Source organism: Salinifilum aidingensis (assembly GCF_054782015.1).
This window is the reverse complement of sequence record NZ_BAAGTH010000001.1, coordinates 339,924-452,748: the sequence shown is the minus strand read 5'-3', so window position 1 is coordinate 452,748 and position 112,825 is coordinate 339,924. Positions and strand designations below refer to the sequence as shown.

Here is a 112,825-nt window from a genome sequence, read left to right as displayed (position 1 = left end):
CCATCGTGGAGTTCATCCCCGCGTGCGAGAGGAACACGTCGGCGTGCCGCAGCACCGCGGGCTGCGGGAAGTACGTGCGCAGCTCGATGTTGTCCGGGACGTCGCCGATGTCGGACGGGTCCACGCGCTCGCCCAGGGCCAGCGCGACCTGCCAGCCGCTGCCGCCGAACGCCTCCAGGCACGCGCGGAAGAACTCCGGGCGGTCGTTGAACGCCGTGCCCAGCGAGATGAACAGCACCGGTCCGCCAGGGCGCGCCGGGCTCCAGTCCTCGCCGGTGCGCAGGTCCACCGACGGGCCGACGAAGCGGAACCGCTCGTCGAAGGTCTCGCCGGAGTACTGGAACTCGCGCGGGAGGAACACGATGTTCAGCGGTGACGGCTCGCCCTCGAAGATGCCCGAGGTGTCCACACCGGTCTCCGCGCCGATCTCGGCGAGCACCTGCTTCGCCCGGTCGAACATCTCGAGGTGCCCCGGCGGCATCGCCGTCGTCGTCGCCGCCTGCAGCACGTCCCGGTGCAGGGAGAAGTGCTCGTTGCTCGCGTGCGTGGGCACGAGGGACACCCCGGGGATGCCGAGCGCCGCGCTGGCCATCCAGCCGGCCGCGGTCATCATGTCGTAGCAGATCGCCTGCGGGGGGTCGCGGGTGAAGGCCTCGCGCAGGGCGGCGAAGTCGGCGCGCAGGGTCTCGCCGAGCTGCTGCGCGGCCGCGTCCGGATCCTCCGGGTTCGGGCGCGGCATCTGCCCGGGCAGGCTCAGCAGCTCGGCACCGGCGGCTTCGACCTCGGAGCGGTGGTGCTCGTGCGTCGCGTAGGTCACGGTGTGCCCGCGGCGGGTCAACTCGCGGACCACCGGCAGCGTGGGGTTCACGTGCCCGGCGGCGGGCACGGAGGTCACGGCAATGTGCATGGCTTCCTCGGAACGGGAACGTCTGTGGCGGGCGGAGGTCCCTCCCGGCCGCTCCACCGTAGGTCCGCCCGGGCGGGATCCCGCCCGTCGTCCGCGCCCCGCATGATCGGGATCACGCGGGGCGCACCCGCCGGTTGCCCGCTTCGGCGGTTCCCCCGGACCGCGGCGGCTGCGGGAGGTGCCGTTCGGCGAGGCCCGGGTCGAGGCGCCGGGAGGCCTGCCGGAGCGCGCTGGACAGCAGCTCCTCGTGCTCGCGGGTGCGCGCGCTCTCGCCCGTGAGCGCCTCGTGCGCGTCGCGCAGCTCCGCGAGCGCGACGGTGATCCGGCCGAGGTCGGGCGCGGGGTCTTCGAGCAGCCGCCGCAGCCGGTGCAGGGCGCGCTCGAAGCGGGCGGCCGCCGCGGTGCGGTTCGGCAGCGCGCGGGCGACGACGATCGCCACCAGCGCGCCGAGCACCGTGGCCAGCAGGCGGCTCGCCGCCACGCCGTCCGCCGCCTGCGGCAGGGGCAGCGTGCCGGCCAGCAGCGCCACCGGGGTCGCGAACAGCACCCCCATCCAGTAGTTGCGGAGGACGACCATCTCGGCGGCCCACTGGAACGCGGCCACGAGCACCACGCCGACCCAGGCGGCGGGGTCGAGGTGCAGCACGCAGGCGCCGATGAGCACGCCGAGCACCGTGCCCGTGCTGCGCTGCAGCAGCCGCGGCAGCGAGCGCGCGGCCGAGGTCACCTGCAGCACGGCGACGGCGGAGACGGCGGCCCAGTAGGCGTGCCCGGTGCCGAGGAGGTTGGCCAGCCCGGCGGCGAGGAGCGAGGCGACGCCGACGCGGGCGCCCGAGGCGAGCACCCAGCCCCACTCGTGGTGGCGTCCCCCGCGCACGGCGGCCGCGGCACCGCGCAGCACGCGCCGGCGCGGGAGGCGCGCCGCGGAGGCGCGGGTCCCGGCAGCGTCGACGGCAGCGGTGTCGCCGGTCCCGGAGGTGCCGACGATCCCGGCGCCGACGGGCCCGGTGTCGCCGCGGCGGCCCGGCGAACGCCCCAGCTCGCGCAGCCGCTGCGCCACCTCCGGGTTCGGGGCGGGCACGGTGAGCGCGGCTTCGCAGGCCGCGACGGCGCGGGTCAGCCGCGCGAAGGTCGGGTGGCTGCGCTGCGCCCGCGTGCTGTCCGAGAGCGCGTGCCAGGCGTCCCGGACGGCGACCGCCGCGCTCTGCCAACCGCGCTCGTCGCCGTTGTCGACGTGGGCGGCGACCTGCCGGGCGGTTCGGCCGGCGGCGCGGCGGAGCGGGGCGAAGGGGTCGACGAGCGCTCCGCTGAGGCAGAGCGACCAGCCGAGGACCGCGCTGCCCAGCGACACGGCGACGAGCTGCCCGAACGCGGGCCAGGTCAGCGGCAGGTGGGCGCAGGCCCCCACGGCGAACGAGAAGATGAGCCCGCCGGGCGGGCCCAGGCGCACGGCGTTGCTCGCCGCGGTGGCCGCGGCGGCGACGGCTGCCAGCGCGACGGCCGAGACGGCTTCGCGCCAGACCGGGTCGGCGATCGCGGCGGAGACGAGGCCGCCGATGGCGACGGAGGCGACGAGGCCCAGCCCGACGCAGGCGAGCGTGCGCGCCCGCCGCGGGTACGGCTCGTCGCGGCCGTGGAGGGTGACGAAGCTGCCGAACAGCGAACCGGCCATGAGGTCGAGGCGGTCGGTGGCGAGCAGGACCAGCAGCGGCAGCAGGACCGCCAGTCCCGCGCGGACGGCGGGCCAGGTCGTCGCCTCGGCCGGAGCGAGCCGGAAGGTCTGCCGGACGTCGCGGAGCAGCACTGTTCGGGGCACGAGCACCAGGCTACATATATTTCACTAGTAAAACACTTATGTTCAAAATGGTGTGGTCGGTATCTCGTCGCAGCGCACGGCACGCTCCTGCGCGGCGGGCGGGAGCGCGTGCTGTGCCACACTGAGCGGTCGACTTCTCCTCGCCCGCGAGGAGCGGGGACTCCCGCCGGGTCCGCCCGGCGGTTCCTGCATCGTTAGGAGGCCGGGTGGACCAGCGACGCGACTTCGTCGACGTGGTGCGCGCCCAGTGGGCCCAGGTGCGGCCCGATCTCGACACCACGAGCATCGACCTCGTCGGGCGGATCCTGCGGGCGGCGACGGTCCTGCGCAACCAGCTCGACGCCGCCATCTCCGGCGACGGGCTCAACCGCGCTGAGTTCGACCTGCTCAGCGCGCTGCGCCGAAGCCCGGGGCCGATCACTCCCGGGGAGCTGACGAAGCAGACCACGTCCTCGGCCGCCGCGACCACGAAGCGGCTGCAGCAGCTCGTCGAACGCGGCCTGCTCGAGCGCATGGTGGACGCGCGCGACCGCCGCAGCGCGCAGATCGCGCTGACCGAGCACGGACGCGAGCTCATCGACCGCGTCATGTCCCGCAACCTCGAGGCGGAGCGGCACCTGGTCGAGCACCTCGACCCGGACACGCGGAACGCGGTCGGCGACGGCCTCGCGCAACTGCTCAGCGCCATCGAGGACCCGAGCGCCACGGCCGCGCTGACCGCGCAGCTGCAACGCCGCACCGAGGAGGGCGCCGGAGCGGACGGCGCACCACCCGCCGACCCCGGCGGAGCGGTCAGCCGGTGACCGCGGACTCCTCGGACCGCCGCGGCACGAACGACACCGCCAGCACGCCGCACACCGCGATCGCGGCGAAGAAGTAGAACCCGTACGGGTAGGCGATCCCCGCGGTGACCAGCGCCCCCGTCACGAACGGCCCCGTGATCGCACCGAACCGCCCGATGCCCGAGGTGAAGCCCAGCGCCGTGCCGCGCAGGCGGTCGGGGTAGAACTGGGCGACGTAGGCGAAGACGAGCACCTGCGCGGAGAACACGAACACCCCGGTCACGAAGACCGCGACGTGCAGCAGCACCGCGCTCTCCATCCGGATGCTCAGCAGCGCCAGCAGCACGGCGCTGATCGCGAACCACACCAGGATCGTCGGCTTGATGCCGCGCCGGTCGGCCACGAAGCCCGCGAACACGAGCCCGACCACGGCACCGACGTTGAGCACCAGCAGCTGCCCCACCGACGTGGACACGTTGTAGCCGGCGGTGCGCATCAGCTCCGGCAGCCACGTGTTCAGCCCGTACACCAGCAGCAGACCCATGAACGACCCGACCCACACGCCGATGCCCGCGCGCAGCAGGCGGGGGTTCAGCAGATCGCGGAAGCCGACGCGCGCGCTGTCCGCGTGCACGGCGGTGAACACCTCCGACTCGGGCAGGAGGAACCACATGAGCACCACCACGCCCAGGCCGGCGAGACCGAGCGCGTAGAACAGCACCGACCAGTTCTCGCCCGCGAGCAGCGCCAGCAGCGATGTGAGCACCGCGCCCGCGTGGTACCCGGTCATCGTGATCGTGTTGGCCCGCGCCCGCTGCGCCGCCGGCAAGTACTCGGACATGATCGTCAGCGCCGCCGGCATGCACGCGCCCAGCCCGATGCCGGCGAGCAGGCGCAGCGCGGCGAACACCGCCACGCTCGGCGCCAGCGGCAGCACCAGGGTCAGCACGGAGAACAGCACGACCGAACCCATGAGCACGGGTCTGCGGCCGAACCGGTCGGCCAGCGGACCGACGCTCGCCGCGCCGATGGCCACGCCCACCAGCGACAGCGTGGCCACCGCCGTGGCCGAGGCCGGTGTGAAACCCAGGTACCCGCTGTCGAGCAGCACGGGGATGATCGCCCCGAGCACGACCAGGTCGTAGCCCTCCAGCATGACCGTGACCCAGCACAGCACGCTCGGCCAGGTCAGCAGCCGCGTCACCATCGTTTCCTCCCGCACGTCACCGCACCTCGCACCGGGAGTGGACGGTTCCACCGAGCGGCGTCCACGCGCCGCGGGCACCCGTTTCGACGCGCTCGATGAGCTGCCGGGCGCAGCTGGCCACCAGCGCCGGCCGGGTGCGGGGCAGCCAGTGCCCTCCCGGCACGTGCCGCACCCACGCGCGCGGTGCCCAGCGCGCGATGTCGGTCTGCAGGGCGACCGTGACGAACGGGTCGCCCGTCGGGGCGATCACCTGCGTCGGGACGTCGGTGGGCCGGTCCTGCGGCCCGGTCAGCCGCCGCCGCACGTTCGCCCGGTACAGCTCGAGCCCGCGCACCCCGTCGCGGGTTCGCGGTCGCATCCCGGAACCGCCGGTGGTTCCCTCCTGCTCGCCGGGCGCGGGTTCGAGCAGGCGGATCACCCGCGGCAGCACGCGCGTGCGCCAGGCCAGTTCCGGCAGGAGCGGCAGCTGGAAGAAGCCGAGGTAGGTCGAGCGGAGCAGTTGCCGCGCGAGTTCGCGGAGGTGCCGCGGCGCGGGACGGCGGAGCCGGGCGCGGAACCAGTGCGCCGCGTGGTCCAGGCACGGCCCGGAGACCGAGGTGAACGAGGCGATGCGCCCGCGCATCCGACGGCCGGTCACGGCGTGCCACGCCTGGATGGATCCCCAGTCGTGCCCCAGCAGGTGGACGGGGCGGTGGGGACTGACCGCGTCGGCCACGGCCGCCACGTCCCGCTCGAGCCGGTCGAGCGCGTAGCCGTCCCGGGGGGCCGCGGGGTCGGAGTCGCCGGCTCCGCGCACGTCGTAGCTCACGACGCGGTGGGAGTCGGCCAGCACGTCGAGCACCCCGTCCCAGACGGCGTGGTCGTCCGGGTACCCGTGCACGGCGAGCACCACCGGGTGCGCGGGGTCGCCGCGCTCGTACACCTGCAGGCGCACACCGTCGCTCGTGGTGACCGTCTCGCTCGCGGTGACTGCGCTGGTCGCGTTCGCCGTGTTGTTCGCGGTGACACTGCGTGTCGTCATCGCCGCCGCCCTTCGCACTCCCGCGGGACACGAGTCACGTCATATTAGACACGGTGTCAATGCAGTCGCACGTGCGCAGTGCGGCTCGATGTCTCGGCGGTCCGCGGTGCGCGTCCAGCGCTGATGCGCACACCGCCGGCGGGTCGCTGACTCGGGTGGTTCACTTCCGCTTTCGTCGCCCGCGCTCGTGAGTCGGCGCGGCGGTGGCGCGGTGCTCTCAGTACGGTCCTGGAGCAGCGAGGCCCCCACCGGACGCGGGGAGGATGACGGTGAATTCGACTGCCCGGCAGGAGCGCCGGACCCGGAGCTCGTCGCACCGGATCGCTGCGGGTGCCACCGGTGCGGTGCTGGCGCTCCTCCCGGCCGGTGCGACCGCCTCCGGTGCGGACGTGTCCGCGCACTCCGCGGGGCGGGCGGGTGTTTCCGCGGTGGGCGGTGCCACGCCGGCGGTCCCCGCCGCGGTGCCCGCGCCCGCGGAACCGGAGCAGGAGCGCCGGGACGAGGACCGGGGCGAGCAGGACGTCGCCGCGGAGCGGATTTCGGTGGCGGCGGTCGCGGCGGGCGGCGGTGCCGCGATGCTGGTCATCAGCGGCACGGTGACGTGGGTCCAGCGCCGTCGCGGCGGATCGTGAGCGCTGGTAGCGCTCTTCCCGAACTGCCCGGTGCGGCGACTCGGGGCCGGTGACCGCTGCGGGGGCGGGGACGTCGAAGGGGCCCGCAGCGGGGGCCGAAGTTCCTGGCACCGAGGAGTTTTCGCTTGAGCTTGCGCTCCGCTTCCGCGCGGTCGCGCGAAAGCCGACGGGCGCGCGAAAGTCCGAAGTGGAGGTCGGCGCGGTGGCCGTCCTCCACTTCGGCTGCTGCGGGTTACCGCGCGTGGTCACCGTAATAATAATTCCACTGCGACTCCTCGAATCGTTCAGCAGGGACGTCGGTGACGATACGACGAGTGCGGAGCGTTCGCCACGCGACACCCGGCGCGGCGCGTGATTTTTCGCGGAATTCGGCGCATTTCTTGCGCTCGCAACGGATTTTCCCGGTTTTCCGGCCGGATCGCGGCGGCGCCCGCGCGAGGAATTCGAGTTTGATTCACGTGGTTCGCGGGCGCTCGCGCGCGGTCGGCCGGGCTGGCGCCCCCGGGCAGTTTTCCCGGGAGTGCGCGTCGCTTCCGAGGGGGCGCGGCGAACGATAGGTGGCGAACCGGGGTCGAGCCAGCGGGATGCAGTAAATCAGAAGGGTGAAAGTTTGCGGCTGGATCCCTGGGCCGATCCGTACTGTTGATCAAGAAAAGTGATCAAGAAAAATACAGATAGTCAGATCGAGTGATCAAGCCCGGTCTGGAAATGCGCGCAGTGATGACGAGGATCAGTCTCGTTCGCATGGCGCAAGGCACGACCAACCCCGCTCCTGCTGAGCGTTCCCCCGAACCTCCCCGACGGTCCACTGCGGACACATCACGACGGCGCGCGCTGTGGCTGACCCTGCTGTCGGTGCTCACCCCGGGCGTTGCCCACTGGCACGCCGGCTACCGGCGCACAGCGGCGCTTCTGGCCTCCTTCGGTCTGCTGGCCTGGTGCGCCGCGGCTTTCGCCGCGGTCAACCTGGGCCGCGAGCACGTGCTGGACGCGGCGGTGCGTCCCGGGGTGCTGCTGCTCATCGCCGCGGCAGCACTCGTGGCCATCCCCGTGTGGGTCGCCCTCGTGCTCACCTCGTACAACGCGGTGCGGCCGCGGTCCCTGCCCCCGCAGCGGGCCCGCACCGCCCGGGTCGCCGTGCTCGGCCTGTGCGCCGCCGTGGCGCTGCCCCCGACGCTCGTGGCGCACTACGCCTACTCCCAGTACGACCTGGTCACCACCGTGTTCGCGGGCGGCCCCGGTGGGCAGTCCTCCGCCGCGGCCGCGGCGGGTCCCGAGGAACCGGCGACACCGCTGCCCGGAGCCGACCGGCTCAACGTGCTGCTGCTCGGCAGCGACGCGGGCGAGGGGCGCGCGGGCACGCGGGTGGACACGATGGTCCTGGCCAGCGTGGACCAGGAAACCGGCCGGACCGTGCTGCTGAGCCTGCCGCGCAACCTGCAGAACGCGCCCATGCCGGAAGGCCCGGCCCGGCAGCGCTACCCCGAGGGCTATCCGGGGCTGCTCAACGCCGTCTACCGCGAAGGCGCGGAGTTCCACCCGGAACTCGCGCCCGGCGCCGAGAACCCGGGTGCGGAGCTGCTCAAGGGCACCATCTCCGAAACCCTCGGAATGCCCGTGCACCACTACGCGAAGGTCGACCTGCAGGGCTTCCGCAGCCTCGTGGACGCGCTCGGCGGCGTCGACGTCAACATCCGGCAGCGCATGCCGATGGGCGATACCGGGGAGTACTTCAGCCCCGGGCAGCAGCACCTCGACGGCGCGCAGGCGCTCTGGTACGCGCGCTCGCGCACCGCTTCCAGCGACTACGACCGGATGGAGCGGCAGCGGTGCATGATCTCCACGCTCGCCGACCAGGCCGACCCGATGACGGTGCTGAACCACTACCACAAGATGGCCGCGGCGGCGAAGGACAACCTCCGCACCGACATCCCCGCGGACATGCTCCGGGACCTGGCCGAGCTGGCGGAGAAGATCGAACCGGCCGGCAGCACCCAGTTCGTGCCGCCGCTGATCGAACCGAGCAACCCGGACTTCGACCGGGTCCGCTCGATCGCCCAGGAGACGATCGACAGCTCGGAAGCCGGTGAGGCCCCGGAGGCCACCGCCCCGCAGAACCCCACCGTGGCCCCCGCCTGCTGAACGGGTGCGGGTGAGGGCCACCGCGGGAGCGGTGCCGCCGCGACCGAGCTCCACCACCCGGCGGCCGGGCGGCACCGAGGAACGGGCCGCTGCGCAGACCCCCGACCTGCGCAGCGGCCCGCCCGCGTCTGCCCGCGGGTTCCCGCCGACCCCGGGTCAGGCGCCGAGCAGCGGGGTGAACCGGACCGCGGCGACGGTGGCGAACAGCGCCAGCCCCGCCCCGAGCAGCGCCACGTCGGCGGCTCCGACGGCCCCGAGCGTCGTCGCGGGGCGCCGCTGCGAGAAGGAGAAACCGCGCAGCTGCAGCGTGGACATCATCGTGCTGGCGCGCCGCGCCATGATGATGATCGCCGGGACGAACAGCTTGCCCGCGTTGCCGAAGCTGCGCAGCGGGCGGCGGACGCTCAGCTCGATGCCCTTGATCTTCATCGCGTCGACGGTGCGGAAGATGTCGGCCAGGCTCGCGTACATGAGCAGGAACGCGTAACCGACGAGGAAGCACAGCGGCTCGGGGATCCGCAGCCCCCGCATGCCGTCGGTGAGCTTGTCCGGCGACATCGTCGACAGCAGCGCCAGGCTCAGGAACAGCGCTGCCGACCACGCGAAACCGAGCCGCAGGCCGAAGTCCATGTCGCCGTCGAACGGCGCGAACTCCCCCGCGGAGAGGTCGCGCCACAGCGGGACGACCACCAGCCCGATGAAGTTGGGCAGCTGCAGCAGCCACAGGACCAGCAGCGCGACCGGGGGAACGCGCGCGGTGATGCTCAGCGCGAGCCCGACGACGGTGGCGCCGAGCATCCAGGGCCAGCTGGGAGCGGTGTAGAGGAAGGCGATCACCAGCGCGAACAGCACCAGCTTGATGCGCGGATCGCGGCGGTGCAGGACGGTGTCCTTGTCGGTGTGCAGCAGGGGGACGCGCATGCTCAGACTTCCTGGGGGATCGGGGAGAGCCGGGCGGCGAGCTCGGCCACCGAGTAGGCCTCGACACCCAGGTGGGAGGCGACCCGGGCCGCTCGCGGGGGCAGCAGGGACGTGCGGGTCAGCACCTCGGCGCCGCCGGCGCCGAACACCTCGCGGACGGTGCCGTCGGCGACCGAGCGGCCCTGCTCGAGCAGCGTGACCGTGTCCGCGGTCTCGGCGACGAGGTCGAGGTCGTGCTCGACCATCACGACGGCCGTGCCGCGGTCGCGGAGCCGGTGCAGCAGGTGGCGCAGCGTCGCCCGGGCGGGCGCGTCCAGCGATACCCGCGGCTCGTCGAGCACGAGCACCGCGGGGTCGAGGGCGAGCGCCCCGGCGATCGCGACGAGCTTGCGGAGCCCGCGGGAGAGCTGGGTCGGATCGGACTCCAGCAGCTCCTCGGGCACGCCGGCCAGTTCCCGCGCCCGCTGGACCGACTCGGCGATCTGCTCCTCGCCGAGCACGACTTCGCGGCGGAACCAGCCGCGCCGGCGCACGCTGCGCCGTCGCAGCGCGTGGGAGATCTCCCCGCGCACCGTGCGCTCGGTGATCTGCTCGTCGGGGTTCTGCAGCACCGTGCCGACCGTGCTCGCCAGCTCGGCGGCGTCGTGCTCCCGGGTGTTGCGGCCGCCGACGAGCACGTCGCCGGAGCTCGGGCGCAGCAGCCCGCACAGCATCCGCATGAGGGTGGACTTGCCGGCGCCGTTGCCGCCGACGACGGCGTGCACCTGGCCGGGTGCGACGTGCAGGGAAACGTCCCGCACCGCGGCCGTGCCGTCGCGGTAGCGGTACTCGGCACCGCGCACCTCGACGGCCCGCTCGGAGGCGGTCGTGGAAGGCCCCTCCGGGGCGGCGGTGCCGACCGCGGCGGCCGGCGCTTCCTGGGGTGCGGGGACACCGGCGAGCGGGGAGCGGTCGTCCGGAGCCGGTCCTCCCCCGGCCACCGGCTCGTCGTCGAGCGCGCGGCCCGCGGTGGCCAGCTCCTCCGGTGTGAGCACGGCGCCGGAAAGCCCGGCGGCGCGGGCGATCCGGACGACGGTGGGCGGTTCCACCTGGGCGCCGGTGAGCAGGTCCGCGTCGCGGAGCAGGTCGGCGGCGGCACCCTGCGCCCGCACGGCGCCGTCGCGCAGGACCAGCAGCTCGTCGGCCATCCCGACCAGCAGGTCCACGTCGTCCTCGACGACGACCAGCGTCATCGTCCCGGAGAGCTCGAGGGCGAGCCGGCGGATCTCCTCCTTGCCGGAGGGGTCGAGCAGGCCGGTGACGTTGTCGAGCACGAGCACCTGCGGTTCGCTGGCCAGCGCCGCGGCGATCGCCACGCGCTGCTGCTGCCCGCCGGAGAGCTCCCAGGTGCGCTTGTGCTCGGCGTCGACGGCCCCGAGCCCGAGCTCGTCGAGCAGCTGGCGGGCGCGCTGCCGGGCCTGCTCCACCGGGGTGCCGTGGTTGATCAGCGGAGCCATCACCTCGGCGAGCACGGTGATCTGGGTGAGCTGGGAGGCGTAGTCCTCGAACACGAGGCTCACCCGCTGCGCGACCTCGGTGATCGGGGACTCCCGCGGGTCGAGGCCGGCCACGTCCAGGGAGCCCGCGGACGCGCCGCCGGTGCTGCGGGGCGCCAACCCGGCCAGCGTCGTGCACAGCGACGTCTTCCCGGCGCCCATCGGTCCGACGACCCCGAGGACGGTGCCGGGGCGCAGCTCGAGGTCGACGCCGTGGAAAGCGGCCCGTTCCTGGTCCGGGTAGGTGAGGTCGAGGCTGCGGGTGCGGATCAATCGGTCTCCTCTGCTCAGCTGGAACGCTCCGCGGGCCGGGCGGTCACCGCTCGGCCCGCGGAGCTCGGAAGGCGGGTGCTCGTGCGCTCGGCGAGCGGTCACTTCCGCGAGGGCGTGAACCCGAGGAGCCGCTCGATGCGCCCGTGCAGCGCGTAGGCGAGCGGGACCGTGACCAGCGCGCCGAGGACGATGCCGTGCGTGACGGTGTTGCCCAGGGCGCTGTAGACGGTCACACCGACGCCCTCCTCGCCGAAGACCAGGAAGGCCGAGCCCTCGATCACTGCCTGCACCAGCGAACCCACGAGGCAGGCGGTGCTGATGCGCAGCCAGTTCAGCTGCTTGCCGCTCATCAGGTAGCCGGCCACGGCGAAGCCGACGAAGTAGCCGGCGAAGCCGAACGGGTCGTCCACCTCGTAGCCCTCGAGGATGTCGCCGATGGCTTCGCCGACGGCCGCGCCGATCGGGATGGCGAACGTGGGCAGTCCGCGCGGCAGCAGGGCGAGGAAGAGGAACGGGATGAAGAACGGCTTGAAGTCGATGTCGACCGGGATCTCCGGGATGCGCTCGAAGATCATCAGCCCGAAGAAGAACAGCACCGCGACCAGGGCGGCGACCACCATGGTCTTCGGCGTCGTGTTCCCGTCTCCCGCCGGGCGCACTGTCGTTGCGTTGTTCTGCGAGGTCATTCGATCTCGTTTCTCCAGACCAGGGCGTTTGCAGGCCCTGGTGTCGGTGCGGGGCGTCCAGCGCTGCTTTTGTCCCCCGTTCGAGGGGCGCCCCGCATGGGAAACATTGCGCGTGAACCACGGGTGAATCGCGAACTGCGTTCGGGCCGTGGTGCGAGGAAGACCGGAACAACGAACGCACGCGGGTCGGGGAGTCGCGGTGCGTGATCAGCGAGCCGGGGCTCGAGGGGCGGCGACTCGGGGGTCGCCGCGGTCATCACCGGGATGCGCGTGGTGGAGAATGGAGGAAATGCTTCCGCCTGTAAACCCCGGCGGCGTGGCCGGTTGGTCGCTCCTGGGGCGCTCCGGGGGCGCTGCGGTGAGCCTGTTCGGTGGGATGCTCCCGGTGGGCCGGCTGCGGTGGGCCTGCTCCGTGGGGGCTCCCGGTGAGCTGCTCCGGTGGTGCGGCTCCGGTGGGCCGTGGAAGGCCACCGGCCGGATCGCGGTGGCGATCTCCCCACCAGGTACCCTGTAACCGGCCCACCGGGGACCGGTGGGCGGGCCTCCGTAGCTCAGGGGATAGAGCACCACTCTCCTAAAGTGGGTGTCGCAGGTTCGAATCCTGCCGGGGGCGCTTCAATCCAGGTCACAGGCTTAGGGGCTGATCTCCACCAAGATCAGCCCCTACTTTACCCCTACTTTTGCTCTCCGAGCCTGCGCGCGAGGCCGTCGAGGGCGGTAGCCGCGGAGCTGCCCGCGGTCTTGCGGTTCATGTACACGTCCTGGCCATGCTCACGCGCTCGTGGCCGAGGTAGTCGGCGATTTCGCGAGCAGACAGGCGCCGGCCCGGTCGAGTTCGGTGGCGACCAGGTGGCGGAAGGCATGCGGGTGCAGCCTTCCCACCGGGTGCCCTTGACCGCTTCGCGGAGGAAGTCGCGCATGTTGTCCGGGTCGCGCAGCGTGCCCGTCACGGTGGGGGAGCCCCAGGGTGTTTCCGTCTCGGCGTAGCAGCGGTGGAGATCGCGATCTCGTGCAGGCGCTGATCGATATGAGGACAGCCCACCTGTTTGTCAGGTTTACGCTGAAAGTCTGAATTTTGGCAATTCGAGTGGTCGCGACCTGCGGGGGATGCGCCGAATCCGAAGAAGTTTGTCGCAACGCGAGTCAATTGGTGGTGAGGAGCACTGGTCGAGTGCGATTTTCGGGTGAAAGCGGAATGCCGGACGTGCATTGACGTGTTTCGTGGCGCTATGGTCCCACATGGATTGATGAGGAATTTATAACTGGGGGTTTCCTGGGTGTTCGGCGTGCAACCCGTGTCTCGCGTCCGTGGTGGGTTCGTGGTCTCATGATTTGGGCTTGTGGGGTGGACTGTGCCGGGACAGCTCGTTCCTTTTCTCGTCGTCGTGATTGTTCTGACCGTGGTGCCCGGCCCGGACACCGCGTTGGGGCTGCGCAACAGTATTCGCGGCGGAAGTGCTGCGATGTGGTGGACCGGGCTGGGGGTGTGCAGCGGGATTTTCGTCCATGCTGCGGCTTCGGTAGTCGGCCTGTCGGCGGTCTTGGCCGCCTCAGCATCGGCCTACGCGGCGGTCAAGATCGCGGGGGCCGTCTACCTCTTCTGGCTCGGTGCGAGCACGTTGTGGAAGACCTGGCGTGATCGCCACCGAGGGCACGATGCCACGGCGCTCGTGGCAGCGCCGGGCGAGACGACGGGCATCGATCGGCGAACCGCCTTCCGGCAGGGATTCATCAGCGACCTGCTCAACCCCAAGATCGCCCTTCTGTTCCTGACGCTGCTGCCGCAGTTCATCGAGCCCGGCGAGCCGAGAGCCCTCACGTCGGTTGTCCTGACCCTGGTCTTCGTGTCCGTGGCTTTGGTCTGGTGGCGCGTCACGTCCTGGCTCGCGGGAGCGTTGGGAAAGGCACTTGCTCGTGATCGGGTGAGACGGTCGCTGGAAGCCATGACCGGCGTGGTGATGGTGCTTCTCGGAATCCGCGTCGCGTTGGAGAGTGCGGCCAGAAGCTGACGTTTGCTGACTCGCCGTCCAAATCTGGATCTCGTGTTCATTCATTACTGCGCACCCCTGCGCACAACCAAGCGATGGAGGGAAGCATGCCAACTGCCAAATTATGCGAACAACCTGCGTATAGGAGCGACCTGCCTGTTTGTTGGAGGTACGGTGCGGTCGCTACGCTTGCCGATGAATCTCAAGGACTGACGTGCAGCGTCGCGGTGGCCTCTGAATATTTTCGCGGTCTAGCGCGGGAGCTTCACGGATTCCCGTCATTCGAGATCGCGGCGGCCGAGGTCAAGGCCGTGTCTCACGTGGGGAGTTTCTTGTAGCAGGTCAGGGCGGCTGCGAGGACGAGGAAGGCACTGAAGAGGTGCCCGTAACGTTCGTAGCGCTGGGCCAGGCGTCGATAGCCAAACAGCCAGGCCAGGCTGCGCTCGATGACCCACCGGTGGCGGCCGAGTTTCTGGGTGGATTCGATGCCCTTGCGGGCGATGCGTGGCGTCATTCCTTGCTGCCGTAGCCATCGGCGCAGCTCGTCGTAGTCGTAGCCTTTGTCGGCGTGCAGCTTGGCAGGCTGACTCCGCCGTGGCCCCGGCGGGAGCGCACCCGCGGGATGGCCTTGACCAGAGGTTTCAGACCGTGGCTGTCGTGGGTGTTCGCCGCGGAGACCGCTACCGCCAGCGGGAGGCCGTTGTGGTCGGAAGCAGGTGGATCTTCGATCCGGCCTTGCCCCGGTCGACCGGGCTGGGCCCGGTCATCGATCCCCCTTTTTCGCGCGAACGGTCGCTGCGTCGGCCACCGCGCGAGCCCACTCGATCCCGCCCTGAGCACCGAGTTCGTCCAACACGGCCTGGTGCAGCTTGCGCCAGAGCCCGGCTTCGGTCCACTGCTGAAACCGACGATGCGCCGTGGGCACCGTGACCCCAAACGAGGGCGGTAAGTCCCGCCAGGAGCAGCCGCTGGTGAGCACAGATCCACGATCGCAGTGAACAGACCGATCATCAGCCGGCGCCGTGCCACCACCCTGCGGACGTACCTGGAACTGCGGAATCAGCGGCTGCACCAACTCCCACAGCTCATCCGGCACCAACCTTCGCGACAACCGGTCATCCATCGGCCATGATCATGCCCCCGAAGCAACCACGTGAGACAGGGCCTAAGTGCGGATATGATCAGCAGTTCTCGCAGTAGGAAGATTGACTGGTCGCCTTGGACTTCGCCGGGGGCACGAGTCACACTGCATTGACTGAACTGCGGTCTTCTCCGGCGTTACGCGGTAGCACGGACTCACCAAGGACTACGACGCCGCCGCTGCCGGGCTCATTCTGCCCTACAGCAACGGCCCACCGAAGGCGTCGTCAACAAGATCAAAATGCTGAAACGCCAAACCTGCGGCAAAGCCAGCTTTCCCTTGCTGCGCAAGAGAATCCTCCTCATGGACTGATCCCGACCGGCCCGCTCATCACGCAACCTTGGACAGAACCAGTCATCGGACAGTCCCCGCCCTGGCACAACGCACCCCGACTGATCGAAACGGGCACACATCGTCACCACCGAATGTGGGCCAGAGCCGTTAGATCGACACTCCCCGATGAGGACGGGCTGCGCCCGCTATCGCCGCCGGACCCGGAATTGATCCGGGGCCGGCGGCGGTACAGCAGCATCCGTTCGAGACATCGTCAGCGCGAAGGCCGGGCTGATCTGTGGGCTCGGGAACCAGGCTCACTAGCCAAACACGTAGTCGAGGTCCGTGGGATACTTCGAGAACTCCGCCTGCCAGCCTTGGGCGATCTTCCGGCCCTCATTGATAGCGTCCACGATCGGTTGCGTCGAGATGGCGTTGTCAGACCACAGAGACTCGTGAAGCACGGGAATTAGCTCCCGGAAGCTCTTCGCGATCGACGCGACATCGGCGGACCCACTCGGGTAATGGATTCCACTGCGACGCAGCCAGCCCGCCTCGAGCGAGGCCGCGAGACTGTCGGCGAAGTGGCTTGGTTCTCGCGACAGGTAACGGAGCAGCTCCGCGGTGAAAACTTTACTGAGGGCTTCGTGGTCAGCAACAACCGAAGCGGACAGGAAGCCCACCATGTCGGCGAACGTCTCCTCGAGTGTCATCTTCTCAAAGTCGTCGAGGACGTCGCCCTGCTTCCTGTCTGAGTATCCCGTGGCTCGCCAGAAGTGTGCGAGGTCGTGGCTACGGAACCACATAAGGGAAGCGGCTGTGAGCCGATCGATGTCCATTTCGATCGGCTCGCCGAGCACTGCCGAGTGCAGCGGCAGCGAGCATTCTTGCAGACGCTGGCGGTGGATGTTGACAAACACGACAGTGAAGTCAGGGCGCAGTGGGCGGGCGTGCGGAGCTTCCAGGGGGAAGAAGTGCGCGAAATTCTTGTGCCCACCAGCTCCCTCTCCTCCCGAGAGCAACAGGTCGGTCGCAACCATCTCGGGAGTGTCGTGAATGGACACAACGTCTTTACCTAGAACCTCCGATGCCTGATGGCGCAGATCGTCACATTGAGTAGTGACCGCATCGATCGACGCCTGCTGGGCGGCGTGGGGAACTGTCACGACAAAGCTGAGGGGAACATGAACATCGCGCGGGTCCCATGTGCTCAACGGGCCACAGAAGAGCCATGGTTGTCCGGGAACGGCCCGGTGCAGGTCGTAGTCCGGCCACTCACCGGTGGTAGCGTACGTTTTCAACAAGTCAGCGAGGTCGTGACACTGGCTCGCGAACTGGGCTGAAGAGGGCTCGACGTCGGCAGCTAGCTTAAGAAAGGTGGCAGCGTCGGCCATAAGCTCCTTGGCCAAAGCTTGGTACCGCTGGTCGTCCACCGCGCCACCGAGGTCGAGAGCCGACACAGCGTCGAACCGTGCCTTCACCTCGAGAAGGTGTTTCCACGATCCGGGAAAATGCCCCCGCAAGCGAGCGTACTCGGGATCGATCTCTGCTTCGGTTGTCACTGTGTCGCGACGGTGCCAGAACGGTTTGCGGCCGGTTACGATGTCGTCCCTGTTCGTGAACAGCACAATTACCCCATATTGAGAAGATGGTCACGAAAAATGACCGCGGACTCGCGTCGTCAAGTCAATAACAACGAGCAATGAAACGCGCTGCAGCATGCATGTGTTCCGCAGCGTCTGTGTCGGTTCGACGTTGAACCCCAGAAATTCCGCCTGGGAGCCGTGTGGAATCCCAGTGGCATGCTCGACGCTAGCGCAGTCAGCTAATGGTGATCAATGTGTCTGATGTCACCTGAGCTGATCCTTTTCGAGAGGCGCAAGCTTCTCAGCAGAACAGATGAAGATTGCTCCCTCCTTACGGGGAGCGATATTGGCCCGTCTGGATCTGTGCGTCCGATTTATTGCGACCATCGGGGCATTGCGGGTGGGCGGCGCGTTTGGTATAGCAATCTCGATTGCATATTTCAGCGGCGAACCACGACGAGCGCGATGTGGAGTCAGCCGGTGAAGTAGAGCCTGGCGGATGGGGCGGTCACGTGTTGGACGCCGTCTGACACGGCTTCCATCCGAACGCCTCTGGACTGCCGCTAGATTCCGTGCTAGCTTCACTCGGCGTCGGTTCGTTTCCGCGATCCGTCATTCTGGACACTGGGGTCCTTCCGTCATCACGTGCGACTCCGCCGAGACTCGTGTAGGAATGCGAGCACATCCGCGTGGGGCGCTGCAGCGATACGTCCGAACTGCGCTTGCACTGGCGCTAGGAGCGAATTATGTTAGAGGCACCACTGTCCGGGCGCGAAACGGAGCATGACAAAGCTACGTGGAGGGCCATTCGCGACCTGCTCACGGAAAGGCAGGCAAGCGCTCAGATCGAGTCACTGCGACGTGGACAGTTCTCGTCTTATGAGCCCTGGCCGTGGAGCATCCAAGCCCCGGACCAGCAAGATCTGACGGGTGTGGACGAGATCGTGCGGCTGTGTCACCTGGGTGGGGAGGTCCGGCTGAGTGACATACCTGCCGCCGATGCGCTGACGGCGGCAGGCCTTGCCGCCCCCTCCTCTACGTCGGGTCACTACCGAGGTGGAGAATGGGTGCTCACCTCGTATGCTGGCCTAATGGCGGTGTGTGACCGTGGACAGAGCTCGGGTGGCGGTCACGTGTACTTGGGTGAGGATGGGCTGCGCTTCGTCGAGTCCATCAGGATGAACCGCCCGACCGGTCGAGCACTCGATGTCGGGTCGGGGTCCGGGTTGACCAGTGCAGCACTGGCAGAGTCCTGCGACTCAGTTACGGCCGTCGACGTCGTCGAGGAGTGTGTGGCGGCAAGCCGCATCACAGCACGACTTAACGGTACGGAGTCAACTGTGACCGTAGCGCGACGAGGGCTCGAGGAGCTTGGGGACGACGTAGCGTTCAACTGCGTGGCGGCCAACCTGCCGGGCGTTCCGGTGCCGCCGTCGGTGTCCTACCCCCCTGAAGGCGACGGCGGCTTCGACGGCCTCGAGCTCATGCGGGTTTTGCTACGCAAGGCGGCACAACTACTCGACCCCGACACTGGCACGCTTCTGATGCGCTTCCAGAGCCTCGGTGACGATTCCGGACTGTTGCTGCTGTCTGACATCCGTGAGTTCGCCGAGGCCACTGGCTATGATGTCACGGTAGTCAGCGAGAGCGCAGTACCGGTAGAGGTCCGTAGTGCATTGACTGCGCGCAACGCTATATCACACAACTCCGGCATGTGCGCTGACGAGCTGATCGACGTGATGGACAAACATGCGAGCGGACTCGGCATGCCACACTACTTCGCGTCCAACCTGGTCGCACGATCGGGCGGTACGGGCAAGGTGTCCTTCGTGGACCTGACCGGTTGGCAGACGAAGGCTGTCACGGGGCGCATTTTTCCGAGGGAGAACAGTCCCATGCTGGATGAGGAGCTCATCCGGGCTCGGTACTACGCGAAGATCCAGGACCTGCCGGACGGGTTCTGGGAGAATGCCGACGAAGGCACGGTTACAGCGCCGCTGGCCCGACTGGGGGACGTGCTCAAGGCTGTCGACGAATGTTCGGATCTGCTGTCGGTCACCAACTGGATATTCCCCAGGGAAATGGCTACAGAGCCTGCCCGCGCCCGGTTTCTTCTTGTTCCGACTGCGGCGCTGCTGGCGACGCTCGCGGATCTCGGCCATTGTGAGCTCGTTGCGACTAGAGAGGGGACTACGGCGTGAACATCGCGGTCATCGATCCTTTTTCCACGGGTGCCGCTTTGGCGTCGGAACTCCACCGACGTGGACATGGTGTCGTCGCTGTGGTGAGTTCCCGCGCCCTGCCGGACGGCTATGCGGAAAGCATCCGTACCGAGCTGTATACATCGATCATTCAGCACGAGGAACTGGAAACGACCGTGCAGGAGCTGTCCCGACACAACGTTGAGGCCGCGGTCGCGGGAACCGAAATCGGCGTGGAACTGGCCGATCGTATCGCCTTCCGAATGGGTCTGGTCTGCAATGATCCGTCGACCAGTGTGGTACGCCGGGAGAAGGATGCGATGGCGTTCGCCGTCGAACGCGCGGGACTGCGTGCTCCTCGGTCGGGTACGTTCACGTCGCTTGAATCCATGCGATCGTTCCTCGCGGAGGTCGGACTTCCGGTGGTCGTCAAACCGATTAACAGCGCCGGATCTGACGGCGTGTTTTTCTGCGACACCGTAGCTGAAGCGGCCGAGGCCTTCGCAGCGTTGCTCGGTAATAACAACCAGATGCGGGCGGTAAACGAGAAGGTCCTAGTGCAGGAGTATCTCGTCGGTGACCAGTATTACGTCAATACTGTGACCGTCGACGGGTTCCACTACGTTGCTGAGATGTGGTCCGACGTCAGGGCCGACGTTGATGGAGGCCGCTCGGTGTATGAGCGAGAGGACCTGCTTCCTCCCGACGATGCGGTACAGAACATCCTCCGCGACTACGTGCTGAAGGTCCTCGACGCATTGGACGTTACTTGGGGTCCTGCTCATACCGAGGTCATGATGACCCCGGATGGACCGGTGTTGATCGAGACGGCGGCCCGGATGCAGGGCACAATCGATTCCGACGTCGTTGTGGAGGCCCAGGGCCAGAGCCACGTCACGCTCACGGCAGACTGCTACACCAATCCGGGCGACATCCTGGAACGGTCGCGGTCCGCCTATCCCTACAAGGAACACATGACAGTGGTGAACCTGATCGCCCCGTTTGACGGCATGTTCTCCGATGGGCCCGCGACGCGAACCATCCGTGGACTGCCGACATTGCGGGCGACCATCGGCGAGGTGAATCCGGGGCTGCCTGTCGAACGGACCGTGGACCTGTTCACGACACCCGCATCGTTGTACCTGGTCGCTCAGGACAGAAGCGAGATCGAACGAGACTACACAATGATCAGGCAGCTGGAAGCGGAGTCTCTGTATGCCCGTTAAGGGTCTGCGCACTACGGCAGGGGTGCCGTCGTGATCGCCGCCGTCCGTACGGTCCGGATAGCCGTCCACGATGCTGTTCATCCGATACGGGGCGCGGTGGGGGTGTTCGTTCTCGGGCTGGCGGCCCGAATGCACCTCACCGTCACAACAATCGCACTGACCTTCCTGGTTACGGGATGGGGAGCGTCCTACGCCGCCGCGGGCACGACAATCGCTGGCCTGGCGGTCGGCCAAGGTCTTTCAGGACCGCTGATGGGAAGGTTCGTCGATCGTGCCCCGGCAGCGATGGTCCTGCCATTGACGAGCTCGGCGTACGCCTCGGGGCTTCTCGGGTTGGCGTTTCTCCCTGTTCCACTGCGCCCATGGTCGCCCGCCGTAGCGCTCGCAGTCGGCCTGCTCAGTGCGCCGGGTGGGCAAGTCGCGAGGCGAACGTGGGCCACATTGCGGCAGGGTGGACAACTGGACCGCGTTTACCGGTTGGATGCCAGCGGGCAGGAGGTGCTGTTCATCCTCGCTCCAATGACTGTCGCCACGGTCGCTTCCTTACTGGGCAGTCAGGCCGGAGTGGTCGCGGTCGCCGTGATCGCCGCCGCCGGAAACATCGGTCTGGGGCTGCGGGTTCGCAAGTTGGGGCGCGTAACGGCGCTGTCCGATCCGGCCACCACGACGGATGGCGACAAGGAACAGTCAGTGCTGATGGGGCGGCTCTTCCTGGTCGCGCTGACGGCGACATTTATCACGATCATGATGATTAACATGGTGGACCTGGCGTTGGTCGCCTGGAGTCGCGAGCGCGGTACCCCTGTGCTGGCTGGGGTTCTGGCGGCCCTCTGGGCGGCCGGTTCGCTGTTGGGAGGAGTTTTCACTGCCTCGGGACGATGGATCACGCCTGACCTGGGGCGGCGACTTCTATGGACGGCCCTGGGCGTAGTGGCATTGACGGCTGTACTGCCTCCATTCCTGGACCGTCCTTCGCCGGTTCTGGTCGGAGCAGTACTTGTTGCCGGGGGAACCACGCTGGCCCCGATGTTTGGAGCGCTGTACAGCGCCGTTGCGGCCTCCGCCCCGGCAGCGCGTCGTGGTGAGGCGTTCGGATGGCAGACGACCGCCACCACTGTGGGAGCGGGATGCGCCGCCCCTCTCGCAGGCCTCCTCATGGATCAGGGAGGCCCCGGGACGGCGGTCTTGATCGCTGCTCTCGCCGTGCTGGCAGGTGCGCTCCTAACACGGTTGACATGGTCAAACAACAGCCATGGGACTTCGCCGTCGAAGTAACAATGTCCGAACTGGCGGCGGAGGGGACCGTCTGCGTTGTGCCCCGCCGGGGGCGCTTCAGCGCAGGGCACAGCTGTGGTAACCGAGCGGGGTCAAGATCGGTTACCACCTTGTTGCCACCTTTCGCTCACGTGCCGGTCTCCAGTGAGGCCAGCGCTTCGGCGGCCGAGCTGCCCGCGGTCTTGCGGCTCATGTACACGTCCTGGGTCATGCTCACGCGCTCGTGGCCGAGGTAGTCGGCGATCTCCTGCGACGACGGCGAGGTCCGCCAGGAGTTCTCCATCGTCCTCGGCGCCCAACCGGCCGGCGGCAGCTGCGAACCAGCGCGGAAACCCGCCGCGTGCACGGGGTCTCGCCGATCGAAGCGGCCCTGCCGATGCGCGCGACCATGCGCATGCGCCTCGAGCGCGGCCTGCGGACATGCACCAGCGTGTGCGGATCTGGGGGATCGCGCGATCTATCGAGTTGATGCATGGAGCGGGGTTGCGCTCGTCGGCGCAGTACTGGTCGTTGAGTCGCATGCAACGAGGCTGGTCATATCGATCGGTCAGCAGCTGCTCGTGGCTTTCGTCGCGACGACCTCCATGATCATCCCGGGCCTCGGACATGCTGTTCGTGTTGGCGTGCAGAAGCCGGGGCGGTCCCCGTGCTGGCTTGCTCGCCACGGCCGGAGTGGCGAGCAGTGAAGTCGTGCACGTTGCTGTGGCAGCGGCCGGACTCGCCGCGTCGTTCGCTGCGGTGCCGACGGCGTTCACCGTGGTGCGGCTGATCGGGGCCGCATACTCGGTCTACCTCGGCGTCAGAAATGGGGCACGTGCGGCTGCAGTTCATCTTCCTCGGCGCCATCCTGATCGTGCTGGAGTTCCTCGTCGACGGCACGGTCGGTGTGCTGGGCGGTCGGATCGGAACGTGGATCCGGAGTCGACACGCCGCTCGCCGCCGGCTCGACGCCGCAACCGGAGGTATCTTCGTTGCCCTGGGAATCAGTCTGGCCGTGCAGCGGTAACCGACCACCCCCGCTTCCAGCGTCACTTGCGGATCCGCATCCGGTATGACGGCTGCGAGGTATGCTCACGGTGATGTCGTTCCTCCCACCGCGTGAGGTCAGTCGCGCCACCGCCGAGGCCGCGCCGACGCCGACCCGCGGCTACGTTCTCGGGCCGGACGAGGGCGTGCCCGGACGCGACGGGGAGGTGAAGGCCTCCAACGCCTCCACCGGGGGCGGCCTGGCGATCTACCGCACCGTCGTCGACGGGCAGGGGCCACCACTGCACGAGCACCGGCACGAGGACGAGACCATCGTCGTCCTCGACGGGACGATGCAGGTCGACTGCGGGGAGGACACCTTCACCGGCGGAACGGGCAGCACCTTCTTCCTGCCGCGCGGGCTGCCGCACACCTTCCGCTCCCTCGACGGGCCGTCGACGATCCTCTTCGTCGTCACACCCGGCCACCTGGACGAGTTCTTCCGCGCCAAGGAGGAGGCCACCGACCGCGACGAAGTGCTCGCGCTGATCCAGCGGTTCTTCTGAGCACGGCGAGATCCTCGCTGAGGGCTGGCCAACCGCTACACCGCCGGTCAGGCCCATCCCGGATCCGCCGCGCCCCGCTCCGCTCGATGAGCGCTGTCCGACGTCGCCGACAAGTGGGGAGGTCGGTGCCCGGGTGCCCGCCGGGTCATGCCTGCCAGGGCCACTGGGGTGGGGTGGTGATCGGGGTCGCTTCGGCGATCAGGCCGGTACCACCGACGGCGGTCGCGACGCGCTCGGCTTCGGCTCGGTCGGCTGCGAAGACGCTGAGCACTTCGGACGAGGCTTCGCCGACCACCCTTGGTGGATGTCGAGCAGGTAGTGCTCGTCGGGGGCCAGTCCTTCGCGCCACGGCTGGCGGTTGAAGGCTTCCTGCTCCGGTTCGGAGGCGGTCAGTTGCCGTAGATCCGTTCCGGGGTGACCAGCACCGCGGTTCGGCGCTCTTGCTGCATGGTGCGGTCGAATTCGGCCCAGTCGTCGTGCTCACCACCGGCCGCGCGGTAGATCTCGCGGAGCAGCACGCGCAGGCGCTCGGGATCGAGTTCCGGGTCGTCCGGTCCCATCAGCTCGGCCGTTCCCTCCACTGCGATCCACGCCCACCCCGCGCGGAAGGTCAGCGTGATGGCCGGGCGCGCGCGGAGGTGGGCTTTCTTCGCCGCCCCGTAGGTGACGAAGGCGACCACACGTTCCCCGGAGATCGGATGGGGGATCACGCCGGCGTTGACCACGGAGGACTGCACGGTGCCGTCCGCTCATGTCGTCGCGACCACGGCGAGGTGGTGCTCACCTGCGGCGAGGCGGTCAACCGCTGCCAGGTTCTGTCGCACAGCTGCTCCTCGGGAGACGTCATAGCATCAGGTCGGACTTCCCGCGACGAGTGTCAACACGCACCCCGCCTGCCGCACGGGGCGGCGGAGGCGAGGGGCTGCCGATGTGCCGCGGGAAGGCGTTGGTCTCGGCCAGGCGCGCGCGCCTCGCCAGCGCACCTGGTGCCGCGTTGGCGCACTGCGCACCGCTCAACCGCGCCAGGCCTCGGCGAGCACGTCGCAGCTGCGGATGCGGTCCTCCAGGTCCCAGGTCTCGGTCATGATGGCGAGCTCGTCGCCCCGGGTGCGTGCGGCGAGCGCCGCGCCGAACGCGGGCGAGCCGAGGATGAAGACGGGAACCTCGCCGCCCTGGCCGGGAAGGGCCCGGGCTCGCTGGTCCGGGCAGCTGCGGCGTGGACGTGCCAGCCACCCCCACCAGGCCGGAGCGTTCCCGTTCCCGGTCCATTGCCACCGGCCGGCGCGATGGCGTGGGATCGGTCCTGCGCAACTGGTACCGATCCCGGAGACTGCGGCCATGACCTCCAGCGAAGCGACCTCCTCCAGCGACGAGGCCGAGCTGATCCGCCGGCAAGCCCTCGCCCTGCTCGCCACCGCCCAGAACGGGCTCACCTACGCGCGGGACCCCTACGACCGGGACCGGTACGAACAGGTGCGGCGTTCCGCCGAGGAGCTCATGGAGCTCGTCAGCGACGGCGGAGCCGAGCAGGTGCACCGGATCGTCGCGCTCGACTCCGGCTACGCGACTCCGAAAATCGATGTGCGGGGCGGTCTCTTCGGCGGTGACGGCGAGGTGTTGCTCGTGCAGGAGCGCTCCGACGGCCGCTGGACCCTGCCCGGCGGCTGGTGCGACGTGCTGGAATCCCCCTCCGAGGCGGTCGCGAAGGAGGTGCGGGAAGAAGCCGGCATCACCGTCGACGTGGACAAGCTGGTAGCCGTGCTGGACCGCGAAAAGCAGGGGCACCGGCCGCATTTCGCCTTCCACGTGCACAAGTTCTTCTTCCTGTGCCGGCAGCGGGAGCGGTTCGCGCTCGACTCGGTCGAAACCTCGTCCGCGGACTGGTTCCCCCTCGACGCGCTCCCGCCGCTGTCGCACTCGCGGGTCCTCGAAACGCAGCTGCACCTGATGCACCGCCACTGGCGGGACCGGACGCTGCCCGCGGAGTTCGACTGACCCCGGTCCCTACTCGCCCCCAGCACCGCCGCGCAGCGCCTCGGGGTCGCCGTAGGTGACCATCCAGTGCGGTTCGAGCCGGTAGTAGACGACGTCGCCCCAGTTCAGCGGCGAGTCCCCGTAGTGCCCGGTGAGGTGCTCCAGCACCGCGGGCCACTGCGGGTCCTCCGGCCCCTCGTCCGGGTTGAGGGTCTCGGCCGCGCCGTGGGCGAACACCCCGAGCTGCTCACCGCGCATGTGCGCGACGCTCGCCGCGGGGCGCGCGCGGAGGTGCGCGGCCTTCGCGGCCGACCTCGCGGTGCCGAAGATCCACCTGCCGTGCAGGAAGTGGCCGTCGACGCCGCTGATCCGCGGCTCGCCCCGGGCGGTCACCGTGGAGAGCGCGAGGGTGCACGTGCCCGTGGCGACCGCCACGAGCTGCCGCGCCGTGAAGGTGCTCCCACCAGTGACGATGGAGCGCAGGTGGTCGGTCGAGCGGGCCAGTGAGGCGTCGAGCAGCTGCTGGAGCTCGTCGAGCTCGGCTTCGGTCTCGTACATGCCGCACATCCTGCCGGAGACCGCCGACAGTTCCGGGTCGGCGAACCGCTCGTGTTGAACAGCGACCTCACGGGCGGATGTTCTGGTTCAGGTGGAAGAGGTTGTGCGGATCGTACTTCCGCTTCACCCCGACCAGTCCGTCGTAGTTGCCCTTGTAGTTCGCCCGGATCCGGTCCTGGTCGTCACCGGCCATGAAGTTGACGTATCCGCCTTCCTCGGAGTGCGCCGCGGTCGCGGCGTAGTAGTTCCGGACCCAGTCGATGTTGGCCTCGTTGTCCGCGGGGTCGGGCCACATTCCCGCGATCACGGTCGCGAAGTTCGCGCCCCGGTACGCGAAGGCGGTGGCATCCGCTGCGACCCGGTGGCACGCCCCGTCGATCGGGTAGATGTGCACCGTTGAGTTCACGGCGGGCACCTTCGGCCCGTACTGGACGTGGGCGGCGATCACCGCGTCGGTCAGTTCGTCGACGAAGTTGGCCTTCCAGTAGTGCTGGAGCCCCGGTGGGACGAGCGCGTCGAACGCGCTGTTGAGCATCGGATACGGCATCGGGCCGACGTGTTCGGCTACGACCGGGGCGATGTCGTGCAACGGCCGCACGGCGCTCGGGCCTTCTTCCACCGGTCCTGACCAGCACACCACGACGGCCATCAGCGTGTCGCCGTGCCGCTCCTCCGGGATGAAGGGCAGCGGTGGTGCGATCTGGAACGCGGGGAACGCGCCGAGCTGCTCCGGGGCATCGGCGATGAACTCGCGGAAGGACCGCAGCACGTTCGACGCCTGGTCGATGTCGAAGAAGATCGGACCGCCGTAGATGTCGCCCACCGGGCTGAGCCGGTACTCGAACGAGGTCACCACTCCGAAGTTGCCGCCACCACCTCGCAGCGCCCAGAACAGGTCTGCGTGCTGCCGCTCGTCGGCCACGACCAGCTCGCCGTCCGCGGTGACGACATCGGCGGAGACCAGGTTGTCGCAGGACAGGCCCTGGCCGCGGGCCAGGTAACCGATGCCGCCGCCGAGGGTGAGCCCACCGATGCCGGTGGTGGAGACGATGCCCCCGGTGGTGGCCAGGCCGAACGCGTGCGTTGCTGCGTTGAAGTCGCCCCAGGTCGCGCCGCCCTCGGCCCGTGCGGTGCGGTTCGCCGGGGATACTCGCACGCCGCGCATCGGCGTCAGGTCGACGACGATGCCGTCGTCACAGGTCCCGAATCCGGGAACGCTGTGCCCTCCGCCCCGTACGGCGAGGTCGACCCCCTCCTCGCGCGCGTAGTCGACGGCGGCCATGACGTCTCCGGCGTTGGCGCACTGCGCGATCACGTGCGGCCGGCGGTCGACCATGCCGTTGTGGACGAGGCGGGCCCGGTCGAAGTCCTCGTCCTGCCGGCTGATCACTCTTCCGTGGACGCGTTCCCGCAGCTTCTCGATCGTGATCGTCCGCATCAGTACCACCTCCCGGAACGCCCGTGCACTTCACGGTCGGCCGCACCCCGGTAGTCGGACAGAGGAATAGGACCCGGATGTCTGCGACAACGGGATGCAGCGGGGCGGGCGTTCGGTGCGTGCCAGGCAGGACGGGGCCATCGCCGGCTGGAACGCGTCCTACCGGGCAACGGTCCCGCCTCAGCGGGGAGGGGCGAACGGCCCCAGGGGCGGTTTCCGCAGGAGTGCCGCGGTGATCGCTGCGCGCAGCTCGGCCGCAGCGCCCTGCGAACCCCGCGGGACGAGCCTCGTCGCGACGGCACGGCTCCGCCCCCGCGGGGCGGAACCGGTCACGCCGATGCGAGGACCGCTCGACGCGCCCTGCTCAGCCCGGCGATCCGTCGATCACCTCCTCGAAATCGTCCCCGCGGTCCGGCATCCGCCGGGTAGGTTGATCAGTCCGGTCGGACGGGGGCCGGCGGTTCCGCTGGGCGTCGCCGCCGCGCGGCCGTTCGGGGAGGGGAGCGCAGCAGGAGCACGGCCGACTCGGGGACCGGGAGCGCGGCGCAGTTCGAGGACCACCGTGATCAGTGCTTCGCCGCGGCGTACCGGATGCTCGGCAGCGTGGCCGACGCGGAGGACGACCTGGCTGCGCTGGTCCGGCGGCGACCGCTCGGAGGTCACCGCGCCGGGGGCCTACCTGGTGCGCACCGCGACGCGCCTGGCGCTGGACCGGTTGCGGGCGCTGCGGGCCAGGCGCGAGTCGTACGCGGGGCAGTGGCTGCCGGAACCCGTGATCACCGCGCAGGCCGGGGAGGGCGCGGCCGAGCCCGCGCTGCGCTCCGGGTCCGCTTCGACGGCCGTCCTGGTGGTGCTGGAGGCGCTGGCACCGGCCGAACGCGCGGTGTTCGTGCTGCGGGAGGTCTTCGGCTTTCCCCACGAGGAGATCGCGGCCACCCTCGGGCGCTCGACGGCGGGCGTGCGGCAGCTCGCCCACCGGGCGCGCGAGCACGTGCGGGCGCGCCGCCCGCGGTTCGACGCCGACCGGCAGACCCGGCGCCGGGTGACGGAGCGCTTCCTGGACGCCTGCCGCGGCGGCGATCTCACCGCGTTGCTGGCGGAGGTCGCGCTCGTCAGCGACGGCGGTGGCAGGGCGAAGTCGGCGCGCAACCCCGTCCGCGGGGCCGGCAGGTCCGACACCGGGGTCGAGCGCCCTCCTCCCGCGGCTGTAGGCTCGGATGAACGCGCGGCGTCCCCGGTCGTCGGCGCGCCGGGCAGATCGGCGCGGCCGCCGGGGGAGGGGAGTTCCGCGCTCCGGACGAGTTTGAGCGGTTCCTCGCCGCGGGGTGCGCCTCGGCGGCGGGCCGCCGCTGCTCCCGCGGTCCGAAACGGACCCGCAGCGCCGTCGGAGCCGCCGAGCCACCGCGACCGCGGCGCGAACCGCCCGATGCCGCCCCGCCCGCCGTTGTTCCCGCCCGCAGGGAGGATGCCGCCAGTGAGCGCCCGTTTCGAAGAACTCGACTGGCGCGGGACGCCGATCGGCCTGATCAGCCTGCGCCGCCGCTGGGACCGCTCCCTCGACAGGGACGTGCACGAGATCAAACTGGACGACGAGTTCCTCATGTCCAGCGCGTTCACCACGGCGGAGGTCGAACTCGCGCGGCTCGGCCTGGCCGCCTCTTCCGCCGCCGAGCTCGACGTCGTCGTCGGAGGGCTCGGGCTCGGCTACACCGCCCGGACCGCCCTGGAGGATCCGCGGGTGCGCTCGCTGCACGTGGTGGAGTCCCTCGGGGAGGTCATCGAGTGGCACCGGCGCGGTCTGCTGCCGCTGGGCGAGGAGCTGACCTCCGATCCGCGGACCCGCCTGGTGCACGGGGACTTCTTCGCGATGGCCGGTGGCAGCTCCGGGTTCGACGCCGAGGCACCGGGGCGGCGGTTCCACGCCGTGCTCCTGGACATCGACCACTCGCCGGCGCACGTGCTGGATCCGAGCCACGCCTGGCTCTACGAGGCCGCGGGTCTGCGCCGGCTCGCCGGCCACCTCCACCCGGGCGGGGTTTTCGCGCTGTGGTCGGACGATCCGCCGCAGCAGGAGGTCACGGCAGCGCTCGCGGAGGTGTTCGCCACCGCGCAGGCCCACGTCGTCGCGTTCCGCAACCCCTACACCGGGGGCGAGGCCAGCAACACCGTCTACACGGCAGTTCTGCGGAGCTGACGGGTCCGCGGATCGGCTGACGTCGGAGGTCGGGTGGGGAACCTCCGGCTCCCAGCTGCCCCCGACCTCCCAGCTGCCCCCGACCACCCTCCCCGGGACAGGGGCAGCCCCGCGGGCTGTCCTCGCGAGGCCAGCGCCGGAGAACCCCCGTCGGGTCGGTCTGCGCGCGTGGGGCGGAAGCGGCTGCGCCGCTTGCCCGACGGAGCGCCGCGTCCGAAGGGGACGGATCAGTCCTCTTCGGACGCGATGGGCCTACCGCTCGCTCCCGCGCCCGTACGACTCGTAGTGCACGCGCTCTTCGAGCGGGGTGCGGCTGCGCCAGCCGTGCCGCTCCAGGTCGGGGGCATCGGCCATCCGGTGCACCGGGCCGAGGCACAGCCAGGCGACGGGGCGCACCGTCGCGGGGATGTCCAGCAGCCCCCGCAGGAACTCCTCGCGGTAGAAGCTCACCCAGCCGACGCCGAGGTCCTCGGCGGTGGCGGCCAGCCACAGGTTCTGGATCGCCAGGCACACCGAGTACAGCCCGGCGTCGGCGATGGCGTGCCGGCCGAGGACGGCGGGGGCGCCGCGCTCCGGGTCGTAGGTCACGACCACGCTCAGCGTCGATTCGAGGATCCCCTCGACCTTGATCTTGGAGAAGGTCTCCGCGCGTTCCCCCTCGAGCTCGGCGGCGAAGACGTCGCGCTCGGCGAGCACGTGCTCGCGGAAGGAGCGCTTCGTGGCCTCGTCCTGCACGAGGACGAAGTCCCAGGGCTGCGAGAGGCCGACGCTCGGCGCGCTGTGCGCGGCGGTGAGCACCCGGTGCAGCACGTCCGGGTCGAGGGGTTCGCCGGTGAACTCGGCGCGCACGTCCCGGCGCCGGTTGATCACGTCGTACAGGTCGGTGCCCGGTCCGGTGTCGTCCAGCCGCGGCGGTTCTTCTCGTGCGGTCATCGCCGACCATCCTGCCCCGTCGCGCGGTGCCTCCGACCCGGGGCGTCCTGGTGATGCCCGCCACCTGCCGCCGGTGGTGGCGCCCGCCGCTGGCGGGGTGCGGTGCCCGGTCGGGACGTGCCCTGCCCGACCGGGCACCGCGAGGGGCCGCCGCGCGGCCGGGACCTGCGTTCCGGGTCCGCTCGGACGCGGTCACCGCACCGCCGGCGACCCTCCGCCCGGGGAACTGCCGGAGTTGCTCCCCGGGGCGGCACGTGCCCGCGGTGGAGCCGCGGGCGGGGTCGCGCTCCCGTCCTGTTCAGCGGGGTTTCGGGCTGGGGTAGGGCAGCAGCGCCATCTCCCGCGCGTTCTTGATGGCCCGGGCGACTTCGCGCTGCTGCTGGGCGGTCAGCCCGGTCACCCGCCGCGAGCGGATCTTGCCGCGGTCGGAGAGGAACTTCCGCAGCAGCGCGGTGTCCTTCCAGTCCACGCGGGTGACGCCCTCCCGCGCGAGCAGGTTCGGTTTGCGCCGCGGGCGGCGTTGCGGAGGGGCCATCGTTACCAGCTCGCTTTCGTGACGCCGGGCAGTTCGCCCGCGTGGGCCTTTTCGCGCAGGCGGATGCGGGACAGGCCGAACTTGCGGAAGTGGCCGCGGGGGCGGCCGTCGACCGCGTCGCGGTTGCGCACCCGGGTGGGGCTGGCGTCGCGGGGTTGGCGCTGCAGTTCGCGCTGGGCCCGCTCCTGCTGCTCCGGCGTGGTGTCCGGCGCCGAGATGATGCGCTTCAGCTCGGCGCGGCGCTGCGCGTAGCGGGCGACGATCTCGCGCCGCTGCTGGTCGCGGACGATCTTCGACTTCTTGGCCACGGTGCTCCTCGTTTCAGCGTTCCTCGCGGAACTCGACGTGCCTGCGGACGACGGGGTCGTACTTGCGCAGCCGCAGCCGGTCCGGTGTCCTGCGGCGGTTCTTCCGGGTGACGTAGGTGAAGCCGGTTCCGGCGCTGGAGCGCAGTTTCACGATCGGTCGCTGTTCGGTGGCGGCCATCAGACGCGCTCCCCCCGCTTCCGCATCCGGGCGACGATCGCCTCGATGCCGTGCCTGTCGATCGTCTTCACGCCTTTGGTGGACACGCGCAGGCGGATCCAGCGGCCTTCGGACGGCAGCCAGTAGTGCCGCCGCTGCAGGTTGGGTTCCCAGCGCCGGCGCGTGCGGCGGTGGGAGTGCGAGACGTGGTTGCCGTACCCGGGCACGCGCCCGGTCACTTGGCACCGCTTCGACATGACCTACCTCTCGATAATGACATCCATTTTCATCTATGCTCGGGATCAGGATAGCGTGTCCACCAGCAGATGAAAACCATTACCGATTGGGGTGGGGATGGGACCGTCCGAGGACCAGCGCACGCCGCTGCTCGTGGTCGCGGGGATGCATCCCGAGCAGGTCGCGTCGACCGCCGAGGCGGTGCGCGCCGACACCGGCGCCGTGCTCGTGCACCACGACCTCGGCGCGCTCTCCGACGGCCTGGTGCGGCGCACGGTGCGCCGCGGCGACCTCGGCGAGACGACCGCGCTCGAACTCGTGCACGGGTGCGTCTCCTGCACGCTGCGCGAGGACCTGCTGCCGCTGCTGCGCCGGCTCGCCGACGAGCCGGACGTGACCAGCATCGTCCTCCGGCTCGACCCGGCGCTCGACCCGGAGGCGCTGTGCTGGGCGCTGACCCGCGTCGAGCTCGACGGGCGCGGCCTGGAGCACGACATCGCCATCGGCGCCGTGCTGTGCGTCGTCGACCTGCCGAGCTGGCTCGACGACGCCACCGGCACCGAGGAGCTCGCCGAGCGCGGCCTCGGCGCCGCGGCCGAGGACGAACGCACCGTCGCCCAGCTCGCCGTCGGGCAGGCCGAGTTCGCCGACGCGCTCGTGCTGGCGGGCCGCGCGGTCGAACCCTGGCAGCAGGCCCGCACCGAAGCGGTGCTGCGGCGGGTCGCGCCGAGCGCGACCTGGGGCGTCCTCGAACGGCTCGACGTGCCCGAGCTGCTCGGACGGCTGCCCGCCGCGGCGCGCCGCGGGGAGGTCGACGGGGCGTTCGGACCGCTGCTGCGCGGCCAACCGCCGTTCGAACCGGACGCCGGGGTCTCGCTGCTGCTGTTCGAGCAGCGCAGGCCGTTCCACCCGGAACGGCTGCACGCGGCGGTCGACGCGCTGCTCGAGGGCGTCGTGCGCGCACGCGGACGCGTGTGGCTGGCCACCCAGCCCGACGACGCGCTGTGGATCGAATCCGCGGGCGGCAGCCTCGGCGTCGCGCACGCCGGGCCGTGGGTGGCCGCGCTCGACGCCGGGCAGCGCGCCGAGCTCGACTCCGAGCGCTACCTCAAGGCCTCGCTGAGCTGGGACGAGCGCTACGGCGACCGGGTGCAGGAGCTCGTGGTGATCACCCACGACACCGACCCGGAGGACGTCGACCGGGCGCTGCACCGGGCCCTGCTCACCGACGCCGAGCTCGCCGCCGGGCGCGAGGGCTGGGCCGCCTACTCCGACCCGTTCGGCACGTGGCACGCCGACCCCTGCGGTGAGGATCCGGCGATCCGGGCCGCCGAGGCGGCCGAGTCCGACGGCGAGGGCTGAACGGCGGGAGTGAGACAGCGCACCACCCGACACGCGCGCGGACCCTTCTCAGGTGGTTCTCAGGGCGAGGCGCAACACTGGTGGGCATGCGCATCCTCGTCGTCGACGACGATCGTGCCGTGCGCGAATCGCTGCGCCGGTCGTTGCGGTTCAACGGCTACCAGGTGGAACTGGCCGCGGACGGCCAGCAGGCGCTGGACCAGTTGGCGCAGGAGCGGCCGGACGCCATGGTCCTGGACGTCATGATGCCCCGCGTGGACGGGCTCGAAGTGGCGCGGCGCCTGCGCAGCACCGGTGACGACATGCCGATCCTCGTGCTCACGGCACGCGAGGCGGTCTCCGACCGGGTCGCCGGGCTCGACGCGGGTGCGGACGACTACCTGCCGAAGCCGTTCGCCCTGGAGGAGCTGATGGCGCGGCTGCGGGCGCTGCTGCGCCGCGCCACCCCGCCCGAGCACCCGCAGGACGCGCCGCCCGCGGCGCTGCGGTTCGCCGACCTCGAGCTCGACCCGGGCACCCGCGAGGTGCGGCGGGGCGAGCGGCCGATCAGCCTGACGCGCACGGAGTTCGCCCTGCTGGAGCTGCTCATGGGGCATCCGAAGCAGGTGCTGACCCGCAGCCGGCTGCTGGAGGACGTCTGGGGCTACGACTTCCCGACCTCCGGCAACGCGCTCGAGGTCTACATCGGCTACCTGCGGCGCAAGACCGAGGCGGAAGGGGAACCCCGCCTGATCCACACGGTGCGCGGGGTCGGCTACGTGCTGCGCGAGACGCCGCCGTGACCGGGCCCGCTCCCCCTCCCCCCGACCTCACCGGCACGGACCGCATCCCCCGCCCGCGGGCGCACTTCCAGCGGGTGTCGCTGCGCAACCGGGTCACCTGGCTGGCGGCGATCTGCGTGGCCGGTGCCGTGGCGCTGGTGTCCGTGGCCGCGTTCGTCACCGTGCGCGACAGCCTGTACCAGCAGCTGGACAACTCGCTGACCGAGCGCGCGGTGCAGGCCGCCGAAGGCCCGCTGGTGCAAACGCCCGACCTGCAGCGCATGCCGGCCGCGTTCCTGTCGGCGACGAACATGCGGATGAGCGTGCTCTTCGCCGACGGCGGCGAGGTCTCCGCGGGCAAGCGCCCGCCGACGAGCGGCGACGAGCTGGCCGTGGCGCACGGCCAGGTCCGGCGGTCGCTGCGCACCGACCAGGCGACGAACCACCGCGTCGTGGCCGTGCCCGCGGGGGACGGATCGGCGCTGGTGCTGTCGACCTCGCTGCGGCCGACGCAGCAGACCCTGGCGCAGCTGTCCGTGGTGCTCGTCGTCATGGGCGGCGCGGGCATCCTGCTGGCCGCCGCGGCCGGGACGACCGTCGCCCGCGCCGGCCTGCGCCCCGTCCAGCGGCTCACCGCCGCGACCGAGCGCGTCGCCGCCACCGGTGACCTGCAGCCGATCCCCGTCAGCGGCGACGACGAGCTCGCGCGGCTGACCACGAGCTTCAACGGCATGCTCGGGGCGCTGGCCGAGTCGCAGGAGCAGCAGCGCCGCCTGGTCGCCGACGCCGGGCACGAACTGCGCACCCCGCTGACCTCGCTGCGCACGAACCTCGAACTGCTCATGGCCGAGTCGCAGCCCGGTGCGCCGCAGCTGTCCGAGGAGGACCGCGAGGAGATGTTCGCCGACGTGCGGGCCCAGCTGTCCGAACTGTCCGCGCTCGTCGGCGACCTGGTGGAGCTGGCCCGCGAGGACGCGCCGCAGGCGGTGCACGAGCCGGTGGAGCTCAGCGAGGTCGTCGAGCGCGCCCTGGCGCGGGCCCAGCGGCGCGCGCCGCGGGTGCGCTTCGAGGTGAGCACCCGCCCGTGGCTGCTGCTCGGCGATGCCACGGCCCTGGAGCGCGCCGTGCTCAACCTGCTGGACAACGCGGCGAAGTGGAGCCCCGAGGAGGGGCAGGTGCGCGTGGACCTGCGCGCCGAGGCGGACACCGGGTTCGCTGCGCTGGAGGTGGCCGACAGCGGGTCGGGCATCGCGCCGGCCGACCGGCCGCACATCTTCGAGCGGTTCTACCGGTCCTCGGAGTCGCGCCCGCTGCCCGGTTCGGGGCTGGGGCTGTCGATCGTGAAGCAGGTCGCCGAGCGGCACGGCGGGCACGTCTGGGCCGGGGACGCGCCGGACGGCGGTGCGCTGCTGCACGTGTCCCTGCCCGGCAGCCCTCCGGAGAGCCAACAGTAACGAACAACATCGCACGTCGTAGGTGTCCTGCGCCTGCGGGCATCCCCGGGTGGTGCGGGTGTGCCGCGGGAGGGTAGTGTTCGATTCTGTTGGATTGAGTTCCGTGGAGGAGATTCGGGGGTGGGTGTGCTCGCGCGGCAGCGGCAGGACGCGATCCTCGAGGAGGTCCGGCACAGCGGTGCGGTCCGCGTCAGCGAACTCGTGCGCCGCTTCGGCGTGTCCGACATGACCGTCCGCCGCGACCTGGACGCGCTGGCGCGGCGCGGGTTCGTCGAGAAGGTCTACGGCGGCGCCACCGCCGGATCGGGCAACAGCACCGACGAACCCGGGTTCGAGGCCAAGTCCGTCCGGCAGCCCGGGGAGAAGGAGGCGATCGCGCGGCTGGCCGCGCAGCAGGTCGAACCCGGCAGCGCCATCGGGGTCACCGCGGGCACCACCACGTGGACGCTGGCGCGCCACCTGGCCGACATCGCCGAGCTGACCGTGGTGACCAACTCGGTGCGCGTGGCCGAAACCCTGTGGCGCCTCGGCCGCTCGGACCAGAGCGTCGTGCTCACCGGCGGGGAGCGCACCCCCTCCGACGCGCTCGTCGGCCCGGTCGCCACCGGAGCGCTGCGCTCGGTGCACCTGGACCTGGTGTTCCTCGGGGTGCACGGCATGGCTGCCTCCGCGGGGTTCACCACCCCCAACCTCGCCGAGGCCGAGACCAACCGGGTCTTCGCGCGGGCGGCCGCGCGGCTGGCGGTGCTCGCCGACAGCTCCAAGTGGTCGACCGTCGGTTTCTCCACGATCGTGGAGCTCGCGGAGGTGGACCTGCTCGTCAGCGACACCGGCCTGGACGAGGAGGCGGTGACCGCGCTGCGCGAGGAGATCCCGGACGTGCAGCTCGCCGACGGAGCGGCCGCAGGCACCGGGGAGGCGGGTTCCGCCGGCCCCGGCGAGGACGCCGCACGGGGAACGGAGGACGAGTGAAGCGCACGGCACGACAGCTGGCCGACGGTCGGGAGATCATCTACTTCGACCACGACGAGGCCCCGGAGCGCCTCGCCGCCGACTCCCGCGACCTGCCCGCCCAAGCCCCGGCGGGCGAGGTGCGGCAGGACCCGCTGAGCGGGGAATGGGTGGCGATCGCGGCCCACCGCCAGTCCCGCACCTACAAGCCGCCGGCCGACGCCTGCCCGCTGTGCCCGAGCGCGCCCGGCAAGCCCACCGAGGTCCCGGAGGGCGACTACGACGTCGCGGTGTTCGAGAACCAGTTCCCCTCGTTCTCCCGCGCCGTCAGCGAGGACGTGCCCGCGACGGTCGACGGCCAGCCCGCGGTGCCGAGCGCACCGGCGCGCGGTCGCTGCGAGGTCGTGTGCTTCACCTCCGACCACGGATCCGCGTTCGCCCGGTTGAGCCAGCAGCACGCGCGGCTCGTCGTCGACGCCTGGGCCGACCGCACCGCGGCGCTCGACGCCAGCCCGGGCGTGGAGGAGGTGTTCTGCTTCGAGAACCGCGGCGAGGAGATCGGCGTGACCCTGCACCACCCGCACGGGCAGATCTACGGCTACCCGTTCGTCACGCCCCGCACGCAGCGGCACCTGGCCACCGCGCGGGAGTACTACGAACGGCACGGGCGCCACGTGCAGGGCGACGTGCTCGCCGCCGAGCGGGAGAGCGGGCGTCGCGTGATCACCAGCTCGGAGCACTGGACGGCGTTCGTGCCCGCCGCGGCGCGCTGGCCGGTCGAGGTGCACGTGGTGCCGCACCGCCGCGTGCCGGACCTGCCCGCGCTCACCGCTGCCGAGCGCGACGACTTCGCCGCGCTCCACCTCGACGTGCTCGGCCGGCTCGACGCGCTCCACGACCGCCCGCTGCCGTACGTGGCAGGATGGCACCAGGCGCCCGCGAACACCGGCAGGGACCTGGCGTGGCTGCGGCTCGAGCTGTTCTCCGTGCGCCGCTCGGCGGACAAGCTCAAGTACCTGGCCGGGTCGGAGTCGGGCATGGCCGTGTGGATCAACGACGTTACCCCGGAACGCATCGCGGAGCGCCTGCGTTGACCGGCGCGGGAGTCCTCGGTTCTGCTGGCGCAGCGGGTCGCGGGGACCCCGGTTCCCCGGCCGCCCCGGCCTCCCGGCTGCTCCCCGTCATCGCCGCGAGGTCGTAACCCGGTCCACAGAGCCAGCTCAGGCGGTTCTCAGGCGCGTATCGCAGAGTGGAGACATGACCGACCACAGCCCGGACGAATCTCGCCGCGAAGATCAACCGATCGAGGGTCAGGACGGGCCCTGGCAGTCCGAGAGCTCTTCCTCCGCCTCCGAGGCGGGGGAGGTGTCGGGGAGCGGCCAGCCCGAGGCCGGGACGGCGCCGCACGGACCCGGGTGGTCCGGAGCGCACCCCGGTGACCAGCAGGGCGGTCCCCAGGGAACCGGCCACCCCGGCGCCTACCAGGGCGCCCCGCAGGACAGCGGGTACCAGGGCGGTGCTCCGCAGGGCAGCACCTACCAGGGCGGCTACCCGCACCCGGTTCAGCAGCCGTACCCGGCACAGCAGCCGTACCCGGGCCAGCAGTACCCGGGGCAGCAGCCGTACCCGGGGCAGCAGCCAGGGCCGTACGACGGGACCCAGCCGCAGGCCTACCCGGGAGCGGAGGGCTGGCAGCAGCCCGGCTACGCGCCGATGCCGCCGGTCGGCACCTCGCAGCAGCCGGGCGGGCGCAGGAAGTCCGGACGCGCCGGCCTGTTCGCCGTGGTCGGGGCCCTGGCCCTGGTCGCCGTGCTCGTCAGCGGCGGGGCCGGCGGATACGTCGGCTACCGGCTGGGCTCCGACAGCGCCTCCACCGGCACGAGCTCGCTGAACGCGCCGCGCCCGGCGCGCAGCGCCAGCGACGCCCCCGCCGGCTCCGTGCAGGCGGTGGCGCAGAAGGTGCTGCCGAGCGTGGTGCAGCTGCAGACGAGCTCGATGCGCGGGTCCGGCGAGGGGTCCGGCATCGTGCTCAGCGAGGACGGCTACATCCTCACGAACAACCACGTCGTCGAGGGCGCCGAGGCGGGCGCGCGGGTCACCGCCCAGTTCCACGACCAGCGCTCGGCCCCGGTGAAGGTCGTCGGCACCGACCCGAAGTCGGACCTCGCCGTGGTCAAGGCCGACATCACCGGGCTGACCCCGGCCGAGCTGGGCCGCAGCGACGACCTGAAGGTGGGGTCGCAGGTGGTGGCGATCGGCTCGCCGTTCGGGCTGTCCGGCACGGTCACCAGCGGCATCGTCAGCGCGAAGAACCGGCCGGTGCGCGCCGGCGGGGAGAGCGGCAGCCAGGCGAGCGTGATGAACGCGATCCAGACGGACGCGGCCATCAACCCCGGGAACTCGGGCGGACCGCTGGTGGACAAGGACGGCCGCGTGGTGGGCATCAACTCCGCGATCTACAGCCCCGGCAGCGGCATGACCCAGCAGCAGGCCGGTTCGGTCGGCCTGGGCTTCGCGATCCCGATCGACCAGGCGAAGCAGATCGCCCAGCAGCTGATGCAGGACGGTTCCGTCACGCACGCGAACCTCGGCGTGACCATCACCCCGGCGCGCGGCGGCGGGGCCCAGATCGTCGAGGTGCACGACGGCGCCCCCGCCAGCAAGGCCGGGGTGAAGCGCGGCGAGGTCATCACCAAGCTGGGCAACCGGACCATCGAGGACCCGGACACGTTGATCGCCGCGGTGCGCTCGCACAACCCCGGCGACACGGTGAAGCTCACCCTGTCCCGGGGCGGCGGGGACACGCGCACGGTCGAGGTCACACTGGGCGGTTCCCAGTGAGGCGCGACCCGTGCGACGCGCGGAACAGGGAGAACGCAGACATGACGCAGCGAACGCAGCAGGACGGACCGCGGTCTGTCGCCGATGTCACCGACTGGGACCTGACCGGCGCCTCCACCGCCACTACTGTGACGAGCATGGAACGCAGCGCGCAGCGGTTGGGGCGGGCCCTCGTCGTGGTCGTCGACGATCGAGTCGCCCACGCGGAGCAGGACGACAACATCGGCCCCTTGGTCACCGAACTCCTCGAGGAGAACGGGTTCATCGTCGACGGCACCGTGGCCGTGGCGGGGGAGACCGTGGAGATCAGGAACGCGTTGAACACCGCGGTGATCGGCGGTGTCGACGTGGTCATCACCGTCGGCGGCACGGGGGTCTCACCGCGGGACGTCACCCCGGACGCCACCTCGGGGGTGCTGGACCGGCCGGTCCCGGGCATCGCCGAGGCGCTGCGCGGTTCCGGCCTGGCGGCGGGCGCGGTCGACGCGGGGATCTCCCGCGGCCTGGCCGGGGTGTCGGGCAGCACGCTCGTGGTGAACCTGGCCGGCTCCCGCGAAGCCGTCCGCGACGGCATGGCCACGCTCCGACCGCTGGTCACGCACGTGATCGAGAATCTCTCCGGCGTGTAGTCGGGCGAGCGCGGCGGCGCACGGCCGCATCGACCAGCGCGGCGCGGGACGTCCTCCGGGGCGTCCCGCGCCGTCGTTCGCGGGCCCGCTGTCGTGCTGGAGCGGTGCCGCCCGCGCCGTTCGCGGCGCGGGCGTCGCCTGCGTCACTGCGACTTCGGCGGTTCGGTGCGGCCGGAGTCGCCCTCGGAGCCGCGGTCGCGGTCGGTGGCGTCCTGACCGCTGTCGGCCCGGTTCGTGCCGGATTGCCCGGTGCCGGACTCGCCGGTGCTGGACTGCCCGGTGCCGGACTGCCCGGTTCCGGACTCACCCGTGCCGGACTGCCCCTCCTGCGAGCCCTCCGACTGGTGGCGGTTGATGAAGCCCTGCACCTGACCGCTCGCCTTGTCGATCTTGTCCTGGTACTTGCCGCCGGTGGCCTTGTTCAGCTGCTCCTTGGCGCTGTCGATGCCCCTGTTGGCGCTCGGCCCGGCCTTGTCGGCCGCTTCCCCGGCCTTGCCGCGCGCCTGCTGGGCGAGGTGCTTGGCCTTGTCCAGAAAGCCCATCTGCTTCCTCCCGCTGTTTCGGTCGATGCGGTGCTCCAGCGGTGCCGAGTGGATGCGCACCCCCGGTGTCCGCACGTGTTCGTCGTGTCACCGATGATGTCATCACCGGCGCGAACCGGGAAATCACCGCTCGCCGCGGTGCGGCACCGCCCGGTGCGCCGCCGGGATCCAGCAGAACGGGGGCAGAATGGGAAGCATGGCGAACCAACGCCCGAACACCCCCTCCGGCGGCGGGAGCGCTGCGCACGGCGGTGCCGGTGCTCCCGCCGGTGGGGACTCCGCCGCCGGAGGTGCGGAGGCTCCCCGGCGACGCGCGGTGGAGCGCTCGCGGCGGCGCCGGCAGCTCGACCGGATCTTCGGCAGCGTCCTGCCCGAGGACGCCGCGGACGACCGCGGCAGCACCGCCGCCGGCGACGACTGGTACCGGCAGAACCGCCCGCCGCACCACGACCCGCGCTGAGCGGGCGGTCCCGGCGCGGTGCGGGAACGCACCGGTGTCCGCAACGGACATTTCCGTCCGGTGTGGAGTTTCCGGGTGGTCTCCGGTGCCGCCCGATGGCCAGCCCGCGGACTCGCTCAGCGCAGCGCCACGGTGACCGATTCCCGGGCCGAGGCCGCGGCGACGGCCGCTGCCGACCCCCGTGGCAGCCCGACCAGCACCATCCGCTCGGCCGAGTCGCGGGTGTCCGGCGCGCGGACGGCCAGCACCGGGGCGTTCTCCGCGAGCACCGCCGGTTCCGCGGCGTGCGCGGCGCTGACGAGGTCGACCCGGTGTCCGGGGTCGAGGAACGTCGCCACCGCCGGGTCGGCGAGCCTGATCGGGACCGCGGCGCTGTCCGGATCGCCGGTGCTCGCGCGCGTGGCCGCGGGTCCGAGCAGGCGCACGTCGGTGATCGCCTCACCGGCCCGCACCGGTGTGGCCGGGGTGCGGCCCAGCACCCGCTCGGGCCGGGTGAACGCGCCGTGCGGGAGGGCTCCGCCGGGCACGGCTCGGCGGGTGAGGTCGGTGCGCGTCAGCGGCTCTCCCGGTGGGAGGTCGCGCGCGGCCGCGAGCACGTGCGCGCGCCCGTCCGGTTGCGCGCTCGGGACGAAGGCGAGCACGCCCGAGCAGCACAGCAGCAGCACCGCCGCGATGCGCCGCGCGGTGTGCAGGCGTGGCCCGGTGAGCACCAGCCGCGCGGTGCGGAGCTTGCCCACCAGCCGCGCGTGCGGTGCTTCGGCCGTCCCGCGCGCCTCGGACATCCGTTCCCCCTTCCGCCGTCGGACGCGTCCGAAGCTACGGGGGTGCGGGCAGCCGTGTCAGCTTCTTCACCGCCACTTGTGGACAACTCGGCGCCCTGTGGACGACCAGCGGGAGCGGTGCCCCTCCGCAGGGACACCTCGCAGGGGGAGACTGGCCACACGATCGGGGGTGGTCGCAGCGGTGCGTCAGGCAAGCGGCGCAGCCGCTTCCTCGCCGCGCGCGCAGAGCGACCTGCCGGAGGTTCCCCCGAGCGCTGCGCCGGCCGAGCCGCTGGTTCTCCAGGGGTCGGGAAGGCGTCAGCGCCGAGGAGCAGGCGGCACCGGGACCGGTGTCAGGACGAGGAGGACGCCGAGGAGGACGAGGACGCGGCCGCCTTCGAGGAGGAGTTCGAACCGCTGGAACCGGAACCGCTGTCCGACCCGCTCGACCCGCTCGACCCGTTCGAGCCGCTCGACCCGCCGGAGTCCGAACCGGACCCCGCGGAGCCGGACTCGGAGGAGTCGGACGAGTTCGCGGTCGAGCCCGAGTCGCCGCTGCTCGAGGTGGACCCGTTGTTGCCGTTGGAGCGGTTGTCGGTGCGGTAGAAGCCGCTGCCCTTGAACACCACGCCCACGGAGTTGAACAGCTTGCGCAGCCGGCCGGTGCACTCCGGGCACTCGGTGAGGGAGTCCTCGCTGAACGACTGCACCCGCTCGAAGTGGTGATCGCACTGGGTGCACGCGTACTGGTAGGTGGGCACGGCGTTACCTCCGACATCCGTATTGGCACTCTCCGCGTGGGAGTGCCAACACGATAATGCGTCACCCTCCTCCGCGGTGCAATCGCATCTACGTCACACACCGGCAGCGGTGTCGGCGGGCTCACGCCGCTCCAGCGGCAACCGCACCACGCCGCGCCGCGGCGTGAGCACCCCGTGCATCCGCACGTCGTGCTCCTCGCCCGGCAGCTCCGGCACGAACTCCTCGTCCCGCACCACCGCGACCAGCTCGGCCCCCGGAGCGGCCAGCGGCAGCGAACGGTCGTAGAACCCGGCCCCGCGGCCCAGCCGCGTCCCGCGGTGGTCCACGGCCAGCGCCGGGACGATCAGCGCGCCCGCCTGCCCGAGCGCCTCGGCCCCGAGGTGCTCACCGGCGGGTTCGAGCAGTCCGTAGGTGGCGGGCCGCAGGCTGTCCGGACCGGTGTACTCGGCCCAGTCCAGCGGACGCCCCCGCACCACGATCGGCACGAGCACGCGGTGCCCCTCCCGGAGCAGGGACTCCAGCAGCTCGGTCGAACCGGGCTCGTCGCCGACGGGGACGTACGCGGCGACCGTGGTGACCGACTTCTCAGCCAGCCACTCCCCCACGTGCCCCGTCAACGCCGCGGCCTCGGCCGATCGGGTGGACGTGTCGAGTTCGCCGCGCCGCTGCAGCAGGTGGTCCCGCCATGCGGACTTGGGCGTTGCGGATTTTCCCGGTGCGCTCACAGCCCCACTGTAGGGGTGGCCGATAGGCTGCGGTGATATGAGCATGCCCGCACCGATTCGAACCGCAATCGTTCCCGCGGCAGGCCTGGGCACGCGGTTCCTCCCAGCCACGAAGTCCGTGCCCAAGGAACTGCTGCCGGTCGTGGACACGCCCGGCATCGAACTCGTCGCGAACGAGGCCGCCGACGCGGGAGTGCGGCGTCTGGTGGTCGTGACGGCCCCGGAGAAGCGCGCCGTCGTCGAGTACTTCCAGCCGCAGCCCGAGCTGGAGGGCACGCTGCGCGAGCGCGGCAAGGACAAGCTGGCCGAGAGGGTCCGGCACGCCTCCGAGCTCATCACCGCCGAGGCCGCCGTGCAGGAGGAAGCGCTCGGCCTCGGGCACGCCGTGGCCTGCGCCGAGGCCAATCTCGGCGGCGAGGACGACGCGGTGGCCGTGCTGCTGCCCGACGACCTCGTCCGCCCGCACGGGGTGCTCGACCGGATGGCCGAGGTCCGCGCGCGCCACGGCGGCAGCGTGCTGTGCGCGTTCGAGGTCCCGCGCCAGCAGGTCTCCTCCTACGGCGTGTTCGACGCCGAGGACACCGATGCCGAGGACGTGAAGCGGGTGCGGGCCATGGTGGAGAAGCCCGACCCGGAGCGCGCGCCCTCCACGCTCGCCGCCGCGGGCCGCTACCTGCTGGACCGGGCGGTCTTCGACGCGCTGCGGCGGATCGAACCGGGTGCCGGTGGCGAGCTGCAGCTGACCGATGCCGTAGCGTTGTTGATCTCAGAGGGGCATCCGGTGCACGTCGTCGTCCACCGAGGTGAGCGACACGACGTGGGAAATCCCGGCGGTTTCCTCAAGGCCGCGGTGGACTTCGCGTTGGACGATCCGGAGTACGGCGCGGATCTGCGGGAATGGCTGGTGCGCCGGTTGGCCCAGTGAAGCACGCGGTACCGGCGGACCCCGGGCACGCGGGAGGTCGACACCCATGAGGTCAGTGGACGAGCAGCTCGCACGTGTACTCACTGCGGCCGTGCGGCCCGCCCCGGTGCGGGTCGGGATATGCGACGCGCAGGGCATGCTGTGCGCGGAGGAGGTGGTCGCCGAGCACGCGCTGCCCGGTTTCGACCAGGCCGCCGTCGACGGCTACGCGCTGCGCAGCGTCGACGTGCGCGCGGCGGCGGAGGAGCCACCGGTGCTGCCGGTCGTCGGCGAGATCGCCGCCGGCTCGACCCACCCGCACCGGCTGCAGCCGGGGCAGGCGGCCGCCGTGGCGACCGGAGCTCCGCTGCCGACCCTGGCCGACGCGGTCGTCCCCCTGGAGCAGGTCGAGCAGCACGCGGACAAGATCGGGGTGCTGCACCCGGTCCCGTCCCGCGCGTACGTCCGCCGGACGGGTGAGGACGTGCAGCCGGGGGACGTCGCGGTGCACCGCGGCGCGCCGATCGGTCCCGCCCAGGTCGGGCTGCTCGCGGCCGTGGGGCGGGAGAAGGTGCTCGTCCACCCCCGACCGCGCGTGTCGGTCATCTCGCTCGGCGAGGAGCTCGTCGACGTCGACCGCACCCCCGGGCAGGGCCAGGTCTACGACGTCAACTCCTACGCGCTGGCGGCCGCGGCCCGCGACGCCGGCGCCGACGTCACCCGCGTCGGCGCGCTCGGCGGGGACCCCCGCCGGTTGCGCGAGGTGGTCGAGGGGCGGCTGCTGCTGTCCGAGGTCGTGGTCATCGCCGGAGGGGGCGGCGCGGGCGACGAGAAGGTGCGCACCGCGCTGTCCGACCTGGGGGAGCTGGACCTGGCGCGCGTGGCGATGCAACCCGGCTCGGTGCAGGGCTTCGGCCGCCTCGGGCCGGACCGGGTGCCGACGTTCGTGCTGCCGTCCAACCCGGTCAGCGCGCTGGCCGTGTTCGAGGTGATGGTGCGGCCGATGATCCGCTCCGCGCTCGGCAAGGCGAACCCGCACCGGCGCACCGTCGCGGCCACGCTGCTGTCACCGCTGAGCTCGCCCGCGGGGCGGCGGGGCTACGTCCGCGGGCAGCTGCTGCGCGATCCGCACAACGGCAGCCACCACGTGCAGCCGGTCGGCACCTCCGGGGTGCACCTGCTGGCCACGCTGGCCGAGGCGAACTGCATGATCGTCATCGACCCCGACGTGACGGAGATCGACGCGGGCGAGCAGGTCGACGTCCGGTTCCTGTCCGTCCGCTCGTGAGGAGCCGATGCGTCCCCCCGCCACGCCCGAGCCCTTCCCGGGTCGGCACCCCGGATGGCCCGCCCGGCTCGGCCCGCTGGGCACGCCCGGCGGCGTGGTGCGGCTGCGCCCGCCGCAGCTGCGCGACGCGCGGGCCTGGAGCCGCGCGCGGGTGCGCGACCGGACCTACCTGCAGCGCTGGGAACCGACCTCCGTCGGCAACTGGCAGGAGCGGCACGCAGCGCTGGCCTGGCCGGGGCAGTGGGCCGTGCTGCGCGGCACCGCGCGGCGCGGCGAGGGGCTGCCGCTCGTCATCGCCGTCGACGGGGAGTTCGCCGGGCAGCTGACCGTGGGCAACATCATCCGCGGTGCGCTGCGCTCCGCCTGGATCGGCTACTGGGTCACCGAGCGGCTCGCCGGGGGCGGCATCGCGACCTGCGCGCTCGGCATGGCCGTGGACCACTGCTTCGGGCCGGTGGGGCTGCACCGCCTGGAGGCCACCGTGCGCCCGGAGAACGGGGCGAGCATCCGGGTGCTGGAGAAGGTCGGGTTCCGCCGCGAGGGGCTGTTCGAGCGCTACCTCGACGTGGCGGGCCAGTGGCGGGACCACTTCGTGTACGCGCTGACCGCGGAGGAGACCGGGGCGGGCGCGGTCGCCGCGCTGCTGGCCGCGGGGCGGGCGCACCGCCCGGGCTAGGGAGTCCGCGGATGGGCTGGCGTCGCGGGTCGGGTGGGGACCTCCGGCGGTACCTCGCTGCGGGATCCCCGACATCGGGTAGCCACCTCCGCCGCGACCCCGCCGCGATCGGTCTCCCCGGCGGTTTCCCCGGCGGGGAGGACGCGTGCGACACGCGGGTCCGCGCGCGCAGCGGAGCGTCCGGGGTGGACTACGTTCAGCGCAGGGCCGGTTGCCGTGTTCCACCGAGCGCATCGAATCGGCGTGGCTCGCACACAGGAGTGGCGGATGTGGCTAGTGTGACGAGTGGAGGCATGTGCGGCCGGCGACCAGGGGGAGGTGGCGAGGCGTGCTCAGTTCGTTGATCTTCGCCGCACTGGCGGTGGCGTGGTTGGTCGTGCTGGTGCCGATGTTCGCTCGCCGTCGACAGGAAGTGTCCAAAACCACCGACAGCGCGCTGGCAGCACGCGTGGTACGCCGCGGGAGCGGTGCGCGGCCCGCGTCCACGACGCGAGGAGGGGCCACCGCGCAAGCGCCACCCGACTACGTGGAGGAGGCCGACGGGATGCCGGGCAGCGACAGCGACGAGCTCGCCGACGAGCGCGTCGAGTACGACGACGAGGTCGTCGAGTTCGATCGGGACCGCGACCCCGACCGGGACCACGACGACGAAGCGGAGACGCGGCGCGTGCACAGCGAGGACGCGCGCGCCGGGCGGCGCTACCGGCCGGGCCGCGGCGGCTTCGACCCGGAGGCGGCCGCCCTCGCCGCGCGGGCCAAGTACGCGCGGCGACAGCGGATGGTGCTGGTCCTGCTGGCAGCGGCGCTGGTCACCGCCCTGCTCGCCGGCTTCGCCTGGACGCCGCTGTGGTGGGTGCACGGCCTGGTGGACCTGTCGGTCATCGGCTACCTGACCTACCTGCGCCGGCAGGTGCGCATCGAGGAGGACGTGCGCAACCGCCGCCTGGCGCGGATGAGCGGTGGCCGGCACCCCGGCGAGGACGAGGCCGAGCACGAGGAGTACGGCGACTACGACGAGGACTGGAGCGAGGAGGACGTCCCGGAGCAGCGGCGCTCGGGGGGGCGGACCGGCACCGTGGCGAACCTGTCGCACGCGGAGCCGGTGGAGCTCGACGACGAGGACCCGCTGTTCGACGAGCTGGACGAACGCACCTGGGAGCCGCCGTACCGGCGCGCCGCGGGGGAGTAGTCGACCTCACAGGAGGGGGTGCTCCGAGCGCGCCGGGCGCGCTTGTTAAGCTTGTCAGTGCACAACCGGAATGGGGCTGTAGCGCAGGAGGTAGCGCGTCTCGCTCGCATCGAGAAGGTCAGGGGTTCGACTCCCCTCAGCTCCACCCCGAAGAGCCACCCGCCGAGCGGGTGGCTCTTCTGCTGTTTCGGGCGAACCCGGAGAGCCGTCCGGGGAGCGGGATGCGGAGGTCCGGCCCTCCGCTGCGGAGGAGGCTGCGTGCGCGCAGCAACGCCCCGCGAGTCGTCACTCCGGCTGAGCGGGTGGGCCGTCCCCGCTGAGCTCTGAGCTGATGTGCGGGACCTCCTCGCCGAAGGCGCGCTTGAGCCGCTCCTTCGTCTCATGGAGCAGGAGGGTTCTGAGCGGGTCCGCGCAGCGCCGGAGCACTTCCGGGTGCCGGGGCGGTGACTTGCACGTCAGAAGCGCCAGCACGCGCAAAGCCGGCAGCAGCGCCTTGGCCTCGCTGACCGCGGTCAGCCCGAGTGCGTCCGTCAGCCGCTTCCAGAGTTGCCGCACGGCGGCGGTGATGACCTTCTTGTCGACCTCGGGAAGCTTGTGTGCGCGGCGCGACTTGGTGATCTTCTCCGCCGCAGCCTCCGGCACCGAGTCGAGCAGGCGGTTCGACTCCTCGATCACGACCACCAGTTGGACGAGCATTTCGCACCAGAAGTGGTCCGCCATGGCTCTGCGCGTCTCGGGGCGCAGCGGTCCGGCGGTCCTCTCGACCTCGTCGAGAACCTGCCCGAGCATGTGACCCACCGCCTCGGCCTGCTGGAGGTCCGAGGTGGCGGTGGCGAGTGTGCGGTCGGTGCTCGCAGGGTCGGACTCGGGCCCTTCGCGGAGTTCGGTAGAGCGGTTCGCCGCTTCCGCCGGGGGCGCGAGTCTGGTTCACGGGATTCCTCAGGATCGCGGGGGTCTCGTGCTTCGGCGTACTGGGGCCCCTCCTGCAGACGTGTTTCGGAGGTGCGCGGGCGCGCTCTCCGCCTCCTCCGCTCGAGGAATTGCTTGATCAGGCCGACGCGAGCTGAATCAACGGCCGCCCTCTGGTGATCGAGAGTGGGCTTCGGGTGCTTGCGCTTCTGCGGAGCTTGCTTGGCGTCCTGCTTGGTGCACTCCTGGCTCCAGCGCAGCTCCACATCCCGCTCGAGCTCGTGCAGGTCTTCGGGTCTTTCGCCGTTGGCCAGTTCGAAGGCTTCCACCCAGCCGTGCTTCGCGCCCGCGCAGTGGCCGCACTGGCACGTTTCCCCGATGGCTTTCGCGCAGTTCTTCGGGTGCTTGCGCCGCTGTGCCAATTCCTCTCCCCGCGAGGTTCGACGGTGGCCTCACCGGATGTTTCCGCTCGCGGAAGGTGCGGTCGTACCGCTGCTTCGGCGAAACTCGGAACGTGACAGCTGCGGGGTGTTTCCTCCGTCGGCCGCATCCGTTCGAGCCGTACGTTGCGCGCGAGGATGCGTGCCCGAGCACGGGGAGTGTTGGCAGCTGCGCCGATCGCGGAACGCCGCAGGCCTCCGCGATCAGCGGGATCGGCCAGTCGGCGGTCTGGCTTCTCGTCATCTCGTTGCGCGGCAACGGAAACCGCGGTTCGCCGCTTTCGCCGCCGCGCCGGTCCAGCCCGGAGGGCAGCAGCGTCGTCACGATTGAGCCGACCGGACTCCTCCCCCCGGGGAATCCGCTTCGGACGCGTTGTGGTGGGCTCTGGCGATCCGCGAGCGCTGGGACGCGATCTCGTCCGCGAGGAGACGGCCTCCGAGCAACCGGGGAGGCTCGGGGCGGCCAGGCGGAACTACCGGTCGGCCCGGTGGCGTGCCGCTTCGTCGAGCAGGTCGGCCACGGTTCGGCGGGCGGGGGTCGGGGTGCTCGACGCCGTGCCGTCGCGGAAGCGGCGCAGCATCTCCGTCCGCACCCGCGCGGCCTCACCTCGGACGACTCGTTGCAGGAGCCGGTCCTTCTCGGCAACCGGCAGGTGGGGCACCTGCTCGGCGAGCTCCTCGGGGGCCTCGGCGACCTCATCGAGCGGCGGACTCGTCCGGGCGGCGATCGCGAGCAGGTCGTCGTCGAGGCGGAGGAACTCGGCCAGTGCCCGCTGTGCTGCGGTGAGACCGCCCAGCCCCGGCGGCACGGGTGGCTCGGGATCCTCGTCGGCATCGCGGTCGAAGAGCTCCTCGTCCCGCTCCCAGGCACCGTAGGCCGCCAACCAGGCGAGGTAGAGCGGCCGGAGATCACCGCGGGCGAGCTCGGCGCGAACTCCGACGATCGCCGGGAGCAACGCCCCGGCTTCCTCGTCGAAGTCGAACTCGCCCAGGTGGTCCTCGCTGGTGAAATCGAGCACGATGAACTCGTCCGCGACCCGGGCGATCGAGTGGTCGTCGACGCAGTAATCCCCGACGACATCGGGATCGAGCAGCTCGCACGGCAGGCGGAACATCACCCGGTGCGTCCCCCGGTCGGCCACGTGCAGGTGCGCGTCGTAGTACCGCTCCATCAGCAGGTTCGGATCGCCCTTGAAGTCGCCGAAGTGGTATTCGTTGACGAAACTGGTGGCGGTGATCCTCGCCCGGGTGGACAGCGACCGGACTTCGTCCTGCTCGTCCTCGTCCAGCGGTCGGTCGATCGCCAGGAACTCGTAGTACTGGTACTCGCTCACTGCCCGTCCAGTTCATCGGCGCTGGCCAACTGTTCTCCCGGGAACTCGGGTCGTCTCCCGCGGGGAAGGGCGAGCTCCGCGCGCCAGAGTAGCCGATCTCCCGGAAGAGCGGCGTCGTCAGGCCTCGTCGACCTGGACGTCGAACTCGACGTCGCTGCCGTCGACCGAGGTGACCGTGGCGGTGACGCCGAGCGCGTCACCACCGTTGGTGAGCTCGCACCGGATCGACTTCCCCTCCGGCTCAGGGCGAGAGCAGGTCCAACGCCAGCGCGGCTGCGGCCAGCGGGAGGAAGAAGCCGGCAGCGAGGAAGAAGGACGAGGAGTAGTCGCTCACCCGCACGTGCGTGTAGGTCGCGCAGACGAAGAACAGGACGAGGCCGATCGCGGCCGCCGCGCCGACGAGCGGCACGCCGAGCAGGCCCAGCAGCAGCCCCACCCCGCCGGCGGTCTTGAGGGTTCCGATCGGGAAGACCAGCCACGATTCCGGGACGCCGGCCTTGTCCATCGCGGGGACGAGACGTTGCATGACCGGTTCGCTGCGAGTCATGGAGGCGATGCCGGAGAAGGTGTTGGCGGCGATGGCCAGGACGGTGACGGCGACGTAGGCGGTGAACACGAGGAGCTCCGGTGGTTGCGCGGGTCAGCTGGCAGGTGGTGCCTCGCGGAGTTCCGGGGCGCGGTCGGCTCGTGCTGGCGAAGAGCCCTCGGCCGGGCCGTCGGCGCCGAGCGCGGCCGGGCGCACCACGACCGCGGGTGCGGTGCGCTGTCCACGACGAGCTCCTGCCCGGATCTGCCCGCCCTCCGAGTTCCGCGATGGGCTCAGTCCGGGGACGAGACGGCCGAGCGGTCTGTGACACGGGGGAGGGGCGGCGGCGAGACGGCGCTGCCACCGGCCGCCGAGGGGCTGGCCACCGGGATCAGCACACCGCTGATCCCCTGGAACGCGCCTCAGTCGCGGATGAGGCCGCGCGCCCGCGCGGTGGCGAGCGCGGCGGTGCGGGACTCCACGCCGAGCTTGCCGTAGATGTGGACGAGGTGGGTCTTCACCGTCGCCTGGCTGAGGTAGAGGCGACGGCTGATCTCGGCGTTGGACAGGCCTTCCGCGAGGAGCTGGAGCACGTCGAGCTCGCGGCGGGACAGCGAGGTGTCCGGCTGGCGCATGCGGTGCACGAGGCGGTCGGCGACGGTGGGCGCCAGCGCCGAGCGGCCCGCCGCCGCGGCGCGGACGGCCGCGGCGAGCTCCTCGGGCGGGGCGTCCTTGAGGAGGTAGCCGGTGGCGCCGGCCTCGATCGCGGCGAGGACGTCCGCGTCGGTGTCGTAGGTGGTGAGCACGAGCACGCGGGGAGCTTCGGCCAGGGCGACGATGGCCGCGGTGGCGTCGGCCCCGTGCATCCCGGTGCCGAACTGCAGGTCCATGAGCACGACGTCGACGATCCCCCGGCCGGCGAGTTCCGCGGCGCGTTCGGCGGTGTCCGCCTCGGCGGCGACGAGGAAGTCGGACTCGGCTTCCAGCACGGCGCGCAGCCCGGCCCGGACGACGGGGTGGTCGTCGGCGATCAGCAGGCGGATCGAGGTGTTCACGGCGACTCCGCGGTGCTCTGCTGCAGGGGGAAGCTCGCGGCGAGGACGGTTCCGCGGCCCGGTTCGGACTCGACCGCGAGCGTTCCGCCCAGCGAGGCGGCGCGCGCCCGCATGGCCGCGAGGCCGAACCCGGACTCCTCGGCGTCCGCACCGGCGGGTCCGGGGGTGAAACCGGTCCCGTCGTCGAGGACGTCGAGGGTGACGTCGTCGTCCATGTAGGACAGCGTCACTTCGGCGCGGGTGGCCTGCGCGTGCGCGGCGGTGTTGGCCAGGGCGGACTGCGCAATCCGCAGCAGCGCCACTTCCACGGGGCGCGCCACCTCGGCGGGAGCGCCGCTGAGGTGGAAGTGCACGGCCAGGCCGGCCCGCTCGCCGGTCGTGCTGCACAGGCGGCGCAGCGCCGCCGGCAGCGAGCCCTCGTCGAGGTCCGGCGGGGTCAGGTCGCGGACGAAGCGCCGGGCTTCGGCGAGGTTGTCCTGCGCGGTCTGCCGGGCCTGCTGGACGTGCCCGGTGGCGGTGCCGGCGTCGGTGGGCAGGGCGCGTTCGGCGGCGCGCAGCAGCAGCTGGATGCTGGACAGCCCCTGGGCGAGGGTGTCGTGGATCTCGCGGGCGAGCCGTTCCCGCTCGGCGAGGACGCCCGCGGTGCGTTCGGCCTCCGCGAGATCGCTGCGGGCGGTGTCCAGCTCGTCGAGCAGCCGCCGCCGGTGCTCGCTCTCGGCGTGCAGCGCCTGGTAGGCCAGCACGGTGACCACCGCCACGGCGGCGCCGATGACCGGGCCGATCGCCGCCGCGGGAGTGAACCCGCCGGTGTGCCAGGCGAATCCGGCGATCGCCGCGAGGGTGGTCGCGGCGACGGCGCCCACCCCGGCCCGCAGCGGCAGCAGGTGCAGCTGCAGGAAGAACAGGGGGAACGCGATCCACACGCCGTCCTGCGACAGCACCAGCAGCGCGCTCCACGCCGCGCCCAGCACGGCCAGCCACGCCGCGGCGGCCCGGTGCGATCGGCCGATGCGCGGCAGCGCCGGCCCGGCCGCGTAGACGGCGCCCATGCCGACCGCCGCGGAGCTGGTGACCCAGGCGTGGGCCGCGCCGGTGAGCGCGCCGCGCAGCGCGACGAGCACGAGCAGGGCGGCCATGAGCAGGTGCAGGCACGCGCGCACCACCCGCAGCGGCCGCGTCAACCTTTCCGGGTGCACAACCCCACCACCGTACCGCTGGCGCAGCCGCTCGCATCGATCGAAAGGTCGAGTTCCGCGACCACCTCGTGACGTGCGCGAACACATCCCGGGTGCGATGGCGCAGCCCCTCCGCGCTGTGAGGCTGGTCGTCGTCAACGCCACCGCGTGGAAGCTGGAGGAGAACCGTGTTCGTGGCATGGAGGGACCTGCGTTTCGCCAAGGGGCGATTCGCGCTCATGGGCACCGTCGTGGTGCTGATGACGCTGCTGGTCGGATTGCTCTCGGGGCTGACCGCCGGCCTGGGCCGCGACAGCACGTCGGCCATCACCGGCCTGCCGGCCGACCACCTCGCCTTCGCCGAGCCCGCATCCGGGCAGACGCCGTCGTTCACCGAATCGAGCGTCGAGGAGCCGGTGTGGCAGCAGTGGGCGGGGACGCCCGGCGTGGAGAACGCGGATCCGCTGGGCATCAGCCGGGGCAAGGCCACGGTCGGCCAGCGCACCGCCTCGGCCTCGGTGTTCGGCACCGCCCCGGGGGCCTCGCTGGCGCCGCGGGCCGAGCGGATCGCGCCGGGAGCGGCCGTGCTGTCCACCGGCGCGGCCGAGGAGTTGGACGCGCACCGGGGGGAGGCGGTCACGCTCAACGGGCGGGAGCTGCGGGTGGCCGCCGTCTCCGGGGACGCCTCCTACAGCCACACGCCGGTGATCTGGACCAGCCTCGCCGACTGGCAGGACATGTCCCCCGGGCGGAGCGGCGAGCACGCCACCGTGGTCGCGCTGAGCACCAGCGGTGACGTGCCGCTGGGCGAGGTGGACGAGCAGCTGGGCACCCGGACGGTGTCGCGGTCGGGGTCCCTGTCGGCGATCAGCTCCTACAGCTCGGAGAACGCCTCCCTGCAGATGATGCGCGGGTTCCTGTTCGCCATCGCCGCCCTGGTGGTGGGTGCGTTCTTCACGGTCTGGACGATCCAGCGCAGCCGCGACATCGCCGTGCTCAAGGCCCTCGGGGCGAGGACCGGTTACCTCCTCCGGGACGCGCTGGGGCAGGCGCTGGTGCTGCTCGTGGGCGGTACCGCCGCGGGCACCGCGCTCGCCGCCGGGATCGGCGCGCTGGCCGCCGGCACCGTGCCGTTCGTGCTCGACGCGAGCACCCTGCTCGTCCCCGCGGCGGTGATGGTCGTCCTCGGCCTCGTCGGCGCGGCGCTGTCCGTCCGCCGCATCACCGCCGTCGACCCGCTCGCCGCGCTCGGCGCCTCCCGCTGAGCGCGTTCCGCCGAGATCCGCTCCGCGTCGCAAGGAGATCGCAACGATGAGTCTGCAGCTGTCCGACATCACCCTGACCTACCCCGACGGTGACGGCCGGGTCACCGCGCTCGACCAGGTCGACCTCGACGTCCCCGCCGGCAGCATCACCGGTGTGCTCGGCCCGTCCGGATCCGGCAAGTCGAGCCTGCTGGCCGTGGCCGCCACCCTGATCACCCCGGACTCCGGGGACGTGGTCATCGACGGCACCACCGCGAGCGGGTTGGGCATGGCCGAGCGGGCGAGCCTGCGCCGCGCGCGGATCGGCGTGGTGTTCCAGCAGCCCAACCTGCTGGACTCGCTGACCGCCCTCGAGCAGCTCCAGGTCATGGCGCACCTGGCCGGCCGCCACCCGCGCACCGCGCGGCGGCGCTGCCTCGAGCTGCTCGACGCGGTGGGGCTGGCCGAGCACGCGCACCGGCGCCCGCACCAGCTCTCCGGCGGGCAGCGCCAGCGCGTCAACATCGCCCGCGCCCTGGTCAACGACCCCGCCGTGCTGCTGGTCGACGAACCCACCAGCGCGCTCGACCACGAGCGCGGTGCGGCCATCATCGAGCTGCTGGTCGGCCTGACGCACCAGACGGCCGCGGCCACGGTTCTGGTCACGCACGACAGGAGCCACCTCGCCGGCACGGACGCCCTCGTCGAGGTCGTCGACGGCCGCGTCCCCGAACCCGCTGCGGCCACCCGCGACGGTGCGCGCACCTGGTGACGGGCGATGCTCACCGCGGGATTCGTCTTCCTCCTCGTCCGGCGCGGACGGCTCAGCGCAGCGTGGTCAGCGCCTCGCGGGTGAACGGGACGAGTTCGCCCTCGCGGCCGTCGAGGACCTTGCGGCTCCACTCGGGGTCGGCCAGCAGCGCGCGGCCGACGGCGACGAGGTCGAACTCCTCGCGCTCCAGCCGCTCGGCCAGGCCTTCGACGCTGGCCACGTCGGTGCCCGCACCGCTGGCGAGGCTGGCCGGGTCGAACACCGCGTCCAACCCGACCGAGCCGACGGTGATGACCGGTTTGCCGGTGAGCTTGCGGGTCCAGCCGCCGATGTTCAGGTCCGCACCGGTGTCGGGGAACTCGGGTTCCCAGTAGCGGCGCCCGGAGGCGTGGAAGGCGTCCACCCCGGCCTCGCTCAGCGGGGCGAGCACCGCCTGCAGCTCCTCCGGGGTCTCGGCGAGCTTGGCGCCGTAGTTGTCGGCCTTCCACTGCGAGAAGCGCAGCACCACGGGGAAGTCGCGCGAGACCTGCTCGCGCACGGCCGCGACGATGTCCGCGGCGAACTTGGTGCGCTCGACGGGGGAGCCGCCGTAGGCGTCGGTGCGCCGGTTGGTGCGCTCCCACAGGAACTGGTCGATCAGGTAGCCGTGCGCCCCGTGCAGCTCGACGCCGTCGAAGCCGGTGCGCTCGGCCTGCTGCGCGGCCTCGGCGAAGGCGCCGATGATGCGTTCGACGTCGGCCAGCGCGAGGTCCTGCCCGGCCCGCGGGGTGCCGTCCAGCGCGACGCCGGAGGGGCCGACCGGGGGTGCTTCGGGGAACGGCGGCTCACCGGCCCGGCGCTGGATGCCGACGTGCCAGAGCTGCGGCATGATCTTCCCGCCCCGCGCGTGCACGGCGGAGACCACGTCGCCCCAGCCGGCCAGCGGCTCCTCGCCGTGGAAGCGCGGCACGCCCGCCCGGTCCCCGGCGGAGGGGTCGTCGACGTAGGTGCCCTCGGTGATGATCAGGCCGGTGCCGGCGGCGGCGCGCCGGGCGTAGTAGGCGGCGACGTTCTCGTCGGGAACGCCGCCGGGGGACTGGTCGCGGGTCATCGGTGCCATGACCAGCCGGTTCGGCAGCTCCATCGACCCGAGGGAGAACGGGCGGGAGAGTGCCTGCGCGGTGCGAGCGGACATGCGGGCGTCCTCCTGGTGCACGCGGAAAAATGTTCGTAACAAAGATACACTTTAGGGTGCCGGTGGATCGGCCGGCGCAGCGGGAGGACCGAGCGGGGCGGGAAGCTGCTGCGCCGCTCGCCTGGCGAGCCGGTGCGCCCGAGCGCGCGACCGGTGATCCGCGCGGCCAGTTGCCCGGAGGGCGTCACCGCGCCCGTTGCTAACCTGGGCCCGGGCAGTGCTGCCGGGCGCGGCCGACGGAGGGAGGTGTTGCCGGCGTGCTGGACATCCGCTTCTCCAGCGCCCTGATGGCGATGCTGATCCTCGCGGTCGCGGAGGAGGAGGGCTCCCCGACCCTGAGCTCCGCCCAGCTCGCCGAGAGGTTGGGCACCAACGCGAGCCTCGTGCGCAAGCTGATCCTCCCGCTCGGGCAGGCCGGACTCGTCGTCTGCGCGAAGGGGCGCGCGGGCGGGGCCCGGCTGGCGCGGCCCGCCGGGGAGATCACCCTCGCCGAGATCTACCGCTGCTCGATGGGCGACAAGCCGCTGTGGCACTGCCGCTCCGGCAACGAGCGCGAGTGCCACGTCGCCGCGAACGTGCAGGCCTACTTCGCCGAGCTGACCGCGGAGGCCGAGCGGGCCGTGCTCGCCGCGCTCGGCGACCGCACGCTCGCCGACGGCGTGCGCGAGCTCCAGCGCCGCGACCGGGAGCCGGCGCAGGGCTGATCCGCGGCCCCGCCCTTGGTCCGGTAGGGCGTCGCGGGCGGGGCGAGCGCCGGAGCGCCACGAGCGGAACCGCGCCGCTCCCGTTCGGGCTCGTCCGCGCGGCTGCGTCGGAACATCTGACGGGCTCGCCCGCCCGCGCTCGATGCGCGCCCGCGCCGCGGCCACCTGCTAGCGTCTGTGCGCGGGGTTTTCGCGCGGAGGGGTGCCATGGGTGCGTCGACGAGACGGCAGACGGGCCGGTTCGAGGATCTCGTCACCGGTGCCGGCCTCATGGCGGGCGCTGCCAACGTCATCATGCAGCTCGGGCTCCCCGGCGTCGGCCACGGCGTCCTGGAGAGCACGGTGGACAGCGGAAACCTGTTCCACCGCCCGTGGAAGCGCGCCCGCACCACGTTCACCTACCTCGCCGTGTCCACCATGGGCAGTGACCGGGAGAGGGAGGCCTACCGCCGGGCGGTCGACCAGCAGCACGCCCACGTCCGCTCGGGCGAGTCCAGCCCGGTGGAGTACAACGCCTTCGACCCCGAGCTGCAGCTGTGGGTGGCCGCGTGCCTGTACAAGGGCTTCGAGGACTCCTACGAGGCCCTGGCCGGTGCGCCGCTCGCCGCGGTCGAGCGGGAAGCCGTCTACGCCGCCTCCGCACCGCTCGGCACGACGCTGCAGGTGCGGCGGCAGATGTGGCCGAGCAGCCGGGAGGAGTTCGAGCAGTACTGGCAGCAGAGCTTGGAGAAGGTCTCCATCGATCCGCCGGTGCGCGACATGCTGCTGGCCGTCGCCGACCTGGAGTTCCTGCCCGCGGTGCTGCGGATCCCGTTCGCGCGGTTCAACCGCTTCGTCACCACCGGCTTCCTGCCGCCGACCTTCCGCGAGCAGATGGGGCTGCGCTGGGGCGAGCGGGACCAGCGCCGCTTCGACCGCCTCACGCGCGGCGTCGGTGCCGTGGCGCTGCGCCTGCCCGCGCCGGTGCGCCGGTTCCCGCTCAACGCCTTCCTCGCCGACCTGCGGTGGCGGATGCGCAGGGGAAAACCGCTGGTGTGAGCCGCCGCGGCCCGCTGCTGCCGGGGGCGTTGCTGGTGGGCGCGTTGCGGTGGTCCCGCTCCCGGCCGCCGGTGCGGGACGAGCTGGCGGGCGGTGCCGTCCGCCCCGGGCCGCCTGTCCGTCTTGGCGGGAGGACCGCGCACGGGAGGCCGCGCAGCCGGCGCCGGGCGGGGCCGCACCGGGGTGAACGCCCCATTCCGAGCCGCGAGCGCGTTCCGAAGCCCGAATCCTCAGGCGGAGTCGAAGGACGGTGCGGACGGGTGTCCCCGCTCGACCAGCCCGGCCAGCGTCGGGAACAGCAGCACGGTGATCGCGCCTCCGGTGACCATCACCGAGGCGGCGGCCCGGTCGATCAGTCCTGAGGAGACCGCGATCTGGGTGACCGCCACGATGATCGGAAGCCCGGTGGCCGAGTAGAGGCCCAGCGCGAGGCGATCGCGGGTGCTGCCCAGGCCCGAATGGGTTTCCGTCCACTGCTCCCGGAGGAACACCGGTAGTCCGCGGACCGCGGTGATGGCCGCCACGAACCCGATCAGCGCGGGCCACTTGCTCACCACCGCACCCAGGTCGATGGACATGCCGCTGGTGATGAAGAACACCGGGATCAGGAAGCCGAACCCGATGATCTCCACCTTGTGGGTCAGGTTGCGCCCGTACTCGGGATCCATGCCGCCGAGCACGGCGTTGATCAACATGCCGGCGGTGAAGGCGCCCAGGGCGACGTCGAGCTGCAGGACCGCGGTCAGCAGCATCAGGGTGATCAGCACCAGCACGGTGAACCGCAGCGTGGTCTGCATCGTGGTGTCGCTGCCGGCGAGCATGGCCCGGCGTAGCAGCGGGACGCGGATGAACAGCCGGTGCGGCACTCCCACGATGACGACGGAGGCCGCGGCGAAGGCCACGAGGACGAGCGCGGCTCGCCACGTCCCGCGGGTGGACAACAGCAGCGACATCGCGACGATCGGGCCGAGTTCGCCGAGGGCGCCGTGGATCATGGTGGCGCCGCCGAGCGGGGTGGACTGCTTGCCGGAGTCCTTCAGGATGGGCAGCAGGGTTCCCAGGGCCGTGGAGGTGGAGGCGAGTCCGAAGACCGCGGCCGTGTGGACATCGCCCCGGGCGACCAGCATTCCTGCTCCGATGCCCAGCACGAGGCAGAGCAGCCAGGTCAGCGCCGCGGCCCGGCCCTGGCGGCCGCGCATCCGACCGGTGTTGATCTCCAGACCCGCCAGCAGGAACAGCACGCCCATGCCGAGTTCGCGGAGGAACTCGACCGCCTCGGTCTGCTCGGCCAGCCGCAGTCCGAAGGGGCCGATGGCCAGCCCCAGCACGAGGAGCCAGACGACGTCGGGGATCTTGCGCAGCGTGGCCAGCGCGAGCAGCGGCGCGAGGAAGGCGGTGATGACGATCCACCAGGTCGACAGCAGGTTCTCCACGAGCAGGTGTTCGCCCATGGGGGGAGCCTATGCGGGGGTGACGGTGCGGGCTCGCGGAAGAGGGAGCGCCGGGCCGGGTCCCGGTCTGCGGTGTCCGGCGGCGGTTCGGCGTCCGTGCTGTGCCGCCCGCTGCGGTGCGGCGTCGCCGACCGGTGCCGGGCATCGCGTCGGATCGCTGCGCCCGATCGCGTCGCCGCGACGCGCACCGCCGCTCGTGTTCCCGCTCGTCACCCGGGGGCTTAGCGGTGGTCGTCAACGCGCGGGCGGGTTCCACCGTTCTGCGCAGCGGGCGGAGGGAGCGTCGGGCGCCGCCCGCAATGCCGCGTCACCCCTCGGGCGGGCCGGCCAGCAGCGAGTCCACCAGGGCGCGCATGGTCCCGGCCAGCTGCTCCGGCGGCACCGGCTGGCCGGCGTCCAGCCAGGTCAGCGCGGTGTCCACCACGACCGCGGGCAGCAGCGCGGCCACCCAGGCGCGGTGCTCCGGGTCGGGGAAGTGCGCGTGCAGCCGCTCTTCGGTCCGCTCGGTGCCGGCGAAGCCGATGTCCTCGGCGTAGTCGGTGAACTCGGGCTCGCGGCGGGCGTGCCGGTAGAGCAGCCGGAACCCGTCCGGGTTGTCCCTGGCGGCCAGCGCGTACTGGTGGAGGGTGTCCACCGCCGGGTCGTCCGGGTCGCCGACGGCGGTCTGCAGCCGGTTCCTGGCGTCGCGCAGCACCGCGAGGTAGAGGTCCCGCTTGGAGTCGAAGTGGTGGTAGATGACCACCTTGGTGACCCCGGCCTCGGCGGCGACGTCCTCCAGGCTGGTCGCGGTGAACCCGCCGCGGACGAACGCGCTCGCCGCGGTGCGGATCAGCTGCGCGCGCCGTTGTTCCTTGCGCAGCAGCTGCCGGGACTTCCCGCTCTCACCCATGTGGAGCCACCGTACTTGTCGATCCGCGCGAAACTCTATACTCTCAAGTATAAACTCCGCAGTTCAGGAGGACGCGCCATGGATCAGCTGCCGTTCCACCGGGACGACGACGTGCTGGAGGTGCCCGAGCGGTTCCACGAGCTGCAGCGCGAGGCACCGGTCGCGCGGGTGCGCACCCTCACCGGCGACCCCGCCTGGTTGGTCAGCGGCTACGAGCCGCTGCGCGAGCTGTACGGCGAGCAGGCGCTCGGCCGGTCGCACCCGGACCCGGACAACGCGCCCACCACCTCGCCTTCGTCCCTGCAGGGCGGCCCGAAGGGCGGCTTCGACACCCAGCAGGAGGAGCACCGCCGGATGCGCAGGCTGCTGACGCCGGCGTTCTCCGCGAAGCGGATGGAGAAGCTGCGGGCGCGGATCGGTGAGCGGATCGAGGCCGTGCTCGACGACATGCGGACCCCGCCGGTCGACCTGCACGCGGTGCTGTCCGCGCCGCTGCCGGTCATGGTGATCTGCGAGCTGCTCGGCGCGCCGTTCTCCGGCCACGACCGGCTGCGCACCTGGTCGGAGGGGATGGCCGACCTGACCGACGCCGCGGCCTCCGCGGCCGCCCGCGCGGAGTTCGAGGCCTACACCGCCGAGCTGATGGAGGCCAAGCGCCAGCAGCCGGACGAGGACGTCATCTCCGACCTGGTGCACGCCGACGAGGGCACCGCCCTGCCGGTCGAGGAGGTCGCCCGGCTGGCCACCGGTCTGCTGTTCGCCGGGCACGAGACCACCATGACCCGCATCGACCTCGGCACCCTGCTGCTGATCCGCAACCCCGAGCAGCGCGCCAAACTGCTCGCCGACCCGGAACTGCTGAAGGGCACCGTCGAAGAGGTCCTGCGCATGACGGTGACCCCCGGCAAGACCGGCGGCGTCGCCCGCTGGGCCGCGCACGACATCACCGTCGGCGACATCACCATCCGGGCCGGCGAGGCCGTGCTGCTGGCCAACGGGGCCGCCAACCGGGACGCCGACGTCTTCGACGACCCCGACACCTTCGACATCACCCGTTCGCCCAACCCCCACATGGCCTTCGGGCACGGCGCGCACTTCTGCATCGGCGCCAGCCTCGCCAGGATCGAGCTGCAGGAGGTGTTCGGCCGGCTGTTCCAGCGGTTCCCCACCCTGCAGCTGGCCGTCCCCGACGAGGAGCTGCAGGTCAACCGCGACAAGGTCACCGGAGGCCTGGCGGCGCTGCCCGTGACCTGGTGAACCGGGATCCGGGGTCGTTCGGCCGACGAGTCACCAGCGGTACCAGGCGCGGACGCCGAGCTCGCCGGGGTGCACGCAATGGCCCCCGGCGGAGCGCCGAAACCGGCGACCGCGGTGATGGGCCGAGCCCTGCTCGGTGCGGAAGTCCAACGGCTTCCGCACCTCCCGAATCGGCCCACAGGCGCGTGCCTCGTCGATACGGTCGGTGACGACGCGCGATCGTGGGAAGGATCGTCAGTGCTGACCGTGCAGCAAGACCTGGCTGAGGCGCAGTTCCCCTCGGCCGTCCGGCAGGGCGAGGGGGTGCGGTCGTCTTCGGTGGTCAGCTGTCGGCCGCACTGTCCGGTGCTGGTGCGGTTTCCGCGCTCGTGAGCCGGTGCATCTGCTGATGAGCGTCCTCGTGGTGGTGGCAGCGCTGTTGCAGCTGCTCGCAGCAGTGGGCGCAGCGACAACCGTGCGCGGGCAACACCGAATTCCCCGCTCGCGGCTGCACCTGCTGGGCGCACTCAACCTGGGGGCCTTCGTCCTGCTCGTGGCAGCGTTGCTGACCGACGCGGTCTGATTCGGCGAACACGCTGGTCAGCAGGGGTGAACGGTATGAGCACCGTCCACACGGGCACCAGCCCGAAGGCTTGGTGAGCGCGGTTGGGCAGCTCGCGGGGTGCCGTCGTTTTCGGCGGTTCAGCCGGTGAACCGGTCGGTCTTCACGGCGTGCAGGAAGGCGTTCCACTGCTGGCGGGTGGTGGTGAAGTGACCGCGTCTGCGGTCTTTGGTGTCGCGCACCGCCGCGCCGTCAGCGATCCGTCCGACTTCGACGCAGTTCGTCTGCGTGCTGCTGCGAGTCGATGTGCGCCATCCGTGCGGAACGTTCTCTGCGTTCACGATGCTTGCTCCAGAGTCTCGAGTGTGATCAGCCCGTGCTCACCGAGGTAGCACGCGGTACCGGTGAGACTACCGAGCAACTGCTGCGCGTGAATTCCCTGCACAGACGCAAACAGCGCCCCCGAAACGCGGAATTCCGCGTCGAGGGCGCTGGTGCGCTGGGTGCGCGCCGGTGCTGGTCAGCCGGTGAACCGGTCGGTCTTCACCGCGTGCAGGAAGGTGTGCCACTGCTGGCGGGTGGTGGTGAGGTGGCCGGCCTCGCGGTTCTTGGTGTCGCGCACCGCTGCCCCGTCAGCGATCCGGCCGACCTCGACGCACGTGCTCGTGTTGGCGCTCCGACTGGACTTGCGCCAGTTGTGCGGTTCCTGCGGTGACTTCATTGTTGTTGTCTCCACTTCTCGATGACACCGGTGATGAGTTCGGATGTCGCCGCCGGGTTCAGGGCAGAGGCCAGCACCTTGTCAGTGGCGTCACGATAGGCGGTGACGTCTTCCACCTCGTGCAGGAACAACCCTGAGCGGCGGTTTTCGATCTGCACGACGGGGCCGTCCTGTGACTCGATCAACAGGAAAGGCCCTTCGAGCGCGGGGTGCCAACCACTGATGAACGGGACGACCCGCAAGTCCACGTTGTCGAGCTGTGCCAGCTCCAGCGCGTACTCCAGTTGCTCGGCCATCACATCGGCCGAGCCGACCATCTGCCACAGTGCGGCTTCGCCGATCAGCGCCGCGTATTGCGTGGGATTGCGGCGCGTGATCGCGTCACGCCGGCCGACGCGCACCGCGACGCGCGTCTCGAGTTCCTCGTCGGGGACATCAGCGGAGGTCATGATGGCTCGGGCGTAGTCGCTGGTTTGCAGGAGGCCGGGGACCAGGAGCGGTGAGATCTCGGTGATTTTGCTGGCCGTGCGCTCGAGTTCGAGCAACGCGGCCAGCTGCTGGCGCTGGGCGGGCAGGCTGGAAGCAACCCAGTGCGACCCGTCGCTGTCGCGAGCGAGCTCGATCAGCTCTTCGCGCGTTTGGTTGTCGGCACCGAGGGCCGAGAGCACAGTCGCCACGTCGACCGGACGAGGCGCGCGTTCCCCTTTCTCCCACCGACCGACGGTGGTGTGGCTCAACTCGAGTTTGTCGGCGAGCTGCCGCGCGCTGAGTCCGGCGTCTTCACGGGCACGGCGGAGTTCCACGCCGATGGCCCGCGCTTTCGGGGTGGTGCCAGCCATGTGCCACAGCATAACCGTTCGAGTGAGCGGAAAGGTGGTTCACTCGAACGAAGTGTTGTGCCAATTGGAACCGGATTGGCAATCTTGTTGGTGTCAAGCGGCACCAACCTTCGGGTAGGTGCATCACTGCAGATTGCCTGGGGTAACGCATGACCTACCGACCGCACCCGTTCTCGTGGTGCCCCGGCGGGGGAGCGCGCCACGCGACGACCAGCCACCGGCCGCAGACCGGCACCGAGGTGACGGCGCTGTGCGGCTCGGCCGTCACCGCCGACCACAGCGATGTCGCGTGGCTCTGGCCGACCTGCGCGGAGTGCAACGCGGCAGCGCACGACATGGTCGGAACGCCGAAGGCGAGGCGATCCGGGTGAATGCCGCCGATCACCACCTTGCGTGCCAGATGCGCAAGGCCGCGCTGATGCTGCACCACGCCACGGAGAACGTGCCGATCGGTCGCCTGGACGCCCACCAGCGGCGCGCGATGGCCGAGGCGCTGGAGATCCTCGCGCGCGAACTGCGGCAGGAGAACACCGCCGATCCCGTGATCGAAGGGGAGGTCGTCGAATGACCTGGAAGCACAACCGCGAGGTCCGGCGATGAGCTCCGCGGCCTTGATCCCCATCGGTCGCGTGCGCCCGCGGCGGATGAGCTGGTCCGGCACGCTGCCGGTGCCGCAGCCGTCGACTTCGCATCTGGCCCCGGAGTCGCCGCGGCAGCGGTCGCGGAGCCACCCCGCGATGCCACCACCACTCGCCGGCTCCGGCTGGCACCGCGACGCGACGACGCTGCGGCGCGTCCTCACCGCGCTCGCCGCCCTGTGAGCGGGTCGAGCACCGAGACTTCCGGCGCACCGGGACCTCTCGCGCCGGGCCGGCGGAACCGAACCCCGGTCCGGAAACCTCGTTCGCGAACCCACGCGGCGGAGCCCCGCAGAGCCGAGCCCAGGCGCCGACGCCCCGACCACCACGCGCGAGCGCCCGAGCGCGCGTGGTGAGCACCGGCGCCAGCGCCCGCGGGCCCGGGCGTGCCCCCGAGCGCCCGGGCCCGCGGGGACTCACGTCGACGAACGGCGTTCCTCCGACCACGCACCTCGTGGAAGTGCTCGCCAGCTCATCGCGTGACGTGTTCCAGGAACTCCTGCGTCTCGGCATCGGGGGAGTGCACGCAGACGCCCCGCATCCCGCGAGTGAGCAGTACCTTGTAGGTGTTGCGGATGAGCCCGGCGAAGTGGAGTTCGTCCGTCTTGCGGACGGCGGGATCGTAGGAGTGGTCGCGGCGCGCGACCCATCGCCCGTCGCGGCGGACGAAATCAGGACCGATGATGACCCCGGCCCAGTCGTACTCGAAACCCTGGGCGGTGTAGATGCATCCGACCTGGCCGAAGCCGCGTTCGTCGGAGGCCCAGAAGTAGGACTCGGGAGCATCGGGGACCCGCTTGTCGGGTTTTGCGTTCCAGGGGCGTTTCCAGTCGCCGATGACGACGTCATCGACGAGGCGCTTGCCCTGGTCGGTGCTGATCGGATCGTTCCACGGCCAGCAGTAACCAGCCGCGATGCGCGCGGTTCCGCCGTGCTCGGACTGCCGGGTCCGCAGCCACTCCTCCATCTCCTGCGGGGAAGCGGCGCTGGTGACCACGAAGTCGTCGTCGACCGGGGCAGCGATCCGGCTCCACTCCGTCGGTGCGGCCTGTTCGAGCCCGAGGAGCCGTGAAACCCACGTGTCGAACGCCGCGGATCCGCCGCAGCGGAACTGTCCTTCCAGGCGGACGACTTCCACGCCGCAACCGTTCGCTTCAGCCGCTGCGGTGATCTCCTCCAGCGAGCCCATCTCCCCCGGGCGCACGTTCTGGTTCTCGTCGAGGAGGAACACGGGCACCGAGGCGACGTTGATCAGCTCGTCGACCTGACGTCCGGCGCGTGCGCGCACCTCCTTCTTGGTGAAGCGGCTGACGCTGGTTTCGCGGATGCGGTGGGCTTCGTCGCAGACCAGGACGTCGAGGTCGCGTGCCTCGGAGTCGACGTAGTTGTTGAAGTACTTGAAAAGCCCCTGCACGCGGGTGTTGCGGCTGCCCGCGATCTTGCGGAGCGTGCGGGTGAAGGCACCGGAGCCGGTGGCGTGGTGCACGGTGCGGCCTCGCCGGGCGAGTTCGCCGACCACGTTGAGAGCGATGGCGCTCTTCCCCGAACCGGGACCACCGAGGACGATCACGACGGTGCGGGCGCTGGCGGCGCGAGCCCTGCGGACGGCCTGCATGACCGTTTCGAAGGCGACTTCCTGCTCGTCCAGCAGGACGAGTTGTTCGCGTTCCTGGATCTCCTTGGTCGCGATGTCGAGCAGCGGTTTGGACGGGGCGTGGTGGAAGTCGAGGAATTCGTCAGCGGCTTTGCGCGCGGCGTCGCCGTCGCCGGTGCGGTCGAGCTTGGACTGCAGGTGGTCGACGAGCTCGCCCCGGTCGTCGAGGGTGAACAGGCGTCCGTAGTCGCTCAGCGCGTGATCGCGCAATGACGAGACGTCGGAATTGCGCGCGTTGTGCAGGTATGCGATTCCGTGGACGGAGTGCGGTCGTGCGGCCAGGGCCGGGGTCGAGTCGACGAGGTACGAGCAGTAGCGGCGGACCTGTTCGACCGGGTGCAGCAAGCTGTCCGGTCCGTGAGCGGGGATCCGGACCAGTTCCCCGAGCGCCGCTTCGGCGTGCGACCACTGCTTCAACTCGACGAGCACGTAGCTGGGTTCCCCGGTCTTGGGGTGCGTCCCGCAGAGCACGGCGTCGACGCGCCGCGGGCTGTGCGGGAGCTTGTGCTCCAGGAGCACCTCGACGTGACCGAGCCCGGCGTCGGCGAGGTCCCCGAGCAGCACCGGCAGGCTGCGCTGCCAGGAACGCACCTCGGAGACTCCCACCCGGGATCCCAACTGGAATTTGGCCTGCTCGTCGAGGAGCAGGTGCAACCGGTCGGCTTTCGCCTCGTCGAGCAGTTCCGCCGCGTTCCGGCGAACCAGCGCCACTTCCAACCCCCACTGGGCACGCGTGGTCCACGCGCGGGTGGGGGCAGCGACGAAGTGGCGACTTCGGTGCCCGTCGGGCCGCGATCTTGCCGCACAAGACTAATGGATCGATCGTGGTGGAGACACCCAGGGTGGGTGGAGGACTGGGGCGTCCCCTCAACGGTCGTCGTGCCCGAGCTGGTCGTACTTCTGCGCGTTTCCCCTGGCCAGCTCGACCGGGTACTTGGCCGCGTTCAGGTTCACCTTCGCGTCCAGAGCCGCCAGGATGTCGATGTCGAGTACATCCGCCAAGCGCAGCAGGTACGCGAGAACGTCGGCCAATTCGTGCCGCACGCGCTCGCCGGCCGCGGAGTCGTCCATGATCTGCGCCGATTGTTCCGGTGTGAGCCACTGGAAGACCTCGACGAGCTCTCCCGCCTCGCCGACCAAGGCCATGGCGAGGTTTTTCGGATTGTGGAACTGTTGCCAATCGCGTTCATCGGCGAAGGCGCGCAGGCGCTGCTGGAGGTCCTCGAGGGTCATGCCCGGTGACTGTACGAGGACGTGGCGGGGCGTCCGAGTGCGCGGTTCGGGCGCGCTGGCCCGACACAGGCGCGTCCCGGACCTACGCTGAACTGGGCGCACGCGTCGACGGCCTGGTCCGCGGGACTGGTCCGCGCCGGCGTGCGGCCGGGCTATGTCGTCCTGCACCAGCTGCACAACGGCCCCGAGTTCGCGCACCTGCACCTGACGACCCAGCGGCGCGGCGCGAACGGGCCGGCACCGAGTACGCGCGGGGAATGTTCGAAACCGCCTGAGGAGGACCGACGCGATGGACTACGCCGACTACGAGCAGCTGACCTTCGAACGGCGCGAGCACGGCGTGCTGGTGATCACGATCAACCGGCCGGAGAAGTACAACGCGGCCGACGAGGCGATGCACTCGGAACTGGCGCGCGTGTGGCGCGACGTCTCCGCCGACCCCGGCACGCGGGTCGCCGTGATCACCGGCGCGGGCAAGGCGTTCTCCGCGGGCGGCGACCTGGACATGGTCGAGCGCATGGCCGGGGACCACGACCGGGTCTCGCACATGCTGTCCGAGATGAGCGACCTCGTCTACAACATCGTCAACTGCGAGAAGCCGGTCGTCTCGGCCATCAACGGGGTGGCCGTCGGCGCCGGGCTGGTCGTCGCGCTGCTCGCGGACATCTCGATCTGCGCCGAGGAGGCCAAGCTCGGCGACGGCCACGTGCAGCTCGGCGTGGCCGCGGGCGACCACGCCGCCATCATCTGGCCGCTGCTGGCCGGCATGGCCAAGGCGCGCTACTACCTGCTCACCGGTGAGATGCTCAGCGGCGCGGAAGCCGAACGCATCGGCCTGGTGAGCGCTGCACCGCCCGTCGAGCACGTGCTCGAGCGCGCCCTGAGCACGGCCGACACGCTGGCCACCGGTTCGCAGCCCGCCGTGCGCTGGACCAAGCGCGCGCTGAACAACTGGCTCAAGACCGCCGGACCGATCTTCGACCAGTCCGCCGCGTACGAGATGCTCGGGTTCATGGGGCCGGACGTGACCGAAGGCGTCGCCGCGCTGCGGGAGAAGCGCGCCCCGCAGTTCCCCTCGGCCCGGGGGTGAGCCCGCGCGGTGCGGTCGCGTCGAGCGCGGCCACCCCACCCGGGGGCAGCCCTCACACCTTCTCGGCGAGGACGCAGCGCTCGATCTCCGAGACGGGCATCTCGCGGCCGGACGGGCGGAGGTAGCGCTCGGTGAACTCGCGCGGGCCGGCCTGCTCCACCTCGCGCCAGCCGTACTCGGCGAGGAAGTCCGCGACCTGCTCGGGGGGCAGGCCGAAGTGCCACAGCCGGCGCTTGACGACCACGTCCCGGTGCAGCGCGTGCGCGCCGTGCAGCGCGGTGCCGTCGAGGAAGTCGCGGAGCACGTGGGTGAACACCAGCCGGCTGCCGGGACCCGCGTGCTCCAGGAACTCGAACGTGCTGCGCACGGCGTCCTCGGTGAGGTACTGGGTCACCGCCTCGGCGACGAAGAACGTCCGCCCGCCGCTGCGGAAGTGCGAGGCGGCCAGCACCTCGTCCAGGTGCTGGGTGGCGAAGTCGATCGGCACGAGGTGCACGTTGCCGGGCACCGCACCGAAGATCCGCAGCAGCCGCCGTCGCTTGGCGGCGATGTTCTCCGGCAGGTCCACCTCGAACACCGGCGTGCCCGCCAGCAGCGGCAGGCGGTAGGCGAGCGTGTCGAACCCGCCTCCCAGCAGGACCAACGCGTCGACCCCCTCGTCCGCGGCGCGCAGCAGCGCGTCGGTGACGTAGCGCTTGCGGCACAGGAAGCTCGCCCAACCGCCCGGCATGCCGCGTTCGACCCCGGCGGTCATCAACCGCCGCAGCGGCCGCGGGCGCACGAGCCGCACGAGCAGCCGCAACCCGGCCGGCAGCATCCGGTGCGCCAGTTCGTCGCGGTGCAGCGGGCGCGGGTCGGCCTGGTCGATCGCGACGACCGCCATCGGCCCCCGCGCCGTCCGCGCGGCGTCCTTCGGCATGCCCCGTTCCTACCGCAGGTGCAGGCGGTGCGTGAGGTGGCGCCGCCCGCCGGGCGCGGTGCCGGCCCGCGCCTGCGTCGAGGAGCTGCTGTCCGACGTGCTCGAGGGCGGGATCCGGTCCGGACGCGTGTTCGGCCGCACCGCCGGACGGGACGGCGTTCCCGAGGGGTGCGGGGCGGTGGTCGACCGCGAGGCGCTGGAGGTGCTCGTGCGGCCGTGGGTCCGGCGGGGCCGGCCCGGCTCCCGGGGCGGACCGGCCCGGAATCGTCCACCCGGTTGTGTCACACCCGGTCGAGTGTTGATCATGGGCTGGGACGTGGTGCGGCAACACCGGGGAGCGTGATGGACGGGGCGGAGCGGCCGCGGTCGATGGACCTGCGCACGGACGTGGCGCACTCGGCGCGGATCTACGACGCCGTGCTCGGCGGGAAGGACAACTACGCCGCGGACAGGGACGCCGCGGAGGCCATGCTGCGGGAGTGGCCCGCCCTGGCCGTGCACATGCGCGCCAACCGGGAGTTCATGCACCGCGCCGCGCGGTACCTGGCCGGGGAGTGCGGGGTGCGGCAGTTCGTCGACATCGGCACGGGCATCCCGACGAGCCCGAACCTGCACGAGGTGGCCCAGCGGGCCCGCCCGGACGCCCGCGTGGTCTACGTGGACAACGACCCGATCGTGCTCGCGCACTCGCGCGCGCTGATGGCCAGCACCCCGCAGGGCGCGACCGCGTACGTGGAAGCCGACATGCGCGATCCGGACGCCGTGCTCACCGCCCCGCAGCTGCGCGGCACGCTGGACCTGGGCGAGCCCGTGGCGCTGTGCGTCATCGCGATCGTGCACTTCCTGCTGGACGCCGACGACGCCGTCGGCATCGTGCGGCGGCTGCTCGACCCGCTGCCGCCGGGCAGCTACCTGGCCACGTCGATCGGCACCGCCGACTTCGCGCCGGAGGAGGTGGGCCGCGTCGCCCGCGAGTACGCCGCCCGGGACATGCCGATGCGGCTGCGCACGGCCGAGGAGGCGGGAGCGTTCTTCGACGGGCTCGAACTCGTCGAGCCCGGCCTGGTGCAGGTGCACCACTGGCACCCCGAACCGGGCGCGGCCGAGGAAGTCGCCGACGAGGACGTGGCGATGTACGGCGCGGTGGCGCGCAAGCCCTGAGCCCGGCCGCTGAACGTCGCGTCACCTGGTCGTCCCAGCGGTTGATCACCCGATGAGGGAACGAACACCGCTCCGTCAGGCGTATCGGCGTGGTGCGCGCGGTTGCCAGAGTCATCTCCCGACCGCACTTCGGACCTCGGTTGCAGAGATGAGGCGCCATGGACGCTTTCGAGCTGCCCGACTTCTACTTGCCGCACCCCGCGCGGATCAATCCGCACTGCGAGCGCGCCCGGCGGCACAGCACCGACTGGGCCCGGCGGACGGGCATGCTGGACGCGTACACACCCGGCGGTGGCCGGGTGTGGGACGAGGCCGCGCTGTCCGAGATGGACTACGCGCTGATGTGCGCCTACACCCACCCGGACTGCGACGGGCCGATGCTCGACCTGATCACCGACTGGTACGTGTGGGTGTTCTTCTTCGACGACGACTTCCTCGAGCGGTTCAAGCACACGCGCGACCGCGCCGGCGCGAAGTCCTACTTGGACCGCCTCGACCTGTTCATGCCCGTCGGCGAGGAGCAGCGGCCCGAACCGGAGAACCCGGCCGAGGCCGGGCTGGACGACCTGTGGCAGCGCACCGCGCCGATGATGTCGCAGCAGTGGCAGCGGCGGTTCCGCACCAGCACGCACGAGCTCATGGTCGAATCGCTGTGGGAGCTCGACAACATCGACCGCGGGCGGATCGCCAACCCCGTCGAGTTCGTCCAGATGCGGCGGAAGGTCGGCGGCGCGCCGTGGTCGGCGAACCTCGTAGAGTGCGCCGCGCGCGCCGAGATCCCGGAGGACCTGGTGGGCACGCGCCCGGTGAAGGTGCTCTCGGACACGTTCGCCGACGCCGTGCACCTGCGCAACGACCTGTTCTCCTACCAGCGCGAAGTCCGCGAGGAGGGGGAGAACTCCAACGCGGTGCTCGTGTTCGAGCGGTTCTTCGACTGCTCCGCGCAGGAAGCCGCCGAGCGGGTGAACGACCTGCTCACCTCGCGGCTGCAGCAGTTCGAGGACACCGCGCTGGGTGAAGTTCCCGCGCTGCTCACCGAGCACGGCGCCCCGCCCGAGGTGCACTTGCGCGTGGGCAACTACGTCAAGGGCCTGCAGGACTGGCAGGCCGGCGGGCACGAGTGGCACGCGACGTCGAGCCGCTACATGAACGGCAACACCCGGTCCCGGACCCCGAACCTGGCACCGACCGGTTTCGGCACCGAGGCCAGCCGGTTGCCGTTTGCCTCGCTGGAACCGGGCGTGCGCGGCAGGATCCGGCAGCGCTCCCACGTGCCGTTCACCCCCGCCGGGCCGCTGGAACTGCCCGAGATCCCCATGCCGCACCGCTTCCGGGTGAGCCCGCACCTGGAGCCGGCGCGCGAACGCGAGGTCGAATGGGCCCGCGACATGGGCTTCTTCGAGTCACTGCCCGGGGTGGACCGCGGCGGGGTCTGGGACGAGGAGCGGCTGCGCGCGATCGACCTGCCGCACTGCGCGTCGATGATCCACGCCGAGGCGGACGCCGAGCAGCTGTTCCTGTCCTCGGACTGGCTGACGTGGGGGACGTTCGGCGACGACTACTACCCGGTGGCGTTCGGGGCGACGCGCGACCTGGCCGCGGCCAAGCACCTCACCGACCGGCTGCCGGCCTTCATGCCGCTGGACGTGGGCGGGACCCCGGAGCCGGTGCACCCGCTGGAACGCGGGCTCGCCGACCTGTGGCGGCGCTCCGCGGCACCGATGGAGCGATCCGGTCGGCAACGCCTGCGGCAGGCGGTGGAGGCGATGACCACCAGCTGGCTGTGGGAGCTGGAGAACCAGCTGCACAACCGCATCCCCGATCCCGTCGACTACATCGAGATGCGGCGGCGCACCTTCGGCTCGGACATGACGATGAGCCTCGCCCGGCTGGCGCAGGAGCAGGCGGTCCCGCCGGAGGTCTTCCGCACGCGCGTGTTCCACGAGATGGACACGGCGGTGCAGGACTACGCCTGTCTCGTCAACGACCTGTTCTCCTACCAGAAGGAGGTCGAGTTCGAGGGCGAGGTGCACAACCTCGTGCTCGTGGTGGAGAACTTCCTCGGGACCGACCGGGGGACGGCCCGCGACGTCGTCGTCGACCTGCTCACCTCGCGGCTGCGGCAGTTCGAGGACATCCTCGCCCACGACCTGCCGGCGCTGTGCGACGAGCGCGGGCTCGACGACACCGCGCGGACGGGCGTCGAGCGCTACGTCGCCGGGCACTGGGACTGGATGGCCGGGATCCTCGAGTGGCACCGGCAGTGCGCCCGCTACCGCGAGGAGGAGCTGCGGCGACCGCGCGGCGCCGGGACGGCGGTGCCCTGGACCGGTGGGCCGACGGGCCTGGGCACGGAGAGCGCGCGGGTCCTCCCACCGCGCGCCCCCGTGCAGGGGTGAGGCCCGAGCGGGTGTGCGGCCCGGCCGGGCTCCGCGCAGGCCCGGGGCTCAGCCGAGCGCCTTGAGCACCTCGTCGGCCAGCGGGCCGGACGACGCCGGGTTCTGCCCCGTGCGGAGGTTGCGGTCCACGACCACGTTCGGCGTCCACGGCTCGGCCTCGGAGAACTGCACGCCCAGCTCGACCAGCCGGTCCTGCAGCAGCCACCGGGCCTTGTCGGCGAAGCCGGCCTGGCCCTCCTCGGCGTTGGTGAAGCCGGTGACGCGGTAGCCGGCGAACGGCGACGTGCCGCCGTCCTCGGTGGCCAGCAGCGCGGCCGGGGCGTGGCAGACCACGGCGAGCGGCTTGCCGGACTCCAAGGTGGACGTGAGCAGCGCGGCCGAGTCGCGGTTGACCGCGAGGTCCTCCATCGGGCCGTGCCCGCCCGGGTAGAACACGGCGGCGTAGTCGTCCACGTCGGCGGTCGCGAGATCGATCGGGTTGCGCAGCTCCACCGCCGAGTCGAGCACGGCGGCGACGTGCTGGGCGCCTTCGCGGCCGCCGTTGACCTCCGGCGACAGGCTGGACTGGTCCACGACCGGCCGCACCCCGCCGGGCGTGGCCACGGTGATCTCGTGCCCGGCCGAGGTGAACCGCTCGTGCGGAGCGGTGAACTCCTCGGCCCAGAAACCGGTCGGGTGCTGCGTTCCGTCGGCCAACGTCCAGTGGTCGGCGCCGGTCATGACGAACAGGATCTTTGCCATCGTCCATCCACTTTCCGCGAACGGCCTCCCCGCGGGAGGCGCGAGCATCGGGCCGGCGGTCGCTCCGCCGGCGCTGCCGCCGTCGACGGTAGGCACACCGCCATTCGAACGCCAACAGCACCACCACGGCCGGTAGACGAGCTGATGCCTCCGGGGCGACCGGCCCGGAGGGCCCCGTTGACCTCGGTCTGCTGCGGACGTTCCTCGCCGTGCACCGCGCCGGCTCGTTCACCGCCGCCGCGCGCTTGCGGGGCGTGGCACAGCCCACCAACACCGGTTTCCTCGCGCAGCGCACCGGCGCGCCGGAGCGCGGCAACGTCTCCGCTGTGCGCGAGCACCTGCTCCGCACCTCCTGGTGCGGCGGGGCTCGCGTTTTCGGCTGCCGCGCCGGTGCGGCAGGCTGGGTGCATGAGCACAACCACGAGCATGCGCGCGATCAGGCAGGAAGTCCTCGGCGGACCGGAGGTGCTGCAGGAGGTCGAACTCCCCCGGCCCGAACCGGGGCCGAGCGAGGTGCTCGTCCGGGTGCGCGCCGCGGGCGTCAACCCGACGGACTGGAAGCACCGGTCCAGCGGGCTGTTCCTCGGCGAGCCGCCGTTCGTCCTCGGCTGGGACGTCTCCGGCGTCGTCGAGGAGGTCGGCCTCGGCGTCACCCTGTTCGAACCGGGCGACGAGGTGCTCGGGATGCTGCCGTACCCGCACGGGGTCGGCTCGCACGCCGAGTACGTCACCGCGCCCGCCCGCTCCTTCGCCCGCAAACCGTCCAATGTCGACCACGTCGCGGCGGGCGGGGTGCCGCTGGCCGCGCTGACGGCGTGGCAGGCGCTCGTCGACACCGCCGAGGTGCAGCCGGGCCAGCGGGTGCTCGTGCACGCGGCGGCGGGCGGTGTGGGCCACCTCGCCGTGCAGATCGCCAAAGCGCGCGGAGCGCACGTGATCGGGACGGCCAGCGCCGCCAAGCACGACGTGCTGCGCGAGCTCGGCGCCGACGAGCTCGTCGACTACCGCGAGCAGGACTTCGCCGAGGTCCTCAGCGGTGTCGACGTCGTGCTGGACACGATCGGCAGCCGCGACTACCGCACCCGTTCCCTGCGGACGCTGCGGCGGGGCGGGATGCTCGTGTCGATCCTGCCGGTGGACGGCGCGGCGCTGCGCAGCGAAGCCGCCGAACGGGGCGTGCGCGCGAAGGTCCTGCTGGTCGAGGCCGACCACGCGGGGATGAGCGCGGTGGCCGAACTCCTCGCCGCGCAGCGGATGCGTCCGATCATCGCGGAGACGTTCCCGCTCGGTGAGGCGGCCGCCGCGCACGAGCGCGGTGAAACCGGCCGCACCACGGGCAAACTCGTGCTCGTGGTGGAGTGATCCCGCGGGCGCGGGCGGGCGTCCGCGCCCGCCCGCGCTCCTGCTGCGCCACCGCCCCACCACGCTGTGCTGTGTGGGGTTGAATACCCCGGTCCTCGGCTGACATCCGTGCGCTGCCCTGCTATGTTGCAGGTATCCCGAACTGGCGATGGAGCGATCCACCGCGTCTCCGCGAAGTGCGACCGCCGTCGCGATGCCGCTCGCGTCTCGGCGCAACGCGTGGCAGTCCCGCGTGTTTTCCGTGCATTCCGTACACCACGCCCGCCGCAACGGCGGTTCGCTTTCGACCCGAAGCTCGGTGCGCCGAGTGGGATGGAGGACCGTGAACGACATCTTCGCCACCCTGGAATCCGAAGTGCGCAGTTACACCAGGAACTGGCCGACCGTCTTCGACCGGGCCAGGGGGAGTTGGCTCTTCGACGAGCGCGGGGAAGCCTACTTGGACTTCTTCGCCGGCGCGGGGGCGCTCAACTACGGCCACAACAACCCGGTGCTCAAGCGCGCGCTCATCGACTACCTGGACAACGACCGGGTGACGCACGGCATGGACCAGGCCACCGCGGCCAAGCGCGAGTTCCTGCACGACCTGCAGAACATCGTCCTGCGGCCGCGCGGCCTGTCGTACAAGGTGCAGTTCCCCGGTCCGACCGGGACCAACGCGGTCGAGGCCGCGCTGAAGCTCGCCCGCAAGGTCACCGGACGCCACCAGGTCGTCGGGTTCACCAACGCGTTCCACGGCATGACGCTGGGCGCGTTGGCCGTGACCGGCAGCGCCGGGAAGCGCCGCGGGGCCGGAGTTCCGCTGGCGCACGCCACGCCGATCCCCTACGACGACCACGCCGGCGAGGAGCCGGACTTCCGGCACTTCGAGCGGATGCTGCAGGACTCCGGCAGCGGCCTCGACGCACCGGCCGCCGTGATCGTGGAAACCCTGCAGGGCGAGGGCGGGATCAACGACGCGCGCGGCGAGTGGCTGCGCCACCTGCAGGGGATCTGCCGCGAGCACGGGATCCTGCTGATCGTCGACGACGTGCAGATGGGCTGCGGCCGCACGGGCCCGTTCTTCAGCTTCGAAGAGGCCGGCATCGAACCGGACGTCGTCTGCCTGTCCAAGTCGATCGGCGGCTACGGGATGCCGCTGGCGCTCACCCTGTTCAAGCCGGAGCTGGACGTGTGGAAACCGGGTGAGCACAACGGGACGTTCCGCGGCAACAACCCCGCGTTCGTCACCGGATCCGCCGCGCTGCGGCACTACTGGAACGACGACGAGCTGCGCCGCAGCACCGAGCGGTACGGCGAGCGCGTCGGCGCGGTGCTGGAGAAGATCGCCGCCGAGTACCCCGGCAGCACCGCCAAGGGCCGCGGGCTGGCCCGGGGGCTGAGCTTCGAGGACCCCGCGTCCGCCGCGAAAGTGGCGCGCGCGGCCTTCGACCGCAAGCTGCTCGTGGAGACCTCCGGCCCGGAGGACGAGGTCGTCAAGGTGATGCCCCCGCTGACCGTCACCGAGGAGGAGCTCGAGCAGGGGCTGGGCGTCGTCCGCGACGCCGTCACCGACGCGCTCGACTGAGAATTCCGCCGCGCGACGGGCGGGCCCGCTTCGAGGGCCCGCCCGTCGCGCGTTTCCGGATCCTGCGGCGGCGTTCGTCCGTGCTGCGCGCGCACGCCGGCCGCGGCACCTCTCGCGCCCCTCGCCGCCGGGCGCTCGACATCGAGCGGCCACCGCCGCCGAAAACGCCCACCGCGCACGACGACCGGGCCGCGCCGAGCGGGGGTCGCCCGCCCGGCACGGCCTCGGAAGCTACTGCCGGTCAGCACCCGACCGCGGAAGGCCACATCCCGGCCGCGGGGCCGGTGCGCGGATCGAACCGCGCCGGGTCAGCTCACCTCGCCGGCCAGCGGGTTCGGCACCGTGCCGTGCACGGCCGCGTGCGGGCGCTCCGGGCGGTCCCGGTAGGCGTCGAGCAGCAGCCGGTTGCGGTTCAGGCACAGCCGGTCGATGCGCGGGGTGAACAGGTTGAACGTCGCGAAGCGCTCGGACAGTTCCGGGAAGTTGCGCTGGTAGGCGAGGACCTCCTCGCGCAGCAGCGACCAGAACGTGCTCTCGGCGACGCCCAGGTGCTCCTCCACCAGCGGCGCGAGGTAGCGGAAGTGGCCGACGAACAGGCCGCTCTGGATGAACTGCCGCAGCATCTCCGGCGGTTCCCGCAGCAGCGCGCCGTCCACGTCCTCCGGCAGCTCGGAGAGCTCCGGCAGCGGCGTTTCGCTGATGTTGACGTCGTCGACGAAGTCCTTCACCGCCAGGCGGGTGGGCACGTCGTTCTCGTCGCAGACGAAGATCGTGTTCTCCCCGTGCGGCGAGAACACCACGCCGTAGCGGTAGAGGAAGTGCAGCAGCGGCGGCATCAGCGCGTGGAACAGGCGCCGCAGCCACTCCTGCGCGTCCAGGCCGGACCGCCGCACCAGTTCGCTGACGAACGCGGTGCCCTGCGGGTCCACGTGCAGCAGCGAGGCCAGCGTCCGCGCCTTCTCCCCGCTGTCGAGCTTGCCGGCCAGCGGTTCCCGCCAGATCGCCCCGAGCAGTTCCTTGTACTGGTACGGCACGTTCGCGATCTGCTCCAGCCCGCGGTGCCGCACCGTCACCGAGGCCACCTCGCCGAGCAGCACGGCACCGGTGTCCCGCAGGTACTCGTCCGAGGCGGCGAGGTCGTGGATCCAGGAGGTCACCGCCGGGGCCGCGACGGTGCGCTCGGTCGGCAACCCCCGCCACACCAGGGTGTTCAGGATGGACAGCGGCAGTTTGACGAAGTGCCGCTGCTCGTTGTCGATGTTGGCGAACGTGCGGATCGACTGCTGCGCCACGTACCGGTCCGGGCCGGTGCCCAGCGGCACGATGAGGCGCTGCGCGATCTCCGCGGCGAAGTCGGGGATGACCACGTGGTCCCACTGCCACGGGTGCACCGGCATGAACACGTACTCCGCCGCGTCCAGGCCCCGCTCGCCGAGCACCGCGGTGAACCGCTGCTCGTCCGCGGCGTCCAGCTCGGTCTTCAGCAGCACGTCCTGGTCGAGCCCGGCCACCGCGCGGTAGTCGGCCAGCGAGCGGTGCACCGCCATCCAGGGGAGCTGGTGCGTGCGGCGCGCCTCCGGCCCGTAGCGCTCGGCGTCCGAGTCGGAGAAACCGACCCGGCCCTTGTTCGGGATGAGCCACGGGTGCCCGGTCTGGTGGCCCTCGAGGCTCACGTAGTCCAGCCCGGCGAGCTCCGCGGCGGACAGGCCGGAGTCCAGCAGGCGCGCGTCCGCGACGAGCGTCGCGGTGAGCTCGCGGTGGAAGTGCCCCGCGGTGTCGCCGCTGACGCCCAGCGCCTCGTAGGCGTCGAGGAAGAAGCGCAGCGGGTCCTCGGCCGCGTGCTCGCCGTCCGGGCCGGTGCGCACGATCGTCGCCGGGTCCACCCGCCAGTCCTGGAACGCGCCGCGCCGCGCGGTGAACGCGTAGGACACCGCCTCCGGAAGGTCCACCCGGTAGCGGTCCCCGTCGAGGTGGACGGGTTCCAGCAGCTGCTCGTACGAGAGCTCACCGAGCGACTTGGCCAGCAGGGCGCGCCCCGCGCGCCGCCAGTTCTCCTCGGTCAGCTCGGCGGGAAGTGACAGCGTCATGTGCTACCTCGCAAGTCTCAGAGTTCGACGCCGAACGTGGTGTAGGCGGTGCGTTCGGGAAGGGTGAATCGCCTGCCGGCGACGGAGTTGAGGATGGTCGCGGCGCGGTGCGCCCCGAGGCCCAGGTCCGGTGCGCCCACCCCGTGCGTGTGCATCTCGGCGTTCTGCACGTACAGCCCGCCGGAGACCGCGTCGTCGGTGACGACGCGGTAGTCGTCGGTGACCTGGTAGCGCCCCCGCTCGTCCCAGCTGATCGCCGCGGTGAGCGGGTCCAGGCACGCGGGCCGCTCGGCGGTGAACCCCGTGGCCAGCACCACCCGGTCGGTGCTGACGTCGAAGGTGCGGTCCTGCTGGAGGTGGTGGCACCGCAGCGAGATGCGCTCGCCGCCCTCCGCGCCGGTCACCGCGATGTTCGGCGTGATCGTGACGTCCGGTGCCTGCCCGCCGATGCCGCGCTGGTACAGCAGGTCGTGGATCTCGGCCAGCGTTCCCGCGCTGCTGGCCTTGTACAGCTGCCACTGCTGCGGGACCAGGGAGTCCCGGGTGGACTGGTCCAGCGTGCGGAAGTACTGCGTGTAGTCCGGCGTGAAGTGCTCCAGGCCCAGCTTGGAGTACTCCATCGGCGCCAGCGCGGGCGAGCGGGTCAGCCAGCGCAGCCGCCAGCCGGTGCTGCGCTGCTCGCGCAACAGGTCCAGCAGCACCTCGGAACCGGACTGGCCCGAGCCCAGCACGGTGATGTCCTCGGCCTCGCGCAGCGACTCGTACCGGTCCAGGTACTCCGCCGCGTGGAAGACCTGCTTGCCGAGCAGGCCGGTGAACGCGGCCGGCACCGAGGGCGTCGTGCCCACGCCGAGGACGACGTTGCGCGCGGTGACCACCGCCGTCTCGGCGGTGCGCTGGTCGGTGCGCTCGACGGTGAACAGCCCGCTGTCGGCGTCCCAGTCGACCGCCGTGACGCGCTGGCCGAACGTGCAGGACGGCAGGGAATCGGCGACCCAGCGGCAGTAGTGGCTGTACTCCTGCCGCGGGATGTGGAAGTTCTCCGCGAAGTAGAACGGGAACAGCCGGTCGTGCTCCTTGAGGTAGGACAGGAAGGACCACCGGCTCGTCGGGTCCACCATCGTGACCAGATCGGCCAGGAACGGCACCTGCAGGGTCGTGCCCTCGATGAGCAGACCGGGGTGCCAGGAGAACTCCGGGCTCTCGTCGAACAGCGCGACCGAGACGTCGGGCAGCGAGTCGGCCAGAGCGGCGAGGGACAGGTTGAACGGTCCGATGCCGACGCCGACCAGGTCGTAGGCAGGGCTCATGAGCTCGCTTCCACGAACGGGTTCGGGATGTCGCGGTACACGGACTGGCTCGCGATCGGTCCGACGAGTTCGTCCAGTCCGTCGATGCGGGTGAGCAGGTTGGCCTTGCAGCGCAGCGTCGGCTCCTCGGCCAGCGCGCGCGCCAGCGCCAGGTCGTCGAAGCCGCGCAGGCGCTCGCGCAGCACCGCGAGCAGGCGCCGCTCGTCGGCCAACCCCTGGTTGCCGAGCGCACCGACCAGGCCGAGCAGGTTGTTGATGCCGATGTAGTAGCCGAGGCGCTCGTTGATGAGCTCGTCGGGGCACAGGTTCTCCCCGTCGCCGATGTCCGGCAGGAACCGGTGCAGGTCGTGGCGCGGTTCGGAGATGTAGTAGCCCTGGTTGTCCCGGTACCACCCGCCGCGCGGCCAGCCCTGCTCGTCGAGCTCCACCAGGGTGTTCTGCTGGTGCGCCTCCAGCCCGAGCCCGTGCGCGCGGTAGAGCCACAGCACCGGCGCGACGACGGCGTCGAAGTAGCGCGCGCACCAGCGCTCGGCGATCTCGGCGGTGCCGGCGCCCTCCGCGGCGGCGAGCCGCTCGAGCACGGCGGCGATGCGGGACGGCCCGCGGTCGGGCCGTTCGGCCACCAGACCGGCCACGCAGCAGGCGCGTTCGCCCCCGCGGAACGGGTTGTCCCGCACGATCGTCTCCAGCCCGCTCTCGGCCGCCGCGGGCACGTCCACCGCGATCCACGCCGGATCGCGCACGATGCCGAAACCGGGGTGCTGCGCCGCCAGCTCCCCGGCGAGGCCCCCGCCGAGCAGCCGGTCGATCTCGGCCCCGCGGCGGAGCTCCTTGCGCAGGTTCTCCCGCACCGAGTTGGTGATCGGCATGCTCAGCGAGCACTTGAGCATCACCGGTGCGTCCGGGTGGTAGAGGGTGCGCACCGAGGCGGTCGGGTACCACTCCGGGCCGTGCTCGCCCAGCGGTTCGAGCAGCCCCCGCTCGCGCAGGTCCCGGATCTCCGGTTTGGCCAGCACCTCCCGCGCCTGCCACGGGTGCGCGGGCACGGGCACGGTCCCGGGGGGCACCTCCGGTGCGAAACCGGCCAGCGCGTCGACCGGAGCGCCCTCGTGGGAGACCACCGACGGGTCGGCGGCGAACCAGAACAGCGGGAACCCGCCCCGCAGCTCGGGGGAGAACCGGCGCCCCTCGGAGGGGCTGATGCCCTGGCGGCTCTTCGGTGCGGGGTGCAGCGGGTGCCCCAGCACCAGGGCCTGCTCGCCGGCCAGGAACGGCGGCGCGTCCACCGGGTCCTCGTGCTGCGCCCGGTGCCACAGGTACTGGGCCACGCGCGCCTGCGAATCGGCCACGCGGCCGACGAGGTCGTCGGTCACGTGCTGCTGGTGCTGCCGTCCCGCCGTGGCCTCGAGGCCGATCAGCGCGGCCAGGGTGACCGCGCTGACCGCCGCGCCGGACGGCAGGCGCGGCGTGCCGAACCGGTGGTGCCCGGTCGCCGAGCGGTACAGCACGGGCGCGGTGACCCGCACCCCGCTGGTGGGGAAGTCGAACGCGGCGGTGTCCCCGTGCAACCGCAGCGCGTTCTCGCGCACCCAGCAGCGCAGCAGCCCCTCGGTGGTCGCGTCCCCGGCGACCCGTTCGGCGTCGTCCTGCGCGCGGATCGCGGGGGCGTCCGCATGCACACTGCTCGTCATACAGCTACTGCTTCCTTGTCTCCCGCCTCGACCACCGCGGTGAGCACCGAGTCGACGTCGGCTTCGGTGGCGTGCGGGTTCAGCAACGTCAGTTTGAGGTGGATCCGTCCGTCCAGTTCGGTCCGACCGACCACGGCGCGGCCCTCGTCGAGGAGCCGCTGCCGCAGGCGCGCGTTGCAGCGGTCGGCCTCGCCGTGCTCCGGGACGTAGCGGAACACGACGGTGCTCAGCTCGGGCCGGCGCAGCAGCCGCAGCTGCGGGTGCTCGGCGATCCGGTCGGCGGCGTGGCCGGCGAGGTCGTGGCACCGGTCCACCAGCGCACCGAGGCCGCGCCTGCCCAGCGCCCGGAAGGTGACGTCCACTTTGAACGCGTCGGCCCGGCGGGTGGTGCGCAGCGAGCGGTGCACGAGCCCGGGGAAACCGGCCTCCTCGTCGTCGTCGGTGTTCAGGTAGGACACCCGCCGGTCCAGCGGGTCGAACAGCGCGGCCCGCCGGGTGAGCAGCATGCCGGTGGCCACCGGTTGCCAGCCGAGCTTGTGCAGGTCGAGGCCCACCGATTCCACCCGCTCGATGCCCCGCAGGAGCGGGGCGAGGCGCTCGGAGAACAGCGCTCCGCCGCCGTAGGCGGCGTCGACGTGCACCCACGCGCCGAACTCCCCCGCGAGTGCGGCGATCTCGGGGATCGGGTCGACCACGCCGAGGTCGGTGGTGCCGGCCGTGGCCACCACGGCCAGCGGCGTGCCACCGGCCTCCTGCGCGCGGACGAGCGCGTCGCGCAGCCCCTCCGGTGCCATGCGGTGCTGCTCGTCGACCGGGACGGGGACGACCGCGTCCTCGCCGATGCCGAGGATCCCCGCCGCGCGGGCGATCGAGAAGTGGGCCTGCTCGGAGCAGAACACGCGCGGGCGGTGCGCCGCGGCGCGGTCGCGGGCGAGCAGCAGCGCGGTGAGGTTGGACTCGGTGCCGCCGGAGGTGAGCGCGCCGGCCGCGGAGTCCGGGTCGAACCCGACGAGCCCCGCCGTGGTGCGCACGACGTCCCGCTCGACCACCGTGCCGGAGGGTCCCTGGTCCCAGGAGTCCAGCGAGGAGTTCGCGGTGCTCGCCACGAGGTCGGCGGCGAGCGCGACCGCCAGCGGCGGCGCGTGCAGGTGTCCCGCGCAGCGGGGGTCGGCCGGTTCGGCCGCGTTCGCGGTGAACGCCCGCACCCGCTCGTGCAGGGCCTGCTCGGCTCCGATCCCGGTTTCCGGGAGGGACGGTCCGGCGGTGCTGAGCCGTTCCGCCACGGCGGGGTCGCCGCCGGCGGGGAGCGGTCCACCGCGGTCGGAGGTCCCCTTGTGGAAGGCTTCGAGCGCGGCCTCCAGCAGCGGAGCGAGCGCCTCGGCGCCGTCGCTGCCGCCGCCGAGCCGTGCATTGGTCCGCACGCGCGGTCACCTCTCGCTGTGTGTGGGCTGGCTGTTCCGTCGTTGCTGTTCTGGCAGGCCGAGCACGAGGACGCCCCGTCGGGTCCTCGCCCGGAGGTCCGGGAGTCGTGTCGACGCGCGGTTCCCCGCCGGTGTCGCGCGGACACGAGGACCGCACGGGCATTAGGTTTGCCTTGCCTTGCTGCAAGATAACGGTGTTGCCGGTACGCAGCAAGGGACCGCCCGGGCGCGTCGAGCGGGCGATGATCTTCCGAACGGCGAATCCTCCTGGCCGCGGCCGGTGGTGGCGCCGGGCGCCCGCACGCCGCGCCGCGCGGGGTGTGCACCGATTCACAGGGCGGTCCGGTGTTCGGCGACTGCTGCGCCGCTCCGGCCCGGCCCCTCGGATCGGCGCCCGGCAGGTCCACCGGTCGCGGGAAATTCGCGTGCGAACGGGTGGTGGCGATTGCGCGGCCCGCCGTCCTCTTCGTACTTTTCGCCTGCTGATCGACCCGGTGCCAGGTTCCAGGAGGACGGATGCCCCAGCACGCACGACACCGCCGCTTCGTCCGCGTCCTCGGCGCGGTCGCGTGCAGCACCGCGCTCGTCCTCGGCGCAGCGGCGCCGGCGTCCACCACGACCGAGGACCCGCAGGAGTGGGAGGAGCGGCTGCAGCAGGAGGTGGATGCGGACAGCGCCGCGCGCATGAGCGAGGACATGGCGAGCTACCCGGGGCTGGTCGGCACGGAGGGAGCCGAGCGCCGCGCGCGGTACTCCGTGGACAAGCTGCGCCAGTGGGGCCTGGACGCGCAGCTGGAGACCTACCGCGTGCACGCGTCCTCGCCGCAGGACATCTCGGTGACGATGACCGCGCCGGAACGGCGCGAACTCGACGTCCGCGAGCCCGCCTACCCGTGGCACGAGAACTACGCCGACGTCGTCCCCGGCTACAACGCGTACTCGCCCGCCGGCGACGTCACCTCCGACGTCGTCTACGTCAACTACGGCCTGCCGGAGGACTACGCCGAGCTCGAGCGGCTCGGCGTCGACGTCGAGGGCAAGATCGTGCTCGCCCGCTACGGCGAGAGCTTCCGCGGCGTCAAGTCCAAAGTGGCCGAGGAGCACGGCGCCGCGGGCGTGATCCTGTACTCCGACCCCGCCGACGACGGGTTCCGCAAGGGCGCGGTCTACCCCGAGGGGCCCTGGCGCAACGCCGACGGCATCCAGCGCGGCAGCGTGCAGTACATCTTCCAGCACCCGGGCGACCCGCTCACCCCGGGCGCTCCGTCCAAGCCGGGCGTGCCGCGGCTCGACCCGTCCGAGGCGGAGAACACGACCAGCGTGCCGACCACGCCGATCTCCTACGGCCAGGCCGAGCACCTGCTCGCCGCGCTGGAAGGGCCGCGAGCGCCCGAAGACTGGCAGGGCGGACTGGACATGGACTACCGCGTGGGGCCGGGGCCGACCACCGCCAACGTGGACCTGGACATCGACTACGAGCAGACCCCGGTGCGCGACGTGATCACCGAGATCCCCGGGGCGAAGCACCCCGAGCAGAAGGTCGTGCTCGGCGCGCACTTCGACTCGTGGACCTACGGGGCCAAGGACGACGTCTCCGGCTGGACCACGGTGATGGAGGCCGCCCGGGCGCTGGCGCAGCTGCGCGAGCAGGGCTGGCAGCCGGACCGGACGATCGTGCTGGCCGGTTGGGACGGCGAGGAGTACGGGCTGCTCGGCGCGACCGAGTGGGCCGAGCAGCACCGCGCCGACCTGGTGGACGACGCGGTGGCCTACCTGAACCTCGACGGAGCCGGCGGCGGGAAGGAGTTCTCCGCCAGTTCCGTGCCCGCGCTCGACGGCGTCCTCACCGACATCGCCAAGGAAATCAAGGACCCCGAGCACGGCACGCTGTACGAGAACTGGAAGGACAGCACCGACCGGCCCGCGCCGGTGCCGGAGCGGTTGGGCAGCGGTTCCGACTACACGCCGTTCCTGGACCACCTGGGCATCGCCGCCGCCGACATGGGCATGTCCACGCCGTCCGGCGAGTACCACAGCGCCTACGACGACCTGCACGCGATGCGGAACTTCCTCGACCCCGGCTACCGGTACCACGAGGCGTCCGCGGCGTACGCGGGCACGTTCGCGCTGCGGTTGGCCGACGCGGAGGTGCTGCCGATGGCCTACTCCGAGTACGCGGAGGAGGTCCTCGGCCACCTGCGGGAGCTGGACGAGCAGCAGTCTGGCGACCCCGTGGTGGACCTGGCACCGGCCTACGCGGCGGCGCGCGAGTGGCGCGCGGCAACGCTGCGGCTGGAGGGCGCGGCACGCGGCGGTGCGGCCGACGCCGAACGGGTCAACGAAGCCCTGGTGCAGCAGGAGCGGGCGCTGACCCGGGAGAAGGGACTGCCCGGCCGCGAGTGGTACAAGCACATGGTCTACGCCCCCGGCACGTACACCGGCTACGAGGTGCAGCCGCTGCCGGCGATCGACGACGCGGTCTCCGAGGGCGATGCGGCCACGGCCGAGGAGTACCGCGACCTGCTGGTCGGGTCGATGCGCCAGGCCGCCCGCGCAGCACGCGACGCGGTGGCGCAGTAGGACGTTGTTGGATGGTTTGCCCGCCCCGGACAGCGGAATAGACGCGCTGCCGCGCCTTCCTCGCGAAGATCCGCACAGGAGAACCCGCAGTGGGTGCCGCCACTCGGGTGGACCTTCGACGCTGCCGCGTCGAATCCCGAAAGGCTCCCGGTCTTCCTGGGGCAGCGATCGACAGTGATGCGGAACAGTGCTGTTGGCCCGTCCCGCGGGAAGCGGTGCCACAGCGCTTCCCGCGGGACGACCGCGGTCCGTCCGGTGGGGACGGCCGATCCTGCCGGACGGACCGGGTGTGCTCCCGGCGGAGACGGGACGAGCCGGGAGCACGCCGGGGGCAGCGGTCACCGGGCGAGTTGCCCTGCACGGTGGTGGGAGCCGGTGACCGCTGCGGATCGAGGGGTCAGTCCCAGTCGAGGGCGGCGCCGCTCTGGTACTCGGTGACCCGGGTCTCGAAGAAGTTCTTCTCCTTGCGCAGGTCCATCGTCTCCGACATCCACGGGAACGGGTTCTCCCGCGCCCCGAAGAGCGGATCCAGGCCGATCTGCTGCGCGCGGCGGTCGGTGATGAAGTGCATGTACTGCTCGCACAGCTCGGCGGTCAGCCCGAGCATCCCGCGCGGCATCGTGTCCCGCGCGTAGGCGACCTCCAGGTCGCAGGCCTCGGCGAGCATGGTGCGCACCTCGCGCTGGAACTGCGCCGTCCACAGGTGCGGGTTCTCCAGCTTGATCTGGTTGATGCAGTCGATGCCGAAGTTCATGTGCAGCGACTCGTCGCGCAGGATGTACTGGTACTGCTCGGCGATGCCGACCATCTTGTTGCGCCGGCCCAGCGCGAGGATCTGCGCGAAACCCGTGTAGAACCACATGCCTTCGAAGATCACGTAGAAGGCGATGAGGTCGCGCAGGAAGTTCTGGTCCGCCTCCGGGGTGCCGGTGGTGAACCCGGGATCTTCCAGGTTCTGCGTGTACTGCAGCGCCCACGCGTCCTTGTCGGCGATGGAGGGGACCTCGCGGTAGGCGTTGAACAGCTCGCCCTCGTCGAGCCCGAGGCTCTCGCAGATGTACTGGAACGTCTGCGTGTGCACCGCCTCCTCGAAGGCCTGCCGCAGCAGGTACTGGCGGCACTCCGGGTTGGTCAGGTGCCGGTACACGGCCAGGACGACGTTGTTGGCCACCAGGGACTCGGCGGTGGCGAAGAACCCGAGGTTGCGCACGAGCATGAGCCGTTCGTCCTCGGTGAGCCCGTCGGAGGACTTCCACAGCGCGATGTCGGCCTGCATGCCGACCTCGGTGGGCATCCAGTGGTTGTGGCAGCCGGCGAGGTACTTCTCCCAGGCCCAGTGGTACTTCAGCGGCAGCAGCTGGTTCACGTCGGCGCGGGCGTTGATCATGGACTTGTCGTCGACGGTGACGCGTCCGGCGTCCCGGTCGATCGCGCCGAGACCGGTGGGATCGGTGTCGTTGGCGGCGGTGGTCATCTCGAGTGCTCCAAGGGGCGTGGACGGCGAGGCAGGGCGTCTGTTCCGTTGTCCGGGGCGGGAGGTCGGGGGCAGCTGGGAGTGCAGGAGGTCCAGCTGCGGAATCCCGTGCGCAAAACGACCCGGCGAAGTCCAGCTACTGGCAGGCGTCGCAGTCGGGCTCGTCGGCGGCGCACGCGGCGGAGCCGGTCGGCTCGGCGCCGCGCTCCGCGGCCGGGGTCGCCGGGACCGCGTTGAGCTTGCCGTCGGTGCCGCGCAGCGTGCTCTTCTCCACCTGGGTGGCCGAACGGGAGCGCAGGTAGTAGGTCGTCTTCAGGCCCTTGCGCCAGGCCGCGCGGTACAGCGCGTCGAGCTTCTTGCCGCTCGGGGAGGCGATGTAGAGGTTCAGCGACTGCGCCTGGTCGAGCCACTTCTGGCGGCGCGCCGCGGCCTCCACGATCCAGGAGCTGTCCACTTCGAACGCGTTCGCGTACAACGCCTTGAGGTCTGCGGGGACGCGGTCGATGGCCGAGACGGTGCCGTCGTGGTACTTCAGGTCCGCGACCATCGCCGCGTCCCACAGGCCGCGCCGCTTCAGGTCCCGCACCAGGTGCGGGTTGATGGCGGTGAAGTCGCCGGACATGTTGGACTTGACGAACAGGTTCGAGAACAGCGGCTCGACGGACTGGCCCACACCGCAGATGTTCGAGATCGTGGCCGTCGGGGCGATGGCCAGCACGTTGGAGTTGCGCATGCCCGTGTTCCGCACCCGCCGGCGCAGCCCGTCCCAGTCCATGCGCGCGGAGTGGTCCAGCTCGGCGTGCTCGGGGTCGCGCGCCTGCTCGAGCAGGCGCAGCGAGTCGACCGGCAGGATGCCGCGGCTCCACAGCGACCCCTCGAAGGAGGAGTACCGGCCGCGTTCGGCCGCCAGCTGCACCGAGGCGGCGATCGCGTAGTAGCTCACCGCCTCGGTGCTCGTGTCGGCGAACTCGACGGCCTCCGCGGAGGCGAACGGGACGCCCTGCTCGAACAGGGCGTCCTGCAGCCCCATGACGCCCAGCCCGACGGGGCGGTGGCGGAAGTTGGAGTCGCGGGCCTCGTCGAGCGTGTAGAAGTTGAGGTCGATGACGTTGTCCAGCATGCGCACGGCGGTGGTGACCGTGCTCTCCAGCCGCGCGTGGTCGAGGCCGTCGGAGCCGACGTGCGCCCGCAGGTTCACCGACCCGAGGTTGCACACGGCCACCTCGTCCGGGCCGGTGTTCAACGTGATCTCGGTGCACAGGTTGGACGAGTGCACCACGCCCGCGTGCTGCTGCGGCGAGCGCAGGTTGCACGGGTCCTTGAACGTCAGCCACGGGTGGCCGGTCTCGAACAGGGCGGTGAGCATCCGCCGCCACAGCTCCACCGCCCGCACCCGGCGGAACACGGCGATCTCGCCGCGGTCGGCGGCCGCTTCGGCGGCCCGGTAGCGCTCGGCGAAGTCGGTGCCGCAGGCGTCGTGCAGGCCGGGCACCTCGTCGGGCGAGAACAGCGTCCACTCGGCGTCGGCCTCGACGCGCCGCATGAACTCGTCCGGGATCCAGTTCGCCGTGTTCATGTCGTGCGTGCGGCGCCGGTCGTCGCCGGTGTTCTTGCGCAGGTCGAGGAATTCCTCGATGTCGATGTGCCAGGTCTCCAGGTAGGCGCACGCCGCGCCCTTGCGCTTGCCGCCCTGGTTGACGGCGACCGTCGTGTCGTTGGCGATCTTCAGGAACGGCACGACGCCCTGCGAGGTCCCGTTGGTGCCGCGGATGCGCGCACCGAGCCCGCGCACGGGCGTCCAGTCGTTGCCGAGCCCGCCGGAGTACTTCGCGAGCATCGCGTTGCTGCGGTACGAGCGGAAGATCGACGAGAGGTCGTCGTCCACAGTGGTGAGGAAGCACGAGGACAGCTGCGGCCGCAGGGTTCCCGCGTTGAACAGGGTCGGCGTCGAGGCCATGAACGTGAACGTCGACAGCAGCTCGTAGAACTCGATCGCACGCCGCTCGCGGTCGTCCTCGTGCAGCGCCAGGCCCATGGCCACGCGCATGAAGAACGCCTGCGGCAGCTCGAACCGCACCCCGTCGTCGTGCAGCAGGTAGCGGTCGTGGAGCGTCTGCAGGCCGAGGTGGGTGAACTGCAGGTCGCGCTCGCCGACGAGCGCGGCGGCCAGCCGTTCCAGGTCGAACCGCTCCAGCTCCGGGTCGAGCAGTCCGAGGTGGACGCCCAATCGCACGTAGGCGGGGAAGTGCTCGGCGCAGTCGGTTCCCGGTTCGCCTATGTCCGATTCGGACGCGGTCGTGCCGAGGTGCTGCAGCGCTTCGCCGCGCAGCGCGTGCAGCAGCAGCCGGGCGCAGACGTGCGAGTAGTTCGGTTCGGACTCGACGAGGGTGCGCGCGGCCATGATCTGCGCCTGCGCGAGCTCCTCGGCGCGCACGCCGTCGTAGAGGTTGCGGCGGATCTCGGCCAGCACCGGTTCGGCGTGCACGTCGGCGAGCCCGCTGGTCGCGTGCTGCACGAGGCGCACCACGCGGTCCCAGTCGAGCGGGCGCAGGCGGCCGTCGGGTTCGCGCACGCTCAGCTCCGGCGTGCGCGCGGGTGCTGCCGGGGGCGCTTGGGTCACGACGCTCTCCTCTCGCGAGTCCGTCCGTATCCGGGACCTCGCGAGCGGGAGTGGTGGACGCCGGCGCGCTGCGCCGCTGCGGTGCGTTCCGCGTGGCGGGTTCTCCACCCGGCGGGGTGGTCCGCGTGTCCGGGGCCCGCCCTCGAGGCCCGGCGTGCGTGCGCGTTCTCCCGCGCACACCGGTGGCAGGTCTTCGGACTCGCGGGCTTCCGGCGCTCGGCCGGCCCTACTGGCCGTCGCTTCCCGGACGTGCGTCCAGTGCTGCACCACCGCGGGGGTGGTGACGGCGGTCGTTCCCGCTCACCGCTGCGGGGCAGTCCCGGATTCCCACCGGGTTCCCTCTCGCCTCACCGGACCGTTCCCGGCCCCGTGAACCACCAGCACCGAGCACACTACATGTTGCGACGCGCGATCGCGAACGGGGCCAGATCCCGTGTCGCGGCGGCTGCTCGATGTCGAGCACCCGGAGCGGGGGCTTCCCCGGAGGTCCTGCTACGCACCCACCCGCGTTTCCGGGGACACTTCCTCGTGGTTCACCGCACCCACCGGTAGCGGTGCTCGGGCCGCCCGGCCGACCCGTACCGCATCCGCAGCGCGGCCTGCCCGTCGGCGCACAGGTGCTCGAGGTAGCGCCGCGCGGTCACCCGCGCGATGCCGGCGCGCTCGGCGACCTCCACGGCCGACAGGTCGGACTCGGCCGCGCGCAGCGTCTCCGCCACGAGCTGCGCCGTCTCCGCCGTCAGCCCCTTCGGCAGGCTCGTCCGCGAGGTCGGGCGGCGCACGCCGAACACGCGGTCCACGTCCCGCTGGGTGGCCTGCTCCACGCCGGTGAGCTTGTCGCGCACCGCTGCGAAGCGGTCCAGCTGCTCCCGCAGCGCGTCCAGGTTGAAGGGTTTGAGCAGGTAGTACATCGCACCGCCGTGCAGCGCGGCGCGCACGTTGTCGATGTCGCGCAGCGCGGTGATCACCAGCACGTCCACGGGCGTGCCCGGGCCCGGTTCGTCCGGCGCCCGCAGCCGCTGCAGCACGTCGATGCCCGACATGTCCGGCAGGTAGAGGTCGAGCAGGACGAGGTCGGGCTGGTGCTCGGCGACGGCGCGCAGCGCCTCGGCGCCGCTGTGGGCGACGCCGACCACCGCGAACCCCGGCACCGAGGCGACGAAATCCCGGTGGTTGCGCGCCACGCGCGCGTCGTCGTCGACGACGAGCACCGACAGCACCGGCTCTCACCTCCTGCGCGGCGTCCGCGCGGGCCCTCCGCTGGGAGTCCCCGCTTCCGACGGGTCCTGCCCCCGAGGGGCGCGGCTTCCGACGGCACGGCGGCCGCCACCGGCACCGCGCGGACGTGCGCAGCGGCCGGCGACGTTACCGGCGTGCTAGCGCGCATCCTCTCGCACCGGGAGGTAGGCGCTGAACACGGTCTCCTCGGTGGCGTCCACGTCCACCGACCCGTGCCACCGCTGTGCGGCCTGCCGCACCAGCGCGAGCCCGAGGCCGCGGTGGCCGGTGCCGCCGCTCCCCTTGGTGCTCACCCCGGCGGCGAACACCTCCTCGGCGACCGCGGGAGCCGGGCCCGGGCCCGAGTCGGTGACGCGGATCTCCAGCAGCGGTTCGCCGTCCCGGTGCAGCCGCACGAGCAGCTCCACCCAGCCGGAGCCGTCCACGGCTTCGAGGGCGTTGTCCACCAGGTTGCCCACGATCAGCAGCACGTCGTCGCGCAGCTGCGGCGGCAGTTCCCGCGGCACGTCGCTGAGCGCGGCGAGCTCGAACTCCACGCCCCGCTCGGAGGCCTGCGCCGACTTCGCCAGCACGAGCGCCGCCAGCGCGGTGTCGTGGACGCGCTCGGACACGGACGTGCTCGCCCGCGTCGTCGTGGCGGACAGCTCGGACAGGTACTCGCGGGCCTCGCCGACGGCCCCGAGGTCGAGCATGCCGGTGACGGTGTGGATGCGGTTGGCGAACTCGTGGGTCTGCGCGCGCAGGCCGTTGGCCATGGTGCGCACGCCGTCCAGCTCACCGCCGAGCCGCACGATCTCGGTGTGGTCGCGCAGCGTCACCAGCCGTCCCGTGCCCTGCTCGCCGATGCGCACCGGCCTGGGGTTGCACACGAGCAGCCACCCGCCGACGGCGAGGAACACGTCCTCCCGGGTGTCGGCACCGCTCAGCACGTCGCACAGCTGCTCGTCCAGTCCCAGCTCGCGCGGGGTGCGGCCGACGCAGTCCCGCGGCAGCCCGAGCACCTCGCGGGCCGAGTCGTTGGCCAGCAGCACGGTGCCGTCCGCGCCGACGGCGAGCACGCCCTCGGTGATGGCGTAGAGCAGGGCTTCGCGGCTCTCCAGCAGCTCGGTGATCTCGGCGGGTTCCAGGCCGTGCGTCTTCGCGCGGATCCTGCGGGAGATCCACAGCGCGCCACCCGCGCCGAGGGCGAGGGCGAGCAGCAGGGTCGTGCCGATGACGGGCAGCGCGTTCCGCGCGGCCAGCGTCACCCGCGAGGACAGCACGCCGACGGAGACGTAGCCGACGACCTCCTCGGCCTCGTCGCGCACCGGGACCCGGGCGCGCAGGGTGAGCCCGGCCGGGCCCCACTCCACGCCCGTCCACGTGTTGCCGGCCAGCACCGGTGCCGGGTCGGTGTGCGGGTGGCCGCCGATGGCGCGCGGGTCGGGGTGCGAGTGCCGGATGCCGTCGGAGTCGACGATGACGACGTAGCGCACGTCGGCGGCGCGGCGGATCCGCGCGGCCAGCGGGGCGATCTCGCCGCGGTGCTGCGGATCGGCGAGGTAACCGCGCACCTGGGGCAGCGCCGCCACCGACTGCGCCAGGGTCATCGCGCGCCGGGTGTACTCGGCGCGCACGTCGCGGTACTCGTGGAGCGTCCACAGCGAGCCGGCGGCGACGAGCGTGACGACCAGGAGCGCCGCGTTCACGAGGAACAGGTACCGGGTCAGCGGGAGCGGTGCGCGGCGGCGAACGCGCTTCGTCATGAGGTCACCACCGTACGCGGCAAGGGGTTCTGCGGGACCAATACGACCATTACCGGTCCAATGCACACAAAGCTCGTGATCCGGGACACGTGCGGTTCAGGATGTCGCAAATCGCCGTACACCCGGGTGACGCAGGCCTCCCGGTGCGGTCGATCCGCGAGTTCCCGAACGACACGCGCAGGAGAGTCGAACATGCTCAGCATCATCGGCTTCGCGATCATCGCGTCGATAGCGACGCTGCTGATCCTCGGCCGAATAGCCCCGGTCGTGGGGATGACCGTGATTCCCACAGTCGGCGCCTTCCTCGCCGGATTCAGCCCGAGCGACATCGGTGAGTTCTTCAACACCGGACTGGAGGACGTGCTCAGCGTCGCCGTGATGCTCGTGTTCGCCATCCTGTTCTTCGGCATCATGAACGACGTCCGCCTGTTCAACCCGCTGATCAACGTGATGGTGCGGGTGAGCCGGGGCAACGTCGTCGGCGTCGCCGTGGTCACCGTGCTCATCGGCGTCGTCTGCCACCTGGACGGTTCCGGGGCGTCGTCGTACCTGATCGCGATCCCCGCGCTCCTCCCGCTGTACAAGCGGCTCGGCATGAGCCCGTACCTGCTGATGCTGCTGCTGAGCACCAGCATGGCGATCCTCAACATGCTGCCCTGGGGCGGGCCCGTCGGCCGCGCCGCGGCCTCGACCGGCCACGACCCGATCGAGCTCTGGCACGGGCTGATCCCGCTGCAGGTCGTCGGCGTCGTGCTGCTCACGGGCATGGCCGTGCTGCTCGGCTTGCGGGAGCAGCGGAGGATCGCCCGCCGCGCCGCGGTGAAGACGCCCGCCATGGCCGGTGCCGGCGGCGGTGCGGGCGGTCCCGCCGAGGCGGGGGAGGATCCCGGCTCCGCGGGCGGTTCCACCGGCGGGGGTTCCGCGGTCGGCCCCGGCGGTGCCGACGCGGGGTCCGGCGAGCCGGAGAAGCTGCAGCCGCCCTACCTGCCCTGGTTCAACGGGCTGCTCGTGCTGGCGGTGCTCGGTGTCCTCGTCGCCGACGTGCTGCCGTCCGGCCTGGTGTTCATGCTCGGCCTCAGCGCCGCCCTCGTGGTCAACTACCCGAAGGTCTCCGACCAGATGGAGCGGATCCGCGCGCACGGCGGTGGTGCGCTCGGCACCGGTGCGATCATCCTGGCGGCCGGGTGCTTCCTGGGCATCCTCACCGAGTCGGGCATGCTGCGCTCGCTGGCCAGCGACATGATCGCCGTGCTGCCCGATCCGGTCGTGCCCTACCTGCACTTGATCGTCGGCGTGCTCGGCATGCCGTTCGAGCTCGTGCTCAGCACGGACGCGCACTACTTCGCGCTGCTGCCGCTGGTGCACGACGTGTCCACGCAGCTCGGCATCGGATCGGTCACCGTGGTCTACACCGTGCTCATCGGCAACGTGATCGGCACCTACATCAGCCCGTTCAACGCCTCGCTGTGGCTGGGCATCGGCCTCGCCGGTGTCGACATGGGCAAGCACATCCGCTACTCGTTCCTGCCGATGTGGGCCTTCAGCATCGTGATGCTGCTGGTGGCGGTGCTGCTCGGCGTGATCGCGCTGTAGCGCTCGACACCGGTCCGCCCGGGTTGGTCCGCCCGACGCCCGGTCGCCCGGCAGCGCTGGAGCGCCTGCCGGGCGACCGGGCTGCCGGAGGCCGGGCTTCTGGGCGCGGATGGCCGAGCGCCCGGGCCGCTGGACGGCCGGAGGCAGGTCCGGAGACTCGAAGGGCCTTGCTGCGCAGGGGGAACGAGCCCGGCGCGGCGGTGGTGGACCCCGGGTTGTCACCCCGCTGCCAACGTTCGTTACGGTGGTGGATACCGCTCGGCGGGGTCACCCGGTGAGGTGGCCGGGTCAATCGGCCGGGCCGGGCGGTGCGTGACCGCGAGGTCGCGGGATGGGGCTGTAGCGCAGGAGGTAGCGCGTCTCGCTCGCATCGAGAAGGTCAGGGGTTCGACTCCCCTCAGCTCCACAGCAGGACGTGCAGGAAGCCCCGCCGCAGATTTCGGTCTGCGGCGGGGCTTTCTCGTCGTGCCCGCTGGCCGCAGCGCTGCGCGGGGGCACCGCTTCGCACCGGTCTCGTAGCTCGCCTGTGCGCGCAGGAATCACGAGAACACGTCGCAGGCAGTCGGTTTCGACCCCGATGCCGTGCTGCCGCATCGGGCAGAGCGGAAAGCCCGGCCCGGGCACCGGGTTGAAGCGGGTGCGCGCTTCGCAGCGGGCTCGGACCTGGCTGATGCTCGTGGTGAGGGCGGAGAGGTCGGCGGCGAACAGCGCCCAGCCCAGGCGTTCTCGAGCTTCGCGACCCCGTTCGACGGCGCGGGCCGCGTGACGCCGAGGTCCCCGGCCTTGCGCGGGCACGCCTCCCGGCGGGCGGGGACGGGGACGCCTCCGGGGCGCAGTCGGTCGGGCGCACTTCGTGCAGAACCGGCGGTACGCTGCGCCCTCGAGGCAGATCGCGGTTTGCCGAGTGCGGGCGGCGGGTCCGCGCACGGCCGCAGCTCGTGGGGCGGAACATTCCAGCAGTGCACAACGTCGGTGGGGACGATCCTATGCATCTCGTGATGGCCGGTGTCACCGCGCCCAGCCACGTCTACCCCGGCCTCGCGGTGATCTCCGAGCTGGTTTCACGGGGGCACCGGGTCAGCTACGTCGTCGGCCACCGACTGGCCGAGTTGGTGGCCGCGACCGGCGCCGAGGTCATCGCCCACGAGTCGGTCATGCCGGACGCGGACGAGCACTGGCCCGAGGACCCGGGCGCGGCGATGCGGGTGTTCCTGGACGACGCGATGGCCGTGCTGGAGCCGATGCTGCGGCGGATCTCCAAACCGGACGCGGTGCTCTACGACATCGGCGGGCTGGCGGGCCGCGTGGCGGCGCATCACTGGGCCGTGCCTGCCGTCCAGCTCTCCACCGCCTACGTCGCGTGGGAGGGCATGGAAGACGAGATGGCCGAGCACACCGCGCGGCTGAAGGCCTCGCCGAGCGGGCAGCACTACTACACGACGCTGCGTTCCTGGTTGTCCCGCAACGGCATGGAGATCGACGCCGACGAGTTCCTCGGCAGGCCCGACGCTTGCGTGGTGCTCATCCCCAAGGCGCTGCAACCGCACGCCGACCGGGTCGCGGACCGGTACGTGTTCGCGGGCCCGTGCATCGACCCCGCCCGCCGCACGGGCTGGGCGCCGCAACCCGGCGACGACCGGCCGCTGGTGTACGTGTCGCTGGGCACGAGCTACACCGACCGGCCGGACCTCTACCGGCTGTGCGTCGACGAACTGGCCGGTGATTACCGGGTCGTGCTGGCCACCGGGAAGGTCGACCCCGCTTCGCTCGGGCCGTTGCCGGCCGGCGTGCGGGCGGCGCGCACCCAGCCGCAGCTGGACGTGCTGGCGCACGCGTCGGTGTTCCTCACGCACGCCGGGATGGGCAGCGCGGCGGAGTCGTTGTGGTTCGGGGTCCCCACCGTGGTGCTGCCGCAGGCGGTCGACCAGTTCCTCAACGCCGCCGCGCTCGTGGAGATCGGCGCCGGAGCGCAACCCGGCGAACCGTTGGGCGGCGCGAACTTGCGCGCCGCCGTCGAATCCGCGTTGGGCAAAGCGGAGCGGGCACGCGTGCTGCAAAGCGGGGTTCGCCGCGACGGTGGCACCGGGGCCGCGGCCGACGCCGTCGAGCGCCTCTGCGGCGGCGGGTGATCCCTGCGGCTCTGGTACCGGGCACACGGCGCTCGGTCCCCGCGCTCAGAGGTCCCCGGTGATCGGCCGCGCTTCCACCGCGGAAACCTCCAGCGGCCGCCCGGCACCCGCACCGTCCTATTCGGAGATGCGCGAGCGCATCTCCGGGAGGAACTCCGGGTCGTCCTGGTGCACGCGCTTGAGGTCGATGTCGTGCGGCAACGCCGTGACGGGACGTTCCTGCAGCAAGTACCGCAGCGACTCGGTCACGAACCGCTCCTCGTCCTCCTCCGGGAGGTCGAGCGAGTCGCGCACCTCCTGCGCGCCCACGACGCGGTGCTCGGTGGTCTCACCCGCCTCGTGCACTTCCGCGGCGTATTCGTGCCCGCCGAGCGGGAGCAGTCGAACCTGTTCGGTCATCACACCCTCCTCGCCCGTTGCCTACCGCACGCGGCGGACTCGTAAACACCCGCTGCGCGCCGAGGCCTGCGCAGCGGGCGCAGCGCAGCACCGCGCCCGCGGGGCTGCGCGGAGCGGGCGCGAACCGCCTGGCAGTTGACCGGAACGCCGCCAGCCGCTCACGGGACCAGCCCCGGTCAAGAGGCGTCGTCCCCCGCGTCCGCCCCCGCCCGGGTGGCGAGCTCCGCGCGCGCCCGCGCGGTGGCGCGGTTGGGCATGACGGTGTCGAGCTCGGAGTTCGTGGCCGCGCCGAGCAGCACCGCGAAGGCGGTGATGTAGAGCCAGAACAGCAGGCCGATGGGGGCGGCGAGCGCTCCGTAGACGGCCGAGTGCTCGAGGACGAGGGCGAGGTACAGGCGCAGGAGGAAACTGCCGAACAGCCACAGCGCCAGCGCGAGCACGGCACCGGGGAGGTGCTCGTGCCAGGGGGTGCGCACCGGGACGGACAGGGCGTAGAGCGCGGTCAGCGAGGCGATCGAGCCCAGCGCGATGCCGGGCCAGTACAGCCAGTGGATGAGCACCGAGGCCGCCGGTGCGAGCTGGGCGATCCAGCCGGGCCCGACGACCAGCAGCGGCAGCAGCACCAGCCCGCTGAGCAGCCCGGTGGTGTAGAGCAGCAGCGACAGCAGCCGTTGCCGGAGGAGGCTGCGCTGCTCGGCGAGTGCGTAGATCGTGGAGATCGCGTCGATGAAGACGTGCAGCGCGGTCGATCCCGACCACAGCACGAGCACGAACCCGATCGAGACGACGCCGGCCTGACCGGTGGTGAGCACCTCGTCGAGTGCGGGCCGCAGGATCTGGTCGATGCCCCGGGGGGACAGGACCGCGCCGGCGGCCTGCTCCAGCGTGGTGCGCACGGCGCGGATGGTGTCGGCGCCGATCACGTTCGCCAGGTACCCCAGGGTGCCGACCAGGCCGAACAGCAGCGGCGGCAGCGAGGTCAGCGTGAAGAACGCCGCTTCGCCGGCGAGGCCGGCGATCCGGTGCCGCGTGATCACCTCGGCGGTCTCGCGGACCAGCCGGAGCGCGGCGCGGCGGGCGCGGTGGGACCAGGACAGCGGCGCTGCCCCGGCCCGGCGGGATTTCTCGGGGGGCACGGGCTTTCGCTTCGGACGCGGGTGCCTCGGGTGCGGTCGAGGTGCAGCAGCGATCGTACCGGGAGTTGATCGGGGCCGAGGGGCTGGCGCGCCGGGCGGTCCCTCGGCGGCGGTGCGCTCGCGCAGCGCATCCGGTTTCGTCCGCGCTATCCGCTTTCGTCCGCGACCAGCCGCGCGGCGACCTCGTGGAGCTTGGTGTTGGTGTGCTGGGAGGCCCGGCGCAGGTGGTCGAAGGCCTGCTCGGGGCTGCAGCGGTGGCGGGCGATGAGGAGGCCCTTGGCCTGGCCGATGACGTCGCGGTGCTCCAGCGCCTGACCGAGCTGTTCGGCCAGTTCGCGGGCGCGGGCGTGGCGGTAGGCGTGGTTGATGGCCGCCGAGAGGGCGTTGGTGAACAGCTCCAGCAAGGCCTCGTCGAGCGGGTCGAAGGCGTGCGGATGCGGGGTGGTGAGGTTCAGCGCGGCCGCCGTGGCGGCCAGGTCCTCGTCCAGCGGCAACGGGACCCCCACGGTGACGGCGACCTCGTTGTCGCGGGCGGCGTGGCAGAACTCGGGCCACCGCTGCTCGTCGGAGGTCTCCAGCCGCACCATCCGGCCCGTGCGGGCCGCGTGCAGGCAGGGGCCGTCCTCGGCCCGGTGCTGCTGCTCGTCGAGTTCCATCGCCCAGGCGTGGCTGCCCGCGGCGGTGTGGGCGCTCCCGTCGCGGCACAGGATCGACACCGTCGCACTACCGGTGTCGGGGATGGTGGCCGTGGCCGAGCGCACCAGCTGCGCGAGCACGGTCCGCAACGGCTGGCGCTGCTCCAGCAGCGCCAGCAGCTGGTCCAGCGCGTCGGTGGTGCTCTCCACCCGCTGGACCGGCGAGGACCCGCGGGGCCCGGCGGAGCGGGCCGCGTCCCGGGAGGTCAAGGTTGTTCCCCTTCCCGCGGGGCGTCCGAGGCGGTCTCGGGGGCGTGCTGGTCGCGCGGCGCGGGCGCGGTGCGGGCCGGGGGGAGGTCGGACAGCGCCTGCGACAGGCTCGAGCAGCAGGTCGCCACCTGCTGCAGCTCGGCCACCTGCACCGCCCGCCGCACCGCGGGCGTGGTGACCACCAGCCGCAGCTGGGGACCGTTGGCGCGGGCGCGGTGGGCGGCCCGGGTGAACACCTCCACCGCGGACAGGCTCAGGAACCCCACGCCGGACAGGTCGAGCACGAGCGCTCCCAGCAGGCCGCTCAGCCGCTGGTGCACCAGGCTCGACAGCCGCTCCACGTTGGCGTCGTCGACCTCACCGCTCACGGTGAGCACAGCCGTGCTGGCAGCGGGGTAGTGCACCCGCAACCGCCCGCGCTCCTCCGCCCGCACGGGAGGTGCCCCCGGCCGCTCGGCCGGGTGGGGGGAATCCGGCTGCGGTGCGGAACCGCCGGTTCCGGTTCGTCGGGGCGCCGCGGTCATAACACCTCTCTCCGAACGCGGGTGTCGTCCGCCCGGGCACTGGCGACCCACGTGGGGAGAGCACGGTGGGAGCGACGCACTCCTGCGGCGCAGCGACACCCAGCCACGACTGGGAATGCTGGCCAGGCTGTCTGCTCAACCGACCGCACCACGAACGTTACAGGGATGTCGCCCACCCGTCGATGCGGGCCCCGCACCGGGGCGGGTGGAGTGCGGGGCGGGGCACGGGCGCTGCTGGAACCGAACCCCCCGTGCCCCGAGGTCCCCGGGCTTGCTGCCGCTGCGCGCTGAACAGCACCGAGCCTGGTGCGACGTGTCCCGGGAGACGAGCACCTGATCATCCGGTACCCACCACCGCCGAACACCAAACGGGACCCGCGGTCACGGCCGGTTGCTGGCGGGAGTTGCGCGGCGCCACTCGAACAGCCGGACGTGGCTGCGGACCAGGCGCAGGAAGGCGGTGAGCCCGATCCCGCCGACGGCGTTGCCGAGCACGCACCAGCCGAAGAAGGCGAGCCAGTGCAGGTAGTTGTAGTCGCCCCCGGCGTGCAGGCCGCCGAAGATGAACAACGTGTCCAGCACTGAGTGGAACATGCCCATCCCCGCGACGAGGAAGGCGATCGCGATCGACGCCAGCACGCGGGCGACGTCGTCCTCGGTGCCCAGCCGCATGCGCGTCAGCAACGTCATGGTGCTGCCCGCGAGGACCGCCAGCAGGAACGTCTGCAGGCTCAACCCCGCCTCCGCGTACTTGGCGCCGGTCTCGGCGGCGAGGTGGCGCAGCTCGGGGAACGCCGTGATGACCATCCACATGGACACCCACCCGCCGATGAGGTTGCCGAGCAGCGTCAGCACCCAGAAGCGGATCAGCCGCCACCAGCCGGCCTCCTTCGCGAGCACGACGGCGAGCGGCACGAGGAATCCCTCGGTGAACAGTTCGCTGTTGCCCAGCAGGAGGGTGAGGAAGCCGACCCCGAAGGCCAGCCCGGCGAGCAGCTGGCTCCCGGTGGCCTGTTCCACGGCCAGGAAGGCCAGCACGCCCAGGGCGATTTCCACGCCGGCGATGATGCCGCTGGCCACGAGTTCGGGGATCGTGCGGAACAACCGCGGGCGTCCGCGGGCGACCATCGTGTCGAAGGTGCGCTCGACTTCGTCCTCCCGCAGCAGATCGCCGCGTCCTTTGTAGTCGGTGCCCAGCTCGTCGGGTTCTTCCGAGGACATGGGGCTCCTCCCGGTTGCAGGGGTGGTGCGTGGCTGTGGTGCTCGTCGACCTGCAGGACGAGCACGGGCGTACGCAGGCGAAGATGACACGGAGCGGGCCCGCGCGGAACGTGCGCAGTGCGGTGATGTTGCGCATCCGGACCGCCGCGGTGCCCCGCCCGGTGTTTCGCAGCGGGGTGCACAGGGTACGCACGACGGTAACCGGCGCGAGAGGAAGGGAGTGCTGTGAAGTACGGTCAGTTCTTGTCCGTCGTCAGCGACCAGAGCGGGATCAGCGACCGCGAGCACGCCGACCAGGCGACGAAGATCGTGCTGGCCACGATCGGGCAACGCCTCGCCGGGCGTGAGCCCCGGGATCTGGCGAGTCAGCTGCCGCAGGAGCTGCAGGAGTCGCTGCTGCAGCACGTCGGGGCCGATGAGACCGGCGATGATCTGGACGACTTCCTCCGGCGCGTGGCCGACCGGGAGGGGCGCGGATGCAGCCCCGAGGAGGCCCTCACCCACGCGCAGGCCGTTCTCGGGACGATCGCCGGATTCGTCTCCGAAGGCGAGATCGAGGACCTGCGCTCGCAGTTGCCGACCGGCTATGCGGCGTTGTTCCGGTGAACCGGGGCCGTTCCGGTGAACCGGGGCCGTTCCGCGATCCCCGCACCCCGCGGTGCGGGGCAGGAGGGCCCGCGGAGCGGCGCTGCGCGCGGAGCGCTACGCGGACGGCTGGTTCGGTGCCGGTTCCACGGCGACGTCCGCGTCGACGCCCGCTTCCTGCACCAGGACCGTGGAGTAGGCAGCCGCGTAGGCGTGCGCGACGAGCAGCGAGCACGCCTTCTCCGCGGCGTCGGCCGCTGGGTGCAGGTCTCGCGGATCGACGGTGATCGGCACCGCGACGTGCTCTCCCCGCAACCACCCCTGCCCGCGCTCGAGCAGCCAGGCGGCCACGGGCGATTCGGCTGCTCCGATGAGCACCGACACGGTGCCCGCGCGTCCCAGCAGCAGGTGCCGGGACGAGCACCGCCGGGCCAGTTCCCCGGCAGCCCACTTCCCGGCGGCGTGCGCAGCTCTCAGCAGCTGCTCCCACTCCGCCGCCGGTTTCCACGTCGTCGTCCTCGCATCGGCGGGTTCCAGCATCGCGACTGCTCCGGTGACTGTGTGCTGGCCCGCCCGCAGCCAGCCAGCATCTCCTCGATCGCTGATGTTCGAGCCAGCTGGCTGCTCAACCGGTACTCACTGCTGGAGTACCCGCGGCGCACCGGGCGAAACGCGGGCGACGCGCCGGTCGCCCGCGCGGTCCGCGGAGTGGGGACCCCGGGGTCCGCAGTGCCCGGCAGGACCGCTGCGTGCTCACGAGGTGACTCGCGCCGCAAACGGGCAGTGCTGCCACCCGCGCCTCAGGAGCGCTCGTGCGGACCGTTGCCACCAACAGGAGCGCCGCGCCGACCGCGGTCGGCAGTGCTCCGAGGGCGCGGCGCTCCGGGGGCGCGGCTCCGCGGTGCGCGAGGTTTGGAGCGCCCCGTCCGCGGGTACGGAACCAGCTCCCGAACTTGCGCGGAACCCCGTACTTGCGTGGAACCCCGAACTTGCGTGGAAAACGGAGCGTCGATGTCAGCGCGACACCCCCTCCCCGCTCCTCGAGCCGCGAGCGGCCCCGGCACCGTTGAAGTCCGCGTCAGCGGCGCAGCAGGAGCATCCCGCATGCTGCGCCTCCTCGCCGGCGACGTCGCCCTCTGCGCGGACTTCGACGTGGACACCATCGCCGACATCCGGTTGGCCACCGACGAGGTCTGCACGAGCCTCGCCGATGCCGCGAGCGGCGGCACGTCGATCCGCTGCCGGCTGCAGGTCCTCGATTCCCGCGAGTTCGTCCTCGCCGCCGAGGCGAGCACGACCACCGCGGACGGCGTCCGAACGGACACGTTCGGCTGGCAGGTGCTCAGCGCGATGGTCGATGCCCTGTGGACGGACGTGCGCACCGAGGGGGACGAGTACGTGGCCCGCGTCGAACTGTCGAAGTCGTCTGCAGTGCCCGCATGAGCAACGAGGGAACGGCGCCACCCGGAACGCACGAGCGCGAGTACGAGCAGCTGCTCCCGCTGTTCCGCGAGCTCGCCGACGCGGAGCCGGGGAGCGCACGCCACGAGGAACTGCGCGAACGACTGATCACGGGGCACCTGCCGATCGCGGAGCACCTCGCGCGCCGCTACCGCGGCAGGGACGAGTCCCACGAAGACCTGGTGCAGGTCGCCCGCTTCGGGCTGATCAACGCCGTCGACCGCTACGAACCGGGGCGCGGCAACAACTTCGCGTCCTACGCCGTGCCCACGATCCTCGGGGAGCTGCGGCGCCACTTCCGCGACGCGGGCTGGTCGGTGCGGATGCCCCGCAGGCTCCAGGAGCTCCACCAGGAGGTGTCGAAGGGCATTTCCGCGCTCTCGCAGCGGTTGGGGCGCGCTCCCGCGCCGAGCGAGCTCGCGGACCACCTCGGGATCGAGCTCGAGGAGGTGCACCAGGGCTTGGAGGCGGGCAACGCCTACCAGAGCTCTTCGCTCGACGAGGTGATCCACAACGCCGAGTCGATCTCGCTCGGGGACACGCTCGGGGTCGACGACCTCGATCTGGTCGGGGTCGAGGACGCGGAGCGGCTGCGCCCGCTGTTGGCGAACGTCCCGCAGCGGGAGAAGCGCATACTCTTCATGCGGTTCGTGCACGGGATGTCGCAGACGCAGATCGCCCGGGTCATGGACATCTCCCAGATGCACGTGTCGCGCCTGTTGACGCGCACCCTGGGAACGCTGCGCGAGCGGGCTCAGAAATCCGAACCCGAGTCCCCCGCCGTCAGCGAGGGATGAGGGCGGAGTTCCGGTCCTCGTCGGACCCCGCCCCGGAACCGCCGGGCGCGGCACCCGAGCAGCGCCCCGGTCCGCGGGCGGTGGGACGGGAACGCCGTCACCGCAGGTGGTTTCGCGCTTCGGAGTCCCACCGCCGCGGAAGTGCCGGATCAGTCGGCGAGGGCCGCGACGTCGGGGGCGGTGAGGCGGGCGCCGTTGGCGGCGGTGTCGTCGGCGGCGTTCTGGGCCGCGCGCTCGGCCTGGACCCGCTCGGTGTAGTGCCGCACCTCGCGCTCCAACTGCTCGTCGGTCCACCCCAGCAGCGGTGCCATGATGCGGGCGACCCGCGGCGCGGCCGACAGCCCCCGGTCGTGCCCCTCGATGGAGATCCGGGTGCGCCGGGTGAGCACGTCCTCCAGGTGCAGCGCTCCCTCGTGGGTGACCGCGTAGTGCGCCTCCGCGCCGAGGTACTCCTGCGCTCCGGGGATCGCCTCGCCCAGCGCGGGCCGTTCGGCGATGAGCTCCAGCAGGTCGTGGATCCCCGATCCGTAGCGCCGCAGGAGGTGCTCGACCGTCTCCACCGCGAGACCCGCCCCCGCGGCGAGCTCCCGGCGGTCGTCCCACAGCTCCGCGAACCCGCTGGCGCCGAACAGGCGCAGCTGCTCGGTGCGGGACTCGCCGACCGCGCGGTCGAGCCCCTGCACCGCGGTGTCGACGACGTCCTTCGCCATCACGCGGTAGGTCGTGTACTTGCCGCCCGCGATCGCCAGCAGACCGGGGACGGGCTCGGCGATGGCGTGCTCGCGGGAGAGCTTGGCGGTCTCCGCCGACTGCCCCGCCAGCAGGGGGCGCAGCCCCGCGTAAACACCGTCGATGTCCTCGCGGGTCAGCGGGTTCCGCAGCATCGCGTTGACGTGGCCGAGCACGTAGTCGACGTCGGCGCTGCTGGCCGCCGGGTGCGCGCGGTCCAGCTCCCACGGCGTGTCCGTGGTGCCGATGATCCAGTGGTCCTGCCAGGGGATGACGAACAGCACGCTCTTCTCGGTGCGCATCAGCAGACCGGTGTCCAGCTCGATCCGCTCGCGCGGCACCGTGATGTGGATGCCCTTGGACGCGTGGACGGTGAACGGGGGTTCCGCACCCGCTTCGGCCACCAGGTCGTCGGTCCACACGCCGGTGGCGCTGATGACCTTCCGCGCCCGCACCCGGAACTCCCGGCCGGTCTCGTGGTCGGCCACCCACGCGCCGGTGACGCTGCGCCCCTCGCGCAGCAGGCCGGTGACCTCGGCCCGCGTGAGCACGGTAGCGCCCTGCTCGGCGGCGGTGCGCGCGAGCGTCGTGGTGTAGCGGGCGTCGTCGACCTGGGCGTCGTAGTACTGGATCCCGCCGACCAGCGCGTCGGACCGCAGGCTCGGCCCGGCGCGCAGCGCAGCGCGCCGGCTGACGTGCCGGTGGCGGGGCACCGCGCCCGCCCCGCCGATCGTGTCGTAGAGCAGCACGCCCGCGCCGATGTAGCCGCGCTCCCACACCCGGTGGCGCAGCGGGATCAGGAACTTCACCGGCCGCACCAGGTGCGGCGCGAGGTGGTTGAGCAGCAGCGAGCGCTCCTTGAGCGCTTCGCGGACGAGGGTGAAGTCGCGCTGCTCGAGGTAGCGCAGGCCGCCGTGGATCAGCTTGCTGGAGCGGCTGGAGGTCCCGGAGGCGAAGTCGCGGGCCTCCACCAGCGCGACGGACAGACCGCGCGAGGCGGCGTCCAGCGCCGCGCCCGCACCGGTCACGCCACCGCCGACGATCAGCACGTCGAACTCCGTCTCCTGCGCGGTGCGCAGCGCGTCCGCGCGGTGCTCGGGTCCCAGGGCTGCGGATGTCACGTGTCCACTCCTCCCGGTCGGGGAACGCGGCGGCCCCGGGCGGGGCCGCCGCTCGGGGCTGTTCAGTCGTCGACGTCGATCCAGTCGAGAGTCCGGGACACCGCCTTCCGCCAGCGGGCGTATCCCTTCTCGCGCTGCTCGTCGGTCCAGGTCGGGTGCCAGCGCCGGCCTTCCTGCCAGTTCTGCTCGAGCTCCTCGGTGCTCGCCCAGAAACCGACGGCCAGCCCGGCGGCGTAGGCGGCGCCGAGCGCGGTGGTCTCGGTGACCACCGGGCGGGAGACCGGAACACCGAGCAGGTCGGACTGCAGCTGCATGCACAGCTCGTTGGCGGTCACACCGCCGTCGACGCGCAGTTTGCCCAGCGCGACGCCGGAATCCGCGGCCATGGCCTCGACGACGTCGCGGGTCTGGTAGCAGATCGCCTCCAACGTGGCGCGGGCGACGTGCGCGTTGGTGCTGTAGCGCGAGAGCCCCACGAGCGCCCCGCGCGCGTCCGAGCGCCAGTACGGCGCGAAGAGGCCGGAGAACGCGGGTACGAAGTAGACACCGCCGTTGTCGTCGACCTGGCGCGCCAGCGCCTCGCTCTGGGCGGCTCCGGAGATCACGCCGAGCTGGTCCCGCAGCCACTGCACGGCCGAGCCGGTGACCGCGATCGAGCCCTCCAGCGCGTACACAGGCTTGTCCGCGCCGAACTGGTAGCAGACCGTCGTCAGCAGGCCGTGCTGCGAGCGCACCAGATCGTGGCCGGTGTTGAGCAGCAGGAAGTTGCCGGTGCCGTAGGTGTTCTTGGCCTCGCCGGGCCGGAGGCACACCTGCCCGACCGTGGCCGCCTGCTGGTCGCCGAGGTCCCCGGCCAGCGGCACTCCACCGCCCAGCGGGCCGCCGACCCGCGTCGTCCCGTACAGCTCGGGGTCGGACGAGGGCAGGATGCGCGGCAGCATCCTGCGCGGGACCCCGAAGAACGACAGCAGCTCGTCGTCCCAGTCCCCGGCCTCCAGGTCCATCAGCATGGTGCGGCTGGCGTTGGTGACGTCGGTGACGTGCACGCCGCCGTCGACGCCGCCGGTGAGGTTCCACAGCAGCCAGCTGTCGGTGGTGCCGAACAGCGCGTCGCCGGACTCCGCGTCGGCCCGCACGCCCTCGACGTTGTCCAGGATCCACTGGAGCTTGCCGCCCGAGAAGTACGTCGCCGGCGGCAGGCCCGCCCGGTGCCGGATGATCTCGCCGCGGCCGTCGCGGTCGAGCTCGGCGGCGATCTTGTCGGTCCGGGTGTCCTGCCAGACGATCGCGTTGCAGTACGGCCTGCCCGTCCTGCGGTTCCACACCACCGCGGTCTCGCGCTGGTTGGTGATGCCCACCGCTGCCAGGTCGGCGGCCTGCAGGCCGGCCTTGGTCATCGCGGTCTCCATGACCGCCCGGGTGCGCTCCCAGATCTCGGTGGGGTTGTGCTCGACCCAGCCGGCGCGGGGCAGGATCTGCTCGTGCTCCAGCTGGTGGCGGGTGATCTCGTTGCCGCCGTGGTCGAAGACCATGAACCGGGTGCTGGTGGTGCCCTGGTCGATCGCTCCCACGAAGTCAGCCATGTCGGGTCTCCTTCAGGTGGTCTCGAGTTCGGCGGCGGAGGTGCTGCGGGTGCTGGCCGGTGCCGGGGCCTCCGGTGGCAGGAAGCGGGTGATGAGGAGCTTGTAGAGCGCGACGCCGAGGATTCCGCCGATCAGCGGTCCGGCGATCGGGACCCAGAAGTACGGGTTCCCGTACTGGTCCAGGAACGCGGTGTCGTACCCGGTGATGAACGAGGCCAGGCGGGGTCCGAAGTCGCGCGCCGGGTTGATCGCGTAGCCCGCGTTGGCGCCCCACGCCATGCCGATGCCCACGACCGTCAGCCCGATGGCGACCGGCGCCTGGTGCGCGGCCAGCGCGGCGTTGCGCGCGTCGGTGACCGCCACGACGACGAACAGCAGGATCGCGGTGCCGATGATCTGGTCGCGCAGCGCGCCGAGGTCACCGACCGGGAGCTCGCCGTTGCCCGGCAGGGTGGAGAACACGCCCTGGGTCTCGGTGGTCAGCCCGGGGTCGGCGCTGCGGAGCGCCTCGGAGTAGTTCCAGCGCACGAGCAGCGCGGCCGCGAACGCGCCGGCGGTCTGCGCCAGCGAGTACGGCAGCACCTTGCGCCAGGGGAACTCGCGGAACACGGCGAAGGCGACCGTGACCGCCGGGTTGATGTGCCCGCCGCTGATCTTCGCCGAGACGAACACGCCCAGCGTCACGCCCAGCCCCCACGCCCAGGCGATGCTGTTGTGGTCACCGACCTCGGCGGCGCTGACCTGCGCCACCACGCCGACGCCGAACAGGATGAGGATGAAGGTTCCCGCGAACTCGGCGGCCATCTCGCCGCTGAGGCCGCGGGCTCTGAGCCGGTCGACCATGGTCCCTCCGCAAATGCCTGCGCACGATCGGGACGTGCCTGCGTGCAGCGGGATGCGCAGCCGCAGCGGAAAGGTGCGGGCTGCGCTGCCCGCATGTTGGACCGGAACGTTAAGCGGGGGTTTCCGCGGCATCAACGCGTTCTGGTCGACAATGTCGAACGCCGGTGCTGGTGCCGCCGACCGGGGAGAACTGCGCTCCCGGTCCGGCGACCCAGCTCGTGCGGCACGGGGGGTGGCTGCGCGGCCCGCGCCTGTGTTCGACATTGTCGAATCAGACGTGAGCAGATAGGTTCCCCCCGTGCCGGGATCCGTCCAGTCAGTCGAGCGCGCAGCCGCGATCCTGCGCCTGCTCGCCCGCGGCTCGGGCCGTCTCGGGGTCGGCGAGATCGCCGGTGCGCTGGAACTGGCGAAGCCGACCGCGCACGGCATCCTCCGGACGTTGCAGCGGGTCGGTTTCGTCGAGCAGGACCGGGCCACCGGCAAGTACCGGCTCGGCGAGGGGCTGCTGCACCTGCACACCAGCTACCTCGACGTCAACGAGCTGCGCTCCCGCGCGATCAACTGGGCGGACTCGCTGGCCGCGCGCAGCGGCGAAGCCGTCCGCATCGGCGCGCCGATGGAGGGCCGGGTGCTCGTCGTGCACCACGTGTTCCGGCCCGACGACACGCAGCAGTCGCTCGACGCCGGTTCGCTGCTGCCGCTGCACGCCACGGCACTGGGCAAGGTCCTGCTCGCCTACGACACCGACCTGGTGGCCGCGGCGCAGCGCGCGGGGCTGGAGTCGTTCACCCGGCGCACGACCACGAACGCGGAGGCCCTCACCCGGACGCTGGGCCGCGTGCGCGACTCCGGGTGGGCCGCCGAGACCGAGGAGTCGATGCCGGGTGCGGCGAGCATCGCCGCACCGATCCGCGGCCACGGCGGGCTGGTCGTCGGCTCGATCGGCATTTCGGGTGCCGTGGAACGGATCTGCGACGTCAAGGGGCGCGCCGACACCGCGCTGGTGGGCTACGTCCGGGACGCGGCGCGCGCGGTGTCCCGCGACCTCGGCGAGTCCCGGTCCTGAGCTCGGGCAGGAGGAGCGCAATGCCGCAACGCTACGTGATGTCGATCGACCAGGGCACCACCTCGACCCGCTGCATCCTGTTCGACCAGCGCGCCCGGCTGGTCTCGGTGGTGCAGCGCGAGCACCAGCAGCACTTCCCGAAGCCCGGGTGGGTCGAGCACGACCCCGTCGAGATCTGGCGCAACGTGGACCGCATCGCGGGGCAGGCGCTGCGCGAAGCCGGGATCGGGGTCGAGGACGTCGTCGCGCTCGGGATCGCCAACCAGCGGGAGACGACGGTGCTCTGGGACCGGCACACCGGTTCCCCCGTCGGCCGCGCGATCGTCTGGCAGGACACCCGCACGGACGAGCTCGTCGACGAGTTCCGGCGGATGCCGGGCGCCGACGCGGTGCACCAGCGCTGCGGGCTGCCGCTGAACACGTACTTCGCCGCGCCGAAGGTGCGCTGGATGCTGGACAACACGCCCGGCCTGCGCGCGCGGGCCGAACGCGGCGACGTGCTGTTCGGCACGATGGAGAGCTGGCTGATCTGGAACCTCACCGGCGGCGTCGACGGCGGCGTGCACGTCACCGACGTCACCAACGCCAGCCGCACGCTGCTGATGGACCTGCACGCCCTCGACTGGGACGAGGAGCTGCTGTCGTTCTTCGGCGTGCCCCGCCGCATGCTGCCGGAGATCCGCTCCTCCGCCGAGGACTACGGCACCACGCGCCGGGTCGTGCCGGGAATCCGGATCACCGCGGCGCTCGGCGACCAGCACGCCGCGCTGTTCGGGCAGACCTGCTTCGCGCCCGGCGAGGCGAAGTGCACGTACGGCACGGGGAGCTTCCTGCTGATGAACACCGGCACCGCGCCGGTGCACTCGACGCGCGGGCTGCTGAGCACGGTCGGGTTCAAGATCGGCGACGAGCCCGCGATGTACGCGCTGGAGGGCTCGATCGCGGTCACGGGCTCGCTGGTGCAGTGGGTCCGCGACGGGTTGGGCCTGATCAACAGCGCACCGGAGATCGAGACGCTGGCGCGCACCGTCGACGACAACGGCGGCTGCTACGTCGTCCCCGCGTTCTCCGGGTTGTTCGCACCGCACTGGCGCAGCGAGGCGCGCGGGCTCATCGTCGGGCTGACGTCCTACATCACCAAGGGCCACCTGGCGCGGGCGGTGCTGGAGGCGACCGGCTGGCAGACCCGCGAGGTCGTGGACGCGATGAACGGGGACTCCGGGCTGCAGGCCACCGAGCTCAAAGTGGACGGTGGCATGACCCCCGACCACCTGCTCATGCAGTTCATCTCCGACGTGCTCGGCGTGCCGGTGATGCGGCCGATCACCGCCGAGACCGTGTCGCTGGGCGCGGCCTACGCCGCAGGCCTCGCCGTCGGCTACTGGCCGGACCTCGAGGGCCTGCGCCGCAACTGGCACTGCGCCGCGCAGTGGCTGCCCCGGATGGACCCGCGGCACCGCGAGTCCGAGTACACCAACTGGCAGCGCGCGGTCGAGCTCACCTTCGGCTGGATCCGCCCCGCGGAGGAGTCCACCGACCGGAGCTGACGCCTCGGACCCCGCCGGCGCGTCCGGTGCGCGGTCGAGCGCCGCGGGCAGGGGCGTTGTGCTCGGAGCACAGCGCGACCGGAGCAACGGTGGGCTTGCGACATAGTGCCTCCACCCGTTTATCCTGCTAGAAATCTGTGCACCACGTCACACAGGTGGCCGAGCCACTGTCCCCGAGCGACAACGGAGACGCAGATGCAGGGTCTGATGCAGGATCGCCCGCTGAACCTGCCGCACCTGTTCCACCGCGCCGAGCGGCACTTCGGCGCGAAGACGATCGTCACGGCCCGGGTCGACGGTGAGGTGTCGAACACCTATGCGCAGTGGGCCGAGCGGGTGCGGCGGCTCGCCACGGCGATGGACGCCCTGGGGCTGCCCGCCGGGGCCCGGGTGGGCACGTTCGGCTGGAACACCCAGCGCCACGTGGAGCTGTACTTCGCCGTTCCGTGCACCGGACGGGTGCTGCACACGCTGAACATCCGCCTGTTCGCCGACCAGCTCAGCTACATCGTCGAGCACGCCGAGGACCGCGCGATCTTCGTCGACCGCTCGCTGCTGCCCGTCCTGTGGCCGATGGCGGAGAAGCTGCACACGGTGGAGCACTTCGTCGTCCTCGACGACGGCAGCGACGCGGAGATCCCGGACGACCCGCGCATCCGCGACTACGAGCAGCTGCTCTCCGCGTCGGCGCCCCGCGAGGGGGACTTCGACGTGCCGGACGAGAACACGGCGGCGGCCATGTGCTACACGTCCGGCACCACCGGCAACCCCAAGGGCGTGCTCTACTCGCACCGCTCGACGGTGCTGCACTCGCTGATGAGCCTCACCGCGGACTCGCTCGGGGTCAGCGAGCGCGACACGATCCTGCCCGTGGTGCCGATGTTCCACGTCAACGCGTGGGGCATCCCCTACGCCGCGGTGGCGGCCGGGGCGGACCTCGTGCTCCCCGGTCCCGCCATGCAGCCGGACAAGCTGCTCGCGCAGATCGAGCAGCACCGGGTCACGCTCACAGCCGGCGTGCCCACGATCTGGATGGGCATGCTGCCCAAGCTCGGCGAGTACGACGTGTCCAGCCTGCGGGCGGTCGTCGGCGGCGGCTCGGCCGTGCCGACGTCGTTGTCCGAGGGGTGGCGCGAGGCCATCGGCCTGCCGATCACGCAGGCCTGGGGCATGACCGAGACGAGCCCGCTCGGCAGCGTCGCCAACCTGCACAGCGAACACGAAGGGCTCGACGCGGAGTCCCTGGCGGAGGTCCGGGCCACCCAGGGGCAGGCGGTGCCGCTGGTGGACCTGCGCATCGTCGACGCCGTCGACGGCGGTGAGCAGCCGTGGGACGGCGAGTCCATCGGCGAGCTGCAGGCCGCCGGACCGTGGATCGCCTCGGCCTACTACGGCCAGGAGCACTCCGACGCGTTCACCGCGGACGGTTGGTTGCGCACCGGCGACGTGGCCACGATCGACCGCTCGGGCTACGTGCGCATCGTCGACCGCACCAAGGACCTGGTGAAGTCCGGGGGCGAGTGGATCTCCTCGGTCGACCTGGAGAACCACATCATGGCCCACCCGAAGGTGGCCGAGGCCGCGGTCATCGCCAAGCCGGACGAGAAGTGGACCGAACGCCCGCTGGCCTGCATCGTCACGGCCGAGGGCGAGCAGCTCGGCGAGGAGGAGGTCCTCGAGCACCTGCGCGGCCGGGTCGCCAGGTGGTGGCTGCCCGACGAGATCCGCTTCGTCGGCGAGGTGCCCAAGACCAGCACCGGCAAGTTCTCCAAGAAGACCCTGCGCGAACAGCTGCTGGGCTGACGCGGCAGCAGCCGAACCCGCTCCGCGGTGCAGGGCCCCGCGCCCCGGCGCCGCGGAGCGGACCTTTCCGAGCGGCTGCTCAGGTGCGGTGCTGCGGACCGGTCGGGCGCGGCCGCCTCAGGAACCGCGCCGCATCAGGGCGAGCGCGAAACCGACGTACTGCTGCGCCGTCTCCTCCGCGCTCAACCGGCCGTCCGGCCGCCACCAGTTCGCCAGCGCGGTGCACATGGTGACCGCGGCGCGGGCGGCTTCGAGCGGGTGGTCGTCGCGGAACCGCCCCCGGCGCACGGCGGCATCGACCTCCTCGTCGACCATGCGCTGCTGAGCGGTGCGCATCTCGGCGATGGCCCGCCGCCCCGATCCGTGCAGGCTGCGCATCTCGCTCGCGCCGACGAAACCGAGTTCCCGGCGATGCGTGTGGAACAGCGCGAGGTGCTCGATGAGGAACCCGAAGCGCTCCACCGGATCCCGGCCCTCGGTGCGCGCGGCGCGGGCGCGGGAGAGCAGCTCCGTCATGCTGTGCTCGAGGATGGCGAGCAACATCTGCTGCTTGCTCCTGTAGTAGTGGTAGATGCCGGGGACGGACAGGCCGCTGCGCGCGGCGATGCTGCGCACGGTCGCGCCGTGGTAGCCGATGGCGAGGATCTCGTCGAGCGCCGCGCGCAGGACCGGATCGAAGTCGAGCGGTTCGTACACGCGCCACTGCACTATTTCGGGGAGTCGCGCGGCCGAGTCGCGCGTCGCGGCGCTACCCGGATCGTCCGCTGCGAACTGCTGCTCCGCCGGTTCTCCGGCGCCGGCATCCGTCGGAGGGGCCGCGCTGTCCTCCTGCGTTTCCGCTTCGAGTATCGCCGTGGCGCTGGTGTCGAGGGCCTCGGCGATGCGCCCGAGCCGCACGGCGCTCAGACCGGTGCGGCCGCGTTCGATCTGGCTGATCGTCGCCGGGCTCACCCCGATCGCGTCGGCGAGCGCGCGGACGCTGACGGCGCGTTGCGCGCGGACGCGGCGCACGCGGGCCCCGAGGGGCTCGTGCGCGGTGTCCGAACTTTCCATGCGCACTCCCGGGCGAGTCGAGTCGTGTTTAGAAATTCTAAAACAGTGGGAAGCTCCTTGCGAGCCCGGGGAGCAACTCGAACGTGTCCGAGCCTCGAGGCTGTCATATTTGACAGCGCATGCGGTGACGCACATCATAGCTAAACAGATCGCCGTGCGAGCGATCGGACGACCGATCCGATCAGTGCCGCCCGACCCGCGAGGGAGCCCACCGATGTCCGACTCTCCTGCCATGCGTGACGTGCTCGGTGCCGAAGCCCCGACCAATTGGGGCAAGTGGGGCGCCGACGACGAACTCGGCTGCCTGAACTACCTCGACGCGAACGAAGTGCTCCGCGGTGCCCGGCACGTCCGCACCGGCGAAGTGTTCACCCTGCAGGTGCCGATGGGGCACCCCAAGGGCGACCCGGTCTTTCCCGGGCGCAAGAGCATCGAGCGCGAGAACATCCTCGACGAGTCGAGCTGGGGCCCCGAGAAGGAGGGCGCTCCCGAATTCCCAGGTGGACTGCACTACGCCGACGACGTCGCCAAGATCTTCCTGCAGGGC

The 112,825-nt window shown here is 71.6% G+C and carries 104 protein-coding genes, 3 tRNA genes, 2 pseudogenes and 1 riboswitch (2 of these 110 only partly in view); of the genes and pseudogenes, 52 read left to right on the top strand and 57 right to left on the bottom strand.

The window, feature by feature from the left end; translation table 11 throughout:
* Positions 1–907, bottom strand: the 5' portion of a protein-coding gene (locus tag ACYVJE_RS02135) for a macrolide family glycosyltransferase (protein ID WP_461143010.1). Its footprint begins 272 nt before the window's first position; only the first 907 of its 1,179 coding nucleotides appear in the window; it begins with the start codon at positions 905–907; the stop codon falls past the left edge of the window.
* A gap of 112 nt (positions 908–1,019) precedes the next feature.
* Positions 1,020–2,723: an FUSC family protein gene (locus ACYVJE_RS02130; protein WP_461143009.1), complete on the bottom strand. Its 1,704-nt coding sequence runs from the start codon at positions 2,721–2,723 to the stop codon at positions 1,020–1,022.
* A 206-nt stretch (positions 2,724–2,929) separates the two neighbouring features.
* Here ACYVJE_RS02130 and ACYVJE_RS02125 point away from each other — a divergent pair, with 206 nt between their 5' ends.
* Positions 2,930–3,526 carry a MarR family winged helix-turn-helix transcriptional regulator gene (locus ACYVJE_RS02125; RefSeq protein ID WP_461143008.1) on the top strand — a complete coding sequence of 199 codons (597 nt, stop codon included), beginning with the start codon at positions 2,930–2,932 and terminating at the stop codon, positions 3,524–3,526.
* Here ACYVJE_RS02125 and ACYVJE_RS02120 read toward each other — a convergent pair.
* Entirely contained in the window at positions 3,516–4,727 is a 1,212-nt protein-coding gene (locus ACYVJE_RS02120) for an MFS transporter (protein WP_461143007.1), read from the bottom strand. The genes ACYVJE_RS02125 and ACYVJE_RS02120 overlap by 11 nt on opposite strands.
* Position 4,728: 1 nt before the next feature.
* Positions 4,729–5,733: an alpha/beta fold hydrolase gene (locus tag ACYVJE_RS02115; protein WP_461143006.1), complete on the bottom strand. Its 1,005-nt coding sequence runs from the start codon at positions 5,731–5,733 to the stop codon at positions 4,729–4,731.
* A 269-nt stretch (positions 5,734–6,002) separates the two neighbouring features.
* Here ACYVJE_RS02115 and ACYVJE_RS02110 point away from each other — a divergent pair, with 269 nt between their 5' ends.
* Complete coding sequence (locus tag ACYVJE_RS02110; RefSeq protein ID WP_461143005.1) at positions 6,003–6,365, top strand: hypothetical protein; 363 nt, start codon at positions 6,003–6,005, stop codon at positions 6,363–6,365.
* 744 nt (positions 6,366–7,109) lie between these two features.
* A complete protein-coding gene (locus ACYVJE_RS02105; RefSeq protein ID WP_461143004.1) occupies positions 7,110–8,507 on the top strand; it encodes an LCP family protein in 1,398 nt (465 codons plus the stop codon).
* A gap of 156 nt (positions 8,508–8,663) precedes the next feature.
* On the opposite strand, the gene ACYVJE_RS02100 is transcribed toward ACYVJE_RS02105, so the two are convergent.
* From ACYVJE_RS02100 to ACYVJE_RS02090, 3 genes are all read right to left on the bottom strand, one after another.
* Positions 8,664–9,428 (bottom strand): energy-coupling factor transporter transmembrane component T family protein, encoded by a 765-nt coding sequence (locus tag ACYVJE_RS02100; protein ID WP_459158218.1) that lies wholly within the window; start codon positions 9,426–9,428, stop codon positions 8,664–8,666.
* 2 nt (positions 9,429–9,430) lie between these two features.
* Positions 9,431–11,236: an ABC transporter ATP-binding protein gene (locus ACYVJE_RS02095; RefSeq protein ID WP_461143003.1), complete on the bottom strand. Its 1,806-nt coding sequence runs from the start codon at positions 11,234–11,236 to the stop codon at positions 9,431–9,433.
* A 98-nt stretch (positions 11,237–11,334) separates the two neighbouring features.
* Positions 11,335–11,922, bottom strand: a complete 588-nt coding sequence (locus ACYVJE_RS02090) for a hypothetical protein (RefSeq protein WP_459158220.1) — start codon at positions 11,920–11,922, stop codon at positions 11,335–11,337.
* A gap of 540 nt (positions 11,923–12,462) precedes the next feature.
* On the opposite strand from ACYVJE_RS02090, the gene ACYVJE_RS02085 reads away from it, so the two are divergent.
* Both ACYVJE_RS02085 and ACYVJE_RS02080 read left to right on the top strand, forming a co-directional pair.
* A tRNA-Arg gene (locus ACYVJE_RS02085) sits at positions 12,463–12,535 on the top strand.
* 739 nt (positions 12,536–13,274) lie between these two features.
* Positions 13,275–13,931: a LysE family translocator gene (locus ACYVJE_RS02080; protein ID WP_461143002.1), complete on the top strand. Its 657-nt coding sequence runs from the start codon at positions 13,275–13,277 to the stop codon at positions 13,929–13,931.
* Positions 13,932–14,226: 295 nt separating this feature from the next.
* Here ACYVJE_RS02080 and ACYVJE_RS02075 read toward each other — a convergent pair.
* Both ACYVJE_RS02075 and ACYVJE_RS02070 read right to left on the bottom strand, forming a co-directional pair.
* Positions 14,227–15,033: pseudogene (locus ACYVJE_RS02075) on the bottom strand (IS5 family transposase).
* Between the two features lie 611 nt (positions 15,034–15,644).
* A complete protein-coding gene (locus ACYVJE_RS02070; RefSeq protein ID WP_461143001.1) occupies positions 15,645–16,952 on the bottom strand; it encodes a hypothetical protein in 1,308 nt (435 codons plus the stop codon).
* Between the two features lie 890 nt (positions 16,953–17,842).
* Here ACYVJE_RS02070 and ACYVJE_RS02065 point away from each other — a divergent pair.
* From ACYVJE_RS02065 to ACYVJE_RS02055, 3 genes are read left to right on the top strand one after another with little or no spacing between them, the layout of a single operon-like run.
* On the top strand, positions 17,843–19,111 hold the full coding sequence (locus tag ACYVJE_RS02065) for a class I SAM-dependent methyltransferase (protein ID WP_461143000.1): 1,269 nt from the start codon (positions 17,843–17,845) through the stop codon (positions 19,109–19,111).
* Positions 19,108–20,337 carry an ATP-grasp domain-containing protein gene (locus ACYVJE_RS02060; RefSeq protein ID WP_461142999.1) on the top strand — a complete coding sequence of 410 codons (1,230 nt, stop codon included), beginning with the start codon at positions 19,108–19,110 and terminating at the stop codon, positions 20,335–20,337. Before ACYVJE_RS02065 ends, ACYVJE_RS02060 begins: the two co-directional genes overlap by 4 nt.
* A gap of 30 nt (positions 20,338–20,367) precedes the next feature.
* Positions 20,368–21,612 carry an MFS transporter gene (locus ACYVJE_RS02055; RefSeq protein WP_461142998.1) on the top strand — a complete coding sequence of 415 codons (1,245 nt, stop codon included), beginning with the start codon at positions 20,368–20,370 and terminating at the stop codon, positions 21,610–21,612.
* Between the two features lie 127 nt (positions 21,613–21,739).
* Here ACYVJE_RS02055 and ACYVJE_RS02050 read toward each other — a convergent pair whose 3' ends face one another.
* Positions 21,740–21,895, bottom strand: coding sequence for a hypothetical protein (locus tag ACYVJE_RS02050; RefSeq protein WP_461142997.1), 156 nt, complete (start codon positions 21,893–21,895; stop codon positions 21,740–21,742).
* A gap of 323 nt (positions 21,896–22,218) precedes the next feature.
* On the opposite strand from ACYVJE_RS02050, the pseudogene ACYVJE_RS02045 reads away from it, so the two are divergent.
* The 3 genes and pseudogenes from ACYVJE_RS02045 to ACYVJE_RS02035 all read left to right on the top strand — a co-directional run.
* Positions 22,219–22,371 (top strand): annotated as a pseudogene (locus tag ACYVJE_RS02045) (LysE family translocator); the annotation flags it as partial.
* Between the two features lie 55 nt (positions 22,372–22,426).
* Positions 22,427–22,618: a hypothetical protein gene (locus ACYVJE_RS02040; RefSeq protein ID WP_461143165.1), complete on the top strand. Its 192-nt coding sequence runs from the start codon at positions 22,427–22,429 to the stop codon at positions 22,616–22,618.
* A 73-nt stretch (positions 22,619–22,691) separates the two neighbouring features.
* Positions 22,692–23,144: a cupin domain-containing protein gene (locus ACYVJE_RS02035; protein ID WP_461142996.1), complete on the top strand. Its 453-nt coding sequence runs from the start codon at positions 22,692–22,694 to the stop codon at positions 23,142–23,144.
* 145 nt (positions 23,145–23,289) lie between these two features.
* On the opposite strand, the gene ACYVJE_RS02030 is transcribed toward ACYVJE_RS02035, so the two are convergent.
* The 3 genes from ACYVJE_RS02030 to ACYVJE_RS02020 form a co-directional block, all read right to left on the bottom strand.
* On the bottom strand, positions 23,290–23,439 hold the full coding sequence (locus ACYVJE_RS02030) for a hypothetical protein (protein ID WP_461142995.1): 150 nt from the start codon (positions 23,437–23,439) through the stop codon (positions 23,290–23,292).
* A gap of 94 nt (positions 23,440–23,533) precedes the next feature.
* Entirely contained in the window at positions 23,534–23,881 is a 348-nt protein-coding gene (locus ACYVJE_RS02025; RefSeq protein WP_461142994.1) for a pyridoxamine 5'-phosphate oxidase family protein, read from the bottom strand.
* A gap of 276 nt (positions 23,882–24,157) precedes the next feature.
* A complete protein-coding gene (locus ACYVJE_RS02020; RefSeq protein ID WP_461142993.1) occupies positions 24,158–24,484 on the bottom strand; it encodes a hypothetical protein in 327 nt (108 codons plus the stop codon).
* On the opposite strand from ACYVJE_RS02020, the gene ACYVJE_RS02015 reads away from it, so the two are divergent.
* The gene (locus tag ACYVJE_RS02015; protein WP_461142992.1) at positions 24,483–25,139 is read left to right on the top strand and encodes an NUDIX hydrolase; all 657 of its coding nucleotides are present in this window, start codon (positions 24,483–24,485) and stop codon (positions 25,137–25,139) included. The two genes, ACYVJE_RS02020 and ACYVJE_RS02015, sit on opposite strands and share 2 nt — an antisense overlap.
* Positions 25,140–25,148: 9 nt before the next feature.
* Here ACYVJE_RS02015 and ACYVJE_RS02010 read toward each other — a convergent pair whose 3' ends face one another.
* The gene (locus ACYVJE_RS02010) at positions 25,149–25,676 is read right to left on the bottom strand and encodes a pyridoxamine 5'-phosphate oxidase family protein (protein WP_461142991.1); all 528 of its coding nucleotides are present in this window, start codon (positions 25,674–25,676) and stop codon (positions 25,149–25,151) included.
* Between the two features lie 67 nt (positions 25,677–25,743).
* Entirely contained in the window at positions 25,744–27,114 is a 1,371-nt protein-coding gene (locus ACYVJE_RS02005) for an FAD-binding oxidoreductase (RefSeq protein ID WP_461142990.1), read from the bottom strand.
* A 562-nt stretch (positions 27,115–27,676) separates the two neighbouring features.
* Between ACYVJE_RS02005 and ACYVJE_RS02000 the strand changes: the two genes are divergently transcribed.
* The gene (locus ACYVJE_RS02000) at positions 27,677–29,308 is read left to right on the top strand and encodes a sigma factor-like helix-turn-helix DNA-binding protein (RefSeq protein WP_461142989.1); all 1,632 of its coding nucleotides are present in this window, start codon (positions 27,677–27,679) and stop codon (positions 29,306–29,308) included.
* Positions 29,309–29,560: 252 nt separating this feature from the next.
* Here the strand turns inward: ACYVJE_RS02000 and bluB are convergent, their stop codons facing one another.
* The 5 genes from bluB to rpmB all read right to left on the bottom strand — a co-directional run bounded on the left by bluB (position 29,561) and on the right by rpmB (position 31,498).
* On the bottom strand, positions 29,561–30,241 hold the full coding sequence (bluB, locus tag ACYVJE_RS01995; RefSeq protein WP_461142988.1) for a 5,6-dimethylbenzimidazole synthase: 681 nt from the start codon (positions 30,239–30,241) through the stop codon (positions 29,561–29,563).
* Positions 30,242–30,539: 298 nt separating this feature from the next.
* Positions 30,540–30,776 (bottom strand): 30S ribosomal protein S18, encoded by a 237-nt coding sequence (gene rpsR, locus ACYVJE_RS01990; protein ID WP_459158230.1) that lies wholly within the window; start codon positions 30,774–30,776, stop codon positions 30,540–30,542.
* A gap of 2 nt (positions 30,777–30,778) precedes the next feature.
* Positions 30,779–31,084, bottom strand: coding sequence for a 30S ribosomal protein S14 (gene rpsN, locus ACYVJE_RS01985; protein ID WP_461142987.1), 306 nt, complete (start codon positions 31,082–31,084; stop codon positions 30,779–30,781).
* Between the two features lie 13 nt (positions 31,085–31,097).
* Positions 31,098–31,262: a 50S ribosomal protein L33 gene (gene rpmG / locus ACYVJE_RS01980; protein WP_459158232.1), complete on the bottom strand. Its 165-nt coding sequence runs from the start codon at positions 31,260–31,262 to the stop codon at positions 31,098–31,100.
* A complete protein-coding gene (gene rpmB, locus ACYVJE_RS01975; RefSeq protein ID WP_461142986.1) occupies positions 31,262–31,498 on the bottom strand; it encodes a 50S ribosomal protein L28 in 237 nt (78 codons plus the stop codon). Before rpmB ends, rpmG begins: the two co-directional genes overlap by 1 nt.
* Positions 31,499–31,595: 97 nt before the next feature.
* Between rpmB and mrf the strand changes: the two genes are divergently transcribed.
* The 7 genes from mrf (at position 31,596) to ACYVJE_RS01940 (ending at position 39,476) form a co-directional block, all read left to right on the top strand.
* Positions 31,596–32,840 (top strand): ribosome hibernation factor-recruiting GTPase MRF, encoded by a 1,245-nt coding sequence (gene mrf / locus ACYVJE_RS01970; protein WP_459158234.1) that lies wholly within the window; start codon positions 31,596–31,598, stop codon positions 32,838–32,840.
* A gap of 86 nt (positions 32,841–32,926) precedes the next feature.
* Positions 32,927–33,622 (top strand): response regulator transcription factor, encoded by a 696-nt coding sequence (locus ACYVJE_RS01965; RefSeq protein ID WP_459158235.1) that lies wholly within the window; start codon positions 32,927–32,929, stop codon positions 33,620–33,622.
* Positions 33,619–35,055, top strand: a complete 1,437-nt coding sequence (locus tag ACYVJE_RS01960) for a HAMP domain-containing sensor histidine kinase (protein ID WP_459158236.1) — start codon at positions 33,619–33,621, stop codon at positions 35,053–35,055. The genes ACYVJE_RS01965 and ACYVJE_RS01960 overlap by 4 nt, the downstream gene beginning before the upstream one ends.
* Positions 35,056–35,181: 126 nt before the next feature.
* Complete coding sequence (locus tag ACYVJE_RS01955) at positions 35,182–36,027, top strand: DeoR/GlpR family DNA-binding transcription regulator (RefSeq protein WP_461143152.1); 846 nt, start codon at positions 35,182–35,184, stop codon at positions 36,025–36,027.
* Entirely contained in the window at positions 36,024–37,100 is a 1,077-nt protein-coding gene (gene galT, locus ACYVJE_RS01950) for a galactose-1-phosphate uridylyltransferase (RefSeq protein WP_461142985.1), read from the top strand. Before ACYVJE_RS01955 ends, galT begins: the two co-directional genes overlap by 4 nt.
* A gap of 163 nt (positions 37,101–37,263) precedes the next feature.
* Complete coding sequence (locus ACYVJE_RS01945; protein WP_461142984.1) at positions 37,264–38,847, top strand: S1C family serine protease; 1,584 nt, start codon at positions 37,264–37,266, stop codon at positions 38,845–38,847.
* A 137-nt stretch (positions 38,848–38,984) separates the two neighbouring features.
* Positions 38,985–39,476, top strand: a complete 492-nt coding sequence (locus ACYVJE_RS01940) for a MogA/MoaB family molybdenum cofactor biosynthesis protein (RefSeq protein ID WP_459159899.1) — start codon at positions 38,985–38,987, stop codon at positions 39,474–39,476.
* A 143-nt stretch (positions 39,477–39,619) separates the two neighbouring features.
* On the opposite strand, the gene ACYVJE_RS01935 is transcribed toward ACYVJE_RS01940, so the two are convergent.
* On the bottom strand, positions 39,620–40,018 hold the full coding sequence (locus ACYVJE_RS01935; protein ID WP_461142983.1) for an antitoxin: 399 nt from the start codon (positions 40,016–40,018) through the stop codon (positions 39,620–39,622).
* 196 nt (positions 40,019–40,214) lie between these two features.
* Here ACYVJE_RS01935 and ACYVJE_RS01930 point away from each other — a divergent pair, with 196 nt between their 5' ends.
* On the top strand, positions 40,215–40,478 hold the full coding sequence (locus ACYVJE_RS01930; protein ID WP_461142982.1) for a hypothetical protein: 264 nt from the start codon (positions 40,215–40,217) through the stop codon (positions 40,476–40,478).
* Positions 40,479–40,594: 116 nt separating this feature from the next.
* On the opposite strand, the gene ACYVJE_RS01925 is transcribed toward ACYVJE_RS01930, so the two are convergent.
* The 3 genes from ACYVJE_RS01925 to ACYVJE_RS01915 all read right to left on the bottom strand — a co-directional run bounded on the left by ACYVJE_RS01925 (position 40,595) and on the right by ACYVJE_RS01915 (position 42,726).
* Positions 40,595–41,260, bottom strand: coding sequence for an SAF domain-containing protein (locus ACYVJE_RS01925; RefSeq protein WP_461142981.1), 666 nt, complete (start codon positions 41,258–41,260; stop codon positions 40,595–40,597).
* A 332-nt stretch (positions 41,261–41,592) separates the two neighbouring features.
* Entirely contained in the window at positions 41,593–42,000 is a 408-nt protein-coding gene (locus ACYVJE_RS01920; protein WP_461142980.1) for an FmdB family zinc ribbon protein, read from the bottom strand.
* Between the two features lie 93 nt (positions 42,001–42,093).
* Positions 42,094–42,726 (bottom strand): 5-formyltetrahydrofolate cyclo-ligase, encoded by a 633-nt coding sequence (locus ACYVJE_RS01915; RefSeq protein ID WP_461142979.1) that lies wholly within the window; start codon positions 42,724–42,726, stop codon positions 42,094–42,096.
* A 37-nt stretch (positions 42,727–42,763) separates the two neighbouring features.
* Here ACYVJE_RS01915 and ACYVJE_RS01910 point away from each other — a divergent pair, with 37 nt between their 5' ends.
* The 5 genes from ACYVJE_RS01910 to ACYVJE_RS01890 all read left to right on the top strand — a co-directional run bounded on the left by ACYVJE_RS01910 (position 42,764) and on the right by ACYVJE_RS01890 (position 46,928).
* Positions 42,764–43,651: a UTP--glucose-1-phosphate uridylyltransferase gene (locus tag ACYVJE_RS01910; RefSeq protein WP_461142978.1), complete on the top strand. Its 888-nt coding sequence runs from the start codon at positions 42,764–42,766 to the stop codon at positions 43,649–43,651.
* 46 nt (positions 43,652–43,697) lie between these two features.
* Positions 43,698–44,918: a molybdotransferase-like divisome protein Glp gene (gene glp / locus ACYVJE_RS01905; RefSeq protein WP_461142977.1), complete on the top strand. Its 1,221-nt coding sequence runs from the start codon at positions 43,698–43,700 to the stop codon at positions 44,916–44,918.
* A gap of 7 nt (positions 44,919–44,925) precedes the next feature.
* Entirely contained in the window at positions 44,926–45,594 is a 669-nt protein-coding gene (locus tag ACYVJE_RS01900; RefSeq protein WP_461142976.1) for a GNAT family N-acetyltransferase, read from the top strand.
* A 328-nt stretch (positions 45,595–45,922) separates the two neighbouring features.
* Entirely contained in the window at positions 45,923–46,783 is an 861-nt protein-coding gene (gene sepX, locus ACYVJE_RS01895; protein ID WP_461142975.1) for a divisome protein SepX/GlpR, read from the top strand.
* A 72-nt stretch (positions 46,784–46,855) separates the two neighbouring features.
* Positions 46,856–46,928 (top strand) — tRNA-Ala (locus ACYVJE_RS01890).
* Between the two features lie 140 nt (positions 46,929–47,068).
* Here ACYVJE_RS01890 and ACYVJE_RS01885 read toward each other — a convergent pair.
* From ACYVJE_RS01885 to ACYVJE_RS01865, 5 genes are all read right to left on the bottom strand, one after another.
* On the bottom strand, positions 47,069–47,572 hold the full coding sequence (locus ACYVJE_RS01885) for a hypothetical protein (protein WP_461142974.1): 504 nt from the start codon (positions 47,570–47,572) through the stop codon (positions 47,069–47,071).
* Between the two features lie 1,033 nt (positions 47,573–48,605).
* A complete protein-coding gene (locus ACYVJE_RS01880; RefSeq protein ID WP_461142973.1) occupies positions 48,606–49,466 on the bottom strand; it encodes a hypothetical protein in 861 nt (286 codons plus the stop codon).
* A 241-nt stretch (positions 49,467–49,707) separates the two neighbouring features.
* Positions 49,708–50,082, bottom strand: coding sequence for a DoxX family protein (locus ACYVJE_RS01875; RefSeq protein WP_461142972.1), 375 nt, complete (start codon positions 50,080–50,082; stop codon positions 49,708–49,710).
* A 332-nt stretch (positions 50,083–50,414) separates the two neighbouring features.
* Entirely contained in the window at positions 50,415–51,047 is a 633-nt protein-coding gene (locus ACYVJE_RS01870; RefSeq protein WP_461142971.1) for a response regulator, read from the bottom strand.
* On the bottom strand, positions 51,044–52,243 hold the full coding sequence (locus ACYVJE_RS01865) for a sensor histidine kinase (protein ID WP_461142970.1): 1,200 nt from the start codon (positions 52,241–52,243) through the stop codon (positions 51,044–51,046). Before ACYVJE_RS01865 ends, ACYVJE_RS01870 begins: the two co-directional genes overlap by 4 nt.
* 167 nt (positions 52,244–52,410) lie before the next feature.
* Between ACYVJE_RS01865 and ACYVJE_RS01860 the strand changes: the two genes are divergently transcribed.
* A complete protein-coding gene (locus ACYVJE_RS01860) occupies positions 52,411–53,487 on the top strand; it encodes an ABC transporter permease (protein WP_461142969.1) in 1,077 nt (358 codons plus the stop codon).
* A 46-nt stretch (positions 53,488–53,533) separates the two neighbouring features.
* Positions 53,534–54,238, top strand: a complete 705-nt coding sequence (locus ACYVJE_RS01855) for an ABC transporter ATP-binding protein (protein ID WP_461142968.1) — start codon at positions 53,534–53,536, stop codon at positions 54,236–54,238.
* 52 nt (positions 54,239–54,290) lie between these two features.
* Here the strand turns inward: ACYVJE_RS01855 and ACYVJE_RS01850 are convergent, their stop codons facing one another.
* The gene (locus ACYVJE_RS01850) at positions 54,291–55,412 is read right to left on the bottom strand and encodes an NADH:flavin oxidoreductase (protein ID WP_461142967.1); all 1,122 of its coding nucleotides are present in this window, start codon (positions 55,410–55,412) and stop codon (positions 54,291–54,293) included.
* A gap of 257 nt (positions 55,413–55,669) precedes the next feature.
* Between ACYVJE_RS01850 and ACYVJE_RS01845 the strand changes: the two genes are divergently transcribed.
* A complete protein-coding gene (locus ACYVJE_RS01845) occupies positions 55,670–56,116 on the top strand; it encodes an RrF2 family transcriptional regulator (RefSeq protein ID WP_461142966.1) in 447 nt (148 codons plus the stop codon).
* Positions 56,117–56,323: 207 nt separating this feature from the next.
* Positions 56,324–57,154 carry an oxygenase MpaB family protein gene (locus tag ACYVJE_RS01840; RefSeq protein ID WP_461142965.1) on the top strand — a complete coding sequence of 277 codons (831 nt, stop codon included), beginning with the start codon at positions 56,324–56,326 and terminating at the stop codon, positions 57,152–57,154.
* 230 nt (positions 57,155–57,384) lie between these two features.
* On the opposite strand, the gene ACYVJE_RS01835 is transcribed toward ACYVJE_RS01840, so the two are convergent.
* The gene (locus ACYVJE_RS01835; protein WP_461142964.1) at positions 57,385–58,605 is read right to left on the bottom strand and encodes a cation:proton antiporter; all 1,221 of its coding nucleotides are present in this window, start codon (positions 58,603–58,605) and stop codon (positions 57,385–57,387) included.
* 307 nt (positions 58,606–58,912) lie between these two features.
* Positions 58,913–59,494 carry a TetR/AcrR family transcriptional regulator gene (locus tag ACYVJE_RS01830; protein WP_461142963.1) on the bottom strand — a complete coding sequence of 194 codons (582 nt, stop codon included), beginning with the start codon at positions 59,492–59,494 and terminating at the stop codon, positions 58,913–58,915.
* A 78-nt stretch (positions 59,495–59,572) separates the two neighbouring features.
* On the opposite strand from ACYVJE_RS01830, the gene ACYVJE_RS01825 reads away from it, so the two are divergent.
* Both ACYVJE_RS01825 and ACYVJE_RS01820 read left to right on the top strand, forming a co-directional pair.
* Complete coding sequence (locus ACYVJE_RS01825) at positions 59,573–60,751, top strand: cytochrome P450 (RefSeq protein WP_461142962.1); 1,179 nt, start codon at positions 59,573–59,575, stop codon at positions 60,749–60,751.
* Between the two features lie 376 nt (positions 60,752–61,127).
* A complete protein-coding gene (locus ACYVJE_RS01820) occupies positions 61,128–61,313 on the top strand; it encodes a hypothetical protein (RefSeq protein ID WP_461142961.1) in 186 nt (61 codons plus the stop codon).
* A 119-nt stretch (positions 61,314–61,432) separates the two neighbouring features.
* Here the strand turns inward: ACYVJE_RS01820 and ACYVJE_RS01815 are convergent, their stop codons facing one another.
* From ACYVJE_RS01815 to ACYVJE_RS01805, 3 genes are all read right to left on the bottom strand, one after another.
* The gene (locus tag ACYVJE_RS01815) at positions 61,433–61,633 is read right to left on the bottom strand and encodes a DUF397 domain-containing protein (protein ID WP_461142960.1); all 201 of its coding nucleotides are present in this window, start codon (positions 61,631–61,633) and stop codon (positions 61,433–61,435) included.
* Between the two features lie 179 nt (positions 61,634–61,812).
* Positions 61,813–62,013 carry a DUF397 domain-containing protein gene (locus ACYVJE_RS01810; protein ID WP_461142959.1) on the bottom strand — a complete coding sequence of 67 codons (201 nt, stop codon included), beginning with the start codon at positions 62,011–62,013 and terminating at the stop codon, positions 61,813–61,815.
* A complete protein-coding gene (locus ACYVJE_RS01805; protein ID WP_461142958.1) occupies positions 62,010–62,852 on the bottom strand; it encodes a helix-turn-helix domain-containing protein in 843 nt (280 codons plus the stop codon). The genes ACYVJE_RS01810 and ACYVJE_RS01805 overlap by 4 nt, the downstream gene beginning before the upstream one ends.
* Before the next feature lie 149 nt (positions 62,853–63,001).
* Here ACYVJE_RS01805 and ACYVJE_RS01800 point away from each other — a divergent pair, with 149 nt between their 5' ends.
* Genes ACYVJE_RS01800 through ACYVJE_RS01790 form a run of 3 tightly spaced genes read left to right on the top strand, consistent with a single transcriptional unit; the run spans position 63,002 to position 63,673 of the window.
* On the top strand, positions 63,002–63,223 hold the full coding sequence (locus tag ACYVJE_RS01800; RefSeq protein ID WP_461142957.1) for a zinc finger protein: 222 nt from the start codon (positions 63,002–63,004) through the stop codon (positions 63,221–63,223).
* On the top strand, positions 63,142–63,420 hold the full coding sequence (locus ACYVJE_RS01795; protein ID WP_461143164.1) for a hypothetical protein: 279 nt from the start codon (positions 63,142–63,144) through the stop codon (positions 63,418–63,420). Before ACYVJE_RS01800 ends, ACYVJE_RS01795 begins: the two co-directional genes overlap by 82 nt.
* 28 nt (positions 63,421–63,448) lie before the next feature.
* The gene (locus ACYVJE_RS01790) at positions 63,449–63,673 is read left to right on the top strand and encodes a hypothetical protein (protein ID WP_461142956.1); all 225 of its coding nucleotides are present in this window, start codon (positions 63,449–63,451) and stop codon (positions 63,671–63,673) included.
* A gap of 289 nt (positions 63,674–63,962) precedes the next feature.
* On the opposite strand, the gene ACYVJE_RS01785 is transcribed toward ACYVJE_RS01790, so the two are convergent.
* Both ACYVJE_RS01785 and ACYVJE_RS01780 read right to left on the bottom strand, forming a co-directional pair.
* The gene (locus tag ACYVJE_RS01785; protein WP_461142955.1) at positions 63,963–65,855 is read right to left on the bottom strand and encodes a DNA/RNA helicase domain-containing protein; all 1,893 of its coding nucleotides are present in this window, start codon (positions 65,853–65,855) and stop codon (positions 63,963–63,965) included.
* Between the two features lie 156 nt (positions 65,856–66,011).
* Positions 66,012–66,377, bottom strand: coding sequence for a nucleotide pyrophosphohydrolase (locus tag ACYVJE_RS01780; protein WP_461142954.1), 366 nt, complete (start codon positions 66,375–66,377; stop codon positions 66,012–66,014).
* 289 nt (positions 66,378–66,666) lie between these two features.
* Here ACYVJE_RS01780 and ACYVJE_RS01775 point away from each other — a divergent pair, with 289 nt between their 5' ends.
* Positions 66,667–67,467, top strand: a complete 801-nt coding sequence (locus tag ACYVJE_RS01775; RefSeq protein WP_461142953.1) for an enoyl-CoA hydratase/isomerase family protein — start codon at positions 66,667–66,669, stop codon at positions 67,465–67,467.
* Positions 67,468–67,519: 52 nt separating this feature from the next.
* Here ACYVJE_RS01775 and ACYVJE_RS01770 read toward each other — a convergent pair whose 3' ends face one another.
* Positions 67,520–68,386, bottom strand: a complete 867-nt coding sequence (locus ACYVJE_RS01770; protein ID WP_461142952.1) for an SAM-dependent methyltransferase — start codon at positions 68,384–68,386, stop codon at positions 67,520–67,522.
* 31 nt (positions 68,387–68,417) lie between these two features.
* On the opposite strand from ACYVJE_RS01770, the gene ACYVJE_RS01765 reads away from it, so the two are divergent.
* The 3 genes from ACYVJE_RS01765 to ACYVJE_RS01755 all read left to right on the top strand — a co-directional run bounded on the left by ACYVJE_RS01765 (position 68,418) and on the right by ACYVJE_RS01755 (position 71,946).
* Complete coding sequence (locus ACYVJE_RS01765) at positions 68,418–68,729, top strand: hypothetical protein (protein WP_461142951.1); 312 nt, start codon at positions 68,418–68,420, stop codon at positions 68,727–68,729.
* Complete coding sequence (locus ACYVJE_RS01760) at positions 68,729–69,547, top strand: SAM-dependent methyltransferase (protein WP_461142950.1); 819 nt, start codon at positions 68,729–68,731, stop codon at positions 69,545–69,547. The genes ACYVJE_RS01765 and ACYVJE_RS01760 overlap by 1 nt, the downstream gene beginning before the upstream one ends.
* 158 nt (positions 69,548–69,705) lie before the next feature.
* Positions 69,706–71,946: a terpene synthase family protein gene (locus ACYVJE_RS01755; protein WP_461142949.1), complete on the top strand. Its 2,241-nt coding sequence runs from the start codon at positions 69,706–69,708 to the stop codon at positions 71,944–71,946.
* Between the two features lie 48 nt (positions 71,947–71,994).
* On the opposite strand, the gene ACYVJE_RS01750 is transcribed toward ACYVJE_RS01755, so the two are convergent.
* Positions 71,995–72,687, bottom strand: coding sequence for a type 1 glutamine amidotransferase domain-containing protein (locus tag ACYVJE_RS01750; RefSeq protein ID WP_461142948.1), 693 nt, complete (start codon positions 72,685–72,687; stop codon positions 71,995–71,997).
* Between the two features lie 426 nt (positions 72,688–73,113).
* On the opposite strand from ACYVJE_RS01750, the gene ACYVJE_RS01745 reads away from it, so the two are divergent.
* Together ACYVJE_RS01745 and ectB are read left to right on the top strand one after the other, a co-directional pair.
* Positions 73,114–74,049: an NADP-dependent oxidoreductase gene (locus tag ACYVJE_RS01745; RefSeq protein WP_461143151.1), complete on the top strand. Its 936-nt coding sequence runs from the start codon at positions 73,114–73,116 to the stop codon at positions 74,047–74,049.
* Positions 74,050–74,371: 322 nt separating this feature from the next.
* Positions 74,372–75,616 (top strand): diaminobutyrate--2-oxoglutarate transaminase, encoded by a 1,245-nt coding sequence (gene ectB / locus ACYVJE_RS01740; RefSeq protein ID WP_461142947.1) that lies wholly within the window; start codon positions 74,372–74,374, stop codon positions 75,614–75,616.
* 308 nt (positions 75,617–75,924) lie between these two features.
* On the opposite strand, the gene ACYVJE_RS01735 is transcribed toward ectB, so the two are convergent.
* The 4 genes from ACYVJE_RS01735 to ACYVJE_RS01720 are packed head-to-tail and all read right to left on the bottom strand — an operon-like array spanning position 75,925 to position 82,125.
* A complete protein-coding gene (locus ACYVJE_RS01735) occupies positions 75,925–77,703 on the bottom strand; it encodes an IucA/IucC family protein (RefSeq protein WP_461142946.1) in 1,779 nt (592 codons plus the stop codon).
* A gap of 17 nt (positions 77,704–77,720) precedes the next feature.
* Positions 77,721–79,013, bottom strand: a complete 1,293-nt coding sequence (locus ACYVJE_RS01730; protein WP_459158281.1) for a lysine N(6)-hydroxylase/L-ornithine N(5)-oxygenase family protein — start codon at positions 79,011–79,013, stop codon at positions 77,721–77,723.
* Positions 79,010–80,704, bottom strand: a complete 1,695-nt coding sequence (locus tag ACYVJE_RS01725; protein ID WP_461142945.1) for an IucA/IucC family protein — start codon at positions 80,702–80,704, stop codon at positions 79,010–79,012. The genes ACYVJE_RS01730 and ACYVJE_RS01725 overlap by 4 nt, the downstream gene beginning before the upstream one ends.
* Positions 80,701–82,125, bottom strand: a complete 1,425-nt coding sequence (locus ACYVJE_RS01720) for a pyridoxal phosphate-dependent decarboxylase family protein (RefSeq protein ID WP_461142944.1) — start codon at positions 82,123–82,125, stop codon at positions 80,701–80,703. The genes ACYVJE_RS01725 and ACYVJE_RS01720 overlap by 4 nt, the downstream gene beginning before the upstream one ends.
* Before the next feature lie 516 nt (positions 82,126–82,641).
* Between ACYVJE_RS01720 and ACYVJE_RS01715 the strand changes: the two genes are divergently transcribed.
* Positions 82,642–84,705, top strand: a complete 2,064-nt coding sequence (locus ACYVJE_RS01715; RefSeq protein WP_461142943.1) for a M28 family peptidase — start codon at positions 82,642–82,644, stop codon at positions 84,703–84,705.
* Positions 84,706–85,102: 397 nt separating this feature from the next.
* Here ACYVJE_RS01715 and ACYVJE_RS01710 read toward each other — a convergent pair whose 3' ends face one another.
* From ACYVJE_RS01710 to ACYVJE_RS01695, 4 genes are all read right to left on the bottom strand, one after another.
* A complete protein-coding gene (locus ACYVJE_RS01710) occupies positions 85,103–86,179 on the bottom strand; it encodes a ribonucleotide-diphosphate reductase subunit beta (protein WP_461142942.1) in 1,077 nt (358 codons plus the stop codon).
* A gap of 136 nt (positions 86,180–86,315) precedes the next feature.
* A complete protein-coding gene (locus ACYVJE_RS01705; RefSeq protein WP_461143150.1) occupies positions 86,316–88,829 on the bottom strand; it encodes a ribonucleoside-diphosphate reductase subunit alpha in 2,514 nt (837 codons plus the stop codon).
* A gap of 137 nt (positions 88,830–88,966) precedes the next feature.
* Positions 88,967–89,196: riboswitch (cobalamin riboswitch) on the bottom strand.
* A 136-nt stretch (positions 89,197–89,332) separates the two neighbouring features.
* Positions 89,333–90,019, bottom strand: a complete 687-nt coding sequence (locus ACYVJE_RS01700) for a response regulator (RefSeq protein WP_459158286.1) — start codon at positions 90,017–90,019, stop codon at positions 89,333–89,335.
* Between the two features lie 156 nt (positions 90,020–90,175).
* Complete coding sequence (locus ACYVJE_RS01695; protein WP_461142941.1) at positions 90,176–91,783, bottom strand: ATP-binding protein; 1,608 nt, start codon at positions 91,781–91,783, stop codon at positions 90,176–90,178.
* A 192-nt stretch (positions 91,784–91,975) separates the two neighbouring features.
* On the opposite strand from ACYVJE_RS01695, the gene ACYVJE_RS01690 reads away from it, so the two are divergent.
* From ACYVJE_RS01690 to ACYVJE_RS01680, 3 genes are all read left to right on the top strand, one after another.
* The gene (locus ACYVJE_RS01690; protein ID WP_461142940.1) at positions 91,976–93,376 is read left to right on the top strand and encodes a CitMHS family transporter; all 1,401 of its coding nucleotides are present in this window, start codon (positions 91,976–91,978) and stop codon (positions 93,374–93,376) included.
* 333 nt (positions 93,377–93,709) lie between these two features.
* Positions 93,710–93,782: transfer RNA gene (locus ACYVJE_RS01685), tRNA-Ala, on the top strand.
* Between the two features lie 592 nt (positions 93,783–94,374).
* Positions 94,375–95,505 carry a macrolide family glycosyltransferase gene (locus ACYVJE_RS01680; RefSeq protein ID WP_461142939.1) on the top strand — a complete coding sequence of 377 codons (1,131 nt, stop codon included), beginning with the start codon at positions 94,375–94,377 and terminating at the stop codon, positions 95,503–95,505.
* 117 nt (positions 95,506–95,622) lie between these two features.
* Here the strand turns inward: ACYVJE_RS01680 and ACYVJE_RS01675 are convergent, their stop codons facing one another.
* From ACYVJE_RS01675 to ACYVJE_RS01655, 5 genes are all read right to left on the bottom strand, one after another.
* A complete protein-coding gene (locus ACYVJE_RS01675) occupies positions 95,623–95,904 on the bottom strand; it encodes a hypothetical protein (protein ID WP_459158290.1) in 282 nt (93 codons plus the stop codon).
* A gap of 176 nt (positions 95,905–96,080) precedes the next feature.
* Positions 96,081–97,040, bottom strand: a complete 960-nt coding sequence (locus ACYVJE_RS01670; RefSeq protein WP_461142938.1) for a YihY/virulence factor BrkB family protein — start codon at positions 97,038–97,040, stop codon at positions 96,081–96,083.
* A gap of 146 nt (positions 97,041–97,186) precedes the next feature.
* The gene (locus ACYVJE_RS01665; protein ID WP_461142937.1) at positions 97,187–97,945 is read right to left on the bottom strand and encodes an ANTAR domain-containing response regulator; all 759 of its coding nucleotides are present in this window, start codon (positions 97,943–97,945) and stop codon (positions 97,187–97,189) included.
* Entirely contained in the window at positions 97,942–98,349 is a 408-nt protein-coding gene (locus tag ACYVJE_RS01660) for an STAS domain-containing protein (protein WP_461143149.1), read from the bottom strand. Before ACYVJE_RS01660 ends, ACYVJE_RS01665 begins: the two co-directional genes overlap by 4 nt.
* A 501-nt stretch (positions 98,350–98,850) precedes the next feature.
* Positions 98,851–99,690, bottom strand: a complete 840-nt coding sequence (locus tag ACYVJE_RS01655; protein WP_461142936.1) for a formate/nitrite transporter family protein — start codon at positions 99,688–99,690, stop codon at positions 98,851–98,853.
* A 243-nt stretch (positions 99,691–99,933) separates the two neighbouring features.
* On the opposite strand from ACYVJE_RS01655, the gene ACYVJE_RS01650 reads away from it, so the two are divergent.
* A complete protein-coding gene (locus tag ACYVJE_RS01650) occupies positions 99,934–100,296 on the top strand; it encodes a DUF2267 domain-containing protein (protein ID WP_461142935.1) in 363 nt (120 codons plus the stop codon).
* 96 nt (positions 100,297–100,392) lie between these two features.
* Here ACYVJE_RS01650 and ACYVJE_RS01645 read toward each other — a convergent pair whose 3' ends face one another.
* On the bottom strand, positions 100,393–100,815 hold the full coding sequence (locus tag ACYVJE_RS01645; protein WP_461142934.1) for a hypothetical protein: 423 nt from the start codon (positions 100,813–100,815) through the stop codon (positions 100,393–100,395).
* 564 nt (positions 100,816–101,379) lie between these two features.
* On the opposite strand from ACYVJE_RS01645, the gene ACYVJE_RS01640 reads away from it, so the two are divergent.
* Positions 101,380–101,718, top strand: coding sequence for an ATP-binding protein (locus ACYVJE_RS01640; protein WP_461142933.1), 339 nt, complete (start codon positions 101,380–101,382; stop codon positions 101,716–101,718).
* Positions 101,715–102,533 carry a SigB/SigF/SigG family RNA polymerase sigma factor gene (locus ACYVJE_RS01635; protein WP_461142932.1) on the top strand — a complete coding sequence of 273 codons (819 nt, stop codon included), beginning with the start codon at positions 101,715–101,717 and terminating at the stop codon, positions 102,531–102,533. The genes ACYVJE_RS01640 and ACYVJE_RS01635 overlap by 4 nt, the downstream gene beginning before the upstream one ends.
* A 149-nt stretch (positions 102,534–102,682) precedes the next feature.
* On the opposite strand, the gene glpD is transcribed toward ACYVJE_RS01635, so the two are convergent.
* The 3 genes from glpD to ACYVJE_RS01620 form a co-directional block, all read right to left on the bottom strand.
* Entirely contained in the window at positions 102,683–104,383 is a 1,701-nt protein-coding gene (glpD, locus tag ACYVJE_RS01630; RefSeq protein WP_461142931.1) for a glycerol-3-phosphate dehydrogenase, read from the bottom strand.
* 62 nt (positions 104,384–104,445) lie between these two features.
* Positions 104,446–105,966 carry a glycerol kinase GlpK gene (gene glpK, locus ACYVJE_RS01625; protein WP_459158298.1) on the bottom strand — a complete coding sequence of 507 codons (1,521 nt, stop codon included), beginning with the start codon at positions 105,964–105,966 and terminating at the stop codon, positions 104,446–104,448.
* Positions 105,967–105,978: 12 nt separating this feature from the next.
* The gene (locus ACYVJE_RS01620) at positions 105,979–106,809 is read right to left on the bottom strand and encodes an MIP/aquaporin family protein (RefSeq protein ID WP_461142930.1); all 831 of its coding nucleotides are present in this window, start codon (positions 106,807–106,809) and stop codon (positions 105,979–105,981) included.
* Between the two features lie 298 nt (positions 106,810–107,107).
* Between ACYVJE_RS01620 and ACYVJE_RS01615 the strand changes: the two genes are divergently transcribed.
* From ACYVJE_RS01615 to ACYVJE_RS01605, 3 genes are all read left to right on the top strand, one after another.
* Positions 107,108–107,875, top strand: a complete 768-nt coding sequence (locus ACYVJE_RS01615) for an IclR family transcriptional regulator (RefSeq protein WP_461142929.1) — start codon at positions 107,108–107,110, stop codon at positions 107,873–107,875.
* A 20-nt stretch (positions 107,876–107,895) separates the two neighbouring features.
* Positions 107,896–109,422: a glycerol kinase GlpK gene (glpK, locus tag ACYVJE_RS01610; protein ID WP_461142928.1), complete on the top strand. Its 1,527-nt coding sequence runs from the start codon at positions 107,896–107,898 to the stop codon at positions 109,420–109,422.
* A gap of 195 nt (positions 109,423–109,617) precedes the next feature.
* A complete protein-coding gene (locus ACYVJE_RS01605) occupies positions 109,618–111,225 on the top strand; it encodes a long-chain fatty acid--CoA ligase (RefSeq protein WP_461142927.1) in 1,608 nt (535 codons plus the stop codon).
* Between the two features lie 117 nt (positions 111,226–111,342).
* Here the strand turns inward: ACYVJE_RS01605 and ACYVJE_RS01600 are convergent, their stop codons facing one another.
* Positions 111,343–112,278: a TetR family transcriptional regulator gene (locus ACYVJE_RS01600; RefSeq protein WP_461142926.1), complete on the bottom strand. Its 936-nt coding sequence runs from the start codon at positions 112,276–112,278 to the stop codon at positions 111,343–111,345.
* A gap of 214 nt (positions 112,279–112,492) precedes the next feature.
* Between ACYVJE_RS01600 and ACYVJE_RS01595 the strand changes: the two genes are divergently transcribed.
* Positions 112,493–112,825: the 5' portion of a cyclase family protein gene (locus ACYVJE_RS01595; protein WP_461142925.1), read on the top strand. Its footprint extends 633 nt past the window's final position; only the first 333 of its 966 coding nucleotides appear in the window; it begins with the start codon at positions 112,493–112,495; its stop codon lies off the right edge, out of view.

Coding starts and splice junctions, on each gene's coding strand:
- ACYVJE_RS02115 (WP_461143006.1), bottom strand. CDS start 5,733: ATGACGACACGCAGTGTCACCGCGAACAACACGGCGAACGCGACCAGC.
- ACYVJE_RS02105 (WP_461143004.1), top strand. CDS start 7,110: ATGGCGCAAGGCACGACCAACCCCGCTCCTGCTGAGCGTTCCCCCGAA.
- ACYVJE_RS02100 (WP_459158218.1), bottom strand. CDS start 9,428: ATGCGCGTCCCCCTGCTGCACACCGACAAGGACACCGTCCTGCACCGC.
- ACYVJE_RS02090 (WP_459158220.1), bottom strand. CDS start 11,922: ATGACCTCGCAGAACAACGCAACGACAGTGCGCCCGGCGGGAGACGGG.
- ACYVJE_RS02050 (WP_461142997.1), bottom strand. CDS start 21,895: ATGGAGAACTCCTGGCGGACCTCGCCGTCGTCGCAGGAGATCGCCGAC.
- ACYVJE_RS02035 (WP_461142996.1), top strand. CDS start 22,692: ATGTCGTTCCTCCCACCGCGTGAGGTCAGTCGCGCCACCGCCGAGGCC.
- ACYVJE_RS02015 (WP_461142992.1), top strand. CDS start 24,483: ATGACCTCCAGCGAAGCGACCTCCTCCAGCGACGAGGCCGAGCTGATC.
- ACYVJE_RS02020 (WP_461142993.1), bottom strand. CDS start 24,484: ATGGCCGCAGTCTCCGGGATCGGTACCAGTTGCGCAGGACCGATCCCA.
- ACYVJE_RS02010 (WP_461142991.1), bottom strand. CDS start 25,676: ATGTACGAGACCGAAGCCGAGCTCGACGAGCTCCAGCAGCTGCTCGAC.
- ACYVJE_RS02005 (WP_461142990.1), bottom strand. CDS start 27,114: ATGCGGACGATCACGATCGAGAAGCTGCGGGAACGCGTCCACGGAAGA.
- bluB (WP_461142988.1), bottom strand. CDS start 30,241: ATGACCGCACGAGAAGAACCGCCGCGGCTGGACGACACCGGACCGGGC.
- rpsR (WP_459158230.1), bottom strand. CDS start 30,776: ATGGCCCCTCCGCAACGCCGCCCGCGGCGCAAACCGAACCTGCTCGCG.
- rpmG (WP_459158232.1), bottom strand. CDS start 31,262: ATGGCCGCCACCGAACAGCGACCGATCGTGAAACTGCGCTCCAGCGCC.
- rpmB (WP_461142986.1), bottom strand. CDS start 31,498: ATGTCGAAGCGGTGCCAAGTGACCGGGCGCGTGCCCGGGTACGGCAAC.
- mrf (WP_459158234.1), top strand. CDS start 31,596: ATGGGACCGTCCGAGGACCAGCGCACGCCGCTGCTCGTGGTCGCGGGG.
- ACYVJE_RS01965 (WP_459158235.1), top strand. CDS start 32,927: ATGCGCATCCTCGTCGTCGACGACGATCGTGCCGTGCGCGAATCGCTG.
- ACYVJE_RS01945 (WP_461142984.1), top strand. CDS start 37,264: ATGACCGACCACAGCCCGGACGAATCTCGCCGCGAAGATCAACCGATC.
- ACYVJE_RS01940 (WP_459159899.1), top strand. CDS start 38,985: ATGGAACGCAGCGCGCAGCGGTTGGGGCGGGCCCTCGTCGTGGTCGTC.
- ACYVJE_RS01935 (WP_461142983.1), bottom strand. CDS start 40,018: ATGGGCTTTCTGGACAAGGCCAAGCACCTCGCCCAGCAGGCGCGCGGC.
- ACYVJE_RS01930 (WP_461142982.1), top strand. CDS start 40,215: ATGGCGAACCAACGCCCGAACACCCCCTCCGGCGGCGGGAGCGCTGCG.
- ACYVJE_RS01925 (WP_461142981.1), bottom strand. CDS start 41,260: ATGTCCGAGGCGCGCGGGACGGCCGAAGCACCGCACGCGCGGCTGGTG.
- ACYVJE_RS01910 (WP_461142978.1), top strand. CDS start 42,764: ATGAGCATGCCCGCACCGATTCGAACCGCAATCGTTCCCGCGGCAGGC.
- glp (WP_461142977.1), top strand. CDS start 43,698: ATGAGGTCAGTGGACGAGCAGCTCGCACGTGTACTCACTGCGGCCGTG.
- ACYVJE_RS01900 (WP_461142976.1), top strand. CDS start 44,926: ATGCGTCCCCCCGCCACGCCCGAGCCCTTCCCGGGTCGGCACCCCGGA.
- ACYVJE_RS01885 (WP_461142974.1), bottom strand. CDS start 47,572: ATGCTCGGGCAGGTTCTCGACGAGGTCGAGAGGACCGCCGGACCGCTG.
- ACYVJE_RS01855 (WP_461142968.1), top strand. CDS start 53,534: ATGAGTCTGCAGCTGTCCGACATCACCCTGACCTACCCCGACGGTGAC.
- ACYVJE_RS01850 (WP_461142967.1), bottom strand. CDS start 55,412: ATGTCCGCTCGCACCGCGCAGGCACTCTCCCGCCCGTTCTCCCTCGGG.
- ACYVJE_RS01840 (WP_461142965.1), top strand. CDS start 56,324: ATGGGTGCGTCGACGAGACGGCAGACGGGCCGGTTCGAGGATCTCGTC.
- ACYVJE_RS01835 (WP_461142964.1), bottom strand. CDS start 58,605: ATGGGCGAACACCTGCTCGTGGAGAACCTGCTGTCGACCTGGTGGATC.
- ACYVJE_RS01830 (WP_461142963.1), bottom strand. CDS start 59,494: ATGGGTGAGAGCGGGAAGTCCCGGCAGCTGCTGCGCAAGGAACAACGG.
- ACYVJE_RS01825 (WP_461142962.1), top strand. CDS start 59,573: ATGGATCAGCTGCCGTTCCACCGGGACGACGACGTGCTGGAGGTGCCC.
- ACYVJE_RS01810 (WP_461142959.1), bottom strand. CDS start 62,013: ATGAAGTCACCGCAGGAACCGCACAACTGGCGCAAGTCCAGTCGGAGC.
- ACYVJE_RS01805 (WP_461142958.1), bottom strand. CDS start 62,852: ATGGCTGGCACCACCCCGAAAGCGCGGGCCATCGGCGTGGAACTCCGC.
- ACYVJE_RS01800 (WP_461142957.1), top strand. CDS start 63,002: ATGACCTACCGACCGCACCCGTTCTCGTGGTGCCCCGGCGGGGGAGCG.
- ACYVJE_RS01790 (WP_461142956.1), top strand. CDS start 63,449: ATGAGCTCCGCGGCCTTGATCCCCATCGGTCGCGTGCGCCCGCGGCGG.
- ACYVJE_RS01780 (WP_461142954.1), bottom strand. CDS start 66,377: ATGACCCTCGAGGACCTCCAGCAGCGCCTGCGCGCCTTCGCCGATGAA.
- ACYVJE_RS01775 (WP_461142953.1), top strand. CDS start 66,667: ATGGACTACGCCGACTACGAGCAGCTGACCTTCGAACGGCGCGAGCAC.
- ACYVJE_RS01770 (WP_461142952.1), bottom strand. CDS start 68,386: ATGCCGAAGGACGCCGCGCGGACGGCGCGGGGGCCGATGGCGGTCGTC.
- ACYVJE_RS01760 (WP_461142950.1), top strand. CDS start 68,729: ATGGACGGGGCGGAGCGGCCGCGGTCGATGGACCTGCGCACGGACGTG.
- ACYVJE_RS01755 (WP_461142949.1), top strand. CDS start 69,706: ATGGACGCTTTCGAGCTGCCCGACTTCTACTTGCCGCACCCCGCGCGG.
- ACYVJE_RS01750 (WP_461142948.1), bottom strand. CDS start 72,687: ATGGCAAAGATCCTGTTCGTCATGACCGGCGCCGACCACTGGACGTTG.
- ACYVJE_RS01745 (WP_461143151.1), top strand. CDS start 73,114: ATGCGCGCGATCAGGCAGGAAGTCCTCGGCGGACCGGAGGTGCTGCAG.
- ACYVJE_RS01735 (WP_461142946.1), bottom strand. CDS start 77,703: ATGACGCTGTCACTTCCCGCCGAGCTGACCGAGGAGAACTGGCGGCGC.
- ACYVJE_RS01730 (WP_459158281.1), bottom strand. CDS start 79,013: ATGAGCCCTGCCTACGACCTGGTCGGCGTCGGCATCGGACCGTTCAAC.
- ACYVJE_RS01725 (WP_461142945.1), bottom strand. CDS start 80,704: ATGACGAGCAGTGTGCATGCGGACGCCCCCGCGATCCGCGCGCAGGAC.
- ACYVJE_RS01715 (WP_461142943.1), top strand. CDS start 82,642: ATGCCCCAGCACGCACGACACCGCCGCTTCGTCCGCGTCCTCGGCGCG.
- ACYVJE_RS01710 (WP_461142942.1), bottom strand. CDS start 86,179: ATGACCACCGCCGCCAACGACACCGATCCCACCGGTCTCGGCGCGATC.
- ACYVJE_RS01695 (WP_461142941.1), bottom strand. CDS start 91,783: ATGACGAAGCGCGTTCGCCGCCGCGCACCGCTCCCGCTGACCCGGTAC.
- ACYVJE_RS01690 (WP_461142940.1), top strand. CDS start 91,976: ATGCTCAGCATCATCGGCTTCGCGATCATCGCGTCGATAGCGACGCTG.
- ACYVJE_RS01680 (WP_461142939.1), top strand. CDS start 94,375: ATGGCCGGTGTCACCGCGCCCAGCCACGTCTACCCCGGCCTCGCGGTG.
- ACYVJE_RS01675 (WP_459158290.1), bottom strand. CDS start 95,904: ATGACCGAACAGGTTCGACTGCTCCCGCTCGGCGGGCACGAATACGCC.
- ACYVJE_RS01655 (WP_461142936.1), bottom strand. CDS start 99,690: ATGTCCTCGGAAGAACCCGACGAGCTGGGCACCGACTACAAAGGACGC.
- ACYVJE_RS01645 (WP_461142934.1), bottom strand. CDS start 100,815: ATGCTGGAACCCGCCGATGCGAGGACGACGACGTGGAAACCGGCGGCG.
- ACYVJE_RS01640 (WP_461142933.1), top strand. CDS start 101,380: ATGCTGCGCCTCCTCGCCGGCGACGTCGCCCTCTGCGCGGACTTCGAC.
- ACYVJE_RS01635 (WP_461142932.1), top strand. CDS start 101,715: ATGAGCAACGAGGGAACGGCGCCACCCGGAACGCACGAGCGCGAGTAC.
- glpK (WP_459158298.1), bottom strand. CDS start 105,966: ATGGCTGACTTCGTGGGAGCGATCGACCAGGGCACCACCAGCACCCGG.
- ACYVJE_RS01620 (WP_461142930.1), bottom strand. CDS start 106,809: ATGGTCGACCGGCTCAGAGCCCGCGGCCTCAGCGGCGAGATGGCCGCC.
- glpK (WP_461142928.1), top strand. CDS start 107,896: ATGCCGCAACGCTACGTGATGTCGATCGACCAGGGCACCACCTCGACC.
- ACYVJE_RS01605 (WP_461142927.1), top strand. CDS start 109,618: ATGCAGGGTCTGATGCAGGATCGCCCGCTGAACCTGCCGCACCTGTTC.
- ACYVJE_RS01600 (WP_461142926.1), bottom strand. CDS start 112,278: ATGGAAAGTTCGGACACCGCGCACGAGCCCCTCGGGGCCCGCGTGCGC.